This window comes from Desulfogranum marinum, from assembly GCF_963675105.2.
GTDB classification, from domain to species: Bacteria; Desulfobacterota; Desulfobulbia; order Desulfobulbales; family Desulfobulbaceae; genus Desulfogranum; species Desulfogranum marinum.
On record NZ_CAXXRO010000004.1, the window covers coordinates 576,167 to 691,509 of the forward strand.

The window sequence follows — 115,343 nt, forward strand, 5'->3', positions numbered from 1 at the left end:
TTTTACACTCTGGATGTCCGTTATAAGGCTTCAATCCCTTTTACCATGTCGGAGCCACATCTTGTCCGTTATATAAAAGGTTTGGTAACGATTTATCATCAGCTGTAATGTGCAATGCTGAGCTGATTTCGCCCATATTTCTCATCATTGCCGGCGATGGCGGATTTCATCCCGGACGATAGGTACATCATCCGGGATGAAAACATTTAGATGACCGATTCCACTTCCTTACCTGCCATGTGATCCGCCATACTCTTGGCAACGGTACGACCTAGTTCTACGCACTCTTCCAGGTGATTTTCCTGGGGGACATACTGTACCTTCAGCCCTTTGTGACACATGGTGAATTTCATCTCCTTAAGGGATTCGTTCATCAATTTTACGGCTTCACCAGACCAGCCATAAGAGCCAAAGCTTGCACCAATTTTATTGGTGGGCCGCAGGCCTCGCATGTACATGAGAAAACCAGCCATCCTCGGCAGCATACCGTTGTTGAGGGTAGGGCAGCCAAGGATCACCGCACTGGACTCGAGTACATCGGTCATCACATCACTGCGATGGTTGACCTGGAGGTCGATCAATTTGTAACTTACGCCTTCTTCCTGTAACCCTTCGGCAACCTTTTCCGCCATCAACCGGGTTGACTTCCACATGGTATCGTAAACGATAATAGCCTTACCATTCCCTTGATTGTTACACCAATGGGTGTATGCCTCAATGATTTTTCCAGGGTTAGTGCGCCAGACAACACCATGGTCAGGGGCGAGCATTTTGATGGGTAAATCCATTTCCTGCACACTTGCCAGTAGTTTTTTAATCAGTGGGGAATAGAGGGTGAGGATGTTTGCATAATACTTGGTCGCTTCATGCATCAAGACGTCCTGATTAACCTCATCGTCAAACCGTTCACTGGTTGCCAGGTGTTCACCAAAGGCATCACTGGTAAAGAGAATCTGGTCTTCCTTCACATAGGTGAACATGGAATCCGGCCAGTGGAGCATGCGGGTTTCCAGAAACTGTAGAGTCTTTTTACCGAGGCTTATTTCCTCGTTAGAGGAAATGATATGATAAGGCCAGTCCTCTTGATGAAAATGCTGGACCAGTGCTTTTTGGCCCATTTTTGAGCATATAATTTTTTCTGGATTGATCGCCTCAACCACTTCAGGAATAGAACCTGAATGATCCATTTCCACATGGTTAACAACCAGGTAGTCAATTTTTTTCGGATCAATAATGGAGCTGATATGGTACATCAGGTCCTTGAAATAAGGCTTTTTTACAGTGTCAATCAGGGTTACTTTTTCATCAATGATCAGGAACGCATTATAGGTAGTGCCACGATTGGTAGAATATCCATGAAAATCACGAGTTAACCAGTCAATGGCACCTACCCAATAGATATTTTCAGCGAGTTGCACAGTCTTCATATCAGTAATCCTCCAGGGATATAAAAAGCTTTAAAAAGTTATAACGTTATAGCCCTGTGAAATATAATCGGCCATTGACGGATGGCCTGACATTTCACCTATTAAGGCTATGTTTTCTGCTTCAAGAGCTTGCACAGCGCCAAGCTTGAGGGAGCATGCTTTGCAAGCACCAATAATTAAATTACGATCTTTTACTTTTGTGTAGAGCTGGTTGAGGAAATGGTCGGATTTAGCCATTTCATTAACTAAAGTAACAGATTCTCCTTCCAAAACTATTTTGCCACCCATATTTTTTCCGTCCATATCCAGACTGTTAAGTAACACATGGATGAAACATAATGGGTCACCCCGGAAAGCAAAGAATACAGTATTTTTCATGGGTGCCTCTCCTTTTAATGGTAAATTTTATCCATTATTGGAAGTTGAATTATATGTAGATGCCTCTATGAAAGGAAATCAAGGGCTTTGATCTGAGCGGACAACATCTAATAGATCAGAAGATCGGCTACATCCTGGGAAATGGTGTGTAATGCATTAACTCAACTTACAATAACGAAAAGACCCCCGGCAGCGTTAGCCGGTCGGAGGTCTTTTTTATCATGCCTCTTCGAACTGGTCTTTACCCGCACCACATACAGGACAGGTCCAGTCATCTGGAATATCTTCAAAAGCGGTTCCGGCTGCAACACCGTTATCAGGATCGCCAACTGCAGGATCATATTCGTAATCACATACAACACATACGTATTTTTTCATTGTTTTACACCTTTTAATATTATCGGGAAGTACTTTAGGCTTTCCACAGGCCATGGAGATTACAAAATTCTCTGGCTGTTACCTCTGCTGCATCTACACAAAAGAATGCTTCCGGTGCATCGCCCGGATTCAAATTCTGGCGGTAAACCTTTCCGTCAGCAATTAGTTCTATAAATTCAATGTAATGTTTTTCTTCCATAGGGTGAGGTGCGGAACCCACAGCTACTTTGTAACCGTCAGCAACTTTTTCAATAACCGGGACATGTTTTTCCTGGGCTGCATCTACGCTGTTTTCCGCCAATAGATCCATACCTTGTCCGCAGCAAACTAACTCTCCTGCACCGACATGGAGTACTTCAACAATGTTACCGCACAAAGCGCATTTGTATACTTCGTTTTTCTTGGTCACGAGTTACCCTCCTTAGAAGACTCTAAATGTTCATTTGATTCCTCCCAACAGGAGAAACCACAAAATGATACTAAACTATCTTTTTCATTGCATCAAAGAGTATTTTTATCCTCTTTAAAGGACGCACATCTTTGTGCATAGTAACGCCCCGGCAATCAATATTAATGCGAATGAGTGTAGCTACTGTCAATATGTTTTATTTTTCCTGCAGACTACAAAAGAGTAGGTGTGAATAGGGTACCAGAATAAATGCTCAGTTAAGAGCGTCTTTTCCTTCCGGTGTTATTTCGTATTTACACCGCACAGGACTGGCCACATAGCCCTTTTTTTTCAGGGCGGTTACCTGACAACTGATCTGCTTCGGCTCAAGGCTGGTTGCGCCGGCGATATCTTTGCTGCCACATGGTTCCGTACTGTTTGCTAAAGCCTCAAGTACTTCCCTTTGTTTGTCACTGAGGACCGTTGGGTTACACGCCATCTTTTTAACTCCTTGCTTTTTTTCTATATTTTTGCATTTTGGGCACAACCCGTAAAACTCTATTCTGCACCCTGATATCTCATACCCTTTCCGTTGCGTAGACTGCACAGGTTGCAATTTTTTTTTCTCCAACTCTATATTGTCAACCCTATGACATTGCACGCAATAAATATGGTTGTGCTCTGTCAATTCCCAGTCAAAACGTTTTTGCCGTCCACTTATTTCCAGTTTACGTATCATTCCGGCTGCAGAGAGTATTTCCAGGTTTCGGTAAACAGTTGCCAGACTGATGCGAGGCAATTTTTTTTTCACCTTTTCATAGAGCTCGTCTGCTGTGGGGTGCGATGTGTTTTTTTTTAATTCAGCAAGAATAATTTCTCGCTGATGGGTCATACGCAGTTTTTGTTCCATAGGTGAGAATAGCTCCCAATTAATATTTGAGAGCATTTGTACATGATAATCATTATCAGGTCAATAAAAAAATGGATGTCGAAGCTATCGACATAAGGCAAGCATGATTCTTTGAAAAATACACAAACTGAACCCAAAAAGTTGGTTCGAAAAGCCTATCTTCAATAAAAATCAGGCACTACCTACATTGACGCATGTTATTGTTTTGTCACCGGCGCCTATCGTGTATCAGCGACTTTAATTACCTTTGAAGGCAAGAAAAGTATCATCGTCAACAGTGGAAAAATTGAGGTCGCTTAAAGCGGTGACAAGAAAATTTACTATAAAAGGTTGGTACTCGGAGGGGAAAAGGAAAGAAGGCCGGCAGATGATTGTAACTCCGCCGGCCTTAAAAAAGAAACTATTTTATGGGTTACTCGATGATAAAATCATCACGTCGGTTCTGGATATAGTCAGATTCAGTTTGACCAGTGAACAGGGGGCGTTCTTCACCATAGCTTACCGTTCTAATTCGATACTCTTCAATCCCAAGTTCGATAAGATAATTTTTTGCAACCTGTGCCCGCCGTTCACCAAGAGCAAGATTGTATTCATTGGTGCCTCTTTCATCGCTGTTACCTTCAATGACCACATTACTTGCCGGATTACTCTTCAGGTAACCGGCATTGTGTTCCATCCTCGAAATTTGATCATCACGGATGATTGATTGGTCAAAATTAAAATAGATAGGCTGCATCTGGATGGAAGAACGGCCGTAGGTCAGTTTATATTCCTCACTGTTTTGGTCGTTGTTGATAGAAAAACTACCTATGGTTTCTCCGTTGCGACCAGCAGAATCAAGAGACTCTTCACTGGGACCTATTTCCTCGGTAATGGTTCCCTGAGTTGTTGAGTAATCAATGGATTTACCTTCCGGCATGTTGGTTTGGGGTTGAGAAGAGTAAGGGTTGATGTTTTTATCGCTGCACCCACCTGCAAAGAGCAGGAGCCCTGTTACTGCGCAGGTTATGACCAACCGTGTCGAAGCATTCATATGATTTCCTCTTTATTGTAGGCAGTTATCAAGAAAGTAACACTAAATGTATACCGGTTTCTCATCCTTGACGTCAAGAGAAACCTCTTATTTGCCGGAGAGCTGTTTCTAGACGATTGTTTGCAGCGATGTTTTTATAGATAGAGGTTTTTTTCTGTAACCTTTTTATTTGCCTGCTGCTCACTTGAATGGTACATGAAAAGAGATTTTAACCACTATTTAGCCAAAGGAGATAACGATGTTGAAAAGATTACTGTTTACCCTTGTCTGCCTTGCAGTACTGTGTAACTCTGCCTGGGCTCAGAAAACCATTGTGTTTGCAACCGATGCTACCTGGCCTCCAATGGAATTTGTTAATGATAAAAAAGAAGTTGTCGGATATGCCATTGATTTTATCACAGCAGCAGCTAAAGAGGCTGGATTCACCCCTGTTTTCAAAAATACCGCATGGGATGGAATTTTTGCAGGCCTCGCTGCAAATAAATATGATGCAGTTGTATCGTCGGTTACCATTACTGATGATCGAAAAAAGGCCATGGATTTTACAGAGCCTTATTTCAGTGTTCGCCAGGCATTGATCGTTAATAAAAATTCAGATGCTCAAAGTCTTGCCGACTTAAAAGGAAAGAAAGCAGGCGCTCAGATTGGGACGACCGGTTATTTTGCGATTAAGGCTGTTGAAGGGGTTGAAGCCAAATCCTATGATGAGATCGGTCTGGCAATGGAAGACCTGAATGTTGGCCGTATTGCGGCGGTTGTCTGTGATGATCCTGTCGCTGCAAATTATGCGCTTGTACAGTATAAGGACAATTTAAAAATTGCCGCTGTAATGCAAACAGGTGATGTTGAAAATTATGGAGTAGCTGTTAAAAAGGGTAGCAAGGAACTTATTGACCTGCTGAACAAAGGTATCAGCGCTGTTAAGGCAAAGGGGCTTGACCTTGAATTGAAGAAAAAGTGGATTGGTCAGTAATTTCGGGTTAAATGTGTAGCCGGGCTTTTTAGCCCGGCTTTTTTTTATCTTGATGGCATCATTCAAACTTTAAGGTGTAGAACAACGCTGGTGAGACTGAGCCGTCTTTTCGATGATGGGATGTAAATGTAACCATCGAACTTGTGTGAAAAATATGTCTGATCAGGAAACAACTAAGATAGAAATAGGCGACGGGGCAGCGATTCCCAGCCCGGAAGACAGGGGCCTTGTTTCGGCATGGTGGATTGCCCTTCTTGGTACAGTGTCGTTGTTGATTATTCTGCCGCTGGTAAAACCGGATCCCTATTTGAGAATTCTCAAATTTGTTCCAGATGGTATTTTAGTCACTTTTAAGGTGACGGTTTTTTCAATTTTACTGGCCATTGTAATCGGATTGTTAACCGGCTTGGGAAGGATTTCAAAAAACCGTTTGATTAATATGGCCGCCTCACTCTACGTAGAGGTGGTACGCGGCATTCCTCTTTTAGTACAGCTTTTTTATATCTATTTTGCCCTGGGACGTATAGTCAGGGTTCCCGATATTGTTGCCGCGATCGTGGCCATGGCTTTCTGTTATGGTGCCTATATGGGCGAAGTTTTTCGTGCCGGAATTAAGTCCATAGATTTTGGTCAAACTGAGGCATCGCTCTCCCTTGGGTTTAATCAGCGGCAGACTATGGCCTATGTTATCCTTCCTCAGGCATGGAGAACCATATTACCCCCTGTCGGTAACGAGTTTATAGCTCTTTTAAAAGACACATCCCTGGTTTCCATCCTTGCTGTTTCAGATATCTTACGACGTGGTCGAGAATTTGCCGCAGAAAGTTTCAATTATTTCGAAACATATACAATGATAGCCCTTATTTATCTGTTGATCACCCTGGTTCTTTCCAAACTTATCAGTATCATGGAGCATCGATTAAGCCATTATGAACGCCGTTGACCCCATTATTAAAATTGAACATGTCAATAAGTACTTTGGCACCTTCAAGGCACTTGACGATGTTAGTTTGAATGTTAACACCGGTGAAAAGGTTGTAGTTCTCGGCCCTTCAGGATCGGGAAAGTCGACCTTGCTTCGTTCGATCAACCGCCTTGAGACCATCAACTCCGGAACAATTTCCATAAACGGCCGAGATATCAACAGTCCAACAGAAGATATAAACCGGGTCAGGATGGAATTGGGAATGGTTTTTCAGAGTTTCAATTTGTTTCGGCACAAAACCGTTCTTGAAAACTTGACCCTTGCACCGATAAAGCTCAAAAAAATGCCCAAAAAAGAGGCTGAAAAATTGGGTATGAGCCTTTTGGAAAAGGTTGATATTCCAGAACGGGCAAACCATTACCCTATCCAGCTTTCGGGTGGGCAGCAGCAAAGGGTAGCAATTGCCCGCGCCTTGGCCATGGAACCTAAGATCATGCTTTTTGATGAGCCAACGTCAGCGCTGGATCCGGAAATGATAAACGAGGTGTTGGATGTTATGATTGCCCTGGCCCGTGAAGGGATGACCATGGTCGTGGTGACCCATGAAATGGGGTTTGCACGCGAGGTGGCTGATCATGTTGTGTTTATGGACCAGGGGGCTGTAGTCGAAAAGTCCACCCCAGAGGTGTTTTTCAACCAGCCTCAACACCAGCGCAGCAAAATGTTTCTTGAGCAGATCTTGTAGGAAGCCTCGAAAATGGTCGGTGATGTTAAGCAGGGGAGTATCGCTACGGAAAATATGGTGGCCATCACCCCTTCCCTTGCTATTCCTTTGCGCGAACTGGAGTTTCGTTTTTCGCGTTCCGGCGGGCCGGGGGGACAGAACGTCAATAAGGTCAACAGTAAGGTGACTCTCTTTTTTAATATTTCCCAGTCTCAGTCGCTCTCCAGCAGTCAGAAGTCCCTTTTGTCTTTCCGACTGGCATCACGCATTTCTCAACAAGGCGTTTTGCAGCTTGCTGCCAGTGAACACCGGACTCAGAAAGCCAACAAGGACGCGGTGATCCTACGGTTTGCCGGTCTTCTCAGACAGGCGTTGGTTGTTCAGAAACCGCGCAAAAAAACAAAACCCAGCCGTGGTTCCAAGGAACGCCGCATTACATCCAAAAAAAAACGGGCGGTTGTCAAACAACAACGGCGGAAGGTTAACAGCTCCTCCTAGCTTATTTTAACGCTGTAGACATAAAAAAAGGGTAGTTGTAAAGCTTCTTTTACCCTCTCCAATCTTTCCTCTTTTAGCACGATGGAGTGACTCTATGCATCGTCTCAATGAATCAGACCTGCAGTATTATCAACAGGTTGCACCTGGTGTTTTTTTGCGAACCCTACAGGCAGGAAAAAATACGCATATGGTGGCTTTTCGTTTGTTAGCCGGCAAAAAAATTCCCTCCCATTCCCATCCTCATGAACAATGCGGTTATCTCGTCAGTGGCAGGGTAGCGATGGAGCGTGCTGATCGGGAGCTTGAAAATTTTGGCCCTGGCGATAGTTGGGTCATACCCGGTGATGTAGCACACGGGGTTGAGGTGATGGAAGATGCCCTGGTCATTGAAGTCTTCTCGCCGGTCAGAGAGGATTACCTTGCACTCGACGACCAATAAAACCGTCTTTTCCTACTCCCTCCCGTTTTGGTTTTAAAACCACTTTAAACCAAGGTTGCCAACAGGGGAGCCCAGTTTATGGACTGGGTTTCCCCTGTGTCCGGCATGATTATCACTGGAGAATCCATACCGTATTCCTTAAGCGCTCTACGACACTCATTTAAGCTGTCCTGCACGATTGCGGGGGTACCTGGGTTGTGGAGGTTGTATACAAGGCCCAATAGCTGAATTTGACGGCTTTTTATGGCTTCTAGGCTTAATCGTGTATGATTGATCGACCCCAGCTTGGAAGAAGTGACAAGAACCAGGGGGTATTTTTTTTCCTTCAGGTAGTCCAAAAGGAGCAACTCACCACTCAGGGGTACCAATAAACCACCTGCGCCTTCAACCAAAAGCCACTCGTATTCATTTTGTAGAACTTGGGTTGCCTGATCGAGTACTTCGGCTTCAATGGTTTTTTTTGCCTGCTTGGCTGCCAGCTTTGGAGAAGCCGGTAGCGGAAAGAGATAGGGGCAGGTTATTCCTTGTTCATCATGTTTGGTTAAAGGAATACCCATGAGTTTTCGGTGAAGCAGAATGTCATCGGACTGATTGGTACACCCTGTCTGCACTAGTTTGAGAGTGGTCACCTTTTTTTTCCGGAGGTGCAGGTGCCTTGCAATAAGGCCTGTAACCACCGACTTTCCAACATCCGTATCTATGCCGACTATGGCAAGTGTTTTTGCGTGTCCATCCATAATTCTATCTCCACAATACGCTGCGCCGGAGGCGTTTAGAGAAAATTTAAAAAAATACTGTTATTTCTGCACCGAAAGGGTCGCACTCCATGAACCAACAACCTAGATTCAGTATGCTCAAATAAGTTAGGGCACCGGTCCGCAGCTCAGGCGAGCATCAAAAATCCTTGAAATTGGGGGGAGATGCTTGCTTTAAGGGCAGAAAAGGGTGTTTTTCGAGGAGCAGGCTTTACAACCGAGAAGCGTCCTGAAGAGGTAGAGAAAAAGAAAATTGTAGGTCTCCTGGATGCTTCTTATCACGTTTTTTAGCTGCAGGGCAATCCGGTGTTCACCCCTTTGGTTGTGCGATAAAATACATGGGGTGGTAGGTCAGTCTGATACCTTGGTCGCCTTTGAAACGCTGTGCATACTCCTTACTGAACAAATTCAGCTTCTTTCGGGTCCACGCTTTGGTACCGATGGCATTGACGCCTGTCTGTCGCAGATGCTGAAGTGTTGCCAGAGGAGTGCTGAACCAGAGGGTTTCGAGATTGTGATCAGATTCGATAACCGTAAATTGTTGCTCTGTTGTATGGAGCAGGGAGTTGAAGTCCTGATATGGGAGACCTATTCCGGTTATTGTTCGTATTTCTTTGAGATTTTCTGCGCCATAAATGGAATAGGCTAGTATCCCTTGCGGGGTGAGAAGATCGTGGAGCTTATTAAATAACCGAGGAAGATCATGGATCCAGTGAAAGGTGGAAGAGGATATGATCAGATCGAATTTCCGGGCAAAGGTGAGTTGTTCTATGTCGCCTGCAACAAAAGTCGACCTACCGGAGAGAGAGCGGGTTTTTTCCTCAATATAAGGTTGAAAAGAAGACACCAGGTCTGATGCGGTAAAATGCTGCATATCAGGAAACCGTTTGACCAGCTTTGCAGTAAGTAGTCCGGTGCAACAACCAATTTCCAACACTGACAATGGTTCCTGCATAAGCGAGTCGTCGAGCATTGCAAGTAACTTCTCGGCTACCACATGCTGAATATCAGCCTGTTGTTCGTAGGTATGAGCAGCCTTGGAAAAGCGCTGTTCAATAAGACGTTTATCTGGAATCATCGTTGGCTGTAAAGTTTGTGAGTGCATAAAGGGAACAGACTATAACCGATGCACCACAATTGTGAAACCATGAACATGGTTGAACCGGAGTCCCCCGTCAAACTGTTGGGGGCACCTCTTTGCCTGCGAAAAGAGTATGTTTATTTGAAAAATAAAGGCGTTAAAAACCCCACAACAGGCTTCGTTTTACCCAGCCATTGACACCTTTGTCGTGTTCAAGGTGGACCCAGCCGCTTTTTTGTTCAATTGTTTTAAAAACGACTCCGTAATAGGCCTTGGCTACGATGCGGTTATTTGTACCTGGACCGCTACGCACGTTGATTCTTTTTTTTGTTTTTTTATTCACCTTGACAATCATGTGTTGTTTGCGGCTTGTCACGTTACGATGTACCCAGCCAATGGCGCCTTCAAAATCCTGCACCCTGTACCAACTTCCTTGCTTGCGAAGTACTTTCAATGGAAAACCGGATCCCAGTTTCCATAGGACTTTGTATTTTGTCCCAGGGCCTGAGCGCATATTTATGTCATCGCCCTTGATGGAAACCATTTCGGCAAGGGCTACCGAGCTTGAGGTAAAAACAAAACTAAAGAAAACCAGAAAAATGAGAGCGTATTTGTATTTCATGAAGAGCAGATTGTCTGTCAGTGTTACCTGGTCGTAACTTTTTCGTTTTGGGGAAACATGGTGTACCCCGCCAGATCCAGAGAAATTGCGTTAAAACTACAAGCTTCGTTCATGCATTTCAAGCAATTGATACATTCTCCGCTGTTTGGTGTTTCGTTAAAATGAATTTCTACCGGACAAACCGAGTGGCATGCACCGCATGAAGTACATTTTTTTTCGTCAAGCTTCAATCGAATCAGACTGAAACGGTTGAAAAAGGCATAAAAAGCACCAAGAGGGCAGGTAGTACGGCAAAAAGGGCGAGAAGCCACAACCGACCATCCAATATAAAAAGAAGCTATGGAAAGTTTAGCCGCAAAAAGCCACCCCACGATAGGTCGCAACTCAGGGAGGAGAAACAACATGGGAATTCCAGCCTCAAGTGTACCGGCAGGGCAGATGAACTTGCAAAACCAGGGGAGGCCAATGCCGGAAGCATCAACAGCCAGCAACGGCAGGAGGATAACAAAAAAAAGGAGAAAAATATATTTACCCCACCTTAGAGGTGATGCAACGCTGTATTTGGGAGACGGAATTGTATACAGAAGTTCCTGGAAAAGGCCGAAAGGGCATGCCCAGCCACAAATAAAGCGTCCAAAAATGGATCCCAAAATGCCTATCGAGGCAACCACGTAGGTGCCGAAGTAGTAACCGCCTGTCTGGAGGGTGAAACGGACTGTGGTTAACAGTTGCTGAAGACTGCCCAATGGGCAGTAGGTGGTTGCCGCAGGGCAGGAGTAACAATTCAAACCTGGTGAGCAGATTACCTTCAATGGCCCTTGATAAAGGGATTTAGAAAAGGGAAAAACCAGGTAACTGTTGGTGATCAGGAGCCAAAACCATTGGACCCACCTTCGTATGATATTTATGCTCATTTTACTTATCCAATACCAATGCAGGCAAGGCAAATTGTTTTTGCCTGTTCCAATACCCGCTCAGGTTCCCCCACATTAATTCCAAACACCAGCAAAAGCAGGAACATTGAAAGGAGCAAGAGAGGTGCTATACGAAGAGGTATTTTTTTTTTCATTGCTAGCTCGTGATTCTGAAAAAAGAAAACGCCGGCCACCGTTAGCGCGAGAGAAGACTCACCAGTCTGTCCAGATCATCGTTGGAGTAATAGTCTATCTCCAGTTTTCCCCTTTCACCACTTTGGACAATTCTGACCTTGGTATTGAGATGATTGGTGATCTGATTAACTACTGTTGTGCAATAGTTTTTTGGCAAGGTATCGACTGGTTTGGGGGAGGGGTTTTCAACAGGCGTCTCCTGTTTCAGCATTTTTTTGCAGAGAGCCTCGGTGGCCCGTACAGACAGTTCTTCTGCAACAATTCGATCACGGGCTTCCACAAGGAGCGCAGGGGTATCTTTTAACCGTAGTAGTACTCGTGCGTGCCCTTCTGTCAGGCATCCGGTTATCACATCTTTTTGAATGGGCTCCGGAAGATTAAGTAAACGAAGGACGTTGGTGATGGTGGATCTTTTTTTGCCCACTCTCCGGGCAACCTCTTCCTGCGTGAGTTGGAACTCATCAAGAAGGCGCGCGTACGCCGTTGCCTCCTCAATAGGATTGAGGTCATGGCGTTGAATGTTTTCTATAAGAGCCAGTTCAAGGTTTGTACTGTCGCTCTTGTTTTCCATGACCACCACGGGAACTTCATCTCTTCCCGCCATTTTGGCGGCCCGTAAGCGCCTTTCACCCGCGATAAGGTCATACCGGTTCCCTTTGGTCCGGGTAACGAGTAACGGTTGGATCACTCCTTTTTCTTTAATAGATTCGGCTAGTTGTGTGAGTTTTTCTTCGTCAAAATAACTCCGTGGTTGATCTGGGTTGGGAGCTATCTTTTCAATATCACACATAAAAAAACGATCGTCTTCCTCCTGGTTATCTGTTTGCAGCAGTGCACCAACACCTCTGCCGAGGACACTTTTTTTACTCATAACTACATTTCCCGTTTTAATCGTTGTAAAAATTCCGTTCCTAGTTTGATGTAGGCTTTTGCCCCACTGGAACTTTTGTCGTATTCGATGATGGTTTGACCATGGCTGGGGCTTTCACTGAGACGTACATTACGAGGAATGACGGTTTTGTACACTTGGTCACCAAAGTGATTTTTTACTTCTTCCGCCACCGAGTGTGTCAGCTTGTTCCTTCCATCATACATCGTCAATAGAAGTCCCTCTATGTACAGTTCCCTGTTCAGTGTTTTTTTGACTCTACGGATAGTGGAGATAAGTTGCGCCAATCCTTCAAGTGCAAAATATTCACACTGGAGTGGAATCAGGATGGAGTCAGCCGCGGTAAGACTGTTCAAGGTTAGAATTCCCAGGGACGGTGGGCAATCAATAATGATAAAATCGAATTCTTCTTTGAGTGAACGGAGAACAGCTTTGAGTTTTTTTTCTCTATTTTCCTGAGAAATCAGTTCCACTTCCACACCAACGAGATCGATAGAGGAGGGGAGAACTGAGAGGTTTTTTAAGCGAGTTTTTTGAACACAGTTTTTTGCCTGTCCCTCATCTGTGTAACACGTGTAAATATTTGCACCTCCGTCGGTGTCAAAAACACCAACCCCACTCGAGGCATTACCCTGGGGGTCAGAGTCGACGAGCAGCACTTTTTTCCTTTTGGCAGAAAGAACAGCAGCCAGGTTAAGGGCTGTGGTGGTTTTGCCGACGCCACCTTTTTGGTTAGCCACAGCTATTGTTTTTGCGTACAACGTTATTCCTCTCTTGTTTCTAACTATATTGACGAAAACAACAAACAGTATACTATAATCAGGCCTGAGAGCATACATTTCTCTTAGGGATAAAATTAAAAAAAATGTTTCACGTGAAACATTGCACAGCAGGAGTGGGTGATGGAGTTTGATAGTGATGTCCTTATTATTGGCAGTGGCGTATCCGGTTTGTCGTATGCCTTAAAAGTCGCGAAGTTTGCAACTGTAACAATTGTCACCAAAAAGGCGAAAGCTGACACCGCTACCAATCTGGCCCAGGGCGGGGTGGCAGCCGTTTTGTCGGTAGAAGATTCGGTGGAGGCACATGTGAGGGACACTCTGGTGTCTGGAGACGGTTTGTGTGATGAGGATATTGTACGCACGGTCGCCACAGAAGGTCCGGACCGGGTACGGGAGTTGGTTGAGCTGGGGGTTGATTTCCATAAGAATGCAGACGGTACGTTTGACTTAGGAATGGAAGGCGGACACTCTGCGCGACGGGTTGCCCATTCCTATGATTTGACCGGGCGGGAAATTGAACGGGCCCTTTTGGAGCAAGTGGCGGCTAACCCAAAAATCACTGTTTTGGAGAACCATCTCGCAATAGATCTGCTGGTGGAATCAAAGGCGCTTGGTTCAAGTGTTGGGGGTAAAGAGGGGGAACGGTGTCTGGGCGCTTATGTGCTTGATCGCGAGTCTGGAAAGGTGGAGGTGCGACAGGCAAGGGTGACTGTTCTGTGCACCGGAGGGTGCGGTAAGGTTTACCTGTATACGACGAATCCGGATATAGCAACCGGTGATGGGGTAGCTATGGCATATCGGGCAGGGGCAAAGATAGCAAATATGGAGTTTATCCAGTTTCACCCAACCTGTTTTTTTAACTGGGAAGCGAAAAATTTTCTCATCTCTGAGGCCGTACGGGGGGAGGGAGGGGTTTTAGTCGATGACCAGGGTGTCCCGTTTATGAAAAAATATGATCATCGAGGTGATCTCGCAACCAGAGATGCCGTGGCCCGTGGGATAGATGCGGAGATGAAATCCAGTGGTGCAGACTGTGTGTATTTGGATATCACTCACAAATCTCCTGCTTTTTTACAAGAGAGGTTTCCGACTATCTACCAAACCTGCAAGCAATATGGGGTGGATATAACCAAGCGTCCCATACCTGTGGTTCCCGCTGCTCACTATATGTGTGGAGGGGTGTTGGTGGATAAGTGGGGACAGAGTTCGCTGGAGAATTTGCTCGCTTTTGGTGAAACGGCATGCACCGGGTTGCATGGTGCTAACCGGCTTGCCAGTAATTCTCTGCTCGAAGCTGTGGTGTTTGCCGATAAAGGGGCCGTTATGCTGGAAGAGAAGATAGACCAACTTCGCGCATTGAAAAGAGTCGCGGTCGAGCCATGGCGTACAGGAGAGGCGTCTTCCCTAGACGAATCAATTCTGGTGAATCATAACTGGGATCAGTTACGGCGCCTAATGTGGAACTATGTGGGCATTGTCAGGAATACGAAACGTTTGGACTTGATGCAGAGGCGTTTGCAGTGGATGTTGGACGAGATAAATGAACATTTTTTCGATTACCTCTTAACCCCGGACTTGGTGGAGTTGAGGAACCTAGCAGTTATTGCTGATCTGATTGTGCGTAGTGCTGCTCAACGAAAGGAATCCAGAGGGCTCCACTACACACTGGATTACCCCTCTCGTAATGATGAGACATGCCGTGTGAACACGGTCCTGCAACGAAAGGGGTAATCCTTGATGCATGGGGTGGGGGTTATTCGCCAAAAAGACCTTTTATCATCTTTAATCCTTGCTCCATTTCCTGCATCATCTCTTCTTGTCCTGGTTGGTTACCCTGTTGGTTGGTTGTAGGCACTTGCTGTTGTGCCGGTACTCCCATACCTGCAGGGTAGGGGGAAAGTGGAGCGTTTTTGAGTTGTTGAGCTCCGTCCGGCTGCTTGAGCTTGTCCATGATAGAGTGGATCATGGAGGTCATCATTGCTTCAGCTTCTTGATCATGGGTGATTACAATTTCTTTTGGTCCCTTGAAGGCGGTATCTGGAATAGCTGATGAGGTGTCGAAGGATGTGGCTGTGATAGTGGTAGACATCCCCATAACAGAGGTCTCGCTTCGAAGCATGATGTCGGTTGCATGGATGGTGTAGACCTTGGTGATACCGGCTATCTCTGTCAGGTCGCAGGCGTGACCAAGAATTTCTTTGGCGTTTGGACGGCTGGTCCCGCCCATGCTCATAAGAGACGCGCCGAGTTCCTCAGCATTTTTGTCCACATTCCGTTTTTCTTCTTTGCTGAGTTTGTTGTATTCTGTGTTGAAAATTTTTGCTGGGTTGGTTGTTTTGTTACCCGTTCTTTCCTCTAGATCATAGGTCGTGACCCAGTCGGGAGTGACTATTTCGATGGTGTTCGTTTTGGTGGTCATTCCCATCATGGACATGGTCGTATCGTGGTGGGTTGCCCGTTGTTGCCCGTTGTTTTTGATGAAAAGTGTTTCCGAGCCTGTCTCATTGCCGGTTACCGCATAGTGGATGGTAGCCTTTTTAAAAGGCAGAGGCATATCCCAAGGGAGATCCTTGGCGCACAGCGGTAAGGTAAAGACGAAGAGAAGAAGAGTGACGGAGATAAAAAAAATGCGTAGCTTGTTCATTGTATTCCTTTTTTTGTGGTAGGATGGAGGTGGTGGATTGCTTTTTGTTTGAGCAAAAAACTTAGTTGAATAAACTCTATATATTACTTAACAGGGTACCATTGTATATATGCTGACTGCAATACACTTTATAGCTGAGCGCCGAATAGAAAAAGCCATGGCAGAGGGCACATTGCCCGATCTTTCCCACTGGAGAAATAAACCCATGCCTAAGGACGACATGGAACATGTGCCGCCGGATTTAAGGATGGGATATCGAATACTGAAGAATGCCGGGTATGTTCCTGAAGAGGTCGGTTTACGAAAAGAAATACGTCAGACAGAAGATCTGCTCCGCCATTGTACAGATGAAAAGACTAAGTACAAGCAAATGAAGAAGCTGGAATATTTGCGATTCAAGCTGGAGTTTCGAATGGGAAAAAACTTCGATTTGATGATCAATCCGATTATTACGAGAAAGTTGTGGGCTCTCTTACGGTCAAGGGAAAGTAAGAGAGCCTTTTTTATAGGTGCTCACCTTGGGCCGGATTGTAGAAAAAGGAAAGTTTCCAAACTGCCGGCGGCGGTAATGATGGTTAAGCGTTGCCGCAGTTGTGCAGGGTGTCGTGCTGCGTTTATCCACCCTGCGCGCTGCGTATTGAACGGGTCGCCGCCGAAAAAAAGGTACCGGTTATCTTTTTTTAGAGGGTGGTAATATCATTAAAAACGGTCTTTGCACCGGCAATTTTTTCACCGTTGCCGATGGTTGCTCGGTAAGCATTGTTTTTTAAACGATCAAATAGAGCGGCATACTCCCGGAGGTCATCAACACTGGTGGCGATAACCTCACTGATCCGCTGCTGTTTAAAGTTTGGCGTAACTCCTGAAAGGTATTCGTTGCGAGCCATTGCACCACGGGCAGCCGGTCCCTGATGCGGGGTAAGATTGCCGTAGGTGCCGATGATGAGTTGACTGAGCATGTCGCTGCTAACGTCAATGGAGGCGATAGTCTCTTGTATGGCATCGTAGGCAGCGTAGGTTTTATCGACCTGAGGATCTCGATAGCTCACGACTCCAAAGTTACCTGTTAAATGATTGAATTGAATAAAGCAGCCATAGGCCCCTCCTTTTTGACGCACCGTATTCCACAAGTAATCTCTCGAAATCCACGTTTTCAGCACTTCAAAACTACCCGTGTACTGATCGAGAGTTGGGAAGAGAGTGCATCCCTGAACGTTGTAAACCACTTCTGCAGAGGTGGAGAATGCCTGGCTTGCCGGCATCTCGATAAAGGCAGGTTGCACGTGTGTCAACGGAGCCGTATTCAAGGTTGACACAATGGCAGGGGCTAACTGCTGAAAAGTTGCTATGTCTTGCTGGTCTGCAGTGATGGAGATGACCAAACCCTCTTTGTTGAGCAACGTATCCTTAATGACCCCAAGTGCGTGTAGAAAAGATTCCTCCATTTGGTCGTAGTTTAAGGCAAGGTGCTTGAGTGTGAGGTAAGCGTGTGCGCCATTAATATATTCATTGTATTTCCCGGCAAGACTGAGATTAGAAAACACTCTGGTCGAGGCCAGCATATATCCTTCACTTTGTACAGAGTGCTCAGCCCAGGCATATTCCCGTTGCACGATTTCGCGGATGCGCTGCCGATTCGTGAGGTTAACGTCGGTAAAGACCTCAGCAAGCAGGTTGATGGCTCTGTCCAGGTTGGTGGAAAGCGACTTGAGATGAAACCATTGGATGGGGCGGACGATGTCGCGGGAGCCGGACTGGAGGTAGGTGTTAAATGAATGAGAGAAGCCACCTGTGTAGATATTTACATCTTTTGTGAACTGCATGTAGTCTTTATCTGCAGTACCGATTTCGGTGAAAATAGTGCCGAATATGTCCAGGTAGGGGAGCAGATCTGCTGAAAGCCCTGAACAGTCCAGCCCAAAATCCAGATAACAGATACCATTGGTTGGTAAATCGTTGACAAGCAGTTCCGTGTCAGCCAGATGTTGGGCTGTTACTACATATTGTTCGGGCTTCGGGTCGAGATCCTTCACTTTAAGCCTGGGAAGCAACTGGAGACTGGATTGAGGGTTAGGGGTGGACTGCAGTTGTATAAGCTCATGGGTCCGGTTTACAAGGGATTGCCGTTGTTGCTCGTTGAGATGCTGTTCATATTTTTCCAGACGTGCCTTCTCCTGGGTAGCATTCTGCTGCAGTTTATCCGGATCCGGAGTGAGGGTCACTATGGCGGATGCCTGATTGTCAAGAAGGTATTCTTGAATGAGGTATTCAAAATACCCGTTCTCAAGGGCATCCTTTCGTATCTCTGCAAACAGTTCCTCTACCTGGAGGGCGGAAAAAGGGTCAAGGCCATATTTCATGGCAGGGAGAGCTTTACTGATGAGGTCTAGCCCTCTTTGAGCCTTGTTCATTTCCTCCCGTACTGAAAATTCATATTTGTTGAGTTCTGAGAGGACAAGTTCCGGGTCAAGTTTTTGCTCGACCATGGTGGCAAGGGTTTGCTTATACAGTTTGAGAAATGTCTCTCTTTTTTCGGGGTCTGAGCCAATGAGATAGGTCATCATGATAGTGGTATAGGTGGAGTTATCCAGGAAAAGACCACCAAAATCATGACAGAGACGTGCCTCAATGATAGCATTTTTTAGAGGGGAGGCATCGGAGTTGAAGAGAATATGCGCGATAATTTGAAAGGCTGTATTTTTTTTCCGTTCGTTCGCCGTGCCAACGATGCTGCTTACTGCAAGAAATGTTTTTTGCGCGAGGTCTGTGCCGGGTTGGACAGGATAGCGGGCTTCTTTGAAAACGGTTTTCTGAATGGGCTCTCCCTGGACAATTTCAGCACGAGGAACAGGTTCAGCAAATTTGCTGAGAAAGTTGGTTTCAATAAAAGCAAGCTCTTCTGTAAGTGAAGCATTGCCGTAAAAGAAGAACGTAGCATTAGCCGGATGATAATGGTCGTGATGAAATTGAACGAATTCTTCGTAGGTGAGGTCGGGAATAGCTACCGGGTCACCACCGGATTCGTGAGCATAGGTTGAACCGGGCAATAAGCCCAGGTACGTTTGGTGAAAAAGGGAACGAATGGGATCAGAAAAAGCACCTTTCATTTCATTGAGCACCACCCCGGAATACTCGATTTTGTCTTCTAGCTTTTCAATGTGATAGTGCCATCCTTCCTGTTCGAAGGTGGTTTTCTGCAGCAGGGGATGGAGTGTAACATCACAGTAAACATCCATGATGTTGAAGTATTCTTTACTGTTGCGAGTGGCAAAGGGGTACCAGGTCGTATCAGCACCTGTCATGGCGTTGAGAAAGGTCATCAGCCCACCTTTGTTTATTTCACCAAAAACATCATGGACAGGATACTTTTTTGATCCCATGAGCACAGAGTGTTCGAGAATGTGGGCAACGCCTGTGGAATCTTCAGGAACGGTCATAAAGGAAACGCAAAAGGTTTTGTTGGGATCGTTGTTTTTTATGGCAAAGGCTGTGCAGCCAAGAGTGTTGTGCTGGAAACGATAGACCGTGGAGTGTATTTCGGAGATATCCTGTTTGTTGATAAGGGTGAAGTTACTGTATGTGTTACCTTGGATAAAATCAGTCATGGTCAATGGTGTTTAAAAAGTTTTAGGGGAATCAAGCAGCAGGGTAACTGGGCCTTGGTTGGTAAGGGTAACATCCATTTCCGCCTGAAAGGTGCCGGTTTGTGGAGGAAATCCGATACGGGTGCACTCTTCTATAAAGTCAAGATATAATTGTTGTGCCTTCTGCGGTGGAGCTGCAGACGACCAGGATGGGCGACGACCTTTCCGACAATCACCATACAGGGTGAATTGAGAAACGACAAGTAATTGACCGTTCACATCATTGAGGGATAAGTTCATGATCCCATTATCGTCATCAAAAATGCGGAGATTAATAATTTTTTCGGCTAGCCATTTCACATCCTTGCCAGTGTCGTTTCCGTGAACGCCTAGAAGGATTAGGAGTCCTTGTTCTATGGCTCCGGTAACAATATTTTCTACCTTTACATTTGCTTGGGAAACCCTTTGAATCACAGCTCTCATTGTATACCGTTTATTGTTGGTTATGGAAAAGGGAGGAAGAAAGAAAAGAGGGCTCTACCGAGGCACCTTTTCGTGAGACGGTCGTTGAAACGACCATACAGTTACCGCTTCTTAGACGGGACTGAAGCGTATTGATGACCAGCAGCCAAGACATACTGGGTTATGGCGACGGCCGCAATCGTAGCTGTTTCTCCCCGTAAAATAGAGGGACCAAGTGAAAAAGGAAGAAATCCGGAATCAAGGAGCGTGTCAACCTCCTGCTGGTGCCATCCACCTTCCGGACCTATGCAGATACAGATGGGCCCTGGTTGACTGCACATATCAAGGGGGAGAAGGGTCGAACCTTCTTTTTCCCATGCTATATATTTGTGGGTATAAGGAGAAAAATCTACTTTTTCTAATGAAGTCTGCCCGGCAATGTGCATTGGGGTAGGGCGTTGAGACTGTTTGCAGGCTTCGACCATGATTCGCTGCCATCGTGCATGGCGGTTGTCATTTAGAGCTTTGTGGTCACAAAAGCGGGTATAGAGGGGAAGGAGGTGTATCACTCCCAGTTCGGTAGCTTTTTGAACTACCATTTCCATTTTTTTTCCTTTGAGGACACCTTGAGCCAAAGTGATTGGAAAAAGTGATTCCTGCTCGACTTGTTTTTTGTCAACCACCGCCGCACGAACAGATTTTTTTCCGGTCACGTCAAGGGTGGCCAGGTAGATGTGACCCGATCCATCAATAAACTCCACCTGCTCTCCAGGCTGGAGACGTAACACTGTGGAAATATGATGGGCCTCGGGCCCTGTAATGGTGATACGGTTATTTTGAATTGATTCAGGTGTAATGAAAAATCGGCGCATGGAATGTACTTGAACAGGTGGTTTGGAGAAGAATAATTGCAATAGCCTAACCCACTCTAATTACTCTGCCATGTGGATGCAACTGGGAACATAGAGGGAGTATAAACGAAAAAAGGGCACGCCTGTTTCCAGGGTGCCCTTTGAAAAATACGTGCAACCTGCACGCGTATCTTATTTAGCTTCAGCCGCTTTTGCCAACAGGTTTTTTCACCTGTTCTTTTGTCTTATCAATGGCTTTGTCTGTTTCTTGTTTGGCTGCATCTGAGGCGGAGTCGACTGCTTTGTCGACCGTATCTTGTACGTGTTCTTCAGCGCTCCCGGCGCTGGGTTTGGCACCTCAGCCACTCGCTCCAGTAGGCTTTTCTACTTCGCTAGCGCTCCCGGCGCTAGGTTTGGCACCTCAGCCACTACTGGCGTGTACATTTGGTACCGAAATACCTCCTGCACCGATCAGTCCGGCAACACTGAGCCCGGCAAGTAGTTTGTGGAGTTCTTTTTTCTTCATAACATCCTCCCTGAAGGAAATTAATGAGGGGAAAAACAGATAGAGAATACCTATAGCTCATTGTTTTTCCATGGAGTTAATATATTCAAAAAGAAAAAGAAGTCAAGGCTATGTATGGGGCAAACACATAGATGAGGTGACGGACAGTGGCGGTTCTCACTTTATTTTTTGGTACTTGATGATTGTATAGGTAATAGGGCCTATAGATTTGGCCATCCCGACAACCTGAAATCTTTTGGAAGGGATATCAGGGAAAAACGTGTCCCCTTGAAAGTTCTGTTCGATAAGCGTAATCAACAGTGCGTCTGCCTTGTCCATGGCTTCTTTGTAGACCTGGGCACCACCGATAATGAAACTACGGCGGTGTTGTGTACAATAGGACAATGCCTGTTCCAGGCTGGGGACAAAAAGACAGCCAGCGGACAAACCTTTTTTTTTGCTGGTAATGATAATATTTTGTCTACCAGGTAATGGGCGGCCAATGGACTCGAAGGTTTTTCGCCCCATGATGATGGGAGATCCCATGGTGACATGCTTGAAAAAACACTGCTCAGATGGAATGTGCCATGGAATGGAATTTTTGTGGCCAATGACATGGGAGGGCGTCATGGCTGCAATAATGATTATTTCCAAAAGAAGACCTAATTGAGCTAGAGAACAATGAGAGCTTGCAAAAAAAAGATGATTTATTTTAAGGTGCTTTTGTTTTTTGAGCAAGTAAAGCCGGACAAATTTGATGGAGAGGAGTGTTCTTTATGCGATTTTTAATATATGGAGCTGGGGCTTTGGGACAGGCCATTGGCTGCATGTTGGCGACCGACGGACACGAGGTGGACCTCGTGCTGCGAGAGCGTTTTCAAAAAATTCTTGAAACAAATGGACTGAAGGTAACTGGTATCTTCGGCGACTACGAGGTCGCGCCGGGCAGGTTAAACCTGGTGACGAATCTAAATTGTCTGGACGGGAGTCCATATGAGTATGTCCTCATTACAACCAAGGCATATGACACGGAAAATGCTGTGAAGGACATTGCCGGCCTCCATGGGTTTCAAGGCACGGTTGTCTCTATGCAAAACGGTTGTGGAAACATGGAGCAGGTCGAAGCTGCTTTCGGCTCCAATCGTAGTTTGGGAGCAAGGGTGATAACAGGGTTTGAGATTGAACGTCCCGGCATTGTCAGGATAACTGTCTCAGCCGATGAGGTACATGTGGGGGGGTGCCGACAAGGACATATTCCAGGGACAGCGGTTCGGTTTGCAGAGGCGGTTAACAAAGCTGGACTACCTTGTTGTGCCGTGGATGATATCCATAAGGACCTTTTTGCTAAGCTGCTCTATAATTGCGCGCTTAATCCTCTGGGGGCGATATTAGGGGTACATTATGGAGCGTTGTCTGACAGTGTTGATTGCAGGGAGATCATGGACCGGGTGATTGAAGAGACCTTTATGGTTATTGATGCCATGGGATTTGCTACGCACTGGCAGGGGGCAGAGGTGTATAAGGAGATTTTTTATGATAAGTTGGTTCCTGTAACCTATGATCACCGGCCTTCAATGTTGCAGGATATTGAGCAGGAAAAACCAACCGAGGTGGAGGCTCTGATTGGTTATGTGGCTGCACAGGGAATGAAAAGCGGAGTGGCTACGCCTACCTGTGATATTCTTGCAGCACTCGTTCGTTTCAAAGAAAAGCAAACACGGTGAATAAAAAGCATGAGTTGATCGTGTCAATCCCGTCTTGAATCCTCTACCAGGGAGGGTTGAAAAGAGATGTCAATAAAAGAAAGACGCTTTGCTTGCGTGATAGGCAAGCAAAGCGTCTTTTTGGGAGAAGGAGTTCATAGAAAGAAAGATGTTAATTTTGGGGTGGTTCTATCGGCGGTTCCTGCGCCTCATCACTCTGCGGGGCCATACCAAGACCAAGGCGTAATTTTGTATCGATATCCCTGAGCATATCCGGGTGCTCTGTGAGAAATTTTTTGGCATTTTCTCGTCCTTGCCCGATCCGTTCGTCCTGATAAGAGTACCAGGCACCGCTTTTATCAACCAGCCCATGTTCAACTCCGAGATCAAGAAGATCTCCTACTTTGGAGATTCCTTCTCCATACACCATATCAAACTCAGCAAGTTTAAAAGGCGGAGCGACCTTGTTTTTGACGACCTTGACCTTGGTCCGATTGCCAATAACTTCCTGCCCGTCCTTGATTTGAGTCATCCTTCTTATATCGATCCGGATGGAACTGTAGAATTTAAGGGCATTACCACCGGTTGTTGTTTCAGGGTTACCGAACATGACACCAATTTTCATCCTGATCTGGTTGATGAAAATGAGGACGGTATTGGTTTTTTTCAAAACGCCTGCAAATTTTCGCATGGCATGGGACATGAGCCTGGCCTGCAGGCCGACATGCTGGTCACCCACATTGCCATCAATTTCTGCACGTGGTACCAGCGCTGCAACCGAGTCTATGACAATGACGTCAATCCCGCCACTTCGCATCAGGATTTCGGTGATTTCAAGGGCCTGTTCGCCGAAGTCTGGTTGGGAAATCAAAAGGTTGTCCACATCGACACCTAAACGCTCAGCATAACTTGTGTCCAGAGCATGTTCCGCATCAATGAAGGCTGCGTTTCCTCCCAGTTTTTGTGCCTGGGCAATAACGTGGAGGGCAAGGGTGGTTTTTCCTGATGATTCCGGCCCGTAAATTTCTGTGATCCTTCCCCGGGGAAATCCTCCTACTCCCAGCGCAAGATCAATTGAAAGAACACCGGTGGGGATAGCGGGAATATTTTCCCGTTCATCAGATCCAAGGCGCATGATGGAACCTTTACCGAACTGACGCTGTATTTGAACAATTGCATTATCAACACTTTTTAATCTGCCTTCAGCAGCAGTTTCCTTGGACACAGCCATGGGATCTCCTTAGCGTGGTTATTTCAATTTTCGAGAAGAGCTCGGCGTACAGTATCAAGTGCAGTGTACGCTGTTTTTTCTTGAATCTGAGTACGGGTTCCAGTGAAGTGATATAATGTTTCCTTCACTTTGTTGTTATGAAAAAGACCGACATACACAGTTCCGACTGGTTTTTCATCGGACCCGCCTCCTGGTCCGGCAATGCCGGTTACCGATACAGCAGTACTGCATTTCAGTTTCGCAGCCAGTCTTGCTGCCATGGCTCTTGCTGTTTGCGGGCTAACCGCTCCGTAGTTATGAAGCAGGGCATGATCAACATTGAGCAGCGTCTCCTTAAGCGCATTGGAATAGGCAATAACACCGCCGGCAAACCATTGTGAGCTGCCTGCAACCTGGGTTAATTTGGAGCCAATCAAGCCGCCTGTGCACGATTCGGCAACGCAGAGTAATCCTTTTCCGGCTTTTTTGAGCATAAGATTACCGACAGTCTCAGCCATGGACTGCCCACCTGTAGCGTAAAGGTATGTCCCGAGAGATGATCGAATGGCCTCATCAGTCGCGGTAAAGAGTGCTGCGGAGGTCTTTTGGTTATCTGTCGTGATCGTCAAGCTCACATGCACTTCACAGCCAACCGGATAATAGCCGATTTGGATGGATTTTGTTTCTTCCAGGTTGACCAAGCGTGCATTGATTTCGGTTTCCGGCAGGCCAAAGGTTCGGTACAATTGCTGACATACGTGTTTGCCCGGCTGTGGGTACCATTCCTGCAGCGCGGGGAGGACTTTGTCGGTGAGGAGATGTTCCATCTGGGATGGTATACCGGGCAGAAAAAACAAAGGTTTATCGGCATGGGGCAGCAAGTAACCAGCCATCCGGTAGGTCTCGTCGAGAATGGTTGCGTTCTCTGGAAGCCAGGCAAGCTTTTGTACAGCAGCTCGCTTGCAGGCATCCATATTTGTCAGCCGTTTTTCTATATTGGCAACCACTCGGCTATGCATTACTCCTTTGAGCTGGAGTGACTCGATAACGGCTTGGTTGGTTAGGTCATCAGTTGTGCAGCCAAGACCACCGGTAACGATAACAAAGTCAGCCTGTTCAAGACTCTGCTTTATCGTTGGCCCTATGAGCGCAAATGAGTCGCCAATGGTGTGGATGGATCGGATCACATGGCCGGCTGCATGAAGCTTTTGGGCTGCATACCCACTGGTTGTATTGTTAATCCTGCCGGTTGTCAGCTCGTCGCCGATGGCAATTATTTCTCCTATCATCTGTTTCGTCTCCCTTTTTGAACAGGGGGTACTTTACTTGTTAACCTGGTTTTCCTCAAGCACCTCTTCAGCAATCCTGCCGATTGGTTGGCTTTGATCAAATTCAGTAAAGCTGACAGGTACCACCTGGTGGATCAGGTGAGTGGGGCCTGAAAATAGCAAGGGAATATAGTTTTCAGAAAAACCCTGTAAAAGACCACTCTTTTTATGACGCCGTTCCACAAGCACCTGACAGTCAGTGCCAAGTTGTTGTTTGTGAAACTTATTTCGCAGTTGTTCGTCCAGTTCACGTAACCGTTTGACGCGTTTGTTTTTTACAGGTCCGGATATTTGATTGCGGAAAGAAGCTGCCAGAGTACCCTGGCGTTTGGAGTAGGGGAATACATGCAGGTAGGTAATTGGTAGATCATGTATGAATTGGTAGGTGTTTTCAGCCTCTGAATCGGTCTCGCCAGGGAAACCGCCAAGAATGTCACAGCCGATAGCTGCATGTGGGATGGCTGTATGGACAGCCTGTACAGCTTCCTGAAAAGCGGTGGTCGTGTATTGGCGGTACATGCGCCGTAATACATTGTCATCGCCACTTTGCAGGGGGATATGGAGATGCGGCATGAAGTTGTTGTGGTTCACCACCAGATTCAATAATTGATCGTTGACTTCGGTGGGTTCAATGGAGCTTAATCGAATTCGCAGTGCAGGAAACTGAGTACAGAGACGGTCAAGTAAAGAGTAGATGTTTTCTCCTTCATCAAGATCAATCCCATACTTACCTATGTTTATACCGGTAATAACTAATTCCCGATATCCTTCTTCCTGAAAAACGGCTGCCTGGTCAAGAACTGCCGCAATTTTGAGGCTCCTGCTCGGTCCTCTGGTGTAGGGGACGATACAGTAGGTACAGAAATTATTGCATCCGTCCTGGACACGTAGATAGGCTCGGGTACGCCCTGTAAAGCGTTTGACCGGTAACTCGCAGATATCCTGTTGATTGCTGATTTTTCCCATGAGCACGATCAGGTCAGGAGCAGTCTCCTTGAGAGCCGTGTCCACGATGAGGTGTTTATAATCATTGCCTACCACACACCCCTTGTCGCCGACAATGTCCAGGACAGTTGCAGGATCCATTTGGACGTAACACCCGGTAACAATGACTCTTGCTTTTGGGTTGGTCTGCAGGGCACGGCGAATAAGCTGGCGAGATTGCTGACCTGCTTTAGCGGTTACGGTGCAGGTATTGATCACATATATATCTGCTTTGTCCGCAAAAGGCACCAATGTACAACCTGCTGCCTGAAATCCGCTGGTAAAGGAGGCTGACTCAAATTGATTGACTTTGCAGCCAAGGGTGGTGATGGCGATTTTTTTCATGAACAAGGGGGAACTATTGATCTCTATTGTTGATATTTCTCTATTATACCGCTGCCGATCAACTTGTCACCATCATAAAATGCGGCATACTGGCCCGGAGTGATTGCCCGTTGCGGTTTAGCAAAAACGACTCTACCACGTTTGCGGTCTGCCAACGTCAACTTCGCCCTGACAGGTGCGTGGCGGGAACGGATCTGTACAGCACCTTGCCATGGGAACAGCGTTGGTTTCCTGAACCATTGCAGGGAATGGACGGTAAGTGTTTCGTGCAGGAGCTGTTCAGTTTTGCCGACCACAATTTGATTGTTTGTCGCGTCAATGGCGGTGACATACCACGGAGTTGCATCTGGTATTCCGAGCCCTCTACGTTGGCCAATGGTGTAACGCCAAATTCCTTGATGGCCGGCGAGGCAGGTGCCGTTGGTGGTAACAATCTTACCTGGGCGTTCTTTGAGTCCTCGGGAAGCAAGAAAAGAATGCAGATCACCAGAAAGAAAACAGACATCTTGGCTTTCCTGACCCTGGAAGTCAAACCCCATGGATTTCGCCCGTTGATAGGTGTGTTGTTTGCTCCATCGGGCAAGGGGAAAAATATGGCTATCGAGCTGCCGAGAATCGACCCGACAGAGGAAGTAAGACTGGTCTTTCAAGGGGTCGGGTGATCTGACGATCAATGATTGCCCTTGGCTGGCGCTAATCTGTGCATAATGACCAGAAGCGGTTTTCTCCATTCCTGCAGCCAGCATTGCGCGTAAAAATGAACCAAATTTGATATATTGGTTACAAAAAATACATGGGTTGGGAGTCAGGCCCTGGCGATACGACGAGAGGAAATAATGGATGACAGTCTCCGTAAAATGGTTTTCCATTGCGATACACTCGAGCGGTATCTGCAGTGTCTCTGCCACCCTGGAAACCCTCTCTTGCTGAGCTTCCATTTCCGGGACGGGGAGAAGCATGAAAAAACCGTAAACAGCATACCCTTGCTCTTGGAGAAGAGCAGCAGCAACCGTAGAATCAACGCCTCCACTCATTGCCATGCCGACTTTTATTTTTTTGTTGTTGCCCATGGTGTAGTGTTTTTTGTGGACACCCTGTTTGTCTTTTGTGCATCAAAGGAAAGAAAAAAATGATGCACCTGGGTGGCAGGATTAGTGGAGAAGCAGTTGGTGGAGTGGAGGTACCGTGTTGAGAGATGAACCGTCACGATAGGTGGCGGTTATGTGCAAACTGAACCTGTGCAATAATCGGTTCAACTCATACCATGGAGCCTGTGATCATCGGGTGAAGGCTAGAGCAAGGATTTAAGAACATCGCATTCACGACAAATGCTCATCTTTTCTTTCCATGTCTTGTCCATTGTACAATCACAAAGGGTACCGCTGAGAAACCAACAAAGATGACCGGCTTGAAATTCCCAGGCAGGGCAGTTTTTTTTCTGATCGCATTTTTTTTGGACCCAGCAGTCCCTACGCTTATTATGTACATTATTACGCTGGTGAACTACTAAGAAATAGAGTTGCCGTTCCACATGGATTGGGATTGAACGCCAGCCTTGCTCATAACTTTGTACAGCCTTTAATGACACTCCAAGAAGTGCCGCAAGCGCTTTCTGGGTTTTACCTAGCTTGGCTCTAAACTGAATAAATGTTTCACGATCCATATCTCTTTCCTACTATTCGATCTTTATGATTTTACCAATACCACAAGGTGCTGGAGGCAGCAATTTATTTCTTCTGTTGATGGGTAGCTTTTTAATGACCTGCATGCAGTCATTGACCGTTGTTAAAATTGATGTTCATCCGGAGTAAGATTGTGTAGTTTGCACCCCGTAGGTGACCATTTTTACAATGGACTGATCTGTCAGTGTAAAACCTTTATCCTGCAATTGGTTATTGGTAATCTCAAAGTCTTCGCTACCTGCAGGAGATATGAGGCATCGTAGATGCAGACGTATAAAAAACATTTCAAGCTTTCGGTAACGAATCAAATTCGGTAAAATAGCCGATCCCGAAGGGCGTTGAAGGTGAGAAAAAACAGGTTCACCCAAACACTGAGTAGAACTTCAAATCAAGCACTATTACTGAGTCATACTTGACAATGTCTGAACAACCCGAAACGAACAAACCACACGGCACCGGTTACTCACGCGTGATAAAGGCTTTTTATTGTTCCATTGCCGGAATAAGGACGGCCTGGAAGCATGAGGCTGCTTTTCGTCAGGAGGTAATGCTTTGTATACTGCTTTTTCCCATAGCTGTTATATTTGGTAAAAGCGGCATTGAAAGGGCGCTTTTAGTGAGTTGTCTTTTTCTTATTCTCATTGTGGAGGTTATAAATACTGCTGTTGAAGCAGCCATAGACAGGATTGGTGCTGAAAGAAATCCTTTGTCTAAACTGGCTAAAGATCTCGGGTCTTCTGCTGTATTTCTCTCCATTGTCCACTGCATTATTGTGTGGCTGTTTGTTTTTTTTAAGTGATTAAAAAGATGGAGTTTTATTGCCCTGGTCATTTGACTCAACGAATTAAGGTGTTATAATAAGAGTAAGCTTGTGGACAGTAAGTTGCTGAGCAGGGCTACTGCTATCCTTTTCACTAAAAAGAGGAGGTGTAAATGGCTGTTAAAGTATTGATCAGAAGAAACATGTCCGAGGAAAAGCAACCAGAACTTTCGAAATTACTACGAGAGCTCAGAACCTTAACCACAAACAGAAAAGGCTACATTTCAGGAGAAACTTTTGATCGGTTTGATAAACCCGGAGAAAGTTTGGTTGTCAGCACGTGGCAATCTGCTGATGATTGGCGAGAATGGGTACTCTCTCCTGAGCGTCAGGCGTTACAGGCTAAGATTGATGACTTACTTGGCGAAGAAACCACTTATGAAATCTTTGAGTATTCGTAAAGCGTTCTGTATATGTTTATAAATCAATTATGAAAGAGGAGCTGTCGCAAGCTGCCTGAAAATGATTGAATAGATGGAAACGGTTTATTGCAGGTAGTTGGCAATAAACCGTTTTTTTTTTTTTGATGAAATGGAGTTCGTGAGCTGGTTTATGGACTGCTATTGAACCAGCTGTCCGCAACAGGGCTTTGGTCCGTGGAAAGGAGGTGATGGACACTTCCTCTATGAGACTGAAAAAATATTTTACATTTCACTGAAATTACTTATATTATTTATAAGATATTCTCTTGGACAAAAACAGAGAGCAGAGTAACTTGCCTCTCTTTATAATTAACACCGGCATCATGACGGAGACTGTGGCCTCCATTAACAGGTGGGTCAAGACCATAACAGGAGAAGGTGGTGTATGAGTAGCGAAGTGCATGTGAAAAATATCGGTTTGCGGGGTGTAACTGTTGCCGATTCGGCAATTAGCTTCATCGATGGCGAAAAAGGCGTACTCATTTATCGCGGCTACCGCATAGAAGATCTTGCTGACAATTCCTCGTACATGGAAACAGCGTACCTGCTCCTCTATGGGGCCTTGCCCACCATTGAGCAGGGGGAGAAGTTTGTCGAAAGGGTCAAAGCAGCTCGCCGGCTTCCTGAGTTTGTTTATCAGAGCATGAAGCAGTTTCCAGCAGATGCGGAACCTATGGACATATTACAGGCCGTTGTTCCTATGCTCTCCATGGCTGATGAGTACGGTGATACTTTTGAAAGAGAGAAAAATATCGATCGTTCTATCGGTTTGATTGCTAAATTACCGACCATAACTGCAGCCTGGCACCGGATTCGAAATGGACTGGAACCTCTGCCGCCAGACCAAAGCCTTGATCATGCAGCTAATTTTTTATGGATGCTGCAGGGGGAAAAACCGGATGCAGCAACCGCCCGTGATCTGGACATCTGTTTAGTACTGCATGCTGACCATACCTTTAATGCTTCAACGTTTGCCGCCAGGGAAGTCGTTTCTACAAGGGCTTCTCTCTATGCCGGAGTTGCCGCAGGACTGGGAGCTCTGTCGGGAAGTTTGCATGGCGGAGCGAATAGCAGGGTTATGAAAATGCTGCTTGACCTGGAGCATGAGCCTGACATAGCTGCTTGGGTGAAAGAGTGGATAGCACAGGGGCATAAGATTATGGGGTTTGGGCACGCAATTTACAAGACAGGTGACCCGCGAGCTGTGTACTTGAAGAAAATGGGGAAGAGGCTGGGAGAGCAAACAGGAACAAATTGGTTCGCTATCTCTGAGCAGGTTGAGCGAGCAACCCTTGCTGAGTTTGCTCAAAAAGGGAAAAAAACTATTTTGCCCAACGTTGATTTTATGAGTGCTCCCGTCTATTACATGATGGGCATCCCAATAGACCTGATGACTCCGATTTTTGCTATTTCCAGGGTGGCAGGATGGTGCTCACATATAATCGAGGAGCAGTTTGCAGATGCCCAGGGCAAACCGGCTCTCTATAGACCTAAAGCGGAATATGTAGGCGAGTACTGTGGTTTAATGGGATGTGAATACTCGCCGCCTGCTAAGCGGAAGTAAAGCTGCATGATAAAGTATGCGCCTGTAAGCCGTTATAAAGGTTGTCACCACGTTTGAGAGCTCAGCTCCACTATGTTCTGTGTTATCAGACGAATACAGGCGTCAACGCTTGCTGTATGGTACTTGAGTCCTCGGCCTGCCCGTATCTCATCGAGCGCTTTTTCTATGCCAAGCGATGGGCGGTAAGGCCGATGGGAGGATATGGCCTCCACCACATCGGCTACGGTTAGAATTTTCGCTTCCAGAAGAATCTCGCCATCCTTAAGGCCGCGTGGATAGCCGGAACCATCCAGCAACTCATGGTGCTGATATACAATTTGTGCTACAGGCCACGGGAACTGAATATTTTTTAAAATTTTATAACCGACTTCCGGGTGGCATTTGATGACTGCCCGCTCTTGGTCGGAAAGAGCTGTCGGTTTGGCCAGGTACTCAGCCGGTACTGATATTTTTCCGATATCATGAAGGATAGCTGCAAAATGCAGCCCCTCTAGCCGTTCATCACTCAATTTTAATTCCCTGGCAATAGCACATGCAAGCTCATCAACCCGGAGTTGATGACCGGCTGTATAAGGGTCACGCTTTTCTGCTGCCGAAGCAAGCGACTTGACAGTCTCCTCCAGACTTGATCGTAACCTCTCGGTACTGTTCTTCAGTTGTTGCATTACAGCCTTACGTTCGGTTACATCCCTGGCAACACCTCGAAATACAGTGAAACCTTCTTGGTCGCTGATATCACAGATAGGGATGGCGTTGAATTCGATGACAACCTTTTTCCCCTCCTCTGTCAGGCAGGGTACTTCAAAGCCGTAAAATGGTTTTTCTTTAACCAGCAGCTCTTGAAAGGTGGTCTCTATGTGCTGTTTTTCTTGCGGAATGCAGAGGTCGGTAAGGGTTTTTCCCAGGATTTTTTCGGCTTTATAACCGAGTATATTTCGCACGTTAGGGCTTGAGTAGGTAAAGTAGCCGGTATGGCTGATTTCCCAAATCCAGTCGCTTGTGGTTTCTACCAGTGAGCGGTAACGTTCTTTACTTTTTTCGATATCTTTGATGAGACGACGTCGCTCCTCCCAGATACGAACACGGACTCGGTCTGCCAAGATGGTATGGCGAATACTGTAGAGAGCCAGGAGGATGGCAGCGACCAGAAACAGGGTAGAGACAGCGGTTAATCGTTTGCGTATTTTTGCTACCTGGGCTTGAACTTCTTCCAGGTAAACTCCTGTACCCAGTACCCATCCCCATGGTTCGAATAATTTTACATAGGAGAGCTTTGGGGAGATTTTTTCCGGTTCATCCAGCCATTGCCACATATATTCCACATAGCCTGCCCCCTGTTGCTGAGCAATTTGGACAAATTCGATAAATATTCGTTTGCCTGTAGGATCCTTAAAAGATGTGCTGTCATCCCCTTCCATATCCGATCGATACGGGTGTACCACCAAGCGGTGATCAAGGTCGTTAATCCAGAAATAATTCATGGCGTTGTTGCCATAACGGAAATGACGAATAATGTCAATCGCTTGAAGTTGCGCTTCTTCACGAGTGAGAATGCCCTCCTGTTCCCTGGAGTGATATGTGGCAAGAACATTCCAGGTAGTCTCCACGAGTTCCTTGATCATCTCACGCTTACCAGCCATGAAGTTTTTTTCAAGCGAAGGGAGGATGACCAGAAAAATAGAGACGATAAAAAGAAGAATAGTAAGGAGTGCTGGTAAGGCAATACGCAGGGAAATAGCTCTCGAAAGCTGTTGCATCCCTTTATTTTCCATATACAATCTCCTGCAAAGAACTATTATGCGGCTAAATATAAAATAGTTTAAAATAATAAGCGTAAATACTCATGGTGGTGCCTGTGAGTAGCAACTAATAAGCCTTTAAATAAATATGTATCAACAGCTTAATATAATCAATGGTGACCATGAAAATTAGCCTGACCGGAAGAATAGAATACTATAGCAGTAATGAGAAGTTATTTGCAAATTGTGCTTGACTTCTTAAAGATCATTCTGTTTTACTTACCCAGTTACATTTCAGGTTCCATAATGGATGAAAAGGGAACTCCGTGTGAACCGGAGACGGGCCCGCCGCTGTAACCGGGGACGAAAACTGCATAAATGTCACTGATATATACATATCGGGAAGGCGCAGTGAGTAGAATGATCCGGAAGTCAGAAGACCTACCTGAAGTGCGAAGTGATCTTTTCTAGGCACGTGAAGACGCTTTCGATACGAGGGCTATTAGGGCATCCCCGGATCATAATGTGTGGTCCGGTTTTTTTATTTCCGGACGAGCAAAACGGTTTCAGAGCGGGGAAAATAAACTGAGCCTGAGAGTGCTGCGTCAGGGTGTCCGTAATTTTACCGCTTCTATTGTATCATTATCACCTGGGACTTTGAAAAAGAGTTTTTCAGGGTGCCTATCGTTTTTGCTCCTGTTTCCGTCTATTCTCTGTGGGTGTGGAAAGAAACAGCATGGTTGCCGGTTCCAATCCCAGTAAGTCAGACAGCACCGGAGTTCTTCTTTTATTGTCATGTCCACTGATGAGTGGGGAGTGTTTGCCGGCGCTACCAACTCAAGCAGTTCCTGAAAGAACCCGTGATTATGGGATGGAGCGTTTTCCTTGCCGTCTTGTTCTAAGACGTAGTTGCATCTTGCCATCGCCTGATTGGCAGCTTTTAGATGCTCGTGAATCCGCGCTTTAATTTGCATCCAATGTTGACTGAGCTGTGAGCTTGTTTATCTCTATACGAAAGGACTGTTGACCTGCCGGCAAGAGGAGGCAGGGTGGAAATGAGTGATGAAGTCTATTTTTTTCGGATAAGCAATTGAAATGAAATCTTCAGCAGAGAAAATCAACAAAAATACTGAGGTAAGTTATCTGGATGCTCATTTACACTTGCAGGATCAACGTCTTCAAGCACAATTGCCATCGGTCATTGCTCGAGCTGGACAAAAAGGAGTAGGGCGGTTTTTTTGTAATGCTACCTCGGAAGATGACTGGACTAAGGTAATTGCGCTTGCCGGGACTATTCCCGGGGTTATACCTTTTATCGGTATCCACCCTTGGTATGCAGATTCAGTAGCAGAGGGGTGGAGAGAACGTTTATGTTTGCTGCTTGAGCAGCAGAGTTGTGGAGTGGGAGAAACAGGGCTTGATAAACGTTGTCCGGTTGACTTTACCCGCCAGGTTGCACTGTTTAAGGCGCAGGTTGATCTTGCTCTTCAATACCATCGTCCTCTGGTCGTTCATTGTGTAAGAAGCTGGGGGCCGGTGGTCGATATTATTGAGCAAGAGTTTGCCGGGGAAAGTGCACCTCCTGTTATGCTGCACTCTTACTCAGGTTCTGTTGAGACCATGCGGAGATTGGTTACGGCTGGTGCCTACATCTCTTTTTCCACACGCTTGCTCGGCAGAGATGAAAAAAAAATTAAAAAGGTGCTGGTTGAGACACCGGTGGAAAGAATATTGCTCGAAACCGATTCCCCCGATCAGTTGCCGGCTGAATGGATGGCGAAAGGGGAACGAGCATACAATGAACCAATGTGGGTGGCGGACCTGTACCATCAGGTTGCGCAATTGAAAAAGATAAACGTAGAAGATTTAAAGGTATCTCTCTGGGATAATGGAAAGATTTTTACGCACGCAGCAGCTTCTCGGCGATAGTGGATTCAGAAGGCTGCAATCAAGCAGAGTGGTTGTGATTGGGCTTGGCGCTGTTGGTGGCTATGCTGTAGAAGGGCTTGCCAGGGCCGGTGTGGGCAGCCTGCGTCTATTTGATTTTGATACCATTCAGCCCAGTAATATCAATCGACAAATTCTTGCTCTGGAATCAACACTGTATCAACCCAAAGCCAAGGTAGCTGAAGAAAGAGTACGTGCCATTAATCCCAATTGCCTGGTGGAAGCGCAAGAGGTCTTTGCTGATCAGGAAACGCTTGCCACTATTTTGGATCCTGTTCCGGATCTTGTTATTGATGCGATTGACAGTCTTAATCCCAAAATACAGCTGCTTTCAGAAGTATATAAGAGAGGCATCCCTCTTCTTTCCTCCATGGGGGCTGCTTTACGAACGGATCCCGGAAAAATTGCTGTGGGAGATATTGCCGAAAGCCGTGGGTGTCCGCTTGCGAAAAGGGTGCGTAAAAGGCTGAGGCGTGTAGGGATAGAAACCGGCATTCGCTGCGTGTTCTCCACCGAAAAAGTTACTTTTACCTACACGCCACCCGTGTCTGATCCAAACGTACCACCTGCAAATATCTATGAAAATCGTGGACGAAAACGTGTTATCCTTGGTAGTCTGCCGACCTTGACCGGTATCTTTGGCTTGATTTTAGCCAATGAAGCCATTTTGTACCTGTCAGGAGGAAGTGAAGAAGGGGACAACATGTCCACCACAACACCTCATTAACGGTTCTTTCTGTGTATCTGCTCACGGGTCTTCATGTTTGGACAGTCGCGCTATTGCGCGGGTACGCGAAGACTCCGGTAGCCTCTCTATGCGTGAAATCGTGACCGTCGAAAGAGGTAAGCGACCAACGCGACACTCCGTGGGGTGCCTGTGAGGAGAACCTTTCTGTTAAACTTCCTGTTTTGTAACTGTTCAGCAATACCCCGCCTGCGCACCATCAGTCAGGAAAACATCGCATGACTATCATTATCCAGCCTGTGTGTACGCATCTGGATGAAAGGGGTGCTCTATTGCAATGAGCCATTATTTTTTTGATTTGAAGTGGAAGGAGTGAATACATGATTACATTTGACGATTATTCGGATGCATACGATGCCTGGTTTCAGAAAAATCAGGCTATTCTTGAATCAGAGCTGCGGCTGGTTGCGCATGTGTTGGGCACTTCTCCGGGAAAGACCCTGAGTGTTGGTTGCGGCACAGGGCTGTTTGAGCAGCTTTTACTCTCAGAATATGGTGTTTCCATAACAGAAGGGGTCGAGCCTTCCGCACCCATGGGGGAGATCGCCCGTAAACGTGGTATGACTGTTACCGAAGCAGGTGCGGAGCAGATGCCGGTCGAGGATGGATTATATGACACGGTGATGTTCAATGGTTCGCCTGGATATATTGCCGACCTGGATGCGGCAGTGAGAGAAGCGTACCGTATTCTCAAGCCAGGCGGACGGGTGCTGCTTATCGATGTACCGGCGGAAAGCTCTTACGGGATTCTGTATCGTCTCGGCGGTGCTTATGGTACCTGGAATGATGACCGGTTGCGTGGGGTACTGCCCCGCGATCCATATCCGGTTGAGTTAGCAGGTGGGGCTAACTGGCGGCCGACTCAGGATAAAATTGATGCCGCATTAAAGGCTGGGTTTACCGATCTTTTCTATGCGCAAACGCTGACACGACATCCTTGTTTTTCCGATACAACACCACAGGACCCTGTCCCTGGGTATGATTCTGGAGACTATGTGGCAGTATGTGCAGTCAAACCCTGAAACTACCTAAAAGAAAAGAGGAGGAGTCAGGTGTTGTGCCCATCACTTCTTTTTATCAGCGTTGTTTGGCAGCATGTGCTGGTGAGTGGGAGGTGGCAGCAACGCATCCGTTTGTTCAAGGGTTGGCCGGCGGTACCTTAAGTAGTGCACAGATTCGGCATTATTTGATCCAGGATGGCCTGTACCTGCAGAATTATGTACAGGTCTGCCGTATTCTGGCTAAGCGAGTTTCAACAATGACCGATAAACAGTTGTTTATCGATTCAGCCCTCCTTTCTGAAGAGGCGGAGTTGGGCATTCAGGAGCAACTTTTAGGTGAACTGGGGCTGAGCTGGGGAGCAGAGCCTCCGGGAACTGCTACCCGAGCTTATATCCATCAAGAAAGCAATGCGGTCAAGCATTCTTCCGTATTGGTCGCATTGGCTGCGGCAACTCCATGTACCGTCTTGTATGCCGAGGTGGGAAGGCGGTTGGCCATGCGGCCGGAAACAAAAAGGAATGACCATCCCTTTCGCCTCTGGTTGGACCTGTATGCAGATGCGGCGGTACAGGAGATGGCAGCACAATGGATAGAATGCCTCAATCGTTATGCACTGGAAACTGATTTTCCGGAACAAGGGGAAGCCGTCAATGCCTTTGTTGCCAGCATGCAGTGCGAGGTTGATTTTTGGGAACAGGCGTGGCAGGCACGGTGAAGGTGTTGTTTTAATCACGCCCAACTTCGCGTTTGTTCCCGATAACTTGGCAGCAAAAACATTCTTTGTGGTAACTCCTCTGTAACACCACAACTCTCCTGCAATCTTATGATTCGGCGGAACTTTCCGATTTACTCACCTTTTTACGACGGGCAATCCGTACTGGTGTCCAGGACCGCTCATTGGTAAAACAGGACCAGCCCCATTTTACCCATTGCAGAAGGTGGAAAGCAAGCCACAATGCCCAGGCGAGCATGGTCACGCGATAGGCGATCATGGGTATGGAAATGACCATGGGCTGTGGAAGGAGGCCTCCTGTGACTCGATCCTGGTACCATCTGAGCAGGAAGCTGCTTGAATTATTCCCGGCAATCAACATATCAGGATGTCCGAGTAGGCCGTTGCGGACCGCAAAAACCAATGCACCGATGGTGAAGAGGGTGAGTGCGACGAGCATAATTTGCGCCAGATTAAACCAAGCGCCTTGCAATGCATTGCCTTTTTCCAGCCGTATTTTAAGAGCTATAAACCAGCCAACAATAATCAGACAAGGTACAAGGCCACTCTGGCATAAACCAAACCCCAGAATCATCCAGTGATAACTCTTCAGCGGTGTCAGCTTTGACCTGCCCAAAAAGAATGATACCAGCAGGATAACCAGCAATTCGCTGTAAAAAAGAATAGCTGGTCCCATCTTAGGTCCTTTGACGAACCAGACCCATCGTTTACCGATTTGTATCTCTATATTTGCATTTACACTGTCGTTGCCGAGATCTATTTGCGGTACCTGATACAGAGCGCTTATACCGCTTGGCGTTCTCCAGTCAATGGCTATTTTTTGGGTACCCGGAGTCAGTGGAATCACAACGATGTTGTCTTTTTTCACCGGTTGTTTCCGACCATTTATACTGACTGACTGGACAATGGATCCATCGGGTAAAACGATCTGTTGCTGATCACCACGGGTAGACCGAATGGTAAAGTCGAGCTGCATGCTGGTTGACCTGATTCCGGGGGTGATTTTCAGTGTACTTGATTCTATTGTCTTGGTGGAGCCGGGAATACCTTCAGGTCTGGAGACGTTTAAGATAAGCTGCTCATTTCCCCAGGGATGCCATACCGGTTGCCATACTCCCTTTTCGGAATGGTGATGAATAGGAGAAATGCCATTTGTTTCCACATGCCAGATCGGGCTCGCATTAATTCGCCATATTTCATACCACTGTGTAGTCTGTGGAGCCTGTAAGGTAACCTGTGTCTGTTTATTAAATGCTGAGTGCCATGTCTTTCGCTGCTCATGGGGAGCAAAATTGACGGCAATTGCACTATCTTCCACTTTATATGCCGCATCTGTCACTGATTCTCCTGCAAGCAGGGGGAGAGAGAGAAAGACGGCAGTTCCCTGCGGGGAGAGCCTGGTAACTATTGTTTCAACGCGCCACTGCAGGCCAAGGTGAAGAATTCTTTCTACCTGCATAAGCGGCGGCAGGGTGGACGTACCAAAGTCGGCTTGTTGTGCCTGTGTCTCTTGTTTAATAAACTGAAGTCGATCCTCGGGAACACTATTGTTGTCGAGTCCGGCAACCGACCATTCACCTTGTCCGTCAAAAGTGACAACATGCGGGGGCACAGGAAGAAACATTTGTATGTCCGATCTGTTGACTTTTCCGAAAAGCTGTATTTCCTGTTGGCCGGTGGGAAGCGGTAGCCATACATTCTGCTGATCGGCAAAGGCGGGCGTTGATTGCTGGTTAACCGTGATCGCTTGCCAGAAGATGCCTTCTCCCTGGGGCAGTATTACAGCCGAATCTGCACTGCAATTAGCCTGTATTTTTACTGTGATTTCATTGCTATGGAGGTTTATATCCATAGTGCTCAAATCTGCGCAATCCGGGAAACAGGGAGCCGGCTCCAGTAATCTGGTGCGAAGGGTTTCCAGTAACTCAGGGCTGGGATACGCTGTACAGTATCCTGGTTCCACAGAGCTTGCGGCAAGTGTAAACAGCACGGCCAGAGCGGTAGCGTTTGCCTTTGATACCGTCTTGTTCCATGGAATAATCGTCTCTTTTTTCAGTTCAGCCATAAAAAAAGCAAGCAGATAAACAGCAGCAACTTTTACTAATATAAGCAGGAGGTTAACCAGGGGAGAGGAGAGCAACAGGTTGAGCTCCAGTTCTTTTTCTACCGGTCCGCTCCAGGACAGTCGAATGACTCGCCATTTTTGGGTGGGCAGGCCTGGGCCTGCCTGTACCTTGGACTGGACATCGTATTGTTGTTCCAGCTGTTGATCGGGCCGATAATGAAGACCGGCAGACGAGAGTGCAATATTGGGCTTTGCCTTGGCCGCATATCTCCCTGCAGCCTGCGGGAGAGCATTCTTTTCGTTGTCGGCGGCAGTCTCGAATGCCATCTCTTTAACAGGAGGGGAGTAAGGGTGAGATACCTTCTCCAACTGGGGAAAAAAACCTATTCGAAGCTGTTCGACACTGTAAGGAAGGATTATGATGACGAGCCCCACCAGGAGTGCAGGCTTAAGCCGCAGTATTGATGTTGCAATTTTTGTATTCGGCATTGCTCTACCCATGGCGATGCAGGCGAGTAAACCAAGCCAGATAAATATCGGTGCATCACGGTCATGATAGGAGAGAACCAGGGCAATAAGAGCTACCGTTCCTTTTACAGCCCCCAGTAGCTTGAACGTGGCGATGACAATGATAAGTACAATAAAGCAATCAAGCAGTGTCCATTGGGAGATCCATGTTTTGGCAGAATCAACACCGGATGCATACAATAATTTCCAACCAGGAGGGAGGACGACCTCAGCTGAAAGTTTGTGTATGCTTTGGCTCCAGCCACCAGCTGGAAACGTTGTTGTATTTTCTATCCTGCTTACTGCCAGGCCGTTGATTGTACCCTGCCTTACCTCGACCCCTTCGGGCCCGTCTTTTGTCATCCTGGTTATCAACTGATCTCTTCCATTGATGACCATCCTACCGAGCTTGGCTGGTGACTGCATGGTAAGTCGTGGTTGCTGGGTGACCGTTCCTGAGAGGGCGTCCTTGATGGTCATCCCTTGACCATTGCTGTCCAGCCACAGAGTGCGATGGACAGCAAGATGATTGGGGGCCGGTTCCGGATCCCCTCTTTTCAAGGTTTCAAAGTTCAGTGATTGCCCTTTTTTTATCAGATACGAGGGAAATTTGTGCCAGGCTTGGGGAAGAGTTGTCTGGGTTGGGTCAACCACCGCGGCCTGGCTGTTTATTTTTACCATTCGCAGCTGATTGTGTGCTTCAAAACTCCAATATTCGCTTTCCGGTCCTGCCTGTGCAAGGGAAAACAATAAGCTGTCCACTTGACCTGGCAGGCGTGACTTATAGACGATTGTATAATTGCCGGGCCGGGCCTGCATGTGAATACGGTTGTCTGTTCCGATTTTCACCGGTAGGGAGCAGTGCAGGCTTATCGGTATTTGATTTTCAGGAAGCTGCCAGTCAATCAGGATTTCACGGGGCGTTCCCGAGACCTGTACCTCGATTTGACTGGTGATCACCATCGGAATCGTATCGTTAATATGCCGGTAAACTTGAGTCTGAACAGTATTTTCGCCCTTGATCTTTTGTGATGAGGACCTGCCGGAAAGCCATAGGGTGTTGTTGTTTATATCAGCAAGCGTCTTTTTGCCGTTGAGCTTGAAGTCGACAATAGCGGTACCGGCTGGAATGCTGATTGATTCCGGGGGGCTTGTCCAGGTGAAATTCCCCTGAATAATATAGACTCCAGGCTGTGCAACATGCAGTGCTGGAATACCCTCTTGGTTAACCACCAGTGCAGGCTCATTGTTGATGACCACCTGTTGCGGCCAATATTTTGTTTGGCCCGGAAGGATAATCCAGCCTGCCTTTTTCATCTCCCACGTCTGCGAAAAATGTCCCGCATTGGCCTGTACTTCCAGTTGAAGAGGGTGAGGCCATACACAGAATTTTTTTTCGCCATCAAACGAGGATGTACACAACCTGTTGTCCTGATCGTGCAATACCCAGGGGACCCATGGCTCAAGTTGCTGGGGAATATCTGCTGCTGCAACCGGCAAGCAGAAGAAGCAGGCGAGAACTGATACTATCCAAAAAAATGATTGCTTGTGATGGAGCATGGAAACCTCCGCAAAACACTTTATAATGATGAAAAAGGTAGGACTGCCAACCTATCAGCCCGAATGGGGATCTTTTTGATTGAAAACGAAAAACAGACTGTTAATTGTACAATTGCTTTTGAATCAATAATATCAATTAATTGAGTTTAAAATCAAAAAGTTCATGAGAAATTCGGATTAAGTATTCTATTTAGTACAAAGAAAAGCATAGCACAAAGTGGCTAGATTGGTAGCGGAGAAATGCATTCTGCATAAAAGTGATCTTCAGCCGTTGAGCAGCTGTACATGTGAACGGTGCATCCGAGCAGAAAAAAAGCAAAACCAGATGGTTTGCAAGCAGAGTTGAACAAGCTATAAGAGATGTTTTTGCTGTCGTTTACCCGGACTTGATGAACTTTTTTGCTTGTTTTTTCGTAATGGAACAGTGGTGTGCTCCCTGATGATGGGGGGGAGCCTGCGTCCCTGCACTTTTTGCATATCTGCTGCAATGCTGTCTGCAACCATTGCAGGGGGCAACTGTTTTTCCTCGACCAGAAAGTGAAAAAGAAGTTCAGCCATTCTGCGAAGGGAAATCTGCCAGGTTGAGAGCGTGTTTTGATAGAGCCAGGAGGAAAAGGCAGCAAAGCCACTGTATGTATCTGTGTCCTGCAAGAGGAGGGTAACGCTACCACGAAAATTGCCGCTGTTGTAGAGGAGATCCCAGAAGCGGGCAAAGCGTTTAAATTGCTGCATGGCTGGAAAATCGATGAGGTCATTGGCCAGTATTTCATAAGGCGGCAAAGGTGAATACACCATGCTGTGTACCAGGTCATGCCGATTGATGGTGGTGCCTGAGAGTTTTTTGAGGACACCGAGCTGTATTTCTCCCGTGGTCAGTGTGGTGAGAGTGTTGAGATTGCGGGCAAAACTTTCCAGGGATTCCCCTGGAAGACCGACAATAAGATCGAGGTGGAGATGGGCGTTGGTCTGATGCTGGAGAAAGTGCAGGTTTTCCTGTAATTTGACCATATCCAGCCTACGGTGGATCGCTGCTGCCACCGAAGGGGTCAGGGTCTGAATACCCACTTCAAGTTGCAACGAGCCCGCCGGAAACTGTGCCAATCGTTGTTTAATTGGGGCTGGGAAGTAATCAGGAACGACTTCAAAATGGACCAGGTAAGGAGGGCTTTTAGCGAGAAAGAAGTCGAGTATCCTGATGACGCGATCTGTATTCAGGTTGAAGGTTCTGTCGATAAACTTGATATTTCTGGCACCGCGCTGCCACAGGCTTTCCAAAGCGTTGAGAAAGCTGTCTATATCAAAATATCGCACCTGCTTGTCAATGGAGGACAGGCAAAACTCACATGTATACGGGCAGCCTCGAGAGGCCTCTACATAAAGAGTCCGGTGTTGTATGTCCTGCTCACTGTAATAGTCGTAGGGCAGGCGGAGCGTGTCGATATCTGGAAGGACTGGGCCAATGATTCTGTCCGCTGATCCAGGTTGGGCTGATAAGGTCCGACAGAGTTGATAAAAACTGGTTTCCCCCTCTCCTACGATGATATGGTCAGCGGCGTCCAGATTCACTCTGTAGGGAGGGTGGCCGGCTTCCGGACCACCAAGCACGACGATGCTCTCTGGAGAGAGGAGTTTGATAATTTGAGTGAGCTGTGCAACCTGAAGTACATTCCATATATAGACCCCTATGCCTATAATGCGCGGCTGAAGGGCCAGGATTTTTTCAGCGATGTCCTGGAGCCGATCCGCGGTGGTAAACTCGATAATTTCCGCTTTTGATTCCAGTTCCTTGAGGTTTGCAAGCAGGGAGCGTAGTCCGATGGAGGCGTGAATATAACGTGCATTTAAAGTGGTTAAAACTATATCAGGCATATGGAGATTCTAATTCAGAAAAAAGGCAGGCAACGAACTGATTTCACAACCATTACCTGCCTTGGGTATGGTTACCCGGTGATTATCTGGCGCAGTACTTTGTGCAGTATACCACCGTTGCGAAAATAATCGATCTCCATCTCGTTATCCAGGCGAAGGGTGACCGGTACGGTTATTTGACTGCGATCAGGTCTTTCAATACACAGCTCAAGTTGTTGGTTTGGCGTAAGCTCACCATCCAGACCTGCAATGGAAACGACTTCTTTTCCGTTGAGATGCAGTGTTTGAATGTCTGTGCCTGGCTCAAATTGCAGGGGCAGCACTCCCATTCCCACCAGATTTGAACGGTGGATTCTTTCAAAGGAAGAAACAATCACTGCACGTACGCCAAGCAGCATTGTCCCTTTGGCAGCCCAATCTCTGGAACTTCCGGTTCCGTAATCTTTGCCGCCAAAGACAACCAGCGGCGTACCTGCTTGTTGATACTGCATTGCAGCATCATAAATGGACACTTCTGCGTCGGTCGGCATTAATTTAGTGTACCCCCCTTCCCGATCAACCATAAGGTTGCGAATGCGAATATTGGCAAAGGTGCCACGGAGCATGACTTCATGATTACCCCGTCTTGAACCATAGGAGTTAAAGTTATCGGGGCTGATGCCAAGGTTTTGTAAATACATACCTGCAGGACTATCCGGCGCAATAGCCCCTGCTGGAGAGATATGGTCAGTGGTTATGGTGTCACCAAACAGAGCGAGAATCCTGGCCTGTTGAATATTGGTTGTTGGGGGTAATTCTTTGCTGAGACCTGTAAAAAAAGGTGGTTCGCGGATATAAGAGGATTCGCTGTCCCAGGGAAAGAGACTATCACTGCCACCGTGGAGCTGTTGCCACTGTTCGTCGCCGTCAAAAACGGTTGCATAACTGTCCACGAACAGGTCAGCGGTGACGGCCTCTTGTACGGTTTCACGTATTTCTTCTTTGGTAGGCCATATATCTTTCAAGTAAACAGGTTCGCCGGCAGCACTCATGCCCAACGGGTCGGTTTCCATATTAATCAAAACTGTCCCGGCAAGGGCGTAGGCAATCACCAGCAGAGGGGAGGCCAGGTAGTTAGCATGAATTTGCGGGTGAATACGGGCTTCGAAATTTCGGTTACCGCTCAGTACCGCTGCAGTGATAAGCTGCTTATTCTGAATGGTATCTGCCACTGTTTTGTCCAGGGGGCCACTATTCCCGATGCAGGTGGTGCAGCCATAGCCGACAAGATTGAAGCCAAGTGTTTCAAGATCAGGCAACAGATTACTTTTTTCAAGGTAGCTTGTCACCACCTTGGAACCGGGGGCAAGGCTTGTTTTCACCCAAGGTTTGCAGTGCAAGCCCAGTTGCACTGCCTTACGGGCCAGCAGTGCCGCACCGATCATCACGTCTGGATTGGAGGTGTTGGTGCAACTGGTAATCGCTGCAATAACAACGGAGCCGTTGGTGAGCTCATCGCATTTTTTGTCAGGAGAGCCGCATGCAACGGGTGTGGTGTCACAGGTGGGACAACCGTCCATATTGCCCGCTTCAATGGCTGTTGAGCGGTCATCCAGCTGTTTGGAAAACTGGTTGTAAAAATCATGAGTTACTGCAGACAAAGGTAATAAATCCTGCGGCCTTCGAGGTCCAGACAGGGAGGGGACAGTATCACCTAAGTTGATATCGTACACAGCAGTATATTCCGGATCAGCCGTGGTTGATGTATACAGGAGGTCCGCCGCCTGAAAATAATCGGCAACCAGTTGTACTTGCTCTTCCGTTCTGCCACTGTTCCGCAGATAGCGCAGGGTTTCCTTATCCACCGGGAAAAAGCCCATGGTTGCACCATATTCAGGGGCCATGTTGGCGATGGTCGCCCGGTCGGGAAGTGTAAGCGTATCTAACCCAGGTCCGAAGAATTCCACGAATCTGCCCACGACTCCTTTTTGACGTAGAAATTTAGTGATGGTCAACACCAGGTCAGTGGCTGTTGTTCCCGGGGGAAGCGAACCGTTTAAGCGCATTCCTATAACTTCAGGGATCTGCAGGGTGTATGGTTGGGCAAGTAGTACTGCTTCAGCCTCGATGCCGCCGACGCCCCATCCCATGACACCTATCCCGTTTATCATGGTGGTGTGGGAATCTGTGCCTAAAACACTGTCTGGATAAATATAGTCGATTCCGTTTTGTTGTTCTGTTTGGGTAACGGTGGCCAGGTATTCAAGGTTGACTTGGTGGACAATGCCGGTTCCAGGTGGGACGACCCGGAAATTATCAAATGCCTTCTGCCCCCAGTGGAGCATGGTATACCGTTCCCGGTTACGCTCCATTTCACGGGCAACGTTAAAGTTGAACGCATCCTTTGACCCATACTTGTCTACCTGGATGGAGTGGTCTATTACCAAATCCACCGGAATGAAAGGGTTCATGGACGCAGGGTCACCTCCATTGCGGGCAACAGCCGAGCGAAGTGCTGCAAGATCGACCAAAGCAGGAACGCCTGTGAAATCCTGGAGAACAACTCGACTTGGCATAAAGGGAATGCCCATGTTGGGTAAAACGTCTGGTCGCCATGAAGCCAGGGCCTCGAGCTGGCTGCCAGTCACCATGTTACGGTGGAAATAGCGAAGCAAATTTTCAAGCAGGATGCGGATAGAAAAAGGGTATCTGGACACTGGGCCAAACCCGAGATCGTCAAGACTCTTGACAGCGTAATGGGAGTATGACTTTCCGTTGGAAGTGAACTCCTGTCTGGAATCGAAACGTGAAAAATCAATCTGGTGAGACATATGATCTCCTGCGTGAAAGTGGTGGCTGGATGTACGGGTATTTATTAACAACCAATAGACCCTTTACTGTTTTGCGGCCCGGAAAAGACAGGAAAGAAAGAAGATAGGCCGGTGGAATATATCCACCGGCTCGTAGAGGCTACCAGGTTATTCGTTTCTCAGTACAACGTATTGGCTTGATTTGCCTGAGCGGATGCGGAGAAGCACCTGGTTTTTATTTTTGCTGGAGGATAGAACTTTTTTCAATGCAGAGAGGCTGTCCACCTGCTGTCTGTTCACCTCTTCAATTAATTGTCCGGCCTGCAGGCCGATCCGTCCGGCAGGGCTGTCCGGCTCAACCGCCGTAATCAAAACACCTTGGTTTTGCTCGTATTCAAATTGTTCAGCAAGTTCAGGGGTGAGTTCCTGGAGCGATAGCCCAAATTCTCCCAGGGTCGTCGTTTGTGATGTGCCGGCCGGTTGCCTTGCGGACATGTTTGCTGGTTGTTGACCAATGGTAACTGATATATTTTTAGTCTTTCCGTCTCTGATAAGTTTCAGGCTGACGTTTGAATCTGGTGGAGTCATGGCAATTTTGTTGCGCAGGTCAGCTACATTGGCCAAGGGAACAGTGTCTAGAGCAACCAGGACATCCCCCTGTTTGAGACCGGCTTTGGCAGCGGGTGAATCATCGCTAACTTCTGCGATCAAAACACCACTGGTATTATCCAATCCAAAGGAGTCTGCCAGGTCTTCTGTCACATCCTGGATCACGACACCTAACCAACCACGGGTAACTTTGCCGTGGTCGAGTAACTGTTGCTTGATGGACTGAGCCATGTTGATGGGAATGGCAAAGCCTATCCCCATATAACCACCACTTTTTGAAAAAATAGCAGTATTAAGACCAATGGCTTCCCCATGTATATTCAGCAAGGGGCCACCTGAGTTGCCGGGGTTAATGGCAGCATCGGTCTGAATAAAATTTTCATAATCAGTGATGCCCACCCGGTTCCGTCCTTTGGCACTTACCACACCAACCGTTACCGTTTGGTTAAGCTCAAAAGGACTACCGATGGCAATGACCCATTCGCCAACTTCCAGATTGTCTGAATTCCCCAAGGGAAGGGTCGGCAGGTTTGTACCGTCAATCTTGATGATGGCCACATCGGATTGAGGATCGGTGCCGATGACTTTAGCTTTGAACTCCCGTTTATCATCAAGGCGGACCGTTATTTTTTCAGCACCTTCAACCACATGGTTATTGGTGAGGATATAGCCGTTGCTGTCAAAAATAAATCCCGACCCTGCACCCTGCTGACGATATTGGCGAGGCTGCTGCTTCCCGCGAGGCTGTTTGAACTGGGGCCCGAAGAATCGCTCAAAAAACGGGTCATTAAAAAAATCGTGGGGGCTGACTTGCATGCCACCGGTCATAGCTTTTTCAACCGCCACATGAACCACTGCAGGACCAGCCTTTTTGACCACCGAGGCAAAGGCTTTGGCAGAGCGGTCAAGCAGGGCTATGTCAGCTTCATCCTGAGCGTGGACATTGATAGTTGTGAATAAAGCTATAACGCAGAAAACAAGGGCGCTGCGTAGGGTTCTCCTTGAAAAATGTTGATTAATTTGCATTCACAAATTCTCCTAAAGGTACATGTTTTCAGTCCGGGATGCCTTTATGCTGAGCACGACACTTCCCGATGGTGGATTATAAACGTTTGCAACAGGCGTTTAAAATTCCTCCGATATAATTATACTTCCATGCGCGTTAGTCAAGGCCGGGGGTTAGTTCTCAAGTCTAGAGCAGGGGTCGCTTACCGGTCCTTTGAGCTGGAAAAAGAACTGTAGTCCTTTTTTCACAGTGTTGGAAAAAATTTTCGGCGATAGATAACTGCCTGCTACTCTTTTGTTGATTTCCCCCAGCGTGGGGTAGGGATGTACGGTTCCTGCCAGGGTTGAGAGCTTGACACCGCCACTGAGGATGGCGACCCATTCACCGAGCAGGTCGCCGGCCCTTGGACCTGCAATCTGCACACCTATCGGTTTTTCCTTGTCGTTGAGCAGTAGCTTGAGCTTGCCGGTGGTTTCTCCTTCGGCCTGTGCTCGATCGTTGTTGCTGAACTCTTCGGTCCATACTGTAAAGTCAATTCCGGCTGCACGTGCTCTTTTTTCATTATAGCCAAGGGAGGCCAGTTCCGGATCAGTGTATGTACACCACGGCATCCAGGTATAGTCGGCCTTGCGCGGCAGGCGAAAAAGAGTGTTAGACACAACTATACCACCTTCATACCCCGCAGCATGAGTGAATTGAAATCGACCGGTGATATCACCAGCGGCAAAAATATGTGGATGGTTGGTTCGCAGTCGTTGATCAACGGCAATCCCTGAAGGACTGTAGTTCAGGCCTATATGGTCCAGCCCTAGATTGCGCACATTAGGTGAGCGTCCCTGGGCAAGAAGAACTGTGTCAGCCGTCAATGTTTCCCGTTGGCCACCGCTTCCCTCTATCACAATGTTTTTGACCCCATTTTTTTGATGGGCTTCAACTACGGTAGCATTGAGATAAAACCGAATCCCTTCTTGGGTAAGTACCTCCATGACCGTATCAGCCATATCCTTGTCTTCTTTACTGAGAATTTGTGCTGAGCGCTGGACAACTGTGACAGCGGTGCCAAGCCGGTTAAAGGCCTGGGCCATCTCCATGGCTATGGGACCTGCACCAAGGACCACCATGGATTTGGGTAAAGCATCCAAGGAGAAGATGTCTTTATTGGTAATGTAGTCTATATGAGTAAGCGGTTCCCCTTCCGGTGGTGAAGGTTCAGATCCGGTTGCAATGACCCAGAATTTTGCAGAATGGTTCTTCCCGTTGAGGCGTACAGCGTGTTCGTCTATAAATTCAGGATGACCAAAGGCAACCTGGGCACCAAGCTTACAAAAACGCTCCACCGAATCATGGACCTGGATGGTATTGATCACCCGCTGAATACGGTCTGCAATATCCGGGAAGTGTACAGGTCCGATGGTAGCTTGCGGCAGACCGAATTTTTGGCTTTGTTTGATATTGTGGTAAACGTGGGCTGATTTGATAAGGGTTTTACTGGGAACACACCCATAATGGAGGCAGTCACCTCCCAGGAGCTGTTCTTTTTCTATCAGTAGCGTTCGCGCCCCCAGTTGGGCAGCACCGGCTGTGATGGTCAGTCCTGCTGCGCCGCCACCAATAATACCTATATCATATTCATATTTATGCATTTTTTCTCTCCATTTCCAGTTAGCTGGAGGGATACCCTTTTTTTGCTTGATACAGTGCAAGGAGTTTTTTGGTGAGAATCGGCAGGAAGCCGAGCAAGGCAAAAGAAACAATGAGACGTGGTGAGAGGATGCCGGCCAGGCTGTCGATCTTTGCTAATTCTTTTCCGGCATTAACGTAAACAATGGTCGCCGGCAGCATGCCCAGCTGAGAGACCCAGTAGTAGGTGACCAGGCGAATTGATGTCAATCCCATGACCAGATTGATCACAAAAAAGGGAAACAGCGGTACCAGTCGGAGACTGAACAAATAAAAACCACCCTCCTTAGCCATTCCTTGGTTGATTTTTACCAGTTTATCTCCGAATTTTTTTTGCACCCAGTCACGTAACAGAAAACGGGCGACGATACAGGCCAGAGTGGCTCCGATGGTTGAGGAAAAAGAGACCGCAACTGTGCCTGTGAACAGACCAAACAGTCCGCCGCCGGCCAGAGTCATTACTGCCGCCCCTGGAAGGGAAAGCGCTGTCACACCAATATAGGTGAAGCAATAGAGGGATAAAATAAGCAGTGGTCGAGCTTCGTACATACTCAGCAGGGCATCTTGCTTTTGTTTGAGAAAGTCAAGGCTCAGGTAGTCGCCCAATCCGAAAAATTTGAAGAGCAGGACCAGGACAAGGATAACAGAGATGATGATGACCTTTTTGATCATGCTTTTGCTCATAACAGCTCCTATGAACCAGCTAAGAAATGTTTTTTAGTGTTGCTATTTTTTGAAATCCGTATGCAGCTGCACCCATGGTTGCTGTCTGCGGGTTGATTATAATTTTGATAGGAATATTTTGTAACAGGTCGTGATAAATGCCTCTGGTAAAAAGAGTCATGAAATGTTCCTGGTTAATAAAGGGGGCAAGTCTTGGAGCAAGCCCACCGCCAAGAAAAATTCCCCCCAGGGCCATGGTGGTCAGGGCTAGGTTGGCTGCCTGATCGGCAAGGATATCTACAAAAAGGAAAACAGTTTGCAAGGCAATATGGTTGGTTTGATTATTATGTAAAGCTTCCAGAGCAGTGCTCACGATTACCGGTGTTTTATCAATAGCAGAGGCCAGGTCGTGGGTAAATTGAGGGGGCATCGGTATCTGTGTCTGCATAAAGTCAAGCAGATTGGGTAATCCGCTGCCGGAACAGACGCGTTCAGCAGAGACATGTGCATATTTCTGCTGTAAGTGGGCAAGCAACTGCATTTGTCGTGTATCTCTAGGTGCAAAACTAATGTGACCACCTTCAGATGGGTGGGGAACGAGCTGAGTGCCGTCATGGGTTAAGAAGCTCTGTCCCAGTCCGGTGCCAGGGGCAAGCACTGCAACCGCAGAACCTGCTACAGGACTGCCGATATTGAGTGTCTGGAGGTCGGCCACCGGCAGCAGGACTGCTCCCATGGTAGTCGCAACCAAATCGTTGATCAAGAAAGCCTGTTGAAAGTGAAATTGTTGCTGAAGATCTTCGCCAGAGATAGTCCAGTCAAGATTTGTCATTTCTGCCTGGTTGCCAAGCACAGGACCGGCAATACCAAAGCAGGCGAAAGCAGGACTTGATTTAGTTTGCTGGAGGAACCGCTCGATGAGTTGATGAAAATCTGTTGCCCTGCTATTTTGAAAAGTATGTTGAGCCAGCGGGTGCGCGGGCGATTGCCCCTGGTGGTACAGCGCGAGGGTTGTTTTGGTACCGCCTATATCACCGGCTAAAAGAAGTGCGTTGTCAATCATGGTGCTGAGGAGGTGTGCCTTTTTCGAATTTAAAAAAGAGGGAACATAACCGCCCTGTGATTAGGAGCCTGCGTGCAGGAGAAAAACCTAGCCCGAATTTCTCATAAACTTTTTGATTATACACTCAGTTAACAGTCTGTTTTTTATTTTCAATCAAAAAGTTCCCCTTTCGGGTTAGCTGTTAGAAAAAAATAATTCTCAAGAGCCTTTCATGGTCGCAGGTCTCACATCCATTTGATTATAAAGGATATACATAATCCACTGGTTAAAGCATAACCATCGGTTAAGTATGATTCAATCAAGAACGCAAATATCTTGTCACTGTTGGAAAAAGAGTGACAAGATAGAGTGCAGCAGGTCATGGCTCTTTGAGGAGCCTGATATCCCATGCCTCTGAGCGGTTATTGTTTGCAGGGTTTTCAACGATACGAAATTCGAAAATTCTTCCTTGATCAAGGAAATATTGATCCGAACCCAGGGTAGATTTAGAGAGGTGAAAAAAGACAGTGTATGGAAAAAGGCGTTTATTTTGCAATCGGTAGTAGCGGAAAAAGCCAAATCCTCTTTCCATATTAAAATTAGCTACCGTACCGCGTTGCCATTGATCATGGGCGCAATCCTGGGAGCAATGAGTGTTGATAGGAAGAAGACCGGGGATGAGGAAGCCGGACATGTACGAGTCGGCAACCTCTCGTAACGCATTACTCACATTATGGAAACCGATCACTTCAACCCTGCATCCCATATTTTGTAAGGCGATAATCAAGCGAATAAAGTCACCATCACCAGTGAGCAGGATAATGCGATCAAGGTTGCGCGCCTGCAACAGAGCATCAATGGCCAGATCCATATCAGCATTAGCCTTGGTCGTTATATTACCTTCGTCATCTTGAAAGCGACGCACATATTTTTTAATCACCTTGAATCCGCACTGGCGGAGAATATCGTGATAGGAGTACACTTTTTGGCGATACTCCTGATCGCTTTGGGTCCTTTCGCGATCTTCAGCAAGGTAACAATTGGCCCTGAGCAGGGCGGAATGGCCTTCGTTGGCAATGTCCACCAGGACATCGTAACGCATGCCATATCCACCGCTCATTTTGATGTTTTCGGCATCAACGTAGATGCCTGTTTTCAGCATAATATACTCTTTATTCCCATTCGATAGTGGATGGAGGCTTTGATGAAATGTCATACACGACGCGGTTAACGCCTCGAACCTCATTGATAATTCGGTTGGAAATACGACCGAGAATATCATAGGGCAGGCGTGACCAATCCGCGGTCATCGCGTCTATGGAATCAACGCATCGTAAAGCAATAACATGCTCATAGGTTCGTCCGTCCCCCATAACTCCAACAGTCTGGATCGGAAGCAACACCGCAAAAGACTGCCAGACCTTGCGGTACCAGCCGGCATCTCTTATCTCTTCTAGAACGATAACATCTGCCTGGCGAAGGATGTGAAGGCGCTCACCGGTGACCTCACCCATGATACGGATTCCAAGGCCGGGGCCTGGAAAAGGCTGACGGTAGATGGCCTGTTCCGGGAGGCCGAGCTCGAGCCCGAGTTCGCGAACTTCATCCTTAAAGAGTTCCCTGAGCGGTTCAATCAGGTCAAGATGCATTCTTTCCGGTAACCCGCCCACATTATGATGGGATTTAATAGGAGCCTTCCCCCGGAAGACGACCGATTCGATCACGTCCGGGTACAGGGTACCTTGGGCTAGAAATTTCACATCACCCAATTTTTTCGCTTCTTTCTCAAATATTTCTATAAACCCAAAGCCAATTCTTTTCCTTTTTTCTTCGGGATCTGCAATACCTTGCAGTTTTTCCAGAAAGAATGATTCCGCATTGACATCGATGAGCTGCAGACTGGTTTTCTGGTTGAAAAAATTAAGAATACTTTCAGACTCTCCGGTCCTCATAAGGCCATTATTGACATAGATACACGTTAGTTGGTCGCCAATAGCCTTGTGGATCAGAGCGGCAACCACCGATGAGTCAACTCCGCCGGAAAGGGCACAGATGACCTTTTCCTCCCCTACTTTTTCTTGAATTTCCTTGACTGTTGCATCGATAAAGGAATGCATTGTCCATTCTGGTTTACAGCCACAGATACCAAAAATGAAATTGCGCAGGACATCATTACCAATAAGCGTGTGCGCGACTTCCGGATGAAACTGCACTGCGACAAAAGGTTTTTGTTCATGACGGAGAGCTGCATAGGGAGAGTGGTTACTGGTCGCAGTTACAGAAAAGCCGGAGGCAAGTTCTTCAATACGATCACCGTGGCTCATCCACACCTGATAATGCGATGGCCCGGTTTCCATACCAGCAAAGAGGCCGGCAGTATAGTCGATGACAAGATCAGCTTTGCCGAATTCTCGTTTTTCAGCTTTTTCTACTCGGCCGCCGTTTTGGACCATCATCAACTGGGCGCCGTAACAGATACCAAGAACAGGAACCCCCATTTCAAATATTTGCGGGTCACTTATCGGAGCATCTTCATCATACACACTTGCCGGACCGCCGGAGAGAATAATTCCGGTTGGGTGCATTGCCTTGAGTTCATCAAGCGGTAGGGTATAAGGGTGAATTTCACTGTACACTTTTTGCTCGCGGATGCGGCGTGCAATGAGTTGAGTGGTCTGTGAGCCAAAGTCGAGGATGATGATTTTTTCGGAATGACTTGTCATATCATGTAGTTTGTCTGTGGTTGATAAGTGTACGTTCCATGGTTGTATGGACCTTTAGCCCGGATTTATTATGGATGCAGGCTGCGTCAGGTTCAAAGTTTTTGGCTATGAATAGGTAAGCGAAGACTCCGGGTAAGCGAAGACTGGATTCATAGCCAAAATACTGAAGAACATGCTATCTACGAGAAATCCGGGGCAAACTTACTCTGTTCGGTAATTGGGCGCTTCTTTGGTAATGATAACGTCATGAACATGGGATTCACGGAGCCCGGCAGCTGATATTTGGACGAAACGGGCACGTTTGTGCAACTCTTCAATGGTGGCCGCACCTGTATAACCCATGCCCGAGCGGAGTCCGCCGAGGAGCTGGTAGATCATTTCTGATATGGGGCCGCGATATGGTACCTTCCCTTCAATGCCTTCCGGTACGAGTTTACTCCCCTCTTGTTGCTCCTGAAAATAACGGTCGCTTGAACCTTTTTTCATCGCCCCAATGGAGCCCATGCCGCGGTATCCCTTGTATTTACGCCCCTGGTAGAGAAAGGTCTCCCCTGGTGTTTCATCGGTGCCGGCAAAAAGAGAACCGATCATAACCGAGTGAGCGCCAATGCCGATGGCTTTACAGATATCGCCTGAGTATTTGATACCACCATCGGCAATAACAGGGATATTATGTTTGCCGGCCTCGGCAACACAGTCTTTTAATGCCGTTAATTGTGGGACGCCGACACCGGCAATAATACGGGTGGTGCATATCGATCCGGGACCAACGCCAATTTTGACGCTATCAGCACCTGCCTTGATTAATGCCGCTGTACCCTCTGCAGTGGCGACATTACCGGCAATGACCTGCAGGTTGGGAAAATGACTCTTAATCTCGGTAATACCATCAAGAACATTTTTTGAATGGCCGTGGGCCGAATCAAGGGTGACCACGTCGACATGCACATTAACCAATGCTTGGGTTCGTTCAAGCATTTCCGGGCCGATACCTATGGCAGCTCCGGCAAGGAGCCTCCCCATTTCATCTTTGGCGGCATGGGGATATTTTTTTATTTTTTCTATATCCTTAATGGTTATCAGGCCTTTCAGGTTGCCGGCTTCATCCACGACCAACAGTTTTTCAATTCGGTGCTCATGGAGCAGGGCCTTCGAGTGTTCCAGCGAGATACCAACCGGCGCCGTGACCAAGTTTTTACTGGTCATAACATCACTGACCCGTAGGCCGTCATCAGAGACAAAACGTAAGTCTCGGTTGGTTACAATCCCGACCAGCTTGTTGCCGTCAAGTACAGGGAGGCCGGAAATTTTATAGGTTCCCATTATGGCCTGTACTTCAGCCACACTCTGAGTACTGGCTACGGTGATGGGGTCTACAATCATGCCGGATTCAGATTTTTTTACCTGTTCAACCTCCTTGGCTTGGCTTTCTATACTCATATTTTTATGAATTATACCAAGTCCTCCCTCCCTTGCCATGGCAATGGCGGTTTTATGTTCGGTGACACTATCCATGGCCGCGCTAACAAGCGGAGCACAAAGGTCAATGGACCGTGTCAGGCGGGTCTTTAAGGATACTAAAGAAGGAAGTACCTCTGACGGACCTGGAACCAGAAGTACATCATCAAAAGTAAGGGCCAGAGGAATGTCTTTGTTAAGCATAAACTCTCCTGATGCGGTGGCGTCATTAATGCCGGATGCTTTGGGTTTAATGTAATCGATCCAAACCTTTGGTTTGTATGCAGGTGTGGATGTAATATCTGTGGAAAGAACAACAGCTCTCTTTGTGTAGCTCGTAATAAGAGGCCTGTACAAAAGTGTGCTGGGTTAGAAATTGTGCATTGGTATATGAGTAGAGCTGAAAATGTAGCATGTTCTTGTTTAAAAGGAAATAAGCGGACATGAAAAAATCCCTGGATTTTTTAGGCTGTTCCTGCTTTACTTCTGAGCCGTTCAGCAGCGGGAATATTTTGTTATATCCCTTTCGCCTTTTTTACTGAAAAGCAAGGCACGATTTACCAATGGCCAGGATACTTGAAATCAATCCATATAATCCGCAGGCGCGACTCATCGCGCAAGTGGTGGAGACCCTGAAAAAAGGTGGTGTAATCTGTTACCCTACCGATACCATGTATGGCATCGGCTGCGATATTTTCAACAAAAAAGCTGTCCAGCGTGTCTATCAGATTAAAAAGCGACCCAAGCATAAACCTTTTAGTTTTATGTGCTCGTCACTGACGAATATCAGTGAGTACGGGCATGTGGGTAACGTTGCCTATCGCTTAATGCGAAAGAATTTACCTGGAGCCTATACCTTTGTCTTGCCCGGCACCAAGCTGGTACCCAAGATAATGCTCACCAAACAGAAGACGGTTGGTATACGCGTTCCTGATAACCCTATCTGTCAGGCCCTTTTGCAGGAACTTGGTAACCCGGTCCTTAATACCAGCGCGACAGCTGAAGATGATGAATCAGGGGTGACCAGTATTCTAGACGGCTATGATGCCGATCAACTGTTCGGTAACCTGGTGGATCTTATCATTGATGGCGGTGAGGTCTATCCTGACCCATCTACCGTCATTTCTCTTATCTCAGATTTTCCGGAAATACTGCGAGAAGGAAAAGGCGAAGTCGAACCTTTTCTCTAAAAAGTATCCCTGAACTATGGCATAGCTGTCATCTAATAGAAAAAGCCGGTATCTGAAATCAGTTACCGGCTTTTCTTATAATGTACAGTACCAGTTACTCAGCCTTTATTAAAACCTCCTTCAATGATTTACTCATCGTAAAATGAAGGGTTTTACGAGCTGGTATATCCATCATTTTGCCGGTTTTGGGGTTTTTAGTCGTCCGTGGTTTTCTTGTTCGGACTGAAAAACTGCCAAAACCACGAATTTCAACTCTTCTTTCTTCGGCAAGTGCTTGAGCTATTTCTTCAAGTATAATTTCAACTGCTTGGGCGATATCCTGTTTGTAATAATCACCAAGTTGTGCTGACACCGCGTTGACCAGTTCACGCTTAAGCATGATAATTCATCCTTTTAATATCTTCTTCCGCATTGTTGAGTGTGGGGGCAACGAATCCTGCCTATGCGGTATAATAGAAAAGGATGTTTCAATATCGTTTTTCGACGATACCAAAACATCCTATTGCTACCAGATTTTCCCTTGTCTATCAGGACTTATTTTCGTCGTCCTCACCAGCGGCGGCAATCAAAAGGTCTCCAAAAGTTGATGGTCCTGCAGTTTGTTTCTGAGCGTATTCCTCAGGAACTTCTCCATCATTATCATCTTTTTCTTCGAGCGCTTTTACAGAAAGACCGATCTTCCGGTCATCAGCAGATACGTTAATCACCATGGCCTGGAGAGTGTCGGCAACATTGAACATGCCAACCGGTGTTTTAACCTTGTCTCTTGAAATTTCAGAGACATGTACCAAACCTTCAATACCTTCTTCCAACTGAACAAAAACACCGAAATCCGTTACATTGGTAATGGTTCCTTCCACAGTGGAGCCAATGGGATAGTTATTGGCTGCGGCCTGCCAAGGATCGGGCTCGAGCTGTTTTACGCCAAGAGAGAATCGCTCGTTTTCCTTGTCGATCTTCAGGACAACCGCCTGAATGGTCTCACCTTTTGCATATTTTTCAGACGGATGCTTGATGCGCTCAGTCCAGGAAAGATCAGACACATGAATGAGACCGTCAATTCCTTCTTCAATGCCGATGAAGATACCAAAATCAGTAATGTTTTTGATCTTGCCTTCTATGACTGCGCCAACTGGATAGCTTTCTTCAACAACATCCCATGGGTTGGGTTGCAGTTGCTTCATACCCAGTGAGATACGCTTTGTTTCGGCTTCAACATTGAGCACCTGAACGTCAATTTCATCTCCAACTGCCACAACCTTGGATGGGTGACGAGGCTTTTTAGACCAGCTCATCTCAGAAATATGAACAAGTCCTTCTACACCTTCTTCCAGTTCAACGAACACACCGTAGTCAGTTATGGAAACAACTTTACCTGTGACCTGAGCACCGGCTGGGTACTGTTCAGGCACGTCTTCCCATGGATCCGATTTCAACTGCTTGACACCGAGTGATACACGATCGGAATTTTTGTCATATTTAAGGATCTTAACTTCAATTTCTTCACCCACTGTGTACAGTTTGGATGGATGGGAAACACGCCCCCAGGAGAGATCGGTAATATGACAAAGGCCGTCCATGCCGCCAAGGTCGATGAACAGACCATAGTCGGTAATGTTGGTAATTGCGCCACGAATGGTCTGGCCTTCCTCAAGGGTGGTGCGCATCTGCTCACGCATTGCAGCACGTTGTTCCTCAAGGATAGCACGTCTGGAGATTACCACATTGTTGCGTTTGCGGTTGAACTTCAGAATTTTGAACTCAAAAGTCTGGCCGATCAGAGCATCAAGATCTTTTACGGGGCGCAGGTCAATTTGAGAGTATGGGAGGAAGGCTGGAACACCGATGTCAACGGACATGCCGCCCTTGACCCGGTTGTCGATTCGACCTTCAATAGTCCCGTCGTCTTCCTGGATTTGCGCAATTTTCTCCCAAACCTTAATGGCAATGGCTTTTTCTCGAGAGAGAAGAAGTCCACCTTCTTCTTTTCTCTTTTCGATAAATACCTCAAATTCATCACCGATTTTGATGACCCTGTCTGGGTCTTCGTGACGGAATTCAGATAAAGAAATATAACTTTCAGCTTTGTCTCCGACATCGATTAAAACTGCATCGCTGTTAATATCAACGACCGCCCCAATGGCGACTTCGCCAACATTTATAACGGTGTTGTTTTCTTCCTGCTCGAAGAGCTCGGCAAAACTCATTTCTTCGAAGCTATTGTCATCTGCCGCTGATGCGGGTTGAGTTCGGTTGTCAGTCATGGATTGTTGTTCCTGTTTTGACCAGTGTAAACCGGCCGTTTAATAGGTTAATGGTTATACGACTTTATAGGGAAGAAATAAATTCCATCCACTACTCCAAATCGGAACAAATAACAGAGTTGATCTGGAAAAACAACTGTTTCTTGTTGAAAAACTGTATTTTTTAGCTTTTATGTCTGGATTCCAGTTTGTTCGGGCAGCATCAGGTTCAAAGTTATCGACGAACTACTCACGGGGTGGATAGCTCCTTGAGGAGCAACTAAGTAAATATTCAGCAGTGCTCCAAATGTTCTCAAGCTGACCGATTAGCAAATAAGCCCCGATTTCGGTACATCGGTATGCCGGGCCGGCAGATCCTGGGGAGTTGGGGTGCTGCTGAAGAGTTACGTTACTAGATTGTAAGCATAACGAGATAAGCACAAGACTCGGGAAGATCAGGCTAAATGATAATTGTTCAAGATAGCCGGTAATGGAACAAGGGGGCATAATGTCGGCAAGGCGCTCACTTCAGTGAAGGACGCTGGTAATGCCCTGGGAGATGTGTTGTAGTAGGCCCCTTTTCAAAATATATAGATAAGTGATGGCTAAGTACAAAAGTTCGATCTACAAGGCGCAGGTTTTGTACTTAGCCATCTTTAGTGTGTGATGGACTTTTTACGAGTCCATCAATAAGTAAGAGGCCATTCTCTTGATGCGCTGCTTATTGAAACAACAGACAGGGCGGCAGGTTAATTCTTTTTTTTACCGCTTGCCATACGCTCCGAGTTCTTCCATTATCGGGCCGAAAAGCTCTTCGTAATCTGGAATTGTCTTGTGAAGAATAACATCTAAGTATTTGATATCGTCAAGATTGACAGTCAGGTTTGCACTGTATGCCATTGCTTCCAGATTGTAGAGGGTGTGAAAAACAGGTCCAATAAGGATATAAAATATATAGCGTCGTCTTTCCATGGACATCTTGCTAAGGTATCTGTGGAACGTTGCTTGCTCAAGGGCTCCTTCGAGATCAGCTTGGTAGACCACACAGGCAAAATTCACAAAACGCATCCTTTCAATTGCTTCTTGTGATGTTTCGGCGCGAACAACCTGATACCCCACAGACTCCACTGCACTGCAAATAGTATCGCAAACAGCTGATGGCTGATATAAGACCAGGGCCATGGGCACATCTTCTACTTTTTCCTCACCTTGAAAGACGCCACTGGTAAGCCAATCAAGATTTGGCGGTTGCGGAGGTTGGATTGTGCCCCCGATTGAGGGTGATTGTCCATCTTTGTTAATTTTAATCGACTGTTGGCAGTGGGGACATTTGAGTGTAAGCAACTGGCCCTGTTCCAGTTTTGCCAGAGCCTGTTCCAGTTTGCCTTGCTGGTCCGGATTAAAACGTATGTTTCCCTGACAATGGGGGCATTGATTGATCATGGTGATTTATATCCAAGAATAATTATGCATATAGAGTGCTTATCTTACGACCAGTTGTCAAACAGGTCTTTTTCTTCCTCTTCCATGTGCAACCCGCTGATGCTTGAAGTACGTTCACCACGAGCAGCCTTGAGGGTATCCATACCCCGTTTGATTTCACTTCTATGGGAGGAGTAGGAGAGAGCTGACTCTTCGGTTATCAAACCGGTTTCAAACAGTTCCAGTAAATGCTGGTCAAAGGTGCGCATGTCCCGTGTCGACCCCTCTTTGACGACATTGTAGAAGGTTTTTTCTTCTGTCTCGCCATTGATGATCAGGTCTTTTATGCGCAGACTGGTACAAAGAACTTCCAGGGCAGCGATCCGTCCTCCACCAATACGAGGCAGCAGACGCTGGCTGACCACCCAGCGGATAGTGTCTGCCAGTCGATTACGGACCTGGGGCTGTTCATCCTGTTCAAACATACCCAGGATACGGTTGATGGTTTGGCCTGTGTCGATAGTATGGAGAGTGGAAAAAACAACGTGACCGGTCTCCGCAGCGGTAAGAGCTATTTCCAGGGTTTCCCTGTCCCGTATTTCTCCGACCAGAATTACCTTTGGTGCCTGACGAAGAGCGGCCCGGAGGCCGTTTGCAAAAGAGTCAAAATCATCCCCCTGTTCACGCTGGTTAAACGTGGCCATCTTGTGTGGATGAACGTATTCAATAGGGTCTTCCAGGGTTACGATGTGAACAGGACGGGTTTCGTTGATTCGGTTGAGTATGGCAGCCATGGAAGTGGTCTTGCCGGTTCCGGTGGCCCCGGTAAAAAGGATGAGCCCATTCACCTCTTTCGACATCTTGGAAAAGGCATCGGGAAATTGAAACCCCTTGATGGTAGGGATGGTCGTTTCCAGTTTTCGGAGAACCGTAGAATAATACCCCCGTTGGGAAAATATATTTACCCTGAAGCGGGTTTTATCATCCAGAGAATAGGAAAGGTCACATGAACCTTTGGTGACCAGATCTCTGAGTAGCCGTTTATTACCGCCGATGATATTTAAAGCAAACACCTCTGATTGAAAAGGGGTCAGTTCTGTGACCGGTGGCTGAACGTCCACCGAAACCAGAGCACCATCACTTTCAACCTGTAAGGTCTTACCAACGGTAATATTAAGGTCGGACACCCGCTTATGCTTGTTGAGCATAGAGGTTATCCAATAATTAATCTCCTGCTGCTTCATATTGTATCTACCAGTATAGAATTGACAAAGGTCTCTAATAAGGTACTATCGCGGACTAACAGTAAAATACAAGAAAAAAATAAAAAAACGGGCCAGTGCGACAGGCTCCTTTTTTTATCCATCATACCTGGGATCTCCCCAGGAAGGTGTCAGAAAAACAGGAGTTGAGCTGTTGCTGGGAACCGCATTGTCGGTCTTGCGGATTTACTGCCGTCAGGCGAACTGCTGTAAACATACGTAATGTAATTTTTTAGTTTTAAGGGAGAAGAGAGCATGGCAATTCCATTAAGAAGTGCAGAGACAACGAGCGGAAGAAGAATGGCGGGCGCCAGAGCCCTATGGCGGGCCAACGGCATGCAGGAAGAACAGATCGGCAAGCCGGTAATTGCTATTGTCAACTCCTTTACCCAGTTTGTACCCGGTCATGTGCACCTCCATGCAATTGGCCAGCAGGTAAAATCCATGATCGAGAGCCAGGGTTGTTTTGCTGCTGAGTTCAACAGTATTGCTATTGACGATGGTATAGCCATGGGGCATGACGGAATGCTCTACTCATTACCGTCCAGAGATCTCATTGCTGATTCTGTGGAGTATATGTGCAATGCGCATAAGGTGGACGCGATGATATGCATCTCCAATTGCGATAAGATCACCCCTGGGATGCTCATGGCAGCAATGCGGTTGAATATTCCCGCTGTTTTTGTTTCCGGTGGTCCCATGGAAGCGGGAAAAGCGGCTGACAAGGCTCTTGACCTGGTAGACGCCATGGTCATGGCCGCTGATGACAGTGTCAGTGACGAAGAGGTGGAAATTATCGAACGTTCTGCCTGTCCCACCTGCGGGTCTTGCTCAGGGATGTTTACCGCCAACTCCATGAATTGCCTCAATGAAGCCCTGGGGCTTGCAATGCCTGGAAACGGAACCGTTGTCGCCACCCATGCCGTTCGTATGCGTCTTTTTGAGCAGGCTGCCCAGCGTATTGTTGCCATGTGCGATGCCTGGTACGAGCATGAAGACGACTCGGTGCTTCCCCGCTCCATTGCCACTAAAGCAGCCTTTAATAACGCCATGTCTCTCGATATTGCCATGGGAGGTTCCACCAATACCGTCCTCCACCTCCTTGCCATTGCACATGAGGCAGGGGTGGATTACACCATGGCTGACATGAATGAGTTGTCCAAGTGCGTTCCCAACCTTTCCAAGGTAGCACCAAATTCAAATTACCATATAGAAGACGTTAACCGGGCAGGAGGAATTCTTGCTATCCTCGGAGAACTGGACCGGGGTAACCTGCTGGACACAAGTGTATACCGTGCCGATGGGCTGACGTTGCAGGAAGCATTGGATCGCTACGACATCATGCGGCCAACCGTGATCGAAGAGGCGAAGCAGTTATATTATAGCGCACCGGGCGGGAAACGTAATCTGGTCATGGCCTCACAGGATGCGACGTACCCTGAGCTTGACACTGATCGTGCGAACGGGTGTATCCGCGACATGAAGCATGCCTATTCTAAAGATGGGGGCTTGGCTGTACTGTATGGTAATATTGCTGTAGATGGCTGTATCGTAAAGACTGCCGGAGTGGATCCGTCCATCCTCCATTTCAAGGGGACGGCCCGTGTCTTTCATTCTCAGGAAGCCGCCTGCGAGGGAATACTTGATGGCAAAATCAGGGCAGGGGACATAGTCTTTATCCTGTACGAAGGGCCTAAGGGGGGACCGGGGATGCAGGAAATGTTGTACCCAACCTCCTATTTAAAGTCACAGCACCTTGGCGCTGCCTGTGCTTTGGTAACCGACGGGCGATTTTCAGGAGGTACCTCCGGGTTGTCCATCGGTCATGTATCGCCTGAAGCGGCTAGTGGCGGTGCTATTGCCCTTGTACGTGATGGTGATTCTGTGGATATTAACATACCTGAACGTTCCATTAATCTGCTTGTTGATGACGAAGAGCTCAATGCACGGAAACTGGCAGAGGAAAACAAAGGGGCTGCAGCATATACACCAGATCGGGACAGAACCGTTTCCACAGCACTCAAAATATATGCCCATTTTGCCTCGTCGGCAGATAAAGGAGCTGTTCGAGTTTTGCCTGAGTAGAACTTTTTTGGTATTTGATTATATGATGGACCTGCAGGACTCTGGGGCATGCGATGCAAATGCTTCAGAGTCCTGTTTGTGTTTGGAGAATAACAGCAATGGAAGTTGATCCGTTTGTTGCTACCCCGGATTTCTCATCAATAAAGTTTTTCGCAGGACAAGGCACAAGCCGCGCAGCAGGTAAGCGAAGACTCCGGTAGTAACCTACCGCAAGTGGTTTGTAACGAAGATCCTGCGGAAAAATCTATTGACCCGAAGGGGGAACTTTTTGATTGAAAACGAAAAACAGACTGTTAATTGTGTAATTACTTTTTGAGCAATAATATCAGTTGATTGAGTTTGAAATCAAAAAGTTCATGAGAAATTCGGGCTACTCTGCCTTTACCGGGTTGCGCAGCGTCCCGATTTTGTCTATCTCCACCTCTACCACATCCCCGTCTTGAAGAGGACCCACCCCGCTCGGAGTGCCGGTTATAATGATGTCGCCCGGTTCCAGGGTAAAATTTTTGGAAACATAGGCGACAATTTCCGGAATTTTGAACAGCATGTGCCGGGTGTTGGAATGCTGCACCACCTGGTCATTTAAGCGGCAGGTGATCTCCAGGTTTTGCGGATCTTCCAGTGCATGGGGTGGAATAATAATCGGCCCGATGGGGCCGAACGTATCCAGTGATTTGCCGCGAAACCACCCCGCCTTGTCGGTCTTTTGCAGGTTACGTTGGCTGATATCGTTAAAGCAGGTGAAGCCGAAAATATGTTCCATGGCCTCGTTTTCGTCCAGATTCTTTACTCTGTCGTTGATGATCAGGGCAAGTTCCGCCTCATAATCAGTTCGCACATTTTCAAAGCCGTATGCATTCACAAATCGAGGTAGGATAATGGGTTGATCCGGGCCAATGAGGACGTTGGGTGTCTTGACAAAAAGCACCGGTTCAGCGGGGATTTCATCCGTAAAGTTCTGGACATCAACGGATTGGCTCTCCTTGATATGGTCGATATAATTCAGTCCAAGAGCGATTATCTTGCTAGGGTTGACGGTATAATCATCAGCATTCAATACAGGCAGTATCACTGGCATGGCAATTCGGTGGGGTGGATTTATGTTAAAGTGACTTTTCAGGTAAAGGGAAAAGTATCCGTTACTCTGAACCGGTACTGTTTAACTGCGCTTTGGATGTGCATAATCAACCTAGAAAAACGAGAGAATACCTTTGCTTTTGAGGATGATCGTACCCAGGTGGAGTGCTGGGCAATAGTTACCTTTTTAGTAACCACTCGCACAGGTAAGTGGAAACTCCGTGGGTTGCCTGTGAGCAGTTACCCTTGTTAAAAGGGTTTGTCGTCATCCAGCTCATCTTCCCCAAATTCCATGTCATGCATCATCATTTCCGAGGCAAATTTAAAATAGACCCCTGTTGCCTCAGAAAGGTTTTTGATCAGTTCGCTCAGTTTTATACGCTCTTCCAGATCCTTTGAGGCTGCCAGTTCTTTAATAGCCCTGTTCACTTCCTTTTGCAGTTTTTCCATATTTAACATTAAATCTTCCATAGTATCTCTCGTGGGAAAGGTTATGGATGCCCCCTGTCACTGTAATAGCCGGTCATCCAGTCATAATTATGCAAGTTAATCAGTTGTAGTCAATTTGGCAGGCTTGGTCAAGTCATGGAAAATGCTTGGTTTCTTTACCAATTTTTTACTTGTCATTCTATAGTATGATAATTATTTCTGTATATCGGAAGTGATTAATTTTAATGAAAAATTTAAAAAGGAGAATCCTCGTGAAGACTAGACAAAGCAAAAAGATGGGTGCAGTTATTCTTACTATAAGTTTATTGGTTACCCCGGCAACCATCTTGGCCACAGACCTTGGCAAGACTGCTGGATCAATGACGGATATGGCAGATCAAGCTGCTGCCGTAGCACAGCAGCTGAATGTGAACACAGCCAGTGTTGATGCTTTGGCGAATATCCCGGGTATTGGGGAGAAGGTGGGGCAAGCCATTGCCGCCTATCGAGAAGCTAACGGTGCATTTACAAGCCTTGCCGACCTGGTCAATGTGGATGGCATTGATGCGGCATTGCTTGAAAAAATTAAGCCTTTTCTGTCGATTTAAGCAAGACCCATTTTGCCCAAAATGACCGCATCACATTTTTGTGCAGCGGTCAGTTACTTGTTTTACATGAAAAACGTCATTAACAAGGTGCTCTCTTCTGGCTATTTGTTTGTGGCTGTCTATCAAACAGAGTATTTTTCAATTATGGCAGAATGTTGTCTTCCTGGCAGCATTCGCTGCCGGCAAAGACTTTTTGCTACCAACGTGTAAAAAACGTTCACATCGGTTTATGATCCTGTAACCTATTTTTCAATGATAATGGTTTGCGTGGATTTCTTAGCGTTGACCCTTCTTTCCATTTCCGCCTTGGAAAAAGGTTTCCAACCATCAATCACCTTTTGTTCACACCATGGCTGCAGACGCGTGACATCTGGGTTGTCGCTGAGCAGCATATATTGATCAACGCATATGTTGGTTTGATGAATAACTGCCTTGGCATTGTATTTGGTGCCATATTTTTCCCTGATACGTTTTTCTTCAGCCGTGAGTGCAGAGGCAGTTGTCGTAATCAATAAGAGGGTGAGCAGACAGGCGAATGTTTTCATGGTCGTATGTTATCTCCTTGTTGAAAGAATGTTTAAATTTTCATTGCTTAACAACTATATGTGAACAGCTTTTTGGAATCAAATTGAAAATTTCTATTTATCTGATGAATACACACAGGGAAATATAACTTGAGTGAGTAGGCAGAAATCAGGCTGCAACCCATTTTCAGCTTTTGGCTGGTCAGGTGCCGGTGTGTGTTAAAAAATAAGTGGCGGATTCCTGTGCATGGTTCTAGTATGACTCTATCGTAATATACCATTTTCTTTTGGTCAGGATCACGATATGGATGGTATCTATTCTATCTCAGCTGCTGAAATACTTGATCGTTTACAGACCTCGCAGAAAGGACTTTCTCAGCTAGAGGTGGATAAACGTCGACGCCTGTACGGTGCCAACCGTATACAGCACCAACCGCCAGTGTCTGCCTGGCGTATTCTGATCCACCAATTCACCAGTTTTATTATATATTTGCTACTGTTTGCAGTGCTTTTTTCTCTTGTTCTGAAAGAGTACACGGATGCAATGGTCATCCTTGCTATTTTGATTATGAATGGGCTGATTGGTTTTGTTCAGGAACTCAGGGCAAACCGGTCACTTGAAGCGTTGCGTAAAATGACCACGATTACGGCAACAGTGATCAGGGATAACAAGCGGCTGCGTATTAATGGGGAGCAGCTGGTACCTGGTGATATCGTCTGCCTGGAATCAGGTGACAAGGTTCCTGCTGATGGACGTTTAATCAATGTGACCCAGTTGGAAGTTGAAGAATCAATCCTCACTGGAGAAAGCCAGGCTGTTCCCAAAATAATAGACCCTTTACCGGGTGAGCTGCCTTTGGCAGACAGGCGTAATATGGTCTTTTCCGCTTCCTCGATTGTCAGTGGCCGAGGCGTGGCGGTTATTACCGGCATTGGCTTGGACACTGAGGTCGGCAGAATTTCGCAGATGATCGCAGCCGCCGAGCATCAACAGACCCCGCTTGAAAGAAGACTCGATACTTTTGGCCGTAAACTAGGGCTGGTGATCACTGGAATCTGTCTGCTGGTTTTTTGTCTTCTTGTCGGCCGATCCGTTACCGATGGACAGCAGTTGGACATGAAGGTCTTTATCGATTTTTCCTTTGTTGTCATTAGTCTTGCGGTTGCCGCTGTACCCACGGCACTGCCTGCGGTGGTGACCATTGCGCTGTCAATAGGGACCAAACGCCTGCTTGGAAAAAAGATACTGGTCAGGCGCCTTACTTCTGTGGAAACCCTTGGCAGCTGCGATGTCATTTGTTCGGACAAGACAGGGACACTGACCAGAAACCGGATGACCGTGGAAAAAGGATGGACCATGGAGCGGGAACTTGATCTTAACAGTCCGCCGGAACATAAAAGTTTTTCGTTCACAGAGCGTCTTCTTTTCACCATAGGAGTTACCTGCAACAATGCGGAATCCGGCGACCAGTCAGGCGATCATGTGCTTACAGGAAGTCCGACAGAGTGTGCCCTGCTTGTCAGTGCTGCAACTGCAGGTGTAGCTTTCCATGGAGAGCGTCTGAGTGAGATTCCTTTTGATGCAAAGCGTAAATGTATGAGTGTCCTTGTTCGGACAGAGGGCGGCACGTTTATGCACACCAAAGGTGCTCCGGATCACCTTTTGCAAAAATGTGCCTATTTTCAGAAAAATGATAGCAGCAAAGCTGCTCTTACCACAAAAGAAAGAGCCGTTATTACCAAGGCGATAAACGACTTCGCAGGCCGGTCCATGCGGATTATGGCTTTTGCCTATCGTGAGGCTGAAATCAACGATACTCTGCATGAGACAGGGCTGGTTTTTGTCGGGCTTCAAGCCATGATCGATCCCCCCCGTCATGATGTGGCCGTGTCTATCCAGCGTGCAAGAGCGGCATGCATTAGACCGATTATGATTACCGGTGACCATAAAGAGACGGCAAAGTCGATCGGTGAGCAGATAGGGATCACAGGGAGAGTGTTGACCGGCAAGGAGCTTGACGATATGGATGATGATGTGCTGATCAATGCTGTGCAGACCACCGATATTTTTGCAAGGGTAATTCCACACCACAAGTTGCGCATTGTTCAAGCCCTGCAGCAGAGTGATCACGTGGTAGCCATGACCGGGGATGGTGTCAATGATGCACCGGCTTTGAAAAAGGCTGATATAGGGATAGCGGTCGGCAGCGGAACGGAAGTGGCAAAAGAAGCTGCTGATTTTGTGGTGCTTAACGATTCCTTTACCAATATTGTTGATGCTGTGGAAGAGGGGAGAGGGATTTATGATAATATCCAGAAATCCATCATGCTGCTCCTGTCCGGTAACCTGATGGAACTTTTGCTGGTCTTTCTGGCCGTAATTCTGGGATGGAATTTACCGCTCACCGCTTTGCTCCTGTTGTGGATCAATCTTATCACCGATGGTGCTCCGGCATTGGCTTACACTGTAGACCCTTACAGCAGTGATATTATGCGGAGACCTCCAATTGCTAAAAAGGCACCCATCCTTTCCGGATATCATCTACGGTTGTTGCTATTTCTTGGAGTTACTGGTGCATTGATAGGGCTGTTCTGTTTTGAAAATGCAGGGGGGGCCAGGCTTGATCAGGAAGAGCTGGAGCGGGCAAGAACGGTTGCCTTTACCTATGTGGTTTTTTTTGAAATGCTGCTGGTTTTTGTCATTCGCAGCAGCTACAGGGTACGCTTGTTTACTAATCCATGGTTGTGGAGTTCGGTTGCATTGTCTCTTCTACTGCAGGGCATTATCCTGTATACTCCAGTTCACCGTCTGTTTGGGGTGGTATCGCTTACCATGGATGAGCTGATACAGCTTGGGGTGTCTGCAGTTGTATTCGGTTGCTGCTGTTTTATCCCCCTTGGCTGGGCTCGGTGGAAAACGGCCTTTTCAAGTGGATGAAGATGTTCGTTTGCCAAGAATTCAAAGACGTTTGATATGTTTATGGTATCTCGGTCAAGGACTCGCCTAAACGAATCGCTTCTGTGGTAAGTTGCTCAACGCGCATGATTTTTTGTTTTTCGCCGAGCAGGTACGTCATCTGCTCTGCATAAGGGGTACCCTCTTTTGGGGGTACATATTTGTGCATCCACTGCATCATCGAGGCCTGGGCTTCCTGCAATTTTTGAATAGCTTCCTCCCACCTTTCTCCACTTGCATTGTTCTTCTTTTGAGCTATCAATTTCTGGAGGTTACTTTCAAGTTCATACATATAGCCCATTTTTTCCATGGTACGGTCATGGATGCGCATTACTTCGCTTTGCAGCTGTTCAAGCTCCCTCTGTTGGCTGTTTTGGCATCCTGCAAACAGGCCAGGTACAAGAAGAAGGAAAACGAATACTCTAAAAAGATGATAGCGTCTCATATCGTTACCTCACAGACGGGAAGTTGAAGAATTATTTTGTATTACGGGCACATTGTTTCAGCTGGTACTCTACTTGTTCAGGGGTAATCGTGGTTACCTCTGCAGGTCCGCTGGTGGAAAATCGGGAAGTATAGCGGAGCAGAAGGGCTATTTGCTCGGCATTGAGGGACCTGTTGCCGGGCATGGTTTGATTATAGGTCCCGTTTTGTAAACGGATGGTGCCGGTTAGTCCGTTTTGAATGATGCACGGGAGCTGCATCAGTTTTTGATCAAAGTAGGGTGAGCCATGGAGGGTGGGATAAAGACGGCGAAATCCTTGGCCATCCATACCGTGGCAACCACTGCAGTGGGTCTGGTAAAGTTGCTCTCCGTCATCCGCAGCGGCTGGAGTAAATACTGCGAAGAGCATTCCCACTCCGATGAGCAGAAGGATCAGGTGCCTGATCTTCATTTTACTTTTCTCCCTGCAGTCTCCCTATATCTTTAATAAGTTGGTCCACTTCAGCACTGTCTGTTCCGTCGTAATAACCGCGAATGTTCCTGTTTGCATCTATCAGGCAGAAACTGCCGCTGTGGATGTAGCCGCCGGGAGCCTGGCTCGACTCAACCACTCCCAGCATATATTTTTTGGCCAGGGGATAAATAATGCTTTTGGGCCCGGTAACCATATGCCACTTACTGGTCTCTATTTGCAAACGCTGTGCAAAGTCGTGGAGCACCTCCACCGTATCATGATCTGGATCAATGGTATGCGACAACAACAGGATTGCCGGATTATCAACAAATGCCTCATACACTCTGGTCATTTGGACTTTCATGATCGGGCAGATGGTTGGACAGGTGGTGAAGAAAAAATCAGCCACGTAAATTTTGCCCTTAAAGGTGGCAGGGGTAACTGTTTGACCATCCTGATTAGTCAGTGAAAAATCTTGATCAAAGGATCCTAGGACAGGGAGAGGTGGTGTATTTTGTTTGCATCCGGCGAAAAGGAGCAGGCAAAGGAGGAGGGGGCTGACGGCCGTGGTGAAAAATCGTTGTAAGATCATGTTATTTGATGAAAGTGTACATGGATCATGTTCTTTTTTTTTGAAATAACAATTAATTGGATAGGTGTAAAGGTAATAGTTTGAAATTATATTGTTTTTATATAAGTGACCGACGCCTGGCAACAGGTGAATGCAAGGAGCTGCTACAGGAGAATGACTGTTTATTTATTGGGGTACAGAGATATTTTTATCCTGCAGTTTTTGGATTGTTTGTATGCAACTATTTTTATAGGTGTAGTCTAAACCGTTGACAGCCTGCAGGTGGTCGTCGGCGAGAAAATCAGTGGTGGCGTAATCCCGTACAATACGGCCCTGATGCATAACCACTGTCCGTTTGGTGAGGTTGCGGATGAAAAAAAGATCATGGGTGATGAGTATTGTCGTGATTGGTAGCTGCTCAAGGAGTTCCATGAGCAGTAATGCACTTTGCGGATCAAGGTTGGGAGTGGGCTCATCCAGGATGAGGACAGCGGGCTGCATTGCCAGCACAGCCGCAATGGCCAGTCTTTTCCGCTCCCCACCGCTCATGTGCAGTGGCACGCGGTCATCATATCCCTCCAGTTGCATGGCGGCGAGCGCCTCTTGTACCCGTTGCTTAATTTTTTGTACGGGCAGCTTCATTTGCTGGGGACCAAATGCAACTTCCTGCCAACAGGAGGGGCAGAAGAGTTGATCACTGGAGTGTTGAAAAACCATGCCTATATGCCGGCGAAGTGTACGGCGTCCGGCTTTTGAGAGTGGACAGTCTTGAAACAGGAGGTAACCCTCTCCTTGATGGAGGCCCATCAAACAGTGGGCCAGTGTTGATTTTCCTGCCCCGTTTTCACCAATAAGTGCCAGGGTGTCTCCCTTATTGATGCACAGGTTGATATCCGATATACCGGGACTGTTGTCGCGATAGGTAAAGGTATAGTGTTGGAGTTCAATCAGTGGGGGGGTGGGGAGAGAGGGAGCTGGAAGGTGGCTTTCCCGGCTGTTGTGATCATGGGTATGGTGATGATGGTGGTGATGGGATTGCTCATGGTGCGTACCACAGCAGGTAAAGCGGAACATGAAGTTGAGTCCATGGTCGTGCAGATGTGTGGGATCGGATACCAGCTCATCCATTGAAAAATCATGGCAAACCCTGCCTTTTGCCAATACAACAGCGCGGGTGCATATCTCATACAAAAAGAGCAGGTCATGGTCTATAATAATGAGCGTACCCTCAAAACAAGTAAGGAGTTTTTTGAAGATTTGCTCTTGGCGGGGGTCAAGATTGGCGGTCGGCTCGTCAAGGATGAGCACTTCCGGTTCCATGGCCATAACTGTTGCAAAAGCAGCCCGTTTTTTTTGGCCGTAACTCAGCAGATGTGCCGGTTTGAACAGATACTGTTCCAGGCCCACATTGGTGAGGTTTGTCCTGACCAGGTGGTCGACTTCTTGTCTGTTTTTTCCTTGGTTCAGAGGGCCGAATGCCACATCTTCGTATAAGCTGTTGCAGAAAAGATGGTTGTCGGGATCTTGAAACAGCACACCAACCTTCAAGCGGATGGCTGAAAGATGCTCGCCTGCAAGTGGTTTCCCGTGGTAAAGGAGTTCGCCTTTTTGTACGGGGAGGATACCATTAAAATGCCGAATAAGGGTGGATTTACCCGAGCCATTGTGCCCCACAAGAGCGATACGGTCCCTTGGGCCTATTGCAAGATCGATGTCATGTAAAGCAGCTGTATTGTCGGGGTAAGTGTAGCAGAGTTGCCTGCACTGGAAAAGTGGAGAAGGAGCTGGAGGAAAAGATCGGCTCATAGGGTACATTGGCGAACGGTTGTTTGGTTGTAGAAGAGAGATCGGTTACACCCACAGGGCTTGAGCAGAAGCGTCAAAAAGAAGTAAGACAAGTCCGGTTATCAGCCAGCCACCAGTAGTGACAATATCTTTAACCGAGATCCTGTGTTGGGTATACACGGGAAAAACACCATTGTATCCGCGGCTGAGCATGGCCTCGTACACATGCTCGGTTCGCTCATAAGAGCGGATAAAGAGCATCCCTAAAAAGTTCCCGGTAATGCGCATGGTCGCTATATCGGTTTTGGGGGAGAAACCTCGCAGTTTCATGCTTCTGTGCATGCGGTTTGCTTCCTGTTGAAAAAGGTAAATAAAGCGATGGGTAAGCAGGATCATCTGGATGATGGGCGCAGGCACACCAAGCTGTTGCAAGGCCTGCAGGGAAACCGTTAACGATGAGGTGCCGAACATAGGCTCCATCAACAGTGCCACGCTGCAGGCTTTAAGGCAAATGAGAACAGCGGTCAGCAAGCCGTACATATGGAAAGGGAGGGCTGATAAAAATGGAAAGAGAAGAATGGTCTCGTCCTCTACCATAGGACTGGTAAATGGCATTATGACCAGGAACATGGCAAGAAAGCCGGAAATGGCGACTAATCTTTTTCTAACCCGAATCCAGGGCGTGTGACTGTACAAGACTGCCGAAATTGAGATAAGCAGTGCTGCCAGGCAGGTGCCGAGAGCGTCCAGAGAAGCAACCACAAAACAGAATGTAAAGAGGGTGGCTATTTTTAACCTGGGATCCCATGCATGCAAAAAAGACTGTTTTTTTTCTGCTGCAGTTCCTGGAGCGATCGACCAGTCCGGTGGCGCAGTATTACGATTATTGTTGCTTGCTGAGGAGCGCCATTTTTTTTTGCAGAGCAGGTAGAGCGGCCAGGCGATGAAAAGGCCGATGAGTGCACATGTTACCCAGGGCGAAACAAGAATAATTTTATCTGGCTGCATCATTTGTGTAAAGGAGGGTGCGTGACCAGTAGAGCATTTCAGGTTTTACCCGGAAGATGAAAGAAACTGTAGCCGCCGAGACCACTGCCTCAATCAGGGCCACCGGAATATGGGCGACAAGGGCAAGTTGCGCAACCCTGAAAAAACTTTCACCACTTGTATAAAGTAGGCCGGCCAGGATAAGGGCGGCCAATACGGTCCCCAAACCTCCAACAATGGCAGCGCCGGCGACATTGCTGCGCAGAGTCGACCCTTGGAAACGAAGAAAAAGCAAGCCGCACAAAAATGCGGGTACACCGATCATCAGGCTGTTTGCTCCCAGAGCAGTGAGCCCGCCGAATTGAAACAGAATGGATTGCAGCACTAACCCAACGACCACACTGAGAAACGCAGCGGCAGGTCCCAGGAGAACGCCCATTAAACCGGGGAGCAGTAGGTGCACGCTTGTTGGTCCCAGAGGCAGGTGAATCAGGGAGGCGACAAAAAAAGACGCGGTGACAACGGCAATTTTGGGCAGGTCCTCCGGGTTTATTTTGCGTAGGCTGTAAGCAATGCCTGCACTTGAAAGGGCATAGGTGGTAAAGATGATGGAAGTGGGTAAAACGCCGTCTGCAATATGCATGATCTATTGGTGTGTTTTGGTCTGTTTTCGCCGGGAGGCAACAAAGGCTGCAGTACCGAAGATACCGAGAATGTAACCTATACCGGCTGTAATATCCTCTATGCCCGGCTGATCCATTTTTTGCTGCAGAGCTGCCATGTCCCGCTTCAGGCTGTGCAGGCTTTGGGTGCACTGTTTGTGCTGGTTTATAATCAATGTTCCCAGTTCGCTGCAGGTGTAGTGTTGTGCCGGCTCTGTCTGTTTTGATTGGCTACTTTTATTATTGTCTGCTGCCCAAAGTATGGCTGGCTGCATGAGTATCATTGTCAGCAACAGAATACTTGTCCGCAAGCAATGTTGTAATGGCTGTAGGCTCTTCAAGCGTACTCACTCCCTTGCTGCTGGTTTGAGGGTAAAGCTGTTTTTGTGACCCAGGCCGGCATCAAGGACAATAGTAAGTGGGCCTTTGTTTGCAGGCAGGGGAAAAGTGAAAAAACCCTGCTTGTCTGTAGTTCCTCGGAGCAACAGTTGCTTTGCTTGGTCTGCTACCTCAATTTTGCCTTCAATAACAGCTCTGCCGTCGGAAAAATAGCTTTCCGTGTAGACGGTGCTTCCGTCAATATAGGCAAAAATATTGACTTTATGGGCCTGTGCAGGGTGGGTGGCGCAAAAGAAATACAGAGAGCAAAAAAAGAGCAATGTAATTGTTCGTGTTATCATTTACTCCATGTCCCTGGTGTGTACCCAGTAGACAGCTCCCAGCTCAACGTTTTTATCCGTTCCATCGTGTGGCAGTTTCCATTGGGCCTGGTTGAGGGCTGCAAAACCCCACCATCCTTGTCGCGGCATGGCATAGGAAAAGATACCCGCCCCATCTGCTTTAATCACTTGGGTGACAAAAGGAGCACTTGGTGGGGTCACCAGGGATGAGTTGTCTTTTGATCCGTTTAAATACTCTACCTCGACCTCGGCAAAGGGAACAGGTTGGCCATTGAGCAGCACTTGGCCGGTAAAGAGGTTATTGGTCCACAACCCGTAGGGCCGAGTCAGGGGAATAATTTCCGTTGTCAGTCCAACGGGTTGATCCCATCCTTGTTCCAGACCAAATCCATGGACACACACTTTCGTATAGTGAATGATAAAGGTATCTTCTGTGGGCTCCCAATATGGCTGCGGTTCCATAAAAAAGGTGTAGTCCCCCGGACGTTTGAGGGTATATGTGGCCTGCCAGCGGGTTACCGATTGGTTCTGATCAGGGGTGTTTTCTTTCGTTTCCTTCAGGGTTGGAAGAAGGTCACTTTTTAGCCCGCCACGAACTACAGCAAATTGTTTCGGCTTTGCCATATTCATCAGCTCTTGTTCCATGGGGTGGAGAAAGGCGACATTCAGAACTACAGAAGGGGGATCCCCTTGACTCACAATGTCAGTACTGGGGATGATGGACCCAAAGTGGGCGTAGACGCTGGTTACAATGGTGAAAAAAGAGAAAACCAGACTGGTAAACAAAAAGAGTAGAAAACGAAGCTTGTTCTTCAATGCAGACTCCTGGTAAATTATTGTTTTGTGAACTCTACCGTGAGCGGTGTGATGATTTTTTAATTCGTAACACTCAATACACTGGTATTCGTGAATGTGTCAACACGAATTATAAAAAATGTGTTAGCTGGCAGTGCAATGTAGAGGGTAACGACATTGCAGTCGGCTTTGAATAATTACATGATAAATTGGGCAAAAGGAGCAGTGTGATCATGCCGAAATCAGTGGATTCCGTGCATCAGCCGCTTTTGGTGGTCAAGGAACTTTCACACACAACACCTGACAACCGTTTGGTGCTCGATAAGGTGTCTTTGACGGTCCAGCCTGGTCAGTTTATCGTGATCACCGGACCTTCCGGAGGAGGGAAGTCCACTTTCATGCGTTTGTTGGTCCGGCTGGAACACATTCAGTCAGGAAGCGTCGCATTCCGTGGCCGGGAACTGACTACGCTGGATGCACCTGCGTTACGGACGAAGATGGTCCTCCTCCAGCAGACACCAATCATCAGTCAAAGAACAGTACGAGAGAACCTGCTGATGGCCTATGGTTTTCAAACGAATCGATCACTTGTCCGGCCATCAAGCGAGCAACTTCGCGAGCAGCTCGACCACTTACTGCTCCATGATGTTGAACTCAAGGCACCTGCAGGCTCTCTTTCCGTTGGGCAGCGTCAGCGTTTGTGCCTGATTCGTGCTTTATTGCTGAAACCAGAGGTATTGTTGCTTGATGAACCGGTGAGTGCCCTTGACCCGGTGAGCAGGAAGGTGGTTGAAAAAGTGACGGAAGACCTCAACAAAGGGGGCTTGACGATAATTATGATAAGCCATGCGCATTTTGTCCCAGAGCAGGTAACTGTCAGAAGGCTTGCGCTTGACAGTGGGAGTTTCCGTGAAAGCAATTGTCACTTGGAGGAGTTACCACGATGACCGGACAGTTCATTGACCTCTCACTCTGGCAGCTGCTACTGGCACTTGGCCTTGTTCTTGTTGCCGGAGGGTGTTCGTGTTACTTGCACTTAGGACTGGGAAGAGACCTGTTGATCGGAACGCTTCGTTCGGTTAGCCAGCTCTTTATTCTCGGGTACGTGCTGACTCTGGTGTTCGGGCATCCCAGTGTGTGGATTTCCCTGGCAATATTTATCATTATGATCGGATCGGCTGTCCACATCATCAAGGGTCGGGTCGGGGAGCGTGAGGTGCCGGTGGCCTTTCCTGTCTTTATTTCGATGTTTTTAAGTTATCTGCTTATTTCGGTTCTTGTCACAGGGGTCATTGTTGGAGCCAAACCATGGTGGAGGCCTGATTATTTTATTCCGCTTGCCGGGATGATAGTTGGCAATTCCATGACTGCCTTGTCCATCAGTCTAGAAAGATTATTTGCGGATTTGCATGCCAGACGTCAAGAAATTGAAATGCAGCTTTGTCTGGGTGCTTCCTCTGCAGAAGCTGGGCGACCCTTTGCGCGGGAGGCAATTAAGGCGGGTATGATCCCGTCAATCAATTCCATGATGGGTGTCGGTATTGTCTTTATACCGGGGATGATGACAGGACAAATTCTGTCCGGTACAGACCCCATGGTCGCGATCCGGTATCAGATTATAGTTATGGTTATGCTCACAGCCTCCACAGCTTTAGGGTCGGTGCTGGTTATTTTTCTGGCTGTCAAGCGTTGCTTTGGTGCTAATCACGCCCTTGTCTTTCAACACAAATGAATTGTTTTTTAAGGACGTTGCTGCTTCATATCTTTTTTGCGCTCCACAATTTCGAGCTCACGGTGGCGCAGTATTTCTCTGTTGGTTCGAGTCTGCTGGGGATCCCGGTAGGGAATTCCGCGCAGGGTTTCCATTAAAAAGAGATCGCGTTCCGGTAGCGTTTGGCTGATGATTTTTCGGCAGCGCCCGGCAATGGTTCCGCCTCTTGGGCGGCCAAAGGCATCGGTCTCTCCCACTGTAAAACCAGCAGCCACTAATCCAGCTCTCACCGGAATAGCTGCACAATAGGTGAGTAATGCGCCCGAAGGGTGGAGCAAAGGAAGCAAACGTTCAAAAAAATCGACGGTCCAGAGTTCACTGTTTCTTTGGGTAGAGAAGGCATCGAGCCATATGAGATCAAAGGGACCTTTCACCTGAGTGAGCGTGTGACGGGCATCACCCCATAAAAGGCGGATCGAGCACCCTGCTTCGCTCCATACTCCTTGTTTGCAGAGTGTTTGTAAGCAGTTGTTCCAGTGAAAAGCAGTATCGGTCTCACACATTTTTTCAGCAGCAGTCGCCACAACCCCTCTATCTATTTCCAAGGCAGTTATTTCTACATTTGCACCATCCCGAATCGCCTGTTCACAGGCAGTAAGGCTGTTATAGCCAAGCCCAAAGCAGATATCCAAAATACGGACTGCGCCGTTGCCGAGGCGTTTTTTCAGTTGGCCGGGTAAACAGTATTTTTCGCCGGCCTCTGACCTCGCTCCGGCAAGGGTATGATAATATTCCTTGAGTTCCGTATTCCAGAAGGTGATGCTGCCATCTTCGGTAAGAAAAGCTTCGGGTGGTGTTTCCATCGGTTGCTTGGGGGATTCTTTTCGTGCTGGAGAATGGAGGGACATGCCCTGGCGTATTTGCCTTTTGTGCAACTGTTGCAGCAGGTACTGACGGAACTGGCCCTTGGTCCTGGACCATTGGGGGGCAATCAATACGTCTTGCGGGGTGTCGGTTGTCAGACGAATAAGCGGACGATCCGCAGGAATGAGTGGCAACAGTTTGAGCAGGATTTCAGCATATTCATATTCATCGAACACTGGAAAGGGATGTTTATTAAAGGTCTTGGCCAGCGTGGTGTTCTTGATTATATGCAGGTTATGCAGTTTTACGGCATCTATGGGGAGTGGGGCTAGAGTGTGCATGGTTTGTTGGAAGTCATCCAGGGACTCGCCTGGAAGGCCGATGATCAGATGAACACCGACAAAGATTCCAGCCTGGTGGAGCCGGTAAATTGCTTCTTTTCCTGACGCCCAATCATGGCCACGATGGATACGTTTCAGGCTCTTGTCATGTACTGTTTGGATACCGAGTTCAACCCATACATCAAGTTGCTCGCTGAGGCTTTGCAGGTAGGTTATCACCTCTGGAGAAAGACAGTCGGGTCTGGTACCAAAGGTTATGGCTCGGAAATGCTGTTCCTTCCTGATGGTGTTGACAAGTTCGTTCAACAGCTTTGGTGAGGTAAAGGTACTGGTAAACGCCTGGAGATAGGCCATAAATGCCTTGGCTTGGTAGCGTTTTTTTGCAAATGCCACTCCTGCGTGGATCTGTTCGCGGATATCCTCAATACTGCCTATCTGTACAGCACGGGCTCCGTCTTCAGGGCAGAAAGTGCACCCTCCGGAGCCATTGCTGCTTCGGTGAGGGCAGCCAAATCCAGCATCCAGTGGCACCCGGTAGAGAACGTCACCGTAATGCTGCCTGAGATAATCACGGTATTCAAATATGGGGGATTGGTTGTTCATCAGATTGTGAAAAAAAGAAATGAGAGTGTACGCTTCGGAGTCTTACCGGGATATATTGGGTGAGCAAATTTTTACTTGTTGTTGGCAGTAGTAAATGAGTCTGGCCCAAAAAATGAGCGGTTTGGCTTTTTTCTAACCGAATGCTAACACACTGGTGATATATTCGTACCTTTTTATTCTACCTCCTTACAGTTACCCGAAGTTACTGGTGGCAAACCTGAAGTTCACAATATTACAGTTATGAAAGAAGAGACAAACAGCAGTATCGAAGACGTTTTAAAAAGCCTTGATTATCAATCCTGTGAGCCTGAGGCTGACAGCTATTATCATGAGCAGATGTATGCCATATTGCAGGAGCGACATAAGCAGGAGATCATCAAGTCTGCCCTGATAAAATACTATAAAGCAGAAGAACTGAAGATCTACCAGGCGGAGCTCATAAAAATGCAGGCGCACCTGGAGCGAACCGGTAAGAAGATGATCATTCTCTTTGATGGACGGGATGCTTCAGGCAAGGGGGGGACAATACGGCGGATAACCAGGTATATGAATGAAAAACACTACCGAGTGGTGGCTCTGGGAAAGCCCAACCCCGTGCAGCGGACCGAGTTGCACATGAAACGATATATCGAGCAATTTCCCAGAGCAGGTGAAATCGTTCTTTTTGACCGATCATGGTACAACCGGGCAATGGTTGAGCCGGTTATGGAGTTCTGCACCAATGATCAATATAATCGATTTTTGAAAAAGGTAACCCTTTACGAAAATAACTTTATCCTGGATGCGGGACAAACGATTTTGCTCAAGCTTTATTTTTCTGTTTCCAAAGAAGAGCAGGCCAAAAGGTTTGAGCGACGCCGCAACGATCCCCTGCGCCAGTGGAAACTCTCCGAAGTTGACCTCCAGGCCCAGGATCTCTGGGATGAGTTTACCGAGAAGAAGATGGTGATGCTGCAAAAAACGCATACCCGGGAATGCCCTTGGTGGATTGTAAAATCAGATGATAAGCACAGGGCTCGTCTTGAGACCATGAAGCTGATTTTGAGTGCGGTTAAATACAGGGGGCGCAGAAGAAGTCTGGATTACAAACCGGATGCAGAAGTCGTTGTTCCTGGAAATATTGAGTTGCTGAGAATGAAAAATCAAATAAAGGAATATGGAAAACCACTCCTTTAAGAAATGGTGTACGCCTAAAGTGAGCTCCATTATTGACTATTTTCGGTGGAATATATCATCCCGGATTTATTTGCACAGGATAAGCCAACGTATCACATGGTGTAACCGTTTACAATCAAGAGGAATCCGGGGGGCGTATGGTGCTGTTGATGAGCAGTGGACGCAGTATGTTTGACAAGACTACCTTCTTTGATCCCAAGACTTGCTATCAGGAAAGCCCTCTGTAGGTGCTGGGCCAGAAAAATGTCTCCACAACGCCATTGGTAGACATTTTCGTAGCACCTGTGTCGGCCAATGACTGCTGCCGTCTATATCTTCCATGGCAAGCGTATTAGCCACTTCTACTGCATCGTCAAAGGCAATAAAAGTCCTTTGTCAAATAAACAGGATCATTTTTGTGACCTGCCCAGTAAACCTGAAAGCCTTCAACCATTAACAGAAATTCGAGGAAGCGTAGTAACGGTTTGTGACCGGTTGCGCATGCGGAGGCAGCGGTAGCAGAGCTGGTGATAATTGAGCCGGCCAGGTGTGTTGTGACGGCACAGGTCTGCCTGCACTTGCACTATGTCGACCGCAAGATTCGGGGTGTACCGTAGGGTGCTGTATAGGTGCCGGTCTCCGGTTTGGATCATTACTTTGGGTACATTATGGTCTTGTTTTTTGGAAATTATTTGAAAAAAATAATTGATTTTAATAACATATAGTGGTGGTGTTAGAGGGTGGATATGGAGCACCAGCCAGAGCTGCAAGAGAAGAAAAGGAAAGGCCTATAGAAAGTATGACAATGCTATAACAGTACCTATGCTATGGAGGACAATTGCTCATGAATACGTCGGATACGTCCAAGTCTTTTCAGAAAGAATTCATCGAAACCGTCATTAAAATCTGTATTCTTGGAACAATGGTTCTCTGGACCTTGCTTATCATTAAACCGTTTCTGATGCCTGTTCTCTGGGGGATTATTATTGCGGTTGCCATGGAGCCCTTTATTGCCGGAGTTGCGGCAATGATGGGAGGACGGAGAAAAGCAGCGGCTGTTCTTTTTGCTTTGGTTGTTATTGCAGCCCTGATTATTCCTTCCGTAAAACTGGTTGCCTCCTCGGTAGATACTGTTCAATCCATTGCAACCGCAATGGAAGAAAATACCTTAAAAGTTCCACCCCCGCCTGCAAGTGTCAGTGAATGGCCGTTGATCGGCCCCTCACTGAGTAAAACCTGGACCCAGGCCTCCATCAACCTGGAAACAGTCTTGAAGCAATACGGCCCGCAGCTAAAAACCGGAGCCCTTACCCTGCTCGGTTCTGTTGGCGGTGGGGTGAAAGGCGTTTTTATGTTTATCATTTCCGTGGCTATTGCTGCCGCATTTCTGGCTACAGCCGAAAAAAGTTCTGCAGCAATTGAAAAAATTATTACCCGGTTTGCAGGTGACCGCGGGGAAGAGATTACCAGTCTTGCCACAGCAACCATTAGAGGCGTGATGCAGGGCGTTGTCGGAGTGGCGGTTATCCAGTCAGTTCTGTCAGTCATTGGTATGGTGATTGTCGGCGTGCCTGCGGCAGGGTTGTGGGCTGCTCTTGTACTTGTAATGGCAGTGATTCAACTGCCGCCCATACTTGTTCTCGGGCCTGTTGCTGCATGGGTCTTCACCGCAACTACCACTGTGCCCGCAGTTTTTTTTCTTATTTGGGCCATTGTGGTGAGTGCCAGTGACGGCATTTTAAAGCCCTTGCTCATGGGGCGCGGGGTTGATATTCCCATGCTGGTGATCTTGCTTGGCGCCTTGGGGGGTATGATGCTTTCCGGCATCATAGGTTTGTTTGTAGGCGCAGTGGTAGTGGCCATCAGTTACACTTTGTTTACAGCCTGGGTTGATGAAGAAAGCGACGCTTCTCTGGCGGATACAACCGACAAGGCAGAATAGCGTAAGGGTAAAAACAACCATGAATACGGTATGGTTTCGATCATATGTTTATTCTGTGTTTGTTTTGCTCCTGCTTGGCGGCTGTGCGATGGTTGGGCCTGAGTATCAGACTCCGGAAGCAAAGCAGCCGACAGGCTGGAGTGTCGACGATACTCCGTTGTTTAAAAAGCCATCAAAAGATGATTCGATAGCCTGGTGGACTCTTTTTAATGACCCTGTGCTGGATCAACTTGTTGCAACTGCCTTTGAGCAGAACCTGGAGCTCCGTAGTTTCGGGCTGCGTATTATGGAGGCCAGGGCCCAGTTGGGACGTGTTAAAGGAAATATGTATCCCCAGGTGCAGGAAATGAATGGTGACCTGTTCACCATCGGAGCAACAGGTCCAGCTGACAACAGGTATTATAATGCCGGATCAATCGGGTTTGATGCTGCCTGGGAGATGGATTTCTGGGGTAAATTCCGTCGTGGAATTGAATCTGCTGATGCCAACCTGCTCTCCGCTGTGGCAGATTATGATGATCTGCTGGTCTCGTTGACAGCGGAAGTTGCTCGCACCTATTTTGCCATCCGGACCCAGCAGGAGCGTATCGACCTCGCGCAAAAAAATGCAGAACTCCAGCAGAGATCGCTGCAGTTGGTTATCCTCCAATTTGAAGCTGGGACCGTTACCGAGCTGGACGTTCTCCAGGCAAAGACTCTGCTTTCAAGCACCCTTGCAACCATTCCAAACCTGACTGCTTCGCTTAATTCCTTTAGATATGGATTGGCTGTACTTTTGGGAATGCTGCCTGAAGAAATGGATGCTACTGTTCTTCCCCCTGGTGAAATGCCTCAGCTGTCGACCAAAATAGCAGTTGGGATGCCTGCTGAACTGCTCCGCCGCCGACCTGATATTCGTCGAGCAGAAATGCAGGCTGCGGCTCAAAGTGCCCAGATCGGGATTGCCAGAGCAGAGCTTTTTCCAAGCTTTACTCTGTTTGGCTCCCTTGGCTGGAGCGCAACCGACAGGGGTAGCAACGACCTGGGGGATATCTTTGATGCCAATAGCTTTTCTTATAGCTTTGGTCCTGCCTTTCAATGGAATCTGTTCAACTATGGACGGCTCAAAAACGAGGTCCGCATCCAGGATGCCCGTCTGCAGCAGCTGATCACGGCATACCAGAATACGGTTCTCAATGCCGCCAGAGAGGTGGAAGATGCGATGCAGACACTGGATCAGGCAATTAAGGAAGCTGAGCTGCTCAAACAGGGAGTGGAGACTTCAAGGCGATCGACCGAGCTTTCCATGCTGCAGTACAAGGAAGGATTAGCCGATTATCAGCGTGTCCTTGATTCCACCAGATCACTTACCCAAAAGCAGGATCAGTATGCACAAACAAAAGGTAATATTGCCACTGATATGGTTGCGCTGTACAAAGCTGTTGGTGGAGGGTGGCAGATTCGGGAAGGAAAGCCGTATGTACCCGATGCGGTGAAAGATACAATGAAACAACGAACAGATTGGGGACGCCTGTTGGAGTATCCGCTCCAATAGAAAATGTTCTGCAGGAGCCTGAGGTTACTCTAAAGGGTATGCCCGGTCGAATGATGGCTGCAACATACGGTATTTTGATAATTCTTAACTGGGTTGAACTATGTCGAGTGAAAAAAATGCCACCAACGAAGAAGCCCCTTTAGCAGGTACTGCACCAGTGGAAGAAGAGGGGACTAATAAACCAAAGAAAATCGATCGAGTTTCACTGTGGACGGCAATTATTGTCGGTCTCTGTGTCCTTATTTTCTGTCTCCACATTTTAGCGGATAAATATACACCCTATACCAGCAACGGCAGAATAGAAGCCTTTGTGGTGCCCATCGTGCCACAGGTCTCTGGCCCGCTCACATCGGTCAATGTGGTTCACAATCAATTTGTAACAGAAGGGCAGGTTTTAGCAGTGGTTGATACCGCTAAGTATGAGCTGGCAGTTCGTCGAGCTCAAGCAGACCTGCAGCTGGCTACACAAACATCGGAGGCGGATATTGCCGCAGTCACAACTGCCCAGGCAAGAGTTGCTGAAGCAGAAGCCAACCTCCGCAATGCCCAGGTGAAAGGGCAGCGCATTATAACACTGTCAAAACAGGGCGCCGCCTCATTATCCAGGGCAGATGATGCCCGGTCAAGAATTGAGGCCAGCAAGGCAAAATTGGCAAGTGCGCGCTCAGAGTTGGAAAAGGCAAAAAGTCATCTTGGCGAAACAGGTGAGGATAATGCAAAGGTCCGCTCAGCACTGACGGCTCTTGAAACGGCTCAACTTGACCTTAAGCGGAGCACTCTACGGGCCCCTTCAGATGGTATAATTACCAACTTGACTGTTGATGTCGGCCATTATGCTGCTACTGGAGCACCGGTGATGACCTTTCTTGCCACCAAGTTTGTCTGGATCCAGGCTGATATGCGGGAAAACAGTCTCTTGAATATCAAGAAGGACGACCCGGTGGAGCTGGTCCTGGATGCTGCACCAGGCCATATTTTTAAAGGGAAGGTTTTGAGTGTTGGGTATGGTGTGTCTGATAATGCAGGTAACACCCTTGGTGGTCTGACAACTGTGCAGCCTTCTCAGGGGTGGTTGCGACAGGCGCAGCATATGCCGGTGCTGATAGCATTTACCGATGGTTCTGCCAAAGAGTTTAAACGTATGGGCGGGCAGGTGAACGTCATAGTGTATACGAGCAACAAGCCGGTGCTGAATACACTTGGCCGATTTTGGATTCGGATGATCAGTTTTCTCTCCCATGCCTATTGATAGAGAGGCTCCAGAGGAGGACAGGACCATGCTGACGGTAGCTCTTCACCTGGTGTGATAATGAATGTAACCACTGTAAAAATAGTGCGCATGACCGCTGGCCTGACCGCCGCGGTGGCCGTAAGTTACGGTATTGCCTGGCCACTCTCTTTTGTTACCCCTATTTTTGCAGCGATATTTTTGCTGTTTCCTGTCTGGATCGGCTGGGAAATGGCTGTTCAGCTCATAGGTCGCCTTGTATTTAGTCTGTTTATCGGGCTGATTATCAGTGAATATCTGCTCGTTTTCCCTCTTCTCTGCATACTGATTTTAGGCATATTGCTTTTTTATATCTATTATAACGACACGCCTGCCGCACCGCCGATGGCCACCCTGTTTATGACCATAGGCGTTATAATGGTACCAATTATGGGGCTTTCCGGAGCCCAGCTTTCCCACATGATAGCCATTGGTCTGCTGTTTAACATGACCTGCGGCCTTTTTTTTGCTTGGTTGTTTCACCGGCTCATTCCCGACAGCCTGGCTGCGCAAAAGGCAGGAGGTCCTGCCGCTGCCAAGCCTCCTCCACCGCCGGAAACTACACCAGAAGAGCGGGCGCGCCTCGCCCTTACAAGTACTCTTGTTGCCCTTAGCGCCGTTGCCTTCTTTTTTTCTTTCAATCTTGCCCAGTACGCTCTTGCCATGCTCTATATTTGCCTCATGGCCGGCACACCAAGTACTGTTGCCTCCTTTCAGGTGATGAAGGCCAATTCCCTGGCCACCTGCATTGGCGGAGCTGCCATGATTGTTGCATTCAACCTGCTGGTAGCCGTTCCCACTTATATGTTTCTATTACTGGTGGTGTGTCTGTTTGCCTATCTGTTTTCAGTAAAAATTTTTACCGGCGGAGCGCATGCAGCAGCTTTTACCTCAGGCTTGACGACATTTCTGGTTTTGCTTGGCAGTTCAACCGGAGTCGACAAAGAGGCAAGTATCAACTTTTACCTGCGTATTGCCCAGGTGTTGTTTGCAGGATTGTTTACGATTGTTGCTCTCAGGGTGGTTGATCATATCCTCCGACCAAAAAGAAAACGGATAAAAACCTGATACCTTAACAGGTGTATTATCTGGGACGGGGGTTACAGTACAGATTGTTTTCTGTGTTGAAGTGCTTAATATAAATAATAAATTAATGTTTATACTTGAATGTGCTCTGCCCTGAGTGAGTCTTTTTTTCCGTAGTTGTTGCTATTCGGTTTCCTGATGGTCGCTGCCTGGTCACCGCGGTGCCAGGGAGTACCGGTTGAAGTGTTTTTCAATGTAACCTGGAGAGAGGTAATCATGAAAAAACAGTATTTACTATTATTGGGGATGCTCATCTGGTGTTTTTTGTGCCCAGCGCTGGAGGCTGGTGAAATAGAGCGGATTCAGGACAAAGGGGAGCTCATTGTTTCACTGAACAAGGACTACCCCCCCTTCTCCATGGAGCAGGAGGGGAAACCGACGGGATTGGATGTTGACCTGGCTCGACTTGTTGCAGACTATATGGGGGTAAAACTCACCTTTATCCGCCCTGCGCTGTATGAGGAGCAGATTCCAGCCTTGCTGTCCGGCAAAGCGGATATCATTATCGCAGCGATGACCCGGACCGTTGAACGCGGCCTGCTGGTAAACTTTACCCAGCCTTATTTTACAGTGAGCCAGGCCGCCTTAGTACGAAGGGATAAAATTGACAGCGCTGCAGAATCGTATTTTGATCTGACATCCATCAAAAACATACGGGTAGGGGTCAAGGCGGGGACCACCCATGAGGAATTTGCACGACAACTCTTTGCCCCTGCCTCGATTCAAACCTACCCCACGGTGGAGGCCGCTGCTGCGGCATTGGTCAACGGCGAAGTAGATGCCGTGACAGCGGACTCACCTTTTGTCAGCATATGGAGGGCTACTCACCCCAGCCTTCATCCTCAAATTAAGGCCCTGCTGGCACCAGTAACCCAGGAGTCCTATGGGTTCGCAATCCGTAAGGGCGACCAGGATTTTCTGCACTGGCTCAACCTGTTTATTGATCAGGTTCGTTCGGACGGTACCCTGGATCTTCTTATCCATGACTATTTTGTCGCACTCACCTGGGCCAGGAAAACAGCATCACCAACCTCTCTGACCCCCGCTCAAATGCTACAGAATAGATTTATCCAGCAAAAGAAGGAAATGCTGGAAGAGCGAAGGAGAAAGGCTATCAATGCAAAGGGCGGCAGCTATGAATAAGCAGGGAGAACAATTATGAAACTATTCAACTGGTACTTTAAATCTAATCTCCTGCTCAGAATCATGCTCGGTTTGATATGTGGTGCTGTGGGCGGGTTGGTGCTCGGCGAGGAGATTAGCTGGGTTTCCCCTTTTGGTGATATTTTTGTCAGGCTGTTGAAAATGATCGTTATGCCTGTTGTCATGTTTACTTTGATTGTAGGCGCGGCCAGTGTCCACCCTGCTCGTTTAGGACGCGTAGGTGTCAAAGCGCTGGGCATATACATGGTCACCACCGGATTTGCCGTTGGCCTTGGCCTGCTTTTCGGCAATATTTTTAAACCAGGAAGAGGTCTTGATTTGACCGGTGCCGGGGGCGAAGTTGCCAAAACAACCCTGGAAACACCATCGTTGCTTGATACCGTTATCAATATTGTGCCGGTTAACCCCTTTAATGCCATTACCTCCGGTGAAATTCTCCCCACCATTTTTTTCTGTCTCATGTTTGGTATCGGCATTGCTTTTTTGAGAGAAAGTGAGGACCAGCGTATTAAGCATGCTGCGACAACGGTATTTCATTTTTTTGAAGGCGGTGCGGAAATCATGTATCTGGTGGTTCACTGGATACTTCAGTATGCGCCTATTGGAGTGTTTGCACTTATTGCGGTGGTTTTCGGGACCCAGGGGGCGGAAGCTTTTGGCCCACTCGGAATCACCACCTTAGCTGTCTACCTTGCCTTTTTGGCCCATATGTTTTTGGTGTACGGGGCTGGACTTGCTATTTTTGGCCTCTCGCCGATCAAATTTTTTGCCAAGGCCAAGCAAGCGATTGTTACCGGCTTCGTGACCCGTAGCAGCGGCGGTACCCTACCGGTGAGCATGGAGGTCGCTGAAGAAGAAATGGGTATTTCCAAGGGCGTGTATTCCTTTTCACTCCCCTTGGGGGCGACCATTAATATGGACGGCACTGCCATCTACCAGGGGGTTTGCGCCATTTTCATTGGTTTTGCCATCGGCGCTCCGCTGAGCTTTGAGCAGCAGATGACTGTCATTGCCACTGCTGTATTGGCTTCCATCGGGACTGCGGGAGTTCCTGGAGCAGGTGCACTTATGTTGATGATGGTGCTTAATTCTGTTGGCTTGCAGGTTGAGCCGGGTACCACGGTAGCCATGGCCTATGCGATGATTTTCGGGATCGATGCCTTGTTGGATATGGGTCGGACAGCCTGTAATATCACAGGTGACCTGGCCATAACCTGCATCGTCGGTAAAACTGAACAGGAAATGGATGTGAGCAAATGGCGCTCCTGATTTTTTGTTCAGTTTTCAGGAGAGCCACATGTCCTTTGCATGGGAAACTATTGTTGTTTCTGCCAGACCGAATCAGATGGAAAAAGATGGCTGCCGGTTGAAATGTCTAGAGGGACGGCAAGCCAATCCTGTGTACTTTCCAGCCAGGTTATAAAATGCGGGGTTTCCTTGTGCACCTCAAAAGCCTTTTCACTTGTATAGACTTCATAGAGGTGCAATTTGTTGGGATCAGAGTGGTCTTCAACGATATTGAAGAGCAGGCAATCAGATTCTTTTTCTACAGATCCGCGACCATCGGCAAGCATGGCTTCAATGAATTCTTCCCGATGTTCGGGTTTGATCTGTACTTTGACAATAACAGCAAACATGGTTTCTCCTTTTTTTATAGAAATCCGGGCTTGAGAGTAATGGTACAATGAATCCGCATTAATATTGGTTGGTTGCGAGCATCACTAAAGTACATGCTCGCAGTACCTCAATACCTTCCTCTTGTAACCTTTTTTCAGCATCATCGTCTTCCGTCCCTGGGTTCATAATCACCCTTTTCGGTGCCGATGCAATAACGTCATCTATATGATCCTGGAATCTTTTTGGATTAACATACAAGGTTATAGTGTCAATCTGTTCTGTTATACTGGACACAGAATCGTGACAGTGCTGATCTTCAATTTTTGCCTTAAAAGGATTGACCAGCAGTACTTGATGACCGTGACTGGTTAAAGATTGCATCGCTTTGTAGGCATATCTTGCAGGTTTTTCACTTGCCCCTAAAATTACGACTGTTTCAGCCATTTTTTTTACCTCTTGTTTCTTGTGTATCCAGGGTAAGGAATCCTGACAGAGTTATGTCTCTGTCAGGATCGTTTTTATTTACTGCAGAATTGTTTGATTTTTTGCGCCAATTCTTTCCCTGCCTGCTCCATTGCTTCTAAATCCTCATCTCCAGGTGCGCCTTGGAATTCTATACTGTCCATAATGTCCCAGCCGGCCTTTTCGGTTCTCGTTCTAAAGTCTTTTTCCGCACCACCAACCCAGCCATAGGAACCAACACGCAGCACCTTTCTATTTTTGACCTTTTTGATCATTAAATCCTCAATAACCTGCGCCATGGGCGGAAACATTTTATACTCGTAGGTCGGCATCGCAAAGACCAATCCAGCAGCCCTCCATGCGGCGGCAAGGATATGGCCAAGGTCATCCTGCGGAACACGGAAGGTGCGTACTTCCACGCCTTCTGATTTGATGCCCTTTATAAGAGGAGCTATGGTTTTGCCTGTGTTTCCATACATGGAGGCCCATATAAGACAAACCTCAGGTTCTGCCGGTCCCTTAGCGTAGGAGGCATAGCGTTTATAATGGTTAATGATTGCCGAAGGATTTTTGCGCCACACAATTCCATGGGAAGGGGCAATGGCGTCAATGGGAAGAGAGCTTAGCTTTTCAATGGCTTTTTCAACAAAAGGGGAAAAGGTGGCAACAATATTTGCGTAGTAACGGAGCGATTCTTGTTCAAAAAATGCAACACGTTCATCTGAGAGTTGATCATCAAAGGCCTGCTCCTTCACCGCACCATATGAACCAAATGCATCACAAGGAAACAGTATTTTTTCAGACTCAAGATAGGTTGCCATGGTTTCCGGCCAATGCACATTTGGAATCATAAAAAATCGCAAGACCATGCCGTCCCCCAAATCAAGGGTGTCACCATCACCGACAATATCAACTCTGCCCATGGGGACAGAACTGAACTGTTCCAAAAGAGGAGCTGCTTTAGCAGAACAGACAATTCTGCATGTCGTATTTTTTTCAACAAATGCACGCAACATGCCTGAGTGGTCTGGTTCCATGTGGTTGACAATCACATAGTCAATTTCTTCTATGTTGACTCCGGTCTGCTCCATCTGCTGTTCGAGTGAGCTGGTCAATTCATAGATATCCTGGGTTAAATCAATGATCGCTGTTTTATCTCCCTTTATAAGGTAGCTGTTTATACTTACCCCATTGGGAACAGGCCACAGTCCTTCAAAGAGGTAGCCATCTTCTTCAATGTTGACTTTGAGCTGGAAAACCTGATCGCTCATTTGTGTACAATTCATTCTATACTCCTCACTAGTTGCCACTAAACGGCTGAAAAATTTCAAATAAAATATAGTTAATCATTTTAGAAAAAAGGGAAATAAAGAAGAGCATATGATTGCATGATTATTTGCTGTTTTTACCCTTTTCATGGGGGAGTGGAAGCAAATAGCGTAGAGGTAAATGAAAACGATCGGCAATCATAACAAGTCAAGATGAATCCATACCAAGTTGTGAAACAGCCTGAGCAACGATCCAGCATCAAATAACTGAAAAAGAAGAGATCAATCACGGTACCCTCAAAAATTGAGCGGTCATGGACTACGATGAAAAGCAGGGGAAATTCGATAGAGAACAAAGACTAGGGTACAATGTAGTGGTACATTGTTGTTGCACAGCATAAAGCTTCTATCCTGAAAGGGAGGGAAGAGAAGCTGTATGCCGGCAACTTTTTGTGTTAGCCTGGATTTCTCACCAATAAAGTTTTTCGTAGGGCAAAGCACAAGCCACGCTGCTGAAGTGAACTGCCGCAAGTGGTTTGTAACGCAGATCCTGCGGAAAAATCTATTGGCCCGGAGGGGGATCTTTTTGATTGAAAACGGAAAACAGACTGTTAATTGTACAATTACTCTTTAGGCAATAATATCAATTAATTGAGTTTAAAATCAAAAAGTTCATGAGAAATTCGGGTTCTAGGCCGCTTCTTTATTGAGCTTTTTAGCCATGGAAGCATTGGTTAACTGGATAGCACCATTCTCTGCTGCAAGCATGATATGATAGAAGAGCGGTGAGGCTGTTAAAAGAGGATGGGTGGCGTATTGCATGGTTGCCAGTTCCTCTGCGGTTGCACCGGTCTGGATAGCAACGGAAATTGCGTTAACCATGTCGGCCGTAGCCTCTCCACCAATAACATGACCACCAATAATTCTACCGTTATCTTTTCGAAACAGCAGTTTTGCTTTCATTTCGGTAATACAGTCAGGCAGGCTTGCAGGATGTCGATTGGGAGTTGTGGCTTCACCGATCACAACCTCAATACCCTCATCCTGAGCGGCCTTTGAAGTTAATCCTGCCGCAGCTATGGAATGGTCCCCTACCTTTGTCGCAAAAGCGCCAAGTGCACCCAGGTTTTTTCGCTGAACCGCATTGTACAAATTGCTCGCTGCAATCATGCCCTCGCTACAGGCGACCGAGGCAAGGCGGATACCGCTTGGTTTGCCGGTGATAAAGGAAGTTTTTGATGCGCAGTCACCGGCAACATAGACATCCGGATCTTTGGTTTGCATGTATTCATTTACAAACACACCTTGACGTGGATCAGCCTCCAAACCACATTTTTCAGCCAGTTCTATGTTGGGTGTTGCACCAATGCAGACCAGTACCAAATCAGCATCCAGTTCACTACCGTCTGCCAGTTGGACCGCATTGACGGCACCTTGGCCTTTAATTTCCTGCACACCACGATTGGTCATGACATGGATACCGAGTTTTTCAAGTTGACCCTCCGCTTGAACACAAAACTCTTCTTCACAGGCCATCATGAGACAATGAGGGAGCATTTCAATGATGCTGACATTGAGATTGCTGTTTGCAGTACCATCCGGCCCACCCATGAGTGCGATTTGCTCAGCCATCTCAACGCCGATAAACCCTCCTCCGACAACAACCACATTTTTAGCTGTCTGCAATGCAGCATACAATGCCTGCAATCGACATGGGTCTTTCTCTACGACAAATACGTTGTCCAGATCAATACCTTTTATAGGCGGCACAAAAGGTTTTGATCCGTTACCAAGAATGAGCTTGTCATATTCAAGAGTGGTACCGTCTGCAAATGCAATACTATTGTGTTTTCTGTCTATACTCTCCACTTCCAGGTACATGATATCTATACCCATATTGAGGAAGTTCTGATCCGGAATAATGTTCTTTTCAACTTTTTTCAATGTTCCGTAGATATACGGAATACCGCATGGAACCGGTGTTTTTTCCACATTACGAATGACAGTGACTTTTTTCTCAGGATTACGTTTTCTTAAAGTAACCGCCGCCATTAAACCTGCCGCAGATCCGCCAATAATTGCTACATCTGTTGATTTCATCTCGTTCTCCTGTCGTAGAATAAGTAATAAATAGACTCAATATAAGAGTAGATTAAAATATTTTAAAATGAATGTTCGTTCTAGTTGTTACAAAAAAAAATAGAACCGTATAACTTAAAGTAATGGGAAAACAATTTGTATGTAGTGATAATTTAGAATGAATGTTCGTTCATTGAGCGGCCAAAAAAAAACTACTCGATATTATTTTTTAATTGAGGCCCAGGAGCATTCCCAGATTTCCTCTAAATAGTGAGATATCGGGTGTTCCAGAAAAGCATCCAAATCGAGACGGATAATACGTAACGCTCCCCCAATCAGGCAGGCACTGGCAACCACAGGATCCATATTGCGAATTTCTCCTTTCTCTACCCCTTCATTGATCATTTCCCGTATTATTGCAAAAGGAGGGGAGGAGCAGATGGATTTTTCTTCAGGCATAAACTCCTTGTGCGTGGCATAAAGGAGATAGTGCATTTTATCGGGAGCATTTTCTGCAAGATCAAATAAATAGTTGATAACTGCACGTCCACGGCCCTGGGTGGTTTGATGGGTGTTTCTTATCTCCACCATCGCCATTTCCATATGGATGATTAAGTTGTTGTAAATCGCCCTGGCTATGGCTTCCTTATTTTTAAAATAATGGTAAATGCTGCCTATACTGACATTCGCTTCTTTCTGGATATCGTGAACCGAGGTATTAAAGTAGCCTTTTTCTGTAAAAAGCTTGAGGGCTGTTTCAAAAATTAAGCTTTCTAAATCCTGCGATCGTTTTTTCACGGGTGCTGTCATTGTTTAATCTCTTTTAAAACGAATGTTCATTCTAGAAGGCGACAGTAGATCTACTTTTAATAAATGTCAAATTCTTTTTTGAGGTAGAAGGGCGTTTGTTGAAATTTATTCTGGGAACAACGTAACCTGCACTTTAGAGCGGGTTAAAAAAATGCTCAAGTTATCATGTGGTTGGAGGCGAGAGTAACTTCAAACTATCATTTTGGGTGATACATTTCGTCTGAAATAATATTTGCTATGTTGAGAGGTGTACAGGTACGGTCAACTCCGGTCAGACAATCAGTGGTGGCGGGCTATCTTTTTTCGCCATATTTCCTCGGAGTTTCCCCTTCTTATCTGAACTGTCGTTTGCGTAAATAATAAAAGGCAAAGGTAGTGGAGCAACCTTTGCCTTGTTAATGCGGGAGATATTCTACTTTACTTTTTCGTCATCTCCTGACCACAACACTGCAGTGGTACTGTGCAACAGGTATCTGGAGCGTCTACACTGCATGTACAAGGCTTTTTGACACTGAGTTCCAAACCGCATTTTTCGCACACAAACACATCACCTTCTTTCATGTCGCAACAGTTAGCCATGGAATTCTCCTGGTTAAGTTTTTTTGTTCGTTTGATTTTTATTTACTGCCTACACCTACTTTTTTTCCACTTTTGCACAATTTTTACATATTCCATCAATACGAATTTCCACCTTCTCAATCCGGCCAGGATACGTCTTTAATAAAGGGGCTATGTCAACGGTTACACTTTCTGGGCTTAAGCAGTCCATCTGCCCGCAGATTCTACAGTAAAAGTGAGGGTGCGGTTTATGGTGTTCGTTGGGAGCAATACCGTAATAAAAGGCTCTGCCGCCAGTACTTATACGATCAACGACACCATGTTCAACCAATAGATCAAGAATACGGTAGACCGTCACACGATTGATAGAACTGGTACGCTCCAGGATAGCGTAGATGTCGCCGGCGGAAAGAGGAAACGTGTTGTTTCCGACAATTTCCAGGACCTGAATACGATTAGCGGTCGCTACCAGGTCAGCATTCGACAACAAGTTTTCATAATTGCATTGGTCACACATAAGCCTTGTTTATAGATATCTCATGACACATTTTATGTTCTGTGGCAAGCAAAGCGTATTTTATCTACAATCAGGGAAAACAAAAATACAACACCTGCAACCAGTATAATCGAAGCGCCTGATGTGAGGTTGTACTGATACGAGAGCCAGAGTCCGGTAACCGTAAAAGCTGCTCCAAGTAAGCTGGACGCCACCATCATCTGAAAAAGTGATTTTGCATATTTTTCAACCATAAAAGGTGGAATCGTCAACAGGGCAATGACCAAAATGAGACCAACGACCTGGATGACCAGAACAACGGTAACAGCCAGCATGCCGATCAGTACAAAGTAGAGCTTTTTAACCGGTACCCCCCTGATTTTGGCGAATTCCTCATCATAGGACATGGCCAGCAGATCCTGATAATAATAAGTAACGAGGAGTATCATCGCAATACCGATAAATGCCATGAAGAACAGATCCGACCTGGGAACAGCAAGTATACTGCCGAACAGATAACTCATGAGATCCACGTTATACCCGGGTGTCAAGTCAACGAGAATAATGCCGAAGGCCATTCCAAGAGCCCATATAACGCCGATGACGGTGTCGGCCCGGTGCTTCATCTTGTAGCTCACAGAAGCCATGAGCATGGCTGCGAACAGGGAAAAACCAATTGTACTGGGCAGATAGGGCCATTTGAAAAATGACGCAAGCCCAATACCACCATATGCAGCGTGGGCGATGCCACCGGAAAGAAAGACAATTCGGTTGACCACCACCAGGGTGCCTATAATGCCACAAATTACGCTGGCCAGCAGGCCCGCAGCCAGGGCATTGCGTATGAATTCAAATTGCAAGGCTTCAATCATGGGGATTGGTTCTCATGTTCTGATAGTACTCGATGGGGGAGGCCGTGGGCCACTAATTCTACAGGACACACCTCCTCGTCAGTACTGGGGTACATGGTTTTCAGCATATCGCCGGTAATTTCGGCCTGGTCATGATAATGCAGTTTTTTGTTGACGCAGGCCACCGATTTTACATAGCGGGATATCACCAGCAGGTCATGGCTGATCACTAAAATTGTAATATCCTGGTTGAATTCCCGGAGAAGCTGATAAAAATCAGCCTGCCCCTTAGTGTCGATACTGGAGGTGGGTTCGTCTAATAAAAGCAGCTTGGGCTTCGTCGCCAATGCCCTGGCAATGAAGACCCTTTGGCGTTGACCTCCGGAAAGGGTACCGATTTTCTTGTCAGCATAGGCTGTCATGTCCATACGTTCGAGAGCTGCCAAGGCATCACGGCGATTAGCTGCTGACCTTCGGGATAAGCGCTGTTTGGGATCAAGCTTTCCCATCAGCACCACATCGATGGCAGTGATAGGAAAGCTCTGGTTCAAATGGATATCCTGCGGTACGTAGCCTATGCACGACGAAGCTTCTTGGGGAGGTTTCCCATTGATGAGAATCGTCCCCTTATCCGGTGTCAGTAACCCTAAAATCAGTTTTAGCAGGGTGGTCTTACCCCCGCCGTTGGGACCAATAATAGCGACAAAATCCTTCTCCGGAATGGCAAGATTCACATCCTTCAGGATGGCTTCTCGGTTATAGGTAAAATCAAGATTATTTATTTCGATCATCGACATGGAAAACCCATTTATCTTATTTCAGTGCGGCCTGGAATTTAGCTGCGACCTGACGTAGATTGGCCATCCAGTTTTCAGCTAAAGGATTGGCAAAAACTACTTGGCCGCCAATCTCTTGAGCAACGACTTGAGCATCTTTGACTGAAAACTGGGGTTGCACAAAGATTATATTTATCCCACTTTCCCTTGCATGCTGGATCAATTCCTTCAACTGGGCGGGTTTAGGACTCTTGCCTTCAATCTCGACGGGAACCTGTTGTAGCCCATAGTCATGGGCAAAATATCCCCAGGTCGGATGAAATACAAGAAACTGCAACCCAGACTTTCCAGCAAACATTTTTTTCAGATCAGTATCCAATTGATCAATCTGCGCTGTAAACTCCTGGAAGTTGGCTGCATAAGCTCTCTTGTGCGCCGGATCAGCCTCCTGCAATGCTGCCAAAATAGCATGAGCCTGTATTTTTACCAGTGATGGAGAGAGCCAGATATGTGGATCTTGCCCAGCGGGTTGTGGCTCTTCATGATGCTCTTTTTCCCCATGATTTTTATCCTTTTCGTGATCATGATCGATGTCATGATGTTCTTCTTTGTATTGTGCCTCTGTGTGGCTGTCATGGTGGTGGGTTTCCATAGCCAGCTTTTCGATACCATGATCTGTGTGGATTACCTTGAGCTTGGGATTTGTTGCAACGAGTTTGTCCAAATGAGCCTTTTCAAACTCAACTCCTATGCCGAAATATAATTTTGCCTTGGAAATGGCTACCATCTGCTGCGGCTTTGGTTCATACGTATGTGGACTCGCTCCAGGTTCAACCATAACCTGAACATCAACTAAATCCTTGCCAATTTGTTGCACAAAATATTTTTGTGGTACAATGCTGACAAATACCGGGAGTTTGCCGGATGCAAGGCAAGTCAGCGGCACCACGCATGTCATAACTAAGCAAAGTAAAGAACAACGAATAGAGTGATACATTTTCTTCTCCTTCAAAATTAAGTTAACTCTGCAAGCTATTGCATGTGCAACTTAATTGCACTCATGGTAACTACAAATTATACCTTTTTTTAAAGGTAAGCTAAGTAGATAATGGGTCCAGGTATTCAAATATGATGATGCAAATATATTGCATTGCTGCGGAAGGCACAATAGATTTATCACCTAAATCCTGCAATTGGAAATTTCGGAGTCTACGCTACCTGCCGAAGATGTGAGGCACCGGAGGCGCAGACGTATAAAAATACTTCAAGCCTTCGGTAACGTAGCAGATTTGGTGAAATTGCCGATCCCGAAGGGCGTTGAAGGTGAGAAAAAATAGGTTCACTCAAACAGTGAATAGAACTTCAAATCAATTGTCTGCTCAATATGTTGTTTTTTAAAGTGGAATTTATTTTTTCTAACTTTCGACGTGCAGGATTTAGGTATCATTACATGTATAAAAGCTGCTGGGAATACAAGCCTAAATTGATTGCTGGAGAAGGGAAACCGTTAATTTGGAAAGAACACTTCACCATATAAGTGGATATGGCTGCCGTTTGATAGTAGTACATAACGATGGTGGACTCGTAAAAAGTCCATCACACACTAAAGATGGCTAACCCGGATTTCTCATCAGTGAAGTTTTTCGCAGATCGAGGCGCAGGACACGCAGCTGTAGTAAGCTACTGCAAATGGCCTGCAACAAAGAGTCTGCGGAAAAATCCGCTGACCCGGAGGGTGAGTTTTTTGATTATCGACGAAAAAACAGTCTGTTTTTTACCTCTACCGTATTTTCTGTAAATATCAAAAACTTAAGTCGAAAAGCAAAAAACTCATGAGAAATTCGGGCTAAGTACAAAAGTTCGATATACAAGGCGCAGTGTTTGCCCGTTTTTGCTCGCCATAGCTTCTTGGCGATTTTTTCAAAGTCGATTTTTTATGGCCGTAGCTTTGCAATCAGGTCACCTGAACTTTCACGCCACCGGTAATCTGCTGGAGGTAATCAGGACTCAGGGGGATGCCGGTGGAATCTGTACCCGCCGCTGGATAGATGGTGTCGTATTCATCAAGGGATATGTCGAGTAAAATAGCTACAGGGCTGTCTTCCAAGCCGAAGGGACAGACCCCGCCAGGAAGAAAGCCTGTCGCTTCTTGGGTCTCCTCGGCACTTGCCATCCGGTGTTTTGCCCCGGTTGCACGTTTAAGTGCGCCACTGTTAATTTTCTTATCTCCTGCAGCCACCACCAGTCGGTAGCTGTTATCCTTTCCTTTGAACAAAATAGATTTTGCTATCTGACCAACAGGGACCCCTATTCTTTGAGCTGCTGTTTCTGCTGTTGGCGTTGATCCCGGCTCAAATTCGAGGGCGGAGAGACTGTGATTTTCTAAAAACCTTTGTACTTTTGCAGGGATATTGCTCATTTTTAACACTAAGTTATTATTATACATATTTTATACGACCAGAGTCGAATTACCAAAGCTGGAAAAGTAACGCAACCTAACTTTCCAAAAAAATTGTTGCTCCATGTGTACAACCTCCCCGCAGGCCGCGTTGCAGATAGACCTCTGCTGTCAATACAACAAAAAAACTCCCAACAGCCGGGCTACCGGGAAACTTTGTTGGCGAAAAGGTTCGGGTTATTATTTCAGCTCAGCCGGTTTCAGATTCTGTTCCGCCATGAACTTGATCATCTTGTTCATCGCTTCCAGATGCTCTTTTGAATCGATGGTGCCTTCGGTGGATACCTTTTCCCACAGTTCCGCTTCACTCATATTCTGGTGGCAGCCCATACAGGTGCCGGCCCTGAGGAAGTTATCAAGCTCTTGCTTGTTGAATGCCCGGGACTTGGGCCAGTGTGTACCTACCGTGGCCAACTGGACACCCTCGCGGGTGACAATCTGTGACCAGTCAAAGTTCAGCTTGGGAATGGCCGGAATCTGTACGCTGTGCTTGGCTGGTATGATCTCTCGGGTAGTAGCGTCCATAAGATCCATTACCACGCTTTCGTCCTGACGGAGTCCAAAGGTACCATTGCCTAAACCAAGTCCGGCAACTTTAGGATTGGTATGGCAGGATTCGCAGGTCCTGGCTTGACGCTGAGCCGTATGGGGCTGTACCGGAGCCATATCAATGGCAAGTGGTACATGCTTCTGGCCAAGCTGCCGGGCCTCTGTCGGGCTCTGGGCGATTTCATTGTTGAGCAGGGTTTCACCCTTATCGTTTATAATAGTGTAGGTCACCTGACAACCGGGCATAAGTGGGGAGACACGGCCTTCGCCGCTGATGCCGAGGACCGGATCTTCCCAACGCAGGTAGGAGCCGGTCTCTACTATTTTTCCCGGAGACGTGATGCCGCCAGATCCAAGGATTGATTCTGCGGTCTGCCCGTTTGGTTTTCGGTCGTTTCCAGAGGCTACCCAATCAATACCAGTGACAGGCGTTCCATCTTTGGGTTTGTAGTTGACCTGTACATGGCAGCCATAACACTGCGGCGCCCAGGAGGCATGGCAAGAGTAGCATTCCAGGTTGGTCATATGCTTGTAAACAGCGTACATGGCCACTTCTGCAGATGGGTCTTTCCACTTTTTCTCATCCTTGAGTACCTTCAGTACTGGAACTTCAAAGTCATTGCCCGTGGCTGAATGGACAATAACCTTGTTGCCACGCTTGATGACGTTACCAAAGGGATTGCCGCGGGAAGTGAGGACAAAACCATCTTCAGCCTCGTAGGGGTAGCCGAACTGTTTGCCGGGTACTAAGCGTTCTTTAGCCACACCACGCGGATTTTTACTTAGGTCCTTACCAAACTCATCCCCATAACCCACCGGCAGTTCCCATGGATACTTGTCGGTCAGGCCATGGCAATCGGAACATTCGATCTCCACCTGGGCAAGAGTCGTGCCGTGGATATTCCCGTCACCATGCATATCAATGGAAGTATGGCAGTCCTGACAGAGCATACCACCTTGAGGGTTGCCTTTACGGCTTGCCTGCTGGTGATGAAGATCGTCAGCGATAAAGAGGTAGCGCTTGGTGTGCAGTTTTGGTTGTTTGTTTCCTTGCTCATTGTAGGGGGAGCCATAGGGGGACTCCATCAAGCCCTGGAAGGATACACCGATTCGCTTCCCGCGGTTATGGCAGGAAGAACAAGCTTCCACCGGAATACCGCCGGTTTTTCTGGTTGCCACTATCTTATGCTTGAGCATGTGACCGGGTTTGTCCTTGGAGATGGTTTTATCGTCGCCCATATAGTACCCATCGGTTCCGTAAAGGACATGGCAGGCTGAACAGCCCATACCCCTGAAGTCGCCACGCTTCTCCCGACCGCGGACACCTATGTGACAACGTTGGCAACTCTGACGTTGGTAAGTGATAGCGGCCATCTTGGGATCAGCATTGACCTCATCCATGGTCACTTTGGGCATCTGTTCAAGGTTTTGAGGATACTGCCGGGGATAGATTGTTCTCTGGTGTTTCATGTACTGCTTGTAGGCAGGAGTACCGGACAGGGGGGTAAGACTGTCTATATCGTGGACATCGTAGTTGCCCCAGGGAACACTATAGTCCTGAACTTCTTTAAAGCCCCAAGTTGCCAGGTTGCCTTGTATTTTCCCTGCTTCGGTATTCATCAGACCCAGTGTAGAGCGATAAACATATCCTGGATGGCAGGCACCACAGGATTTTTCCGCAATCCATATGGAACCGGGATCCGGGTAGTAATCTTTCGGGCCTGGAGCAATACGCAATGTCGGCGGTACACCTTTATGGGCCTCTTCCTTTTTGGTGGCTTTGGGATTTCCACCATGACACATGACGCAGCCATCCGGGTCACCATGCTGGGAACCGGTCATTTTAAGGGTGCGCATCATTTTATGGTCGGCTGGTTTAATATCGACAATGCCTTGATGGCATTCCTGGGTCGAGCAGCCACTTGCACCATATGCAGACGTCACGCTAACCAGACACAAGCCAATGGCCGTTGACGCTAGTCCTCTCCATACCTTGAACATAGCTGACTCCTTTTTTAATGGTGAGAGCTGCGTGATATTATGCGTTAAAAACATAGGTAATACCACCTCTTTGAAAAGAGGATGAGTCACAGTTGTTGCTGCGAGCATCTATTTTTCATGAATCTGACCCCGTATCTATTGACAATGTGGGGCGGGGTAGGACTGTGTACGATCAATAATCGGCATAGCTGCCTTGAGCAGCTCACCGGTTGATGGAACATACTGGATTACATCGCCGAGCAGAGTGGGAATAAAGCCGGGAACAACGGACCCGAGCCCTTTTCCGTCCAGATGCCGGGAAGGGTCATGATACAAGATAGGATAAGAAACAAAGTTTCTGCGAAGTGACGAGAGCCGGCTCAGGCCCGCAAGGACATTCAGGCCAAGGGCACCCCTGATCTAGAGTGCAAGGAAAGAGGTGCCACGGAGCCCGAAGAGATGGCTGATATGGACGGTAGGCGTGGTTTGACAACGTGGCCGGGATGACTCTTTACCCTCCAAACTGCTTTTTAGTCTTGGTTTTGTTCGATTAGAGGCAGGAATACAGCAAAGCTTGAGCCTTTTGAAACCTCGCTGGTAACAATGATGTGTCCTCCATGGTCCTGAACAATCTGGTTGGTCAAAGCCAGTCCCAGCCCGGTTCCTCCATTTTTTCGTTTGGTTGTAAAGTAGGGATCAAAAATCTGTTGCATGTTTGCCTGGTCAATGCCATTGCCGTTATCACTCACCGTTAGGCAGAAATAATCTCCAGGGAGCAATTTCACCTGCTCGGCCTGTCCCGGCTGGTCAATTAGCGTTCGGGTTAAACTAACTTGAACGATGCCTTTTTTGCCCTTGATGGCGTCAAACGCATTCGAGCATAAATTAATCAGTATCTGGTATACCTTTGTGGCTTCCAAGGTAGTCTTTTCACTGTCAACGGAAATATCCTGGTAAAGCTCGATGCTGGGCGGCAGGGCTACTTTGATAAATTTCAATACCTTCTGCACTAAAGGTCCTAATTTGACAGGCTTGTCACTGCTTTTGCCGGCACTGCTGAATGAGAGAATCTGCGATACAAGATCGGTTGCCCGATCGGAAGCCTCTAATGCCAGGCCAAGATGGGCATGCATCTCTGTTTGAAGCGATTTGTCAAACATTGCCAACTTCAGAATACCATTGATAGTGAAGAGAATATTATTGAAATCATGAGCAATGCCACTGGCCAGATTACCCAGTGCTTCCATCTTCTGGGCTTGCTGTAACCTTTCCATCAGGTACTGGTTTTTTTTCTCCAGGTTTTGATTTAATTCAATCAGCTGATCGGCTTCACTCACGACCTGCCTGCACACACCACCGCCATTTCTCAGGGTATAATCGTCAACCGCTGTTTGAATAATCCGTTTCAGCTCCGCATCATCCCATGGTTTAAAGATAATGTTGTGCACATTTCCCTTGTTGACAGCATTCAGGATAATATTCATTTCCTGGTAAGCAGTCATGAGTATTCGGATAGTCTCCGGCCTCTGCCGTTTAATTTTCTCGAGAAAATCAATGCCACTCATTTCAGGCATGCGCTGATCTGAGACCACTACGGCAAAATCCATTTCATTGAGGAGGCTCAATGCTTCCCCTGCTGATTTACAGGTCAAACATCCATAGGGTTCATCGGCGAAGCTCCACTCCAGAGCATCGAGCACTGCGGAATCATCGTCAATGAACAGTATATTATTTTGCATGGTTATCCGATTCTCTTACCTGGACTTAGTGCAGCACAACAGCCGCGATATCTTCAACTTCGTTTACATCAAGAGGCTTTTGTAAGTATTTGTAAACACCGTACTGGTGAGCCAGTTCTTTGTATTCTTCTTGTGGTAATGCCGTTACGACTACGATGATGGTGGATAAATTCCTCTCAGCTATATTTTTTAATAGTTCCAATCCGTTCATTCGAGGCATTTTTAAATCCAGGAACATGAGGTAAGGCTGATACCGATCCAGATACTGTAATGCATCAACTCCGTTGTTCACCATATACAGAGGATAGTTATCGCCCAGCATGGCATCAAACGAATCCAAAATCCCCTGGTCATCGTCTACGATGAAAATCGAATCTTTTTTTATTGCTTCCATTTCGTACTCCATCTCATAGCTGTGATTGCTTTGAGGGGCAAAGGTATAACTCTGTCCTTCATCAGCATAGATAGTGTTTTGCGCTATATTGAGACTAGCAATTCTTATGCCAGCGAAGTCGTCAGCATGGCAAGCAAATAGGTCGGATTTTTTAACTGAATAGACTTAGGGCCTTATTCTATTTTTCGAACACCTTTTTTGCTGTTCATTGCACTCACACATTCCCTTAAATTCAGCTTTACCCCCGCAAGCGCCTGATAAATTAGTGTGCATTCACTGCACATAATAATGTGCATAGAACATTATCATGTGCAGTGGGTGTTTTGTCTTTATTTCAATGTGTTATGCAAATGGCTATGCCTTGCCTCACACTACTATGTGCTATTAGCCCAAATTTTTTAAATTTTTCTCCATGCTGATTAATCACCTTTTTTCAGCATGTTAACCTATTTGAGAAGGGCGGCCTCAATTGGCACAGGCATTGCTAAATTTAAATGCAAACGCGTTAAATCCCAATTGTCAGTTCGAGTGGGAATAATTGATAATATTGGCAAAAACATAACAGGAGGAAGTGAGAATGAAAAAGGTAATGATCCAGCTTTTTATCGTCAGCGTCGTGGTTAGCGGTTATGTATTACCAGTTTTAGCAGCAGGTGGAGCTGGATTCTAAGTGGAGATAGAAGTTTCTCTTTATAATTGTTGAATCATCGTGATTCCTTCTTGGGGTAACCATAGAATAAGGTTTGTCTTCGCCATATGGGCCCTTTGGTGCAAACTGCCAGGCAAACCTCGCACTTTCAGGAATGCCAAGGAACGTGCGATGGTTCAGTAATAGTATTCTCTTCTTGGAGTAGGTGATGAGGTGAGATAAATGGTAGTAACTTTCAGGCCACTTTGCATGAGGGGCTCTTCACAACACTGCTTCTCTATCCTGTAGAGTTGCTGTAAACGCTGTAAATCCGATCCCTTTTGGGGATTGTGTCACACATTTTGGTGTAAGTACATCACCCTCATATGCGCCGGAAAAGCATGCCAGGGCATGGGAGCACGGAGTGGCTGCCCCTCTGGTTGCTTCTTTTAGGGTAGACCTCTATAGTTGTCAAAATATAATATGCCAGATGGATAAAAAACACGAATCCTATGATTTGTGTTTTTTTTTTGAGTAGCTTGAATCCAGGAGACTGCTTTTTACCATCAATCACATAAAGCTGTTACAATAGCATTTCTTATGTGATACTCTAGGTCATTATTTATGATAAAGGGAGGAATTTGAATGGGTTCGTACCGATTACTTAGGCTGATATTCATCTGCGTCGGCGTCTCTTTTATGTGCCTTACCAGTTCGTGTGAGCAGTCGCCTGAAAAAGCCGAAACGATCAAGAAGACTAATCAAGGCCTAAAGCAGGCAACAAAGGGCGGCATCTACCATGCCCCTTTATTAAATAACCCCGCAACACTTGACCCTGCTTATGTACAGGATCAATATGGTGCAGCGGTAGTTCAGCAACTTTTTGACGGCCTGGTTCGCTTCGACCCCTATCTTCTTGTACTGCCAGCCCTGGCTGAAACCTGGCAGGTCCAAGAAAACGGTAAGAGCTATAGATTTACTCTTCAAAAAAATGCCCGTTTCCATAATGGTACTATGGTGACAGCTAGAGATGTGGTCTTTTCCCTCAGCCGTCTCTTGCGGGTTTCCCCGACCCCTGCTATCCTGCCCCAGCTGCTCAAAATAGACGGGGCGCAAGCATATCGCGACCATGATACTGATGTGGTAGCTGGATTACAGGCAATCGATGAGCACGTCGTGTTAATACGATTGGAAGAACCTCATGCTCCATTTCTTACCGCATTAGGGATGTACCAGGCCAAGATTGTGCCCAAAGCAGAGGTGCTCCGATTAGGAGAGGAGTTTGGTCGAAAACCGGTGGGTAGTGGGCCCTTTCGATTTGTCTCATGGGAGCAGAATAAGCGTATTCAGTTAGAGCATTTTGCAGACTATTTTGCCGGGGAAGCCCTGCTGGATCAGGCGGAATACAGGATTTATCCGGGGGGAGAGATTAATCAGGTATTAACTGATTTTCGAAACGGAGAACTCGATGAGATGCTTGTTTTAGGCAATATTCGAGAGGCGTTGTCTGCGCAAAAAGGTCTTCAGTGGTTCCACCGTCCAGCCCTGAGTCTAATGTTTTACGGTTTGAAGGTAGATCATCCCAATTTGAACAATCCCGAATTTCGCAGGAAACTTTCCGCAGCCATTGATCGTGAGAAACTACTGCGTGAGGTTTACAGTGGTCAGTTTGAACCGGCAGACAGAATTCTGCCACCCGGCATGCCAGGTGTGAGCCAGGAGGAAAAACCGCAACCGCCAGCAGCTAATGTAACAGGGCCAAAGGAGAGTAACAGCTCGTCGGGAGGGGGAAAAGGTGGTGTTCTTTCCCTTGAGATTGTTTCCGGTTCGAAATCTGCCTTTGCACAGGCTGAATTGAGTTTTGTTCGTCAAGCGTGGGCTGAGTTGGGGGTCGATTTAGCAATACAATACATTACTGACTGGTCAGAGTTCGAGGTGTATATCAATTCAGATCAGGTACAGATTTATCGCTATGCCTGGTTTGCAGATATGCCGGATCCGGACAGCTTTTTCTATCCGTTGTTCGCAACCAGCTCTACAGTCAACTTTATGGGATTCAAGGATGAAAAGGTAAATAGCTTGATTTTATCTGCCCGGGGAAAAAGCGATCCCGCTGAACGCGCAGAAATGTACCGTGAAATCGAAGCGCTGATAATGGAATCTATGCCTGTCATTCCTTTAATTTATCCAAGTGTTGATCGGGTCTATAAATCTTATGTGCAAGGTGCTCAACCAAGTGCATTAGGAGCTCATTACATGCCTCTGCATCGTGTCTGGATACAGAAGGGTATGCAAACTCAGTAGCTTTATGGCGGGGCTGTTCTATTGTTATGCAAAATTGGCCACTTCAGCTACGACTGTTCCGCAAACCCCGCTTCATTCCCCTCAGGTATCGAGTTGTCTTGGCAAATGCCTGCATGCTTATCTTGCTGCTTGGCGTTCTCATTCTCACACTGGCATGGTTTCAGAATAACAGCATTCGCCAACAGCTTGAGCAGCGAGGAAAAGCTATTGCACAAAGTCTTGTTGCCACCTCAACCAAGGCACTGCTCACCTACGATTATATAACTCTTGAACAGTTCGCCAACCAAGCAGCTCAAGACCCTAACATTCTCTATGTTGTTGTGCATGACAAAGAGAATCGGGTAGCTGGTTTTAGTAACCGGCCGGATCTTCAGGGGAAAAAATTAACCGATAAAATCAGCCATGGCGCAGTCTCAGCCACCTCTCCACTGGTGCAAAGGTTTGATACGGAATCCGGTTCACAGCCAGGGCTGGATGTGGCCCTACCGGTTTTTTTGCCGGATTCGATGAGCCGTTGGGGAACGATTCGGGTCGGGTTGTCCCTGACGTCTATGTATCGGCAAATACAGCAGACGATCTGGATCATTTTAGGAATAGGCATCGTCGCATTAATCACCGGAACCGTAATTTCTTTTTTGGGGGCCCAGCGAGTCACCCGGTCTCTGGGAGAACTGGTGTGGGCTACTATGGATATGGCCAAGGGAAACTTCACCCATACGATAGGAATAAAAACCGGTGATGAAGTTGAAGTGTTGGCAGCTAATTTTGCCGTAATGACCAAAGAAATTGTGGCCCATCAGGAAAGACAGGAGGAACAGCTTAAAGAGATCCAACGACTCCAGGACTACACCGAAAAACTGATGATCACCATGGCCGATGGGCTCATGTCTGTGGATATGAAGGGGACCGTTGTAACCATTAATCCTGCGGCAAGAACTCTCTTGGGGCTTTCTCCCATTAATGGAATAGAGGGAAAAAATATTGCCGCCATCCTTGGCGAGTCCTCCCAGCTGGTTTTGCTGGTGCAGGAAATCATTCATCAGCCGGCCCCGGTTTCTCACCGGGAGATTGAAATCAGAAAGGACGCAGAAGTCCAGACAATCCTCCTCGGTTCCAGCATACTCCATGGTGCCAAAGGAAACCGTCTCGAGATCATACTGAATCTTCATGACATCACCGAGCTTAAGAAATTGGAAGCGCGTATTCGTCAGTCAGAGCGATTGGCCGGTTTGGGTACATTAGCTGCCGGTATGGCCCATGAAATCAGAAATCCACTCTCGGCCATCAAGACATTTGTCCAATTGCTTCCCCGCAAGATTGATAAGCCCGGCTTTCTTGAAAAATTCAACCGTACGGTCCCTAGGGAAACAGAGCGAATTAATGTACTGGTAGAGGAGCTTCTGGAATTATCCCGAATTCCCAGGTATGAATTCGCCACAACCGATATCAACGGATTGTTGAGACAATCTGTTGATGCAGTAGAAGAAGATTTACAACGGTCTAATGTTGAATACCATCAGGATCTACAAGATAACCTGCCGCTGATACAGGCCGATTCCAATCAACTGATTAAAGCATTTAACAATTTGATTCGGAATGCCATCCAGGCCATGCCCGACGGTGGTCGATTGACAACCAGAATCTTTTACGAAGAATTTGCTGATGATGGAAAACAGCCGATTACACAAACAAACGGCAGGATCATTATCATTTTCCAGGATACCGGCCAAGGCATATCCCCGAAGGAACTGCAGCAGATTTTCAATCCATTTTTCACCACCAAAGACAGCGGTACCGGCTTGGGACTGCCAATAACACATAAAGTGATTACCGAACATGGGGGCCGGATTGATGTGGAAAGCAAAAAGGGGCAAGGCACCAAATTCACCATCCAGTTGCCTATAGATGAAAAAATTTCTGTCCTGACACCATCCAGTCCAGGACTGTTGTAAATATTGTCAGGCTGCATAAAAGCCCCCTTTCTTCAGTCGCGGTTACGGATATTTAAGGACTTCATTTTCTGAATAAGGGTATTTCTATGTATTTTCAGCAACCGCGCAGCTTCGGTCTGGTTCCAGTTACATTTTCGAAGAGCCTGCATTATATAGCTGAACTCAAAAGAGTTGCGGGCTTGAAGTAGTCCGATATTGCTGCCTTCAGGCCCTGGCAAATTTTGAACGGTCTTTTCGTGAAAAAGGACGTCAGAGGGAAGATCTCCTTGATCTATCTTTGTATTGTTGGTTCCCAGCACCACCATGCGCTCAATCAGATTTTCCAGCTCGCGTATATTTCCCGGCCAGGGATACGTTTCCAAAACCGCCATCGCCTCAGGTGTTATCGCTTTGATATTTTTATTCAATTTCCGGTTAAATTTTCCCAGAAAGTAATGTGCCAAAAGAGGGACATCTCCCTCGCGATGCCGTAATGGAGGTACATTAATCGGAATCACATTCAACCGGAAAAAAAGATCTTCGCGAAATTTTCCTTCACGGACCATGTCTTCCAGCCTGGTATTGGTGGCCGCAATGATGCGCACATCCACTTTTATTACTTTGTGTCCACCAACACGCGTAAATTCCCGCTCCTGCAACACTCGCAACAGCTGGGCCTGAAATTCACTTTTCAGCGAAGAAATTTCATCCAGCAACAAGGTGCCGCCATTGGCAAATTCAAACTTGCCCGGGGTACGGTGGTGAGCACCGGTAAATGCGCCTTTTTCATGACCGAACAATTCACTCTCAATCAACTCTGAGGGGATAGAGGCACAGTTCAAGGCCACAAAGGATTTTTGAGCGCGCTCGCTGGCACTATGGATTGCCCTGGCAATCAATTCTTTACCTGTTCCGCTTTCACCGGTAACCAGCACGCTGCTGGAAGTGCTTGCCACCTTATTAATGGTGAAAAAAATATCCTCCATCTGCCTGGATTGACTTATGATTTGTGCATGTTTAGAGTGCTGCGCCATTTCGGAGCGGAGAAAGGAAACCTCTTGCTCGAGATATCGTTTCTGGAGGGCTCGGTCAACTCTGGTCAGGATGGTTTCCGGGTCAAAAGGTTTGGTAATATAATCGTAAGCACCTTTTTGAATGGCTGCCGTCGCTTCCAAGGCCCGATCGATGGCCGATACAATGATCACATCAATGGACTTGTCGTAGATTTTAATCTGCTCAAGGGTTTCAATTCCGCCCATTTTGGGCATCGACATGTCGAGCAGCACAAGATCGAATTCCTCTTTTTGTATGGTATTTAAGGCCTCGTGCCCGTTTTCGACACAGACCACCAGAAAATCATCTTCAAGAATAGCTTCAAGGGATTCCCGTGCACCTGCCTCATCATCGACAACAAGCAGCCTCGCTTTTTTGGGTAAATCTATCACTGTCATGAAAGTATCACGCAAGATGTCAGGTAAAGTATACAGTTGAGATCAACTGACCAGAGACCATGCCAATATATACAGGCATACGTATCATGAGTATACCTGCTGGGCATTGGATATACTAGCCATTTACTGTCGGCTATGCCAAAACAGCAGAGCAAACAAAATCTTTTTGTCCATTCTTTTGGGGACGGCTTGTAGTACCATTTCAAGGACCTGGTCGCTCTAGTGATGCGTTAGCTACTAATCTGTAGCTTCTATGAGGTAAGGTTAACTGCTGGTATGCAGAGGCTGGGGTGAGCTTTTGTCCTGCAAACTAGACTCGGCGACTCTCGGGGAAAATCTCAGACTTAATTAACCATACGATATGTGAAGTCAGATCGCATGGTTTGGACTTATGCAGACAATCTCCCTTTTTTGTGAGACCAGTACCTTCACAAATTTTCTCGAAAAGGTGTTCTAACCAAGCTTGGCTTTTAGGGGAGTGGAATGAAACTAGAGTGGAAACATTCTTTTTTGGATGCAAAGGCTGGACAAGAATACAACAGATTGCCTGTAACAAAACAAGGGGTTAAGCCAAAATGACTTAACCCCTTGGGATTACTGGCGCGCCAGGGAAGATTCGAACTCCCGACCTACGGATTCGTAGTCCGGCACTCTATCCAGCTGAGCTACTGGCGCATAAGTGAAGGAGGATATACCCTGGTTTTGGATGAGGTGCAAGTTTTTTCTTTAGTGAGCATGCCTTTTTGTCTTTTATAGAAAAGAATATCGGCCATGTTAGTTTTCGTTGTCGACATTTTGTTTATTTTTGACAAAATCTATTTGGTTGTCGTTGGGTCGCATCTCAACAATAGGTAAAATGTCGATGAGTGCACTATGTTTGAGTTCCAACTCACAGAGTTCGTTTCTCTTTTTATTGAGCAGGTACTGGGCAACTTCCAGCGGCAGTCTACATTCCACTTTATCGACTTTTTTGCGGCTGATGCCTGTTTGTATCCTTCTTAAATAGTATAATGCCTGCGTCTCTACCGAACGAACTACTCCTCGGCCCTGACAATGGGGGCAGGTTTTATAACTTGCCTTCTCAACAGGTGCGCCCATTTTTTGACGCGATATCTGCATAAGGCCGAATCTGGATATTTTGCTGGTATCCACCTTGGCCTTGTCACGCTTCATGCTGGTTCTGACCTGTTTCTCAACCTCACGGATATGTTTCTTATTTCGCATATCAATGAAATCGACCACGATAAGGCCGCCAAGGTCGCGCAGCCGAAGTTGGCGTGCCAACTCCGCAGCTGCCTCCATATTGGCGAGAAAGATGGTTTCTTCGAAATCGGCATTTTTGGAAGTACGACCCGAATTGACGTCAATGGCAACCAGCGCTTCAGTAGGATCAATGACAATGGATCCGCCGGATGGCAACGCAACCTGCGGTTTGAAAATAGATTCAATCTGTTCTTCGATGTTTAACTGATTGAATATGGGCTTGGCCCCACGGTGCATTTTTATTTTTACATCTTTCTGCTTGACCGGGAGCAGTTTGACGAAATTGGTAACACGTTCGTACGACTGATCAGTATCGACTGTAATTTCTGTAATTGCAGGGCTGAAGTGATCGCGGAGGAAACGGGTAACCGTGTCTTCGTCTTCATAGATTAATGCAGGGGCATTTTTTGTCTGTCCTCGGCGTTTGATATCTTCCCATTGCAGCAGTAGGAAACGGAGGTCTTTTTGCAACCCTATTTTGGTAATATCGACACTCGCAGTTCGGATGATATAGCCAACCCCCTCCGGTATCGTGAAACTACTCATTATTTGCCGCAGGTTGGAGCGTCGCTCCTCACCGGTTATTTTACGGGAGATACCTGCGCTGTCACTGCCGGGCATGAGAACCAGAAAACGACCTGGAAGTGACAAGTACGTGGTTATATTGGCTCCTTTATTACCCGTCACCTCTTTAACTACCTGGACAAGAACTTCCTGACCTTTTTTGACAACATCCTCAATTTTCAGTTTTTTCCACTGATGTTGGGCAATAAGCCTGCGATTTTGCTCGCTCACATCCTGCCTGAAATATTCAGGATGAATTTCACTGAAGGGAAGAAATCCGTTTCGGCCTGTTCCTATATCCACAAAAGCGACTTGGAGATTGGGCTCAATGGAAACGATGGTTCCCTTGTAGATATTGTTTTTTGTTCGCTCACGGGAAACGGTTGTTACATGATAGGACTCAAGGCGACCTTCTTCAATAAGCGCAATCCGACACTCTTCAGGCTCTTCGGCATTGATGAGCAGTTTCGCGGAAACAGTAGGCTCTGGCGGGATACTTTGCTCTTTTTCTACTCTTTTTTCCTTTCTGCCCCTTCCCTGTTTGCTACGGCTTGGTTTACGGGGGCTGGTTTTTTCAGCTTTTTCCTCTAGGGCAACCGATAGTTCTGTTTCAGTGGTTATGACATCAAACTCTAAGATATCGCTATCATCAGCGATGGGATCTTTTGTTTGGTCATTCTTTTTTTCTGCCTTTAGAGTTTGGTCGGCAGAACTCAGCTGGGTAATTGTTGTGCCGGGATCAACACTCTGCTTGTCTTCAGCAATGGGGTCTTTCGTTTCTTGTTGGCTGTTTTCTTCTTCTATAGTTGGTGAAATGGATGTCAGCTCGGTGATACTGATATCGGAATCAGCTACCTTATTGTCAACAACAGCTTGTTTTTTTGTTTCTTCTACGTTTTTTTCCGCCTCTATTGCTGGTGGAGGAGAAGGCTGTTCGCTGGTTTGCACACCGGAATCGGTTGTCTCAATACTATCGGCGCTACGTTCTTTTGTTGCCTCTGCTTTGGTTGCTGTTTCTATAGCCGGTGCGGCAGGAGCAGGGGTGAATATGTCCGGCTCAGCATTATCTGGAACCGTAAATGCTTCTTGTTGCTCTCCTTCCTGCTCTACCGGTAGTGAGAGGGGAGCTGGAGGGGAGGATGGAACTTTTTTTTCCGGAGTGGTTTTTTTCCGGGGGGTGGCGCTGACGCTTTTCCACCATGCCCCGGTGGTAGCTTTTCTGATAGTGGGTTTGGGTTCTTGAGGGGTTTTATTTTCGTCGTCTGTCATTCTTGATCCTGGGCTTGATTTAACAAGCAACATTTCCCTGGATACGTTGTGTCATTTCGAAGTAAAGTGTTCTTTTACCATGGAAAGTATCCACAGATACTTAACTGCTCGTAATGGTCAGGGCAAGGAATACACTTTGTCTTGGAAAAAGTATGTTGGTGACGTGGTGACCAACAGTGCTTTCTGTAAATAATTGTTTTTCCGATTAAGGTGTGTTCAGGTGCACTTTCCCTGGCGAGTAGTTCAGGAAGTTGCTCAATTTTTAGGGACCTTTTTTCACAAAGGCCTCATTTAAATCGGCGCATATGTATCGTCGCCGTTTTTGTCATCCTTACAATTTCTTCAGAACCATTACCACTAGCCGGCTATGGTTCCGAAGTTGTGTCTGTTTTTTTGATTACAGCTTAGTTCAATGCCGGTTTAGGCCACTTTGCAGTTATCAATGTTTCCCTGGCAAAAGGAGGTATGCGTTCTCTCTCCTCATCCCTGGATATGCATTAAGAGATGTCGTTTTGAGTGACCTCTTGCGCTTTTCCTTCGAAAAAGTCTATGTTTGTCGTAGTGTGAGGGAAGGAAAGGCGCATTTATTTAATCAATGATGGAGAAGAACGCTTAAGTTTACAAAAAAAACAGTTCTTTCCAGTGTATTCTTTTTCCGTATTGTGCCCCAATAGCGGTATTCTGCCAATATGTATTTACTGGATCATGCCTATTATGCATGAAAAGGGGTCGTTGGGCAGGAGACGGAGGAAGAGCCTGTGCAATTCTGCAAGTAATAGAGGGCAAGCAACACTGCGTAGGTCATCGTGAAAGTATTGTGCATAAAGGACGCGCTCACAGTATATTGCCTGGAACTGCGCCGATACCCGTCAGGAGCCTTGTTACTCTTTTTTAAAGGTATTTTTTTCACCCCCCTGGTGAATTAGATAAACCCCGAAGGCTCTCCTCTTCCAACCAGCCGTTTCTTAAACTAAATTCAATGGCTGTGCAAGGCAAATCTATGACTTTTAACTTGACACAATTTGGCCGTACGCGTACATTCGAACAGATTTCCATGCTATCTTTTTGCCTAATTTGAGCACTGGGCGCGTCTTGCAATATTTCGTTATAAAATGAATCGGGAGTCATATTTTCTGTTGCACCTTGGGGTGTGAACAAGTCGTTGTTCTAGCTTTTAATTCTCAATTTAACGCCTAGGAGTAGATCGAGGTGAAACAATTCACTTTTCAGTCCCCGATCATCAGCCTTTTTTTCATTCTTATTCTTCCATGTAGTCAATTGCCTGCGATTGGTCATGCAGAATCGGTTGATGCCCAAGAATGGGAGATAACTGCAGATAAATTAACCCGTTATGAAGATCCACCAAGTGTGATCGCCGAAGGTAACGTGGTGCTTGAAAAAAAGGAATCAGTTACCCGCAAGAAAAAGGAAAAAGATAAAAGTGACTGGAGTGATCTTTTAGGTAAGAGTGCTGACGAAAAAGCCCCCGTTGATGGCGATCAGGACACTCCTGATAAAGAAGATGCTGATAAAGACGTGACCACAACCAAGGTGCTGACCACTATAAAGGCAGACTGGATGGTCTATGATGCCGATCTTGGTCGGGTTAAGGCTCGCGGGAATCTGCTCATAGATGTTGGACCGGATCAATTAAGTGCCGAATCAGGGGTGGTAGACCTGGAAGATGAAACCGGTACTTTTGAAAACGCTACTGTCCTGCGCCAGTATAAAGACATGCACCTTGAGGGACGAGTGGTTGAAAAGACCGGCGACTTGACCTACCACATAGAAGACGGATGGATCATCACCTGTAAGCTCAAAGATGGCGAAACCCCACCGTGGAGTTTTGCCGCTGCTGATGCGGAAATCACTGATGGTGGGTATGCTTTTTTAAAGCATGCTACTTTCAGGGTCAAAGGTGTACCCATACTATATACGCCCTACATGATATTGCCGGCCAAACGTAAACGACAGACAGGCTTTCTGTTCCCTTCTATTTCTACTTCTGACCGGGATGGCTTTGGTGTTGAACTGCCGTTTTTTATAAATCTGTCCCCCAACAGTGATATCACCCTTTATCCTCAATATTTGGCTGAAAGGGGAATGATGCTTGGTGGCGAATTTCGCTATGTTGTAGATCAGAACGATAAAGGCGCATTGATGGCCAACTACCTGTCTGATGATTTAAGCGATCCGTCGCAGACAGAATATTATGAAGAGACTGGGTATACGCACACCAATAAAGATCGTTATTGGATACGAGGAAAGGCTGACCAGGACATTGGTCTGTGGACTACCCGTTTAGATTTGGACATTGTCTCTGATGAAGATTATTTAACAGAGTTTAATACCGGTATGACCGGCTTCACAACCACCCAAAATCGATTTCTTGATGTTTTTGGTCGTGGTTTTCAGAATAAAACATCACTCTATCGAGAAAATTCTTTAGAGATCCTTCGTTCCTTTGACAATGGATCTTCATTGCAGGGTGAATTTCTGGCA

General features: G+C 46.9%; 101 protein-coding genes, 1 tRNA gene and 1 riboswitch (2 of these 103 running past the window's edge). Of the genes, 32 read left to right on the plus strand and 70 right to left on the minus strand.

Translation table 11 applies throughout. The annotated features are described in order from the left end of the window. Positions 1-26: the end of a (d)CMP kinase gene (cmk, locus tag ACHZCY_RS11475; RefSeq protein WP_205222394.1), read on the plus strand. Its footprint begins 667 nt before the window's first position; the window shows 26 of its 693 coding nt (coding positions 668-693); its start codon lies off the left edge, out of view; its stop codon occupies positions 24-26. 180 nt (positions 27-206) lie between these two features. Here the strand turns inward: cmk and ACHZCY_RS11480 are convergent, their stop codons facing one another. From ACHZCY_RS11480 to pal, 6 genes are all read right to left on the minus strand, one after another. Further along, complete coding sequence (locus tag ACHZCY_RS11480) at positions 207-1,427, minus strand: FprA family A-type flavoprotein (RefSeq protein WP_205222395.1); 1,221 nt, start codon at positions 1,425-1,427, stop codon at positions 207-209. A 30-nt stretch (positions 1,428-1,457) separates the two neighbouring features. Further along, positions 1,458-1,805 (minus strand): DsrE family protein, encoded by a 348-nt coding sequence (locus tag ACHZCY_RS11485; RefSeq protein WP_205222396.1) that lies wholly within the window; start codon positions 1,803-1,805, stop codon positions 1,458-1,460. Between the two features lie 219 nt (positions 1,806-2,024). Continuing rightward, a complete protein-coding gene (gene rd / locus ACHZCY_RS11490) occupies positions 2,025-2,183 on the minus strand; it encodes a rubredoxin (protein ID WP_205222397.1) in 159 nt (52 codons plus the stop codon). A gap of 34 nt (positions 2,184-2,217) precedes the next feature. Continuing rightward, positions 2,218-2,592, minus strand: a complete 375-nt coding sequence (locus ACHZCY_RS11495; RefSeq protein WP_205222398.1) for a desulfoferrodoxin — start codon at positions 2,590-2,592, stop codon at positions 2,218-2,220. Positions 2,593-2,845: 253 nt separating this feature from the next. Beyond that, positions 2,846-3,481, minus strand: a complete 636-nt coding sequence (locus ACHZCY_RS11500; protein WP_319548990.1) for a Fur family transcriptional regulator — start codon at positions 3,479-3,481, stop codon at positions 2,846-2,848. Positions 3,482-3,893: 412 nt separating this feature from the next. Beyond that, entirely contained in the window at positions 3,894-4,514 is a 621-nt protein-coding gene (gene pal / locus ACHZCY_RS11505; protein WP_232371013.1) for a peptidoglycan-associated lipoprotein Pal, read from the minus strand. A 238-nt stretch (positions 4,515-4,752) separates the two neighbouring features. Here pal and ACHZCY_RS11510 point away from each other — a divergent pair, with 238 nt between their 5' ends. The 5 genes from ACHZCY_RS11510 to ACHZCY_RS11530 all read left to right on the plus strand — a co-directional run bounded on the left by ACHZCY_RS11510 (position 4,753) and on the right by ACHZCY_RS11530 (position 8,073). After that, complete coding sequence (locus tag ACHZCY_RS11510; protein WP_205222400.1) at positions 4,753-5,487, plus strand: basic amino acid ABC transporter substrate-binding protein; 735 nt, start codon at positions 4,753-4,755, stop codon at positions 5,485-5,487. Between the two features lie 154 nt (positions 5,488-5,641). Continuing rightward, positions 5,642-6,430: an amino acid ABC transporter permease gene (locus ACHZCY_RS11515; RefSeq protein WP_205222401.1), complete on the plus strand. Its 789-nt coding sequence runs from the start codon at positions 5,642-5,644 to the stop codon at positions 6,428-6,430. Then, positions 6,417-7,157 (plus strand): amino acid ABC transporter ATP-binding protein, encoded by a 741-nt coding sequence (locus tag ACHZCY_RS11520; protein ID WP_232371014.1) that lies wholly within the window; start codon positions 6,417-6,419, stop codon positions 7,155-7,157. Before ACHZCY_RS11515 ends, ACHZCY_RS11520 begins: the two co-directional genes overlap by 14 nt. Positions 7,158-7,169: 12 nt before the next feature. Continuing rightward, entirely contained in the window at positions 7,170-7,634 is a 465-nt protein-coding gene (gene arfB, locus ACHZCY_RS11525) for an alternative ribosome rescue aminoacyl-tRNA hydrolase ArfB (protein WP_205222402.1), read from the plus strand. A 94-nt stretch (positions 7,635-7,728) separates the two neighbouring features. Further along, entirely contained in the window at positions 7,729-8,073 is a 345-nt protein-coding gene (locus tag ACHZCY_RS11530; RefSeq protein WP_319548991.1) for a cupin domain-containing protein, read from the plus strand. A gap of 44 nt (positions 8,074-8,117) precedes the next feature. Here ACHZCY_RS11530 and bioD read toward each other — a convergent pair whose 3' ends face one another. The 7 genes from bioD to ACHZCY_RS11565 all read right to left on the minus strand — a co-directional run bounded on the left by bioD (position 8,118) and on the right by ACHZCY_RS11565 (position 13,290). Beyond that, a complete protein-coding gene (gene bioD / locus ACHZCY_RS11535) occupies positions 8,118-8,810 on the minus strand; it encodes a dethiobiotin synthase (protein WP_319548992.1) in 693 nt (230 codons plus the stop codon). 328 nt (positions 8,811-9,138) lie between these two features. Next, a complete protein-coding gene (gene bioC, locus ACHZCY_RS11540) occupies positions 9,139-9,906 on the minus strand; it encodes a malonyl-ACP O-methyltransferase BioC (RefSeq protein ID WP_319548993.1) in 768 nt (255 codons plus the stop codon). Positions 9,907-10,066: 160 nt separating this feature from the next. After that, a complete protein-coding gene (locus ACHZCY_RS11545) occupies positions 10,067-10,531 on the minus strand; it encodes an SH3 domain-containing protein (protein ID WP_319548994.1) in 465 nt (154 codons plus the stop codon). A gap of 23 nt (positions 10,532-10,554) precedes the next feature. Further along, entirely contained in the window at positions 10,555-11,445 is an 891-nt protein-coding gene (locus ACHZCY_RS11550; RefSeq protein ID WP_319548995.1) for a 4Fe-4S binding protein, read from the minus strand. Positions 11,446-11,450: 5 nt separating this feature from the next. Continuing rightward, positions 11,451-11,600 carry a CD1871A family CXXC motif-containing protein gene (locus ACHZCY_RS11555; RefSeq protein ID WP_205222407.1) on the minus strand — a complete coding sequence of 50 codons (150 nt, stop codon included), beginning with the start codon at positions 11,598-11,600 and terminating at the stop codon, positions 11,451-11,453. A gap of 41 nt (positions 11,601-11,641) precedes the next feature. Beyond that, positions 11,642-12,511: a ParB/RepB/Spo0J family partition protein gene (locus tag ACHZCY_RS11560; protein WP_205222408.1), complete on the minus strand. Its 870-nt coding sequence runs from the start codon at positions 12,509-12,511 to the stop codon at positions 11,642-11,644. A gap of 2 nt (positions 12,512-12,513) precedes the next feature. Beyond that, positions 12,514-13,290 (minus strand): ParA family protein, encoded by a 777-nt coding sequence (locus ACHZCY_RS11565; RefSeq protein ID WP_232371016.1) that lies wholly within the window; start codon positions 13,288-13,290, stop codon positions 12,514-12,516. A 141-nt stretch (positions 13,291-13,431) separates the two neighbouring features. Between ACHZCY_RS11565 and nadB the strand changes: the two genes are divergently transcribed. Further along, positions 13,432-15,042, plus strand: coding sequence for an L-aspartate oxidase (gene nadB / locus ACHZCY_RS11570; RefSeq protein ID WP_205222410.1), 1,611 nt, complete (start codon positions 13,432-13,434; stop codon positions 15,040-15,042). Between the two features lie 22 nt (positions 15,043-15,064). Here nadB and ACHZCY_RS11575 read toward each other — a convergent pair whose 3' ends face one another. Then, the gene (locus tag ACHZCY_RS11575) at positions 15,065-15,955 is read right to left on the minus strand and encodes a hypothetical protein (protein ID WP_319548996.1); all 891 of its coding nucleotides are present in this window, start codon (positions 15,953-15,955) and stop codon (positions 15,065-15,067) included. 109 nt (positions 15,956-16,064) lie between these two features. On the opposite strand from ACHZCY_RS11575, the gene ACHZCY_RS11580 reads away from it, so the two are divergent. After that, positions 16,065-16,649 carry a DnaJ family domain-containing protein gene (locus ACHZCY_RS11580; protein ID WP_319548997.1) on the plus strand — a complete coding sequence of 195 codons (585 nt, stop codon included), beginning with the start codon at positions 16,065-16,067 and terminating at the stop codon, positions 16,647-16,649. Here ACHZCY_RS11580 and ACHZCY_RS11585 read toward each other — a convergent pair. The 5 genes from ACHZCY_RS11585 to ACHZCY_RS11605 all read right to left on the minus strand — a co-directional run bounded on the left by ACHZCY_RS11585 (position 16,636) and on the right by ACHZCY_RS11605 (position 22,011). Further along, positions 16,636-19,560 carry an insulinase family protein gene (locus tag ACHZCY_RS11585; RefSeq protein WP_319548998.1) on the minus strand — a complete coding sequence of 975 codons (2,925 nt, stop codon included), beginning with the start codon at positions 19,558-19,560 and terminating at the stop codon, positions 16,636-16,638. The genes ACHZCY_RS11580 and ACHZCY_RS11585 overlap by 14 nt on opposite strands. Positions 19,561-19,572: 12 nt before the next feature. After that, complete coding sequence (gene dtd, locus ACHZCY_RS11590) at positions 19,573-20,022, minus strand: D-aminoacyl-tRNA deacylase (RefSeq protein WP_319548999.1); 450 nt, start codon at positions 20,020-20,022, stop codon at positions 19,573-19,575. Positions 20,023-20,123: 101 nt separating this feature from the next. Continuing rightward, entirely contained in the window at positions 20,124-20,873 is a 750-nt protein-coding gene (locus ACHZCY_RS11595; RefSeq protein ID WP_319549000.1) for an RsmE family RNA methyltransferase, read from the minus strand. Between the two features lie 181 nt (positions 20,874-21,054). Further along, positions 21,055-21,378, minus strand: coding sequence for an SbtA family thio(seleno)oxazole RiPP natural product precursor (gene sbtA, locus ACHZCY_RS11600; RefSeq protein WP_319549001.1), 324 nt, complete (start codon positions 21,376-21,378; stop codon positions 21,055-21,057). Positions 21,379-21,534: 156 nt separating this feature from the next. After that, entirely contained in the window at positions 21,535-22,011 is a 477-nt protein-coding gene (locus ACHZCY_RS11605) for a dihydrofolate reductase (RefSeq protein WP_205222417.1), read from the minus strand. Positions 22,012-22,133: 122 nt separating this feature from the next. On the opposite strand from ACHZCY_RS11605, the gene ACHZCY_RS11610 reads away from it, so the two are divergent. Further along, positions 22,134-23,081, plus strand: a complete 948-nt coding sequence (locus ACHZCY_RS11610) for a ketopantoate reductase family protein (protein WP_319549002.1) — start codon at positions 22,134-22,136, stop codon at positions 23,079-23,081. Positions 23,082-23,232: 151 nt separating this feature from the next. On the opposite strand, the gene recA is transcribed toward ACHZCY_RS11610, so the two are convergent. From recA to ACHZCY_RS11635, 5 genes are all read right to left on the minus strand, one after another. Beyond that, complete coding sequence (gene recA, locus ACHZCY_RS11615; RefSeq protein WP_205222419.1) at positions 23,233-24,291, minus strand: recombinase RecA; 1,059 nt, start codon at positions 24,289-24,291, stop codon at positions 23,233-23,235. A gap of 23 nt (positions 24,292-24,314) precedes the next feature. Continuing rightward, complete coding sequence (locus ACHZCY_RS11620) at positions 24,315-25,559, minus strand: CinA family nicotinamide mononucleotide deamidase-related protein (protein ID WP_205222420.1); 1,245 nt, start codon at positions 25,557-25,559, stop codon at positions 24,315-24,317. Positions 25,560-25,592: 33 nt separating this feature from the next. Continuing rightward, entirely contained in the window at positions 25,593-26,927 is a 1,335-nt protein-coding gene (mtaB, locus tag ACHZCY_RS11625) for a tRNA (N(6)-L-threonylcarbamoyladenosine(37)-C(2))-methylthiotransferase MtaB (protein ID WP_319549003.1), read from the minus strand. 23 nt (positions 26,928-26,950) lie between these two features. Next, the gene (mnmA, locus tag ACHZCY_RS11630; RefSeq protein WP_205222422.1) at positions 26,951-27,997 is read right to left on the minus strand and encodes a tRNA 2-thiouridine(34) synthase MnmA; all 1,047 of its coding nucleotides are present in this window, start codon (positions 27,995-27,997) and stop codon (positions 26,951-26,953) included. Positions 27,998-28,218: 221 nt separating this feature from the next. After that, on the minus strand, positions 28,219-28,590 hold the full coding sequence (locus ACHZCY_RS11635; protein WP_205222423.1) for a helix-turn-helix domain-containing protein: 372 nt from the start codon (positions 28,588-28,590) through the stop codon (positions 28,219-28,221). A gap of 437 nt (positions 28,591-29,027) precedes the next feature. Between ACHZCY_RS11635 and ACHZCY_RS11640 the strand changes: the two genes are divergently transcribed. The 3 genes from ACHZCY_RS11640 to ACHZCY_RS11650 all read left to right on the plus strand — a co-directional run bounded on the left by ACHZCY_RS11640 (position 29,028) and on the right by ACHZCY_RS11650 (position 31,415). After that, positions 29,028-29,408 carry a diacylglycerol kinase gene (locus ACHZCY_RS11640; protein ID WP_319549004.1) on the plus strand — a complete coding sequence of 127 codons (381 nt, stop codon included), beginning with the start codon at positions 29,028-29,030 and terminating at the stop codon, positions 29,406-29,408. A 134-nt stretch (positions 29,409-29,542) separates the two neighbouring features. Then, positions 29,543-29,830: an antibiotic biosynthesis monooxygenase family protein gene (locus ACHZCY_RS11645; protein ID WP_319549005.1), complete on the plus strand. Its 288-nt coding sequence runs from the start codon at positions 29,543-29,545 to the stop codon at positions 29,828-29,830. Between the two features lie 406 nt (positions 29,831-30,236). Then, positions 30,237-31,415, plus strand: coding sequence for a citrate/2-methylcitrate synthase (locus ACHZCY_RS11650; RefSeq protein ID WP_319549006.1), 1,179 nt, complete (start codon positions 30,237-30,239; stop codon positions 31,413-31,415). A 44-nt stretch (positions 31,416-31,459) separates the two neighbouring features. Here ACHZCY_RS11650 and ACHZCY_RS11655 read toward each other — a convergent pair whose 3' ends face one another. Together ACHZCY_RS11655 and ACHZCY_RS11660 are read right to left on the minus strand one after the other, a co-directional pair. Beyond that, positions 31,460-33,187, minus strand: coding sequence for a cache domain-containing protein (locus tag ACHZCY_RS11655; protein WP_319549007.1), 1,728 nt, complete (start codon positions 33,185-33,187; stop codon positions 31,460-31,462). A 246-nt stretch (positions 33,188-33,433) separates the two neighbouring features. After that, a riboswitch (cobalamin riboswitch) is annotated at positions 33,434-33,617 on the plus strand. Positions 33,618-33,759: 142 nt separating this feature from the next. After that, positions 33,760-34,128: a hypothetical protein gene (locus ACHZCY_RS11660; protein ID WP_205222428.1), complete on the minus strand. Its 369-nt coding sequence runs from the start codon at positions 34,126-34,128 to the stop codon at positions 33,760-33,762. Positions 34,129-34,249: 121 nt separating this feature from the next. Between ACHZCY_RS11660 and ACHZCY_RS11665 the strand changes: the two genes are divergently transcribed. The 4 genes from ACHZCY_RS11665 (at position 34,250) to ACHZCY_RS11680 (ending at position 37,563) form a co-directional block, all read left to right on the plus strand. Further along, complete coding sequence (locus tag ACHZCY_RS11665; RefSeq protein ID WP_319549008.1) at positions 34,250-35,083, plus strand: TatD family hydrolase; 834 nt, start codon at positions 34,250-34,252, stop codon at positions 35,081-35,083. Beyond that, positions 35,043-35,828, plus strand: a complete 786-nt coding sequence (locus tag ACHZCY_RS11670; RefSeq protein WP_319549009.1) for a tRNA threonylcarbamoyladenosine dehydratase — start codon at positions 35,043-35,045, stop codon at positions 35,826-35,828. Before ACHZCY_RS11665 ends, ACHZCY_RS11670 begins: the two co-directional genes overlap by 41 nt. A gap of 338 nt (positions 35,829-36,166) precedes the next feature. Next, entirely contained in the window at positions 36,167-36,868 is a 702-nt protein-coding gene (locus tag ACHZCY_RS11675; protein WP_205222431.1) for a class I SAM-dependent methyltransferase, read from the plus strand. Then, entirely contained in the window at positions 36,850-37,563 is a 714-nt protein-coding gene (locus tag ACHZCY_RS11680; RefSeq protein WP_319549010.1) for a TenA family protein, read from the plus strand. The genes ACHZCY_RS11675 and ACHZCY_RS11680 overlap by 19 nt, the downstream gene beginning before the upstream one ends. Before the next feature lie 106 nt (positions 37,564-37,669). Here the strand turns inward: ACHZCY_RS11680 and ACHZCY_RS11685 are convergent, their stop codons facing one another. From ACHZCY_RS11685 to guaB, 10 genes are all read right to left on the minus strand, one after another. Continuing rightward, positions 37,670-41,713, minus strand: a complete 4,044-nt coding sequence (locus ACHZCY_RS11685) for a hypothetical protein (protein WP_319549011.1) — start codon at positions 41,711-41,713, stop codon at positions 37,670-37,672. Between the two features lie 351 nt (positions 41,714-42,064). Further along, entirely contained in the window at positions 42,065-43,582 is a 1,518-nt protein-coding gene (locus ACHZCY_RS11690; RefSeq protein ID WP_319549012.1) for a B12-binding domain-containing radical SAM protein, read from the minus strand. Between the two features lie 71 nt (positions 43,583-43,653). Then, positions 43,654-46,392 (minus strand): aconitate hydratase AcnA, encoded by a 2,739-nt coding sequence (acnA, locus tag ACHZCY_RS11695; RefSeq protein WP_319549013.1) that lies wholly within the window; start codon positions 46,390-46,392, stop codon positions 43,654-43,656. Between the two features lie 147 nt (positions 46,393-46,539). Next, positions 46,540-48,006, minus strand: a complete 1,467-nt coding sequence (locus tag ACHZCY_RS11700) for a DegQ family serine endoprotease (protein ID WP_319549014.1) — start codon at positions 48,004-48,006, stop codon at positions 46,540-46,542. A 153-nt stretch (positions 48,007-48,159) separates the two neighbouring features. Further along, complete coding sequence (locus tag ACHZCY_RS11705; protein WP_319549015.1) at positions 48,160-49,629, minus strand: dihydrolipoyl dehydrogenase family protein; 1,470 nt, start codon at positions 49,627-49,629, stop codon at positions 48,160-48,162. Positions 49,630-49,648: 19 nt separating this feature from the next. Further along, positions 49,649-50,350 carry a TVP38/TMEM64 family protein gene (locus tag ACHZCY_RS11710; RefSeq protein ID WP_205222438.1) on the minus strand — a complete coding sequence of 234 codons (702 nt, stop codon included), beginning with the start codon at positions 50,348-50,350 and terminating at the stop codon, positions 49,649-49,651. A 19-nt stretch (positions 50,351-50,369) separates the two neighbouring features. Continuing rightward, on the minus strand, positions 50,370-51,392 hold the full coding sequence (gene glk / locus ACHZCY_RS11715; RefSeq protein WP_319549016.1) for a glucokinase: 1,023 nt from the start codon (positions 51,390-51,392) through the stop codon (positions 50,370-50,372). 358 nt (positions 51,393-51,750) lie between these two features. Next, positions 51,751-52,533, minus strand: a complete 783-nt coding sequence (locus ACHZCY_RS11720) for a LabA-like NYN domain-containing protein (RefSeq protein ID WP_205222440.1) — start codon at positions 52,531-52,533, stop codon at positions 51,751-51,753. A gap of 10 nt (positions 52,534-52,543) precedes the next feature. Beyond that, a complete protein-coding gene (gene guaA, locus ACHZCY_RS11725; RefSeq protein ID WP_205222441.1) occupies positions 52,544-54,094 on the minus strand; it encodes a glutamine-hydrolyzing GMP synthase in 1,551 nt (516 codons plus the stop codon). A gap of 201 nt (positions 54,095-54,295) precedes the next feature. Then, positions 54,296-55,756: an IMP dehydrogenase gene (gene guaB, locus ACHZCY_RS11730; protein WP_205222442.1), complete on the minus strand. Its 1,461-nt coding sequence runs from the start codon at positions 55,754-55,756 to the stop codon at positions 54,296-54,298. 359 nt (positions 55,757-56,115) lie between these two features. Here guaB and ACHZCY_RS11735 point away from each other — a divergent pair, with 359 nt between their 5' ends. After that, the gene (locus tag ACHZCY_RS11735; protein WP_319549017.1) at positions 56,116-56,742 is read left to right on the plus strand and encodes an L-threonylcarbamoyladenylate synthase; all 627 of its coding nucleotides are present in this window, start codon (positions 56,116-56,118) and stop codon (positions 56,740-56,742) included. 94 nt (positions 56,743-56,836) lie between these two features. On the opposite strand, the gene ACHZCY_RS11740 is transcribed toward ACHZCY_RS11735, so the two are convergent. The 4 genes from ACHZCY_RS11740 to ACHZCY_RS11755 form a co-directional block, all read right to left on the minus strand. Further along, complete coding sequence (locus ACHZCY_RS11740) at positions 56,837-57,121, minus strand: HU family DNA-binding protein (protein WP_205222444.1); 285 nt, start codon at positions 57,119-57,121, stop codon at positions 56,837-56,839. A gap of 148 nt (positions 57,122-57,269) precedes the next feature. Beyond that, entirely contained in the window at positions 57,270-59,006 is a 1,737-nt protein-coding gene (locus ACHZCY_RS11745) for a 30S ribosomal protein S1 (RefSeq protein ID WP_205222445.1), read from the minus strand. 741 nt (positions 59,007-59,747) lie between these two features. Next, a complete protein-coding gene (locus ACHZCY_RS11750; protein ID WP_205222446.1) occupies positions 59,748-60,428 on the minus strand; it encodes a hypothetical protein in 681 nt (226 codons plus the stop codon). 44 nt (positions 60,429-60,472) lie between these two features. Beyond that, a complete protein-coding gene (locus ACHZCY_RS11755; RefSeq protein ID WP_205222447.1) occupies positions 60,473-61,651 on the minus strand; it encodes a type IV pilus twitching motility protein PilT in 1,179 nt (392 codons plus the stop codon). Positions 61,652-61,924: 273 nt separating this feature from the next. On the opposite strand from ACHZCY_RS11755, the gene ilvD reads away from it, so the two are divergent. Further along, positions 61,925-63,754 carry a dihydroxy-acid dehydratase gene (gene ilvD / locus ACHZCY_RS11760; RefSeq protein WP_232371017.1) on the plus strand — a complete coding sequence of 610 codons (1,830 nt, stop codon included), beginning with the start codon at positions 61,925-61,927 and terminating at the stop codon, positions 63,752-63,754. A 370-nt stretch (positions 63,755-64,124) separates the two neighbouring features. Here the strand turns inward: ilvD and ACHZCY_RS11765 are convergent, their stop codons facing one another. Both ACHZCY_RS11765 and ACHZCY_RS11770 read right to left on the minus strand, forming a co-directional pair. Continuing rightward, a complete protein-coding gene (locus ACHZCY_RS11765; protein ID WP_319549018.1) occupies positions 64,125-64,832 on the minus strand; it encodes a fumarylacetoacetate hydrolase family protein in 708 nt (235 codons plus the stop codon). Positions 64,833-65,080: 248 nt separating this feature from the next. Beyond that, entirely contained in the window at positions 65,081-65,302 is a 222-nt protein-coding gene (locus ACHZCY_RS11770; RefSeq protein WP_205224133.1) for a VHS/ENTH/ANTH domain-containing protein, read from the minus strand. 230 nt (positions 65,303-65,532) lie between these two features. Here ACHZCY_RS11770 and ACHZCY_RS11775 point away from each other — a divergent pair, with 230 nt between their 5' ends. Beyond that, positions 65,533-65,868: a ComEA family DNA-binding protein gene (locus tag ACHZCY_RS11775; RefSeq protein ID WP_205224134.1), complete on the plus strand. Its 336-nt coding sequence runs from the start codon at positions 65,533-65,535 to the stop codon at positions 65,866-65,868. A gap of 242 nt (positions 65,869-66,110) precedes the next feature. On the opposite strand, the gene ACHZCY_RS11780 is transcribed toward ACHZCY_RS11775, so the two are convergent. Then, positions 66,111-66,413: a hypothetical protein gene (locus ACHZCY_RS11780; RefSeq protein ID WP_205224135.1), complete on the minus strand. Its 303-nt coding sequence runs from the start codon at positions 66,411-66,413 to the stop codon at positions 66,111-66,113. Between the two features lie 283 nt (positions 66,414-66,696). On the opposite strand from ACHZCY_RS11780, the gene ACHZCY_RS11785 reads away from it, so the two are divergent. Continuing rightward, entirely contained in the window at positions 66,697-69,330 is a 2,634-nt protein-coding gene (locus ACHZCY_RS11785; RefSeq protein ID WP_319549019.1) for a cation-translocating P-type ATPase, read from the plus strand. A 40-nt stretch (positions 69,331-69,370) separates the two neighbouring features. Here the strand turns inward: ACHZCY_RS11785 and ACHZCY_RS11790 are convergent, their stop codons facing one another. The 9 genes from ACHZCY_RS11790 to ACHZCY_RS11830 form a co-directional block, all read right to left on the minus strand. Further along, positions 69,371-69,793, minus strand: coding sequence for a hypothetical protein (locus ACHZCY_RS11790; protein ID WP_319549020.1), 423 nt, complete (start codon positions 69,791-69,793; stop codon positions 69,371-69,373). A gap of 31 nt (positions 69,794-69,824) precedes the next feature. After that, a complete protein-coding gene (locus ACHZCY_RS11795; RefSeq protein WP_319549021.1) occupies positions 69,825-70,244 on the minus strand; it encodes a c-type cytochrome in 420 nt (139 codons plus the stop codon). Between the two features lies 1 nt (position 70,245). Beyond that, on the minus strand, positions 70,246-70,839 hold the full coding sequence (locus ACHZCY_RS11800; RefSeq protein ID WP_319549022.1) for an SCO family protein: 594 nt from the start codon (positions 70,837-70,839) through the stop codon (positions 70,246-70,248). Positions 70,840-71,004: 165 nt separating this feature from the next. Further along, complete coding sequence (locus ACHZCY_RS11805; RefSeq protein WP_319549023.1) at positions 71,005-72,624, minus strand: ABC transporter ATP-binding protein; 1,620 nt, start codon at positions 72,622-72,624, stop codon at positions 71,005-71,007. A gap of 45 nt (positions 72,625-72,669) precedes the next feature. Continuing rightward, the gene (gene cbiQ, locus ACHZCY_RS11810) at positions 72,670-73,614 is read right to left on the minus strand and encodes a cobalt ECF transporter T component CbiQ (RefSeq protein ID WP_319549024.1); all 945 of its coding nucleotides are present in this window, start codon (positions 73,612-73,614) and stop codon (positions 72,670-72,672) included. After that, a complete protein-coding gene (cbiM, locus tag ACHZCY_RS11815) occupies positions 73,598-74,233 on the minus strand; it encodes a cobalt transporter CbiM (RefSeq protein WP_319549025.1) in 636 nt (211 codons plus the stop codon). Before cbiM ends, cbiQ begins: the two co-directional genes overlap by 17 nt. Positions 74,234-74,236: 3 nt before the next feature. Next, on the minus strand, positions 74,237-74,527 hold the full coding sequence (locus ACHZCY_RS11820; RefSeq protein WP_319549026.1) for a hypothetical protein: 291 nt from the start codon (positions 74,525-74,527) through the stop codon (positions 74,237-74,239). A 72-nt stretch (positions 74,528-74,599) separates the two neighbouring features. Beyond that, positions 74,600-74,932, minus strand: coding sequence for a hypothetical protein (locus tag ACHZCY_RS11825; RefSeq protein WP_319549027.1), 333 nt, complete (start codon positions 74,930-74,932; stop codon positions 74,600-74,602). Continuing rightward, positions 74,933-75,748, minus strand: a complete 816-nt coding sequence (locus ACHZCY_RS11830; RefSeq protein ID WP_319549028.1) for a DUF4198 domain-containing protein — start codon at positions 75,746-75,748, stop codon at positions 74,933-74,935. Between the two features lie 212 nt (positions 75,749-75,960). Here ACHZCY_RS11830 and ACHZCY_RS11835 point away from each other — a divergent pair, with 212 nt between their 5' ends. Together ACHZCY_RS11835 and ACHZCY_RS11840 are read left to right on the plus strand one after the other, a co-directional pair. Next, a complete protein-coding gene (locus tag ACHZCY_RS11835) occupies positions 75,961-76,674 on the plus strand; it encodes an ABC transporter ATP-binding protein (protein ID WP_319549029.1) in 714 nt (237 codons plus the stop codon). Next, on the plus strand, positions 76,671-77,459 hold the full coding sequence (locus ACHZCY_RS11840) for an ABC transporter permease (RefSeq protein WP_319549030.1): 789 nt from the start codon (positions 76,671-76,673) through the stop codon (positions 77,457-77,459). Before ACHZCY_RS11835 ends, ACHZCY_RS11840 begins: the two co-directional genes overlap by 4 nt. A gap of 8 nt (positions 77,460-77,467) precedes the next feature. Here the strand turns inward: ACHZCY_RS11840 and mnmL are convergent, their stop codons facing one another. Further along, positions 77,468-79,246, minus strand: a complete 1,779-nt coding sequence (gene mnmL / locus ACHZCY_RS11845) for a tRNA modification radical SAM protein MnmL/YtqA (RefSeq protein ID WP_205224146.1) — start codon at positions 79,244-79,246, stop codon at positions 77,468-77,470. Positions 79,247-79,486: 240 nt separating this feature from the next. Here mnmL and ACHZCY_RS11850 point away from each other — a divergent pair, with 240 nt between their 5' ends. From ACHZCY_RS11850 to ACHZCY_RS11880, 7 genes are all read left to right on the plus strand, one after another. Continuing rightward, complete coding sequence (locus tag ACHZCY_RS11850) at positions 79,487-80,422, plus strand: polyphosphate kinase 2 family protein (protein ID WP_319549031.1); 936 nt, start codon at positions 79,487-79,489, stop codon at positions 80,420-80,422. Positions 80,423-81,245: 823 nt separating this feature from the next. Beyond that, positions 81,246-82,343, plus strand: a complete 1,098-nt coding sequence (locus ACHZCY_RS11855; RefSeq protein WP_205224148.1) for an AI-2E family transporter — start codon at positions 81,246-81,248, stop codon at positions 82,341-82,343. Next, on the plus strand, positions 82,294-83,877 hold the full coding sequence (locus ACHZCY_RS11860; RefSeq protein WP_319549032.1) for an efflux transporter outer membrane subunit: 1,584 nt from the start codon (positions 82,294-82,296) through the stop codon (positions 83,875-83,877). Before ACHZCY_RS11855 ends, ACHZCY_RS11860 begins: the two co-directional genes overlap by 50 nt. A 100-nt stretch (positions 83,878-83,977) precedes the next feature. Then, positions 83,978-85,126, plus strand: a complete 1,149-nt coding sequence (locus tag ACHZCY_RS11865) for an HlyD family secretion protein (RefSeq protein WP_319549033.1) — start codon at positions 83,978-83,980, stop codon at positions 85,124-85,126. 60 nt (positions 85,127-85,186) lie between these two features. Beyond that, a complete protein-coding gene (locus ACHZCY_RS11870) occupies positions 85,187-86,212 on the plus strand; it encodes a DUF2955 domain-containing protein (RefSeq protein WP_319549034.1) in 1,026 nt (341 codons plus the stop codon). A gap of 234 nt (positions 86,213-86,446) precedes the next feature. Continuing rightward, complete coding sequence (locus ACHZCY_RS11875) at positions 86,447-87,373, plus strand: transporter substrate-binding domain-containing protein (RefSeq protein ID WP_319549035.1); 927 nt, start codon at positions 86,447-86,449, stop codon at positions 87,371-87,373. A gap of 15 nt (positions 87,374-87,388) precedes the next feature. Next, a complete protein-coding gene (locus ACHZCY_RS11880) occupies positions 87,389-88,663 on the plus strand; it encodes a dicarboxylate/amino acid:cation symporter (protein ID WP_205224153.1) in 1,275 nt (424 codons plus the stop codon). A gap of 47 nt (positions 88,664-88,710) precedes the next feature. Here ACHZCY_RS11880 and ACHZCY_RS11885 read toward each other — a convergent pair whose 3' ends face one another. The 14 genes from ACHZCY_RS11885 to ACHZCY_RS11950 form a co-directional block, all read right to left on the minus strand. Next, positions 88,711-89,031: a putative quinol monooxygenase gene (locus tag ACHZCY_RS11885; RefSeq protein WP_319549036.1), complete on the minus strand. Its 321-nt coding sequence runs from the start codon at positions 89,029-89,031 to the stop codon at positions 88,711-88,713. Between the two features lie 58 nt (positions 89,032-89,089). After that, positions 89,090-89,455: a CoA-binding protein gene (locus ACHZCY_RS11890; protein WP_319549037.1), complete on the minus strand. Its 366-nt coding sequence runs from the start codon at positions 89,453-89,455 to the stop codon at positions 89,090-89,092. Positions 89,456-89,529: 74 nt separating this feature from the next. Continuing rightward, a complete protein-coding gene (locus tag ACHZCY_RS11895; RefSeq protein ID WP_205224156.1) occupies positions 89,530-90,759 on the minus strand; it encodes an FprA family A-type flavoprotein in 1,230 nt (409 codons plus the stop codon). A 672-nt stretch (positions 90,760-91,431) separates the two neighbouring features. Next, positions 91,432-92,841 (minus strand): FAD-dependent oxidoreductase, encoded by a 1,410-nt coding sequence (locus ACHZCY_RS11900; RefSeq protein WP_319549038.1) that lies wholly within the window; start codon positions 92,839-92,841, stop codon positions 91,432-91,434. Between the two features lie 201 nt (positions 92,842-93,042). Continuing rightward, a complete protein-coding gene (locus tag ACHZCY_RS11905) occupies positions 93,043-93,630 on the minus strand; it encodes a TetR/AcrR family transcriptional regulator (protein ID WP_205224158.1) in 588 nt (195 codons plus the stop codon). Positions 93,631-94,047: 417 nt separating this feature from the next. Continuing rightward, entirely contained in the window at positions 94,048-94,209 is a 162-nt protein-coding gene (locus ACHZCY_RS11910; protein ID WP_319549039.1) for a hypothetical protein, read from the minus strand. A 55-nt stretch (positions 94,210-94,264) separates the two neighbouring features. After that, positions 94,265-94,675 (minus strand): Fur family transcriptional regulator, encoded by a 411-nt coding sequence (locus ACHZCY_RS11915; protein ID WP_319549040.1) that lies wholly within the window; start codon positions 94,673-94,675, stop codon positions 94,265-94,267. A gap of 62 nt (positions 94,676-94,737) precedes the next feature. Beyond that, a complete protein-coding gene (locus tag ACHZCY_RS11920; RefSeq protein ID WP_205224163.1) occupies positions 94,738-95,556 on the minus strand; it encodes a metal ABC transporter permease in 819 nt (272 codons plus the stop codon). Further along, positions 95,553-96,332, minus strand: a complete 780-nt coding sequence (locus ACHZCY_RS11925) for a metal ABC transporter ATP-binding protein (RefSeq protein WP_319549041.1) — start codon at positions 96,330-96,332, stop codon at positions 95,553-95,555. Before ACHZCY_RS11925 ends, ACHZCY_RS11920 begins: the two co-directional genes overlap by 4 nt. A gap of 16 nt (positions 96,333-96,348) precedes the next feature. Next, positions 96,349-97,308, minus strand: coding sequence for a metal ABC transporter solute-binding protein, Zn/Mn family (locus tag ACHZCY_RS11930; RefSeq protein WP_319549042.1), 960 nt, complete (start codon positions 97,306-97,308; stop codon positions 96,349-96,351). Between the two features lie 957 nt (positions 97,309-98,265). Continuing rightward, on the minus strand, positions 98,266-98,730 hold the full coding sequence (locus ACHZCY_RS11935) for a YbaK/EbsC family protein (protein ID WP_319549043.1): 465 nt from the start codon (positions 98,728-98,730) through the stop codon (positions 98,266-98,268). 219 nt (positions 98,731-98,949) lie between these two features. Further along, complete coding sequence (locus tag ACHZCY_RS11940) at positions 98,950-101,319, minus strand: hypothetical protein (protein ID WP_319549044.1); 2,370 nt, start codon at positions 101,317-101,319, stop codon at positions 98,950-98,952. A gap of 509 nt (positions 101,320-101,828) precedes the next feature. Then, positions 101,829-103,037 carry an ATP-binding protein gene (locus ACHZCY_RS11945; RefSeq protein ID WP_319549045.1) on the minus strand — a complete coding sequence of 403 codons (1,209 nt, stop codon included), beginning with the start codon at positions 103,035-103,037 and terminating at the stop codon, positions 101,829-101,831. Between the two features lie 25 nt (positions 103,038-103,062). Further along, positions 103,063-103,431 (minus strand): response regulator transcription factor, encoded by a 369-nt coding sequence (locus tag ACHZCY_RS11950; RefSeq protein WP_205224168.1) that lies wholly within the window; start codon positions 103,429-103,431, stop codon positions 103,063-103,065. Between the two features lie 1,273 nt (positions 103,432-104,704). Between ACHZCY_RS11950 and ACHZCY_RS11955 the strand changes: the two genes are divergently transcribed. Together ACHZCY_RS11955 and ACHZCY_RS11960 are read left to right on the plus strand one after the other, a co-directional pair. Further along, a complete protein-coding gene (locus ACHZCY_RS11955) occupies positions 104,705-106,363 on the plus strand; it encodes an ABC transporter substrate-binding protein (RefSeq protein ID WP_319549046.1) in 1,659 nt (552 codons plus the stop codon). A 113-nt stretch (positions 106,364-106,476) separates the two neighbouring features. After that, the gene (locus ACHZCY_RS11960; RefSeq protein WP_394713398.1) at positions 106,477-108,315 is read left to right on the plus strand and encodes an ATP-binding protein; all 1,839 of its coding nucleotides are present in this window, start codon (positions 106,477-106,479) and stop codon (positions 108,313-108,315) included. 32 nt (positions 108,316-108,347) lie between these two features. Here the strand turns inward: ACHZCY_RS11960 and ACHZCY_RS11965 are convergent, their stop codons facing one another. The 3 genes from ACHZCY_RS11965 to ACHZCY_RS11975 all read right to left on the minus strand — a co-directional run bounded on the left by ACHZCY_RS11965 (position 108,348) and on the right by ACHZCY_RS11975 (position 112,841). Next, the gene (locus ACHZCY_RS11965; RefSeq protein WP_205224170.1) at positions 108,348-109,745 is read right to left on the minus strand and encodes a sigma-54-dependent transcriptional regulator; all 1,398 of its coding nucleotides are present in this window, start codon (positions 109,743-109,745) and stop codon (positions 108,348-108,350) included. A gap of 598 nt (positions 109,746-110,343) precedes the next feature. Further along, a tRNA-Arg gene (locus ACHZCY_RS11970) sits at positions 110,344-110,420 on the minus strand. 99 nt (positions 110,421-110,519) lie between these two features. Further along, positions 110,520-112,841: an Rne/Rng family ribonuclease gene (locus ACHZCY_RS11975; protein WP_319549048.1), complete on the minus strand. Its 2,322-nt coding sequence runs from the start codon at positions 112,839-112,841 to the stop codon at positions 110,520-110,522. Positions 112,842-114,050: 1,209 nt separating this feature from the next. On the opposite strand from ACHZCY_RS11975, the gene ACHZCY_RS11980 reads away from it, so the two are divergent. Further along, positions 114,051-115,343: the 5' portion of an LPS-assembly protein LptD gene (locus ACHZCY_RS11980; RefSeq protein ID WP_205221746.1), read on the plus strand. It continues 1,062 nt past the right edge of the window; the window shows 1,293 of its 2,355 coding nt (coding positions 1-1,293); the start codon lies at positions 114,051-114,053; its stop codon lies beyond the right edge, outside the window.

Coding starts and splice junctions, on each gene's coding strand:
- ACHZCY_RS11515 (WP_205222401.1), top strand. CDS start 5,642: ATGTCTGATCAGGAAACAACTAAGATAGAAATAGGCGACGGGGCAGCG.
- ACHZCY_RS11835 (WP_319549029.1), top strand. CDS start 75,961: ATGCCGAAATCAGTGGATTCCGTGCATCAGCCGCTTTTGGTGGTCAAG.
- ACHZCY_RS11690 (WP_319549012.1), bottom strand. CDS start 43,582: ATGCCTGATATAGTTTTAACCACTTTAAATGCACGTTATATTCACGCC.
- ACHZCY_RS11765 (WP_319549018.1), bottom strand. CDS start 64,832: ATGCCAGTGATACTGCCTGTATTGAATGCTGATGATTATACCGTCAAC.
- ACHZCY_RS11660 (WP_205222428.1), bottom strand. CDS start 34,128: ATGCAAATTAAAGCGCGGATTCACGAGCATCTAAAAGCTGCCAATCAG.
- ACHZCY_RS11965 (WP_205224170.1), bottom strand. CDS start 109,745: ATGACAGTGATAGATTTACCCAAAAAAGCGAGGCTGCTTGTTGTCGAT.
- ACHZCY_RS11720 (WP_205222440.1), bottom strand. CDS start 52,533: ATGCTGAAAACAGGCATCTACGTTGATGCCGAAAACATCAAAATGAGC.
- mnmL (WP_205224146.1), bottom strand. CDS start 79,246: ATGAACAACCAATCCCCCATATTTGAATACCGTGATTATCTCAGGCAG.
- ACHZCY_RS11500 (WP_319548990.1), bottom strand. CDS start 3,481: ATGGAACAAAAACTGCGTATGACCCATCAGCGAGAAATTATTCTTGCT.
- ACHZCY_RS11655 (WP_319549007.1), bottom strand. CDS start 33,187: ATGGAAAATAAAGGGATGCAACAGCTTTCGAGAGCTATTTCCCTGCGT.
- ACHZCY_RS11875 (WP_319549035.1), top strand. CDS start 86,447: ATGAAAAAACAGTATTTACTATTATTGGGGATGCTCATCTGGTGTTTT.
- recA (WP_205222419.1), bottom strand. CDS start 24,291: ATGGCTGTGTCCAAGGAAACTGCTGCTGAAGGCAGATTAAAAAGTGTT.
- ACHZCY_RS11800 (WP_319549022.1), bottom strand. CDS start 70,839: ATGATCTTACAACGATTTTTCACCACGGCCGTCAGCCCCCTCCTCCTT.
- guaB (WP_205222442.1), bottom strand. CDS start 55,756: ATGCTTAACAAAGACATTCCTCTGGCCCTTACTTTTGATGATGTACTT.
- ACHZCY_RS11900 (WP_319549038.1), bottom strand. CDS start 92,841: ATGAAATCAACAGATGTAGCAATTATTGGCGGATCTGCGGCAGGTTTA.
- ACHZCY_RS11975 (WP_319549048.1), bottom strand. CDS start 112,841: ATGACAGACGACGAAAATAAAACCCCTCAAGAACCCAAACCCACTATC.
- ACHZCY_RS11575 (WP_319548996.1), bottom strand. CDS start 15,955: ATGAACAAGCTACGCATTTTTTTTATCTCCGTCACTCTTCTTCTCTTC.
- ACHZCY_RS11955 (WP_319549046.1), top strand. CDS start 104,705: ATGGGTTCGTACCGATTACTTAGGCTGATATTCATCTGCGTCGGCGTC.
- ACHZCY_RS11480 (WP_205222395.1), bottom strand. CDS start 1,427: ATGAAGACTGTGCAACTCGCTGAAAATATCTATTGGGTAGGTGCCATT.
- dtd (WP_319548999.1), bottom strand. CDS start 20,022: ATGAGAGCTGTGATTCAAAGGGTTTCCCAAGCAAATGTAAAGGTAGAA.
- ACHZCY_RS11685 (WP_319549011.1), bottom strand. CDS start 41,713: ATGCTCCATCACAAGCAATCATTTTTTTGGATAGTATCAGTTCTCGCC.
- guaA (WP_205222441.1), bottom strand. CDS start 54,094: ATGACAAGTCATTCCGAAAAAATCATCATCCTCGACTTTGGCTCACAG.
- ACHZCY_RS11940 (WP_319549044.1), bottom strand. CDS start 101,319: ATGTTCAAGGTATGGAGAGGACTAGCGTCAACGGCCATTGGCTTGTGT.
- ACHZCY_RS11920 (WP_205224163.1), bottom strand. CDS start 95,556: ATGATTGAAGCCTTGCAATTTGAATTCATACGCAATGCCCTGGCTGCG.
- ACHZCY_RS11740 (WP_205222444.1), bottom strand. CDS start 57,121: ATGCTTAAGCGTGAACTGGTCAACGCGGTGTCAGCACAACTTGGTGAT.
- ACHZCY_RS11855 (WP_205224148.1), top strand. CDS start 81,246: ATGAATACGTCGGATACGTCCAAGTCTTTTCAGAAAGAATTCATCGAA.
- ACHZCY_RS11545 (WP_319548994.1), bottom strand. CDS start 10,531: ATGAAATACAAATACGCTCTCATTTTTCTGGTTTTCTTTAGTTTTGTT.
- ACHZCY_RS11925 (WP_319549041.1), bottom strand. CDS start 96,332: ATGTCGATGATCGAAATAAATAATCTTGATTTTACCTATAACCGAGAA.
- ACHZCY_RS11865 (WP_319549033.1), top strand. CDS start 83,978: ATGTCGAGTGAAAAAAATGCCACCAACGAAGAAGCCCCTTTAGCAGGT.
- ACHZCY_RS11890 (WP_319549037.1), bottom strand. CDS start 89,455: ATGGCTGAAACAGTCGTAATTTTAGGGGCAAGTGAAAAACCTGCAAGA.
- ACHZCY_RS11635 (WP_205222423.1), bottom strand. CDS start 28,590: ATGGATCGTGAAACATTTATTCAGTTTAGAGCCAAGCTAGGTAAAACC.
- ACHZCY_RS11870 (WP_319549034.1), top strand. CDS start 85,187: ATGAATGTAACCACTGTAAAAATAGTGCGCATGACCGCTGGCCTGACC.
- ACHZCY_RS11820 (WP_319549026.1), bottom strand. CDS start 74,527: ATGCAGCCAGCCATACTTTGGGCAGCAGACAATAATAAAAGTAGCCAA.
- ACHZCY_RS11930 (WP_319549042.1), bottom strand. CDS start 97,308: ATGTATCACTCTATTCGTTGTTCTTTACTTTGCTTAGTTATGACATGC.
- ACHZCY_RS11840 (WP_319549030.1), top strand. CDS start 76,671: ATGACCGGACAGTTCATTGACCTCTCACTCTGGCAGCTGCTACTGGCA.
- mtaB (WP_319549003.1), bottom strand. CDS start 26,927: ATGAAAAAAATCGCCATCACCACCCTTGGCTGCAAAGTCAATCAATTT.
- ACHZCY_RS11825 (WP_319549027.1), bottom strand. CDS start 74,932: ATGATAACACGAACAATTACATTGCTCTTTTTTTGCTCTCTGTATTTC.
- arfB (WP_205222402.1), top strand. CDS start 7,170: ATGGTCGGTGATGTTAAGCAGGGGAGTATCGCTACGGAAAATATGGTG.
- ACHZCY_RS11560 (WP_205222408.1), bottom strand. CDS start 12,511: ATGAGTAAAAAAAGTGTCCTCGGCAGAGGTGTTGGTGCACTGCTGCAA.
- ACHZCY_RS11860 (WP_319549032.1), top strand. CDS start 82,294: ATGAAGAAAGCGACGCTTCTCTGGCGGATACAACCGACAAGGCAGAAT.
- ACHZCY_RS11650 (WP_319549006.1), top strand. CDS start 30,237: ATGAGTAGCGAAGTGCATGTGAAAAATATCGGTTTGCGGGGTGTAACT.
- ACHZCY_RS11485 (WP_205222396.1), bottom strand. CDS start 1,805: ATGAAAAATACTGTATTCTTTGCTTTCCGGGGTGACCCATTATGTTTC.
- ACHZCY_RS11520 (WP_232371014.1), top strand. CDS start 6,417: ATGAACGCCGTTGACCCCATTATTAAAATTGAACATGTCAATAAGTAC.
- bioC (WP_319548993.1), bottom strand. CDS start 9,906: ATGATTCCAGATAAACGTCTTATTGAACAGCGCTTTTCCAAGGCTGCT.
- ACHZCY_RS11675 (WP_205222431.1), top strand. CDS start 36,167: ATGATTACATTTGACGATTATTCGGATGCATACGATGCCTGGTTTCAG.
- ACHZCY_RS11750 (WP_205222446.1), bottom strand. CDS start 60,428: ATGATCAATCAATGCCCCCATTGTCAGGGAAACATACGTTTTAATCCG.
- ACHZCY_RS11710 (WP_205222438.1), bottom strand. CDS start 50,350: ATGAGCAAAAGCATGATCAAAAAGGTCATCATCATCTCTGTTATCCTT.
- ACHZCY_RS11895 (WP_205224156.1), bottom strand. CDS start 90,759: ATGAATTGTACACAAATGAGCGATCAGGTTTTCCAGCTCAAAGTCAAC.
- ACHZCY_RS11510 (WP_205222400.1), top strand. CDS start 4,753: ATGTTGAAAAGATTACTGTTTACCCTTGTCTGCCTTGCAGTACTGTGT.
- acnA (WP_319549013.1), bottom strand. CDS start 46,392: ATGTCTCACCAGATTGATTTTTCACGTTTCGATTCCAGACAGGAGTTC.
- ACHZCY_RS11670 (WP_319549009.1), top strand. CDS start 35,043: ATGGAAAGATTTTTACGCACGCAGCAGCTTCTCGGCGATAGTGGATTC.
- cbiM (WP_319549025.1), bottom strand. CDS start 74,233: ATGCATATTGCAGACGGCGTTTTACCCACTTCCATCATCTTTACCACC.
- nadB (WP_205222410.1), top strand. CDS start 13,432: ATGGAGTTTGATAGTGATGTCCTTATTATTGGCAGTGGCGTATCCGGT.
- ACHZCY_RS11960 (WP_394713398.1), top strand. CDS start 106,477: ATGCTTATCTTGCTGCTTGGCGTTCTCATTCTCACACTGGCATGGTTT.
- ACHZCY_RS11620 (WP_205222420.1), bottom strand. CDS start 25,559: ATGATAGGAGAAATAATTGCCATCGGCGACGAGCTGACAACCGGCAGG.
- ACHZCY_RS11700 (WP_319549014.1), bottom strand. CDS start 48,006: ATGCAAATTAATCAACATTTTTCAAGGAGAACCCTACGCAGCGCCCTT.
- ACHZCY_RS11745 (WP_205222445.1), bottom strand. CDS start 59,006: ATGACTGACAACCGAACTCAACCCGCATCAGCGGCAGATGACAATAGC.
- ACHZCY_RS11945 (WP_319549045.1), bottom strand. CDS start 103,037: ATGCAAAATAATATACTGTTCATTGACGATGATTCCGCAGTGCTCGAT.
- ACHZCY_RS11850 (WP_319549031.1), top strand. CDS start 79,487: ATGAAAGAAGAGACAAACAGCAGTATCGAAGACGTTTTAAAAAGCCTT.
- glk (WP_319549016.1), bottom strand. CDS start 51,392: ATGATTGACAACGCACTTCTTTTAGCCGGTGATATAGGCGGTACCAAA.
- ACHZCY_RS11790 (WP_319549020.1), bottom strand. CDS start 69,793: ATGAGACGCTATCATCTTTTTAGAGTATTCGTTTTCCTTCTTCTTGTA.
- ACHZCY_RS11910 (WP_319549039.1), bottom strand. CDS start 94,209: ATGGCTAACTGTTGCGACATGAAAGAAGGTGATGTGTTTGTGTGCGAA.
- cbiQ (WP_319549024.1), bottom strand. CDS start 73,614: ATGATGCAGCCAGATAAAATTATTCTTGTTTCGCCCTGGGTAACATGT.
- rd (WP_205222397.1), bottom strand. CDS start 2,183: ATGAAAAAATACGTATGTGTTGTATGTGATTACGAATATGATCCTGCA.
- ACHZCY_RS11755 (WP_205222447.1), bottom strand. CDS start 61,651: ATGAAGCAGCAGGAGATTAATTATTGGATAACCTCTATGCTCAACAAG.
- ACHZCY_RS11780 (WP_205224135.1), bottom strand. CDS start 66,413: ATGAAAACATTCGCCTGTCTGCTCACCCTCTTATTGATTACGACAACT.
- ACHZCY_RS11880 (WP_205224153.1), top strand. CDS start 87,389: ATGAAACTATTCAACTGGTACTTTAAATCTAATCTCCTGCTCAGAATC.
- ACHZCY_RS11595 (WP_319549000.1), bottom strand. CDS start 20,873: ATGCGCCGATTTTTCATTACACCTGAATCAATTCAAAATAACCGTATC.
- mnmA (WP_205222422.1), bottom strand. CDS start 27,997: ATGGGCAACAACAAAAAAATAAAAGTCGGCATGGCAATGAGTGGAGGC.
- ACHZCY_RS11645 (WP_319549005.1), top strand. CDS start 29,543: ATGGCTGTTAAAGTATTGATCAGAAGAAACATGTCCGAGGAAAAGCAA.
- ACHZCY_RS11905 (WP_205224158.1), bottom strand. CDS start 93,630: ATGACAGCACCCGTGAAAAAACGATCGCAGGATTTAGAAAGCTTAATT.
- ACHZCY_RS11770 (WP_205224133.1), bottom strand. CDS start 65,302: ATGGAAGATTTAATGTTAAATATGGAAAAACTGCAAAAGGAAGTGAAC.
- pal (WP_232371013.1), bottom strand. CDS start 4,514: ATGAATGCTTCGACACGGTTGGTCATAACCTGCGCAGTAACAGGGCTC.
- ilvD (WP_232371017.1), top strand. CDS start 61,925: ATGGCAATTCCATTAAGAAGTGCAGAGACAACGAGCGGAAGAAGAATG.
- ACHZCY_RS11950 (WP_205224168.1), bottom strand. CDS start 103,431: ATGGAAGCAATAAAAAAAGATTCGATTTTCATCGTAGACGATGACCAG.
- ACHZCY_RS11555 (WP_205222407.1), bottom strand. CDS start 11,600: ATGAAAAAAAAAATACCTCTTCGTATAGCACCTCTCTTGCTCCTTTCA.
- ACHZCY_RS11640 (WP_319549004.1), top strand. CDS start 29,028: ATGTCTGAACAACCCGAAACGAACAAACCACACGGCACCGGTTACTCA.
- ACHZCY_RS11665 (WP_319549008.1), top strand. CDS start 34,250: ATGAAATCTTCAGCAGAGAAAATCAACAAAAATACTGAGGTAAGTTAT.
- ACHZCY_RS11885 (WP_319549036.1), bottom strand. CDS start 89,031: ATGTTTGCTGTTATTGTCAAAGTACAGATCAAACCCGAACATCGGGAA.
- ACHZCY_RS11610 (WP_319549002.1), top strand. CDS start 22,134: ATGCGATTTTTAATATATGGAGCTGGGGCTTTGGGACAGGCCATTGGC.
- bioD (WP_319548992.1), bottom strand. CDS start 8,810: ATGGATGGACACGCAAAAACACTTGCCATAGTCGGCATAGATACGGAT.
- ACHZCY_RS11580 (WP_319548997.1), top strand. CDS start 16,065: ATGCTGACTGCAATACACTTTATAGCTGAGCGCCGAATAGAAAAAGCC.
- ACHZCY_RS11805 (WP_319549023.1), bottom strand. CDS start 72,624: ATGAGCCGATCTTTTCCTCCAGCTCCTTCTCCACTTTTCCAGTGCAGG.
- ACHZCY_RS11735 (WP_319549017.1), top strand. CDS start 56,116: ATGGCCAGGATACTTGAAATCAATCCATATAATCCGCAGGCGCGACTC.
- ACHZCY_RS11680 (WP_319549010.1), top strand. CDS start 36,850: ATGTGCAGTCAAACCCTGAAACTACCTAAAAGAAAAGAGGAGGAGTCA.
- ACHZCY_RS11935 (WP_319549043.1), bottom strand. CDS start 98,730: ATGAGCAATATCCCTGCAAAAGTACAAAGGTTTTTAGAAAATCACAGT.
- ACHZCY_RS11530 (WP_319548991.1), top strand. CDS start 7,729: ATGCATCGTCTCAATGAATCAGACCTGCAGTATTATCAACAGGTTGCA.
- ACHZCY_RS11795 (WP_319549021.1), bottom strand. CDS start 70,244: ATGAAGATCAGGCACCTGATCCTTCTGCTCATCGGAGTGGGAATGCTC.
- ACHZCY_RS11785 (WP_319549019.1), top strand. CDS start 66,697: ATGGATGGTATCTATTCTATCTCAGCTGCTGAAATACTTGATCGTTTA.
- ACHZCY_RS11550 (WP_319548995.1), bottom strand. CDS start 11,445: ATGAGCATAAATATCATACGAAGGTGGGTCCAATGGTTTTGGCTCCTG.
- ACHZCY_RS11585 (WP_319548998.1), bottom strand. CDS start 19,560: ATGACTGATTTTATCCAAGGTAACACATACAGTAACTTCACCCTTATC.
- ACHZCY_RS11705 (WP_319549015.1), bottom strand. CDS start 49,629: ATGCATAAATATGAATATGATATAGGTATTATTGGTGGCGGCGCAGCA.